This is a genomic window from Ensifer sp. 1H6, assembly GCF_001976035.1.
Classification (GTDB): domain Bacteria; phylum Pseudomonadota; class Alphaproteobacteria; order Rhizobiales; family Rhizobiaceae; genus Ensifer; species Ensifer canadensis.
In genome coordinates, this window is the sequence record NZ_MOAI01000004.1 from 1 (window position 1) to 113469 (window position 113469).

A 113469-nucleotide genomic window follows, 5' to 3' on the forward strand; every position below is an offset into this window, starting at 1 on the left:
ATCTGGCCGAACCCTTGGCGGCGCTGATCGTTTCGCTGTCGGGCAATTACGACACCATCCTTGCTGCTGCCACTTCGGTCGGCAAGAACGTCCTGCCGCGGGTTGCAGCGCTTCTCGATGTTGCCCAGGTTTCCGAAATCACCGAGGTGGTCTCGTCCGATACCTTCAAGCGTCCGATCTATGCCGGCAACGCCATCCAGACGGTGCAGACGACGGAAGCGAAAAAGGTCATCACCGTGCGCACCGCCTCGTTCGCCTCCGCTGCCGAAGGTGGCTCGGCTTCGCTCGAGACGATCGCGGCTGCGGCCAATCCGGGTCTGTCGACCTTCGTTGCCGACGCGCTGTCGTCGTCGGATCGTCCGGAGCTGACCTCGGCCAAGATCATCATCTCGGGTGGCCGTGCACTCGGCTCGTCGGAAAAATTCAAGGAAGTGATCCTGCCGGTTGCCGACAAGCTCGGTGCAGCCGTCGGTGCATCGCGCGCGGCGGTCGACGCCGGATATGCCCCAAACGACTGGCAGGTCGGCCAGACCGGCAAGGTGGTCGCCCCCGATCTCTACATTGCCTGCGGCATCTCCGGTGCGATCCAGCATCTGGCCGGCATGAAGGACTCGAAGGTCATCGTCGCCATCAACAAGGACGAGGAGGCGCCGATCTTCCAGGTTGCCGACTACGGCCTCGTCGCCGACCTGTTCGAAGCCCTGCCGGAGCTCGAAAAGGCGCTGTAACCATTCGCCAACCGCACTTCCCGAGCCTCAAGGAAAAGGGCTGGCAAAAGCGCGGACTTGGCATTAACAATCTACCGGGCCGGCCAGACCGGCCCGGTATTTTCGTATGTGACGGCGGCACGGCCGCCAAAATTCTTGAAGATGGATGTTCGCCGCGATGATCAAGACGGTCGGAGTTATTGGTGCCGGGCAAATGGGCTGCGGCATTGCGCATGTTTCGGCGATGGCCGGATACAAGGTGCAGATCTACGATCTTGCCGCTGATCGCATCGAGGCGGGCCTCGCCACCGTCAACGGCAACCTTGCCCGCCAGGTGTCATCAGGCAAGATGACCGACGAGGCTCGCAAGAGCGCGCTGGCGCTGATCAAGGGCTCGTCCGACATCAACGACCTGTCACAGGTGGACCTCGTCATCGAGGCCGTCACCGAGGACGAAACCATCAAGCGCAAGATCTACGGCCAGGTATGCCCGATCATGAAGCCGGAAGCGCTGCTTGCGACCAACACCTCTTCGCTGTCGATCACCCGCCTTGCATCTGCGACCGACCGTCCGGAAAAGTTCATGGGCATCCACTTCATGAACCCGGTTCCGGTGATGAAGCTGGTCGAGCTCGTGCGCGGCATCGCCACGGACGAAGGCACGTTCAAGGCCGCCAAGGAATTTGTCGGCACGCTCGACAAGACCGTCACGGTCGCCGAAGACTTCCCGGCCTTCATCGTCAACCGCATCCTGCTGCCGATGATCAACGAGGCGATCTACACCCTCTATGAGGGCGTCGGCACGGTCGAGGCGATCGACACCGCCATGAAGCTCGGCGCCAACCACCCGATGGGTCCGCTGCAGCTCGCCGACTTCATCGGTCTCGACACCTGCCTGTCGATCATGCAGGTCCTGCACGACGGCTTGGCGGACTCGAAATACCGCCCCTGCCCGCTCCTGGTAAAATACGTCGAAGCTGGTTGGCTCGGCCGCAAGTCCGGCCGCGGCTTCTACGACTACCGCGGCGACGTGCCGGTGCCGACCCGCTAGGTCTCGAACATAGGATTCTGTTCAAGTAAGAACGTCCAATCTCCGCGGGATCCACAACCCTACATCTTGCGCGACAAGGAATTTGCTCGCCATACTGGTAACTTAGCTTAAAGACAGTTCTGTTACGCCCTCTCCTAGTCACGTGGGAGAGAATATGATTTCGCAAGCGATATCCTCAATGGCGGCACGGTCATTCCCCTCACTTTGGAGTGCGAGGGCGTGGCGCTTGGCGCTCATCCTCGGCCTAGCGCCTAATCTGATGATGCTGCTGGTCTTGCCGTTCTATGTGGCCGCACGACCGCTTTCGCCATTCCTTTACTTGATTGGAGGCCTATTCGCGCTGCGCGCCAAACCTACGTTGGCCTACCTGCTATTCCCGCTCATTGCCCTCATCGATTTCGGCCTCGTGGTTATGGTAGCGTTCCACCTGCCGCTCGGCGCTGCAATCCAGTCGGTGCGCTACATGGCATCGCTGGATCTCACCTCTTCCGTATTTTACGTCGTCGTGATCAGCCTCTTTATCGCGAATGGCGTTGCAATCGCCTGCCTCGTGAATCACAATCGACAGGTATTGCGAGGCGCATCGCTACTGCCAGGGGCTCTCGTCGCTTTCAGCGTGGTGATGTTGGAGCGCCATATCAATCGCCCTTTCCTGAAGCAACCTGCTGACTCATTTGAAAGCGCACTCTCGATCAATGGTATCGACGCCGCCGCTGTAGCGAATGGTGGTCGCAACTTGTTGTTCGTAATGGTGGAAGGGCTTGGCGCATTCTCCAGCCCTGAGCACACTGCAATTCTTTCACGGCGTCTGCAGCCAGCACTGGATACCGGGCGCTATGAACTTTCAAGTGGCCTCAGCAACTTCGAGGGTTCGACTACGGGCGCTGAATCCCGCGAACTCTGCGGACAATGGGGCGATCACACCGATTATCTTCGCCGGACCAGCTACGACTGCTTTCCGGCCGCCATGGCTGATCGGGGCTATCGAACAATCTCCTATCACGGCTTTTCGCAGAGGATGTTCGAACGGGACAAGTGGTATCCAAGAATCGGTTTTCTCGAATCGCACTTCCTTGAAGGCCTTGCGACCGACAGCAATAGGTTTCACCAGCGCTGCGGCAGCGTTTTCACGGGTCTGTGCGACAACGACATTGCAAGTGCCGTCCGCGACCGGCTGACGACAAACCCGGCTGAGCGGAAACTCCTATACTGGCTGACACTAAATTCCCATATACCTTACGTGCCTAAGCAGGGAGGCAATTTCAAATGCGGCAGTGACGCAGCTGAAATTGCCAATACGAAAGTCTGCGAGCTGACCGAGCTGTGGGCTGACGTTTTTGACGGCGTCGCGTCTATTGCCACAGACCCGAACCTGCCGCCGACCGACATCTTCATCGTTGGTGACCATCCCACGCCGTTGTGGGAACGTGCAGCGGCAGAGCATTTCACCCCCCACAAGGTGCAGTGGCACCTGTTGCGCGACAACCGCACCACAACCCACGGAGAGTGACGCCTACCCGCCCGTGGCCGCTTTGATCAGCGCTTTGGCATCGTCGCTGTCCCAGGCCGCCGGGCCATTCATCGAGCCGATCAGGCATCCCTTGTCGTCGAGCAGCAAGGTTGCCGGCAGGCCGAAGGCAAGGCCTTCCTTCTTCAGATTGTTGAAGACGCCCATTGACGCATCGCGATAGTAGCGCAGGTCGTGCACGGCGGTCTCGTCGAGGAAGGCCTTCGGCTTCTCGTCGTCGCCGACGTCGATGTTGATCGCGACCACCTCGAACTTGTCGCTGCCGAGGGACTTCTGCAGCGCGTTGAGGGCAGGCATTTCCTCGCGGCAGGGGCCACACCAGGTGGCCCAGAGATTGACAAGCATCGTCTTGCCGGCAAAGGCGGCAACCGTCGTCGGCTTGCCGTCCGGGTCGTTGAAATCGAGTGCGATCGGGCGTGGCGAGGCGGCCGGCGACATCGCCGCCACCTGGCCCTTCATGAACGGCGTCAGCGAGGCGACCTTTTCGCCCGTCAACGGGCAGACGGCAGCTGCCGTTTCGGTCGGCTCGGCATTGCCAGACCCCGTCTCCTTCACGTATACCGCAGCCGCACCGATGATCACGCCGAACAAGGCGGCGAGCGCGAACAATTTCACGGCCGGGGGGGATTTCTTCTGGTCGGGCATTTCATTCTCCAAGGCGGGCATTCTTCATGGCTGACGGCAATTCCGAGACAAAAACCTCCAACCAGATGTGGGGCGGTCGCTTCGCCTCGGGTCCGGACGCGATCATGGAGGAGATAAATGCCTCGATCGGCTTCGACAAGAAGCTCTATGCTCAGGACATCCGCGGCTCAATAGCGCATGCGACCATGCTGGCGCATCAAGGCATCATTTCGGCCGAGGACAAAGACAAGATCGTTCACGGTCTCAACACGATCCTGTCAGAGATCGAAAGCGGCCAGTTCGAATTCTCTCGCCGCCTCGAAGACATCCACATGAACATCGAGGCCCGGCTTGCGACCCTGATCGGCCCGGCCGCCGGCCGGCTGCACACGGCCCGCTCGCGTAACGACCAGGTGGCGCTCGATTTCCGTCTGTGGGTCAAGGAAGAGCTGCAGAGGACCGAAAAGGCGCTGACCGGCCTGATCGCCGCCTTCCTCGACCGCGCCGAGGAACATGCCGAGACCGTCATGCCGGGCTTCACCCATCTGCAGACGGCCCAGCCCGTCACCTTCGGCCATCACTGCATGGCCTATGTCGAGATGTTCGGCCGCGACCGCTCGCGCGTGCGCCACGCCATCGAGCACATGGATGAAAGCCCGATCGGCGCGGCCGCCCTTGCCGGCACCGGCTTCCCGATCGATCGGCACATGACCGCGAGCGCACTCGGCTTTGCCGGCCCCACCCGCAATTCGATCGACACAGTTTCGGACCGCGACTTCGCGCTCGAATTCCTGTCGATTGCCGCAATCGCCGCCACGCACATGTCGCGCCTTGCCGAAGAGATCGTCATCTGGTCGACGCCGCAGTTCGGCTTCATTCGTCTGTCCGACGCGTTTTCGACCGGCTCCTCGATCATGCCGCAGAAGAAGAACCCCGATGCCGCCGAGCTGGTGCGCGCCAAGACCGGCCGCATCAACGGCTCGCTGATCGCGCTTCTGACCGTCATGAAGGGCCTGCCGCTCGCCTATTCCAAGGACATGCAGGAAGACAAGGAACAGGTCTTCGACGCGGCCGAGAGCCTCGAACTCGCCGTTGCCGCGATGACCGGCATGGTGCGCGACATGACCATTCGGGCCGACCGGATGAAGGCGGCTGCCGGTTCCGGCTATTCGACAGCGACCGACCTTGCTGACTGGCTGGTACGCGAGGCCGGCCTGCCCTTCCGCGACGCCCACCATGTCACCGGCCGCGCCGTCGCCCTTGCGGAACAGAAGGCCTGCGACCTCGCCGACCTCTCGCTTGAAGACCTGCAGTCGATCCATCCTTCGATCACCGCCAAGGTGTTCGACGTGCTGACCGTCGAGGCCTCGGTCGCCAGTCGCACGTCCTTCGGCGGCACCGCACCGAACGAGGTTCGCAAGCAGATCGCCTGGTGGCGCGCGCGCAACTGATGCTTGTCCCCCGAGACCGCGTTGCGGTTTCGGGGCAACGACGTGCCTGAGCGCAAGGGGCTGAATCCCGTCGCAGAATCAGGGTGCACAAGCGCCGGAAAAATCGATAAGACATCGCACCAGCATCAGTCCCCGCGAAGGAAAATCACGATGACATTCACGAAGGCGGCCCGGTTTGCGCTTCTTCTGGCGATCCCCGGGCTGGTTCTTGTCGGTTGTGGACGCAAGGGCGACCTCGACCGACCCGGCTCGACGGCGCCGATCAACACCCTGGCCCCTGCCGGAACTGTCGAAAAGAAAGAACAGGCTGACGACCGCCCTTTCCTGCTCGATCCCCTCCTCTAAGCCGAGCCACGCCCCGTGAACCATTTCGAATACCGCGACGGAATTCTCTACGCCGAAGACGTGCCGGTGACCGACATCGCCCGCGCCGTCGGAACGCCCTTCTACTGTTACTCGACGGCGACGCTCGAGCGGCACTACAAGGTCTTCTCCAAGGCCTTTGCCGACGTCGATGCGATGGTCTGCTACGCCATGAAGGCCAATTCGAACCAGGCCGTGCTGAAGACGCTTGCGCGCCTTGGCGCCGGCGTCGATGTGGTGTCGGGCGGTGAGTTGCGCCGCGCGCTGGCCGCCGGCATTCCGGCAAGCCGCATCATGTTCTCCGGCGTCGGCAAGACCCCGCAGGAAATGGACCTGGCGCTCGAGGCCGGCATCTACTGCTTCAACGTCGAGTCCGAACCGGAACTCGAGGTCCTGAACCAGCGCGCCGTTCGCGCCGGCAAGCGTGCTCACGTCTCCTTCCGCATCAACCCGGATGTCGACGCGCGCACCCACTCGAAGATCTCGACCGGCAAGAAGGAAAACAAGTTCGGCATTTCGTGGGAGCGTGCCCGCGCCGTCTACGCCCATGCCGCGACACTGCCCGGCATCCAGGTCACCGGCATCGATATGCATATCGGCAGCCAGATCACCGAGCTGCAGCCCTTCGACGACGCTTTCAAGCTGCTGCGCGAACTGGTCGACACGCTACGCAGCGACGGCCACGCGATCGATCACGTCGATATCGGCGGCGGTCTCGGCATTCCCTACAAGGAAGACAACAATCCGCCGCCGCTGCCCGATGCCTATGCCGAAATCGTCAAGAGCCAGCTGCAGTCGCTCGGCTGCAAGATCGTCACCGAGCCGGGCCGGCTGATCGTCGGCAACGCCGGCATCCTCGTGACCGAGGTCATCTACGTCAAGGATGGCGGCGACAAGACCTTCGTCATTGTCGACGGCGCCATGAACGACCTGATCCGCCCGACGCTCTACGAGGCCTATCACGAGATCAGGCCGGTTCGCATTTCAGCCGCCAATGCGCCCCGCATCAAGGCCGACGTCGTCGGCCCGGTGTGCGAGACCGGCGACTATCTGGCGCTTGACCGCGAAATGGCCATGCCGAAGCCGGGCGATCTCTTCGCCATCAGTTCTGCCGGCGCCTATGGCGCTGTCCAGGCGAGCACCTACAACAGCCGGCTGCTGATCCCGGAAGTGCTGGTCAAGGGCGATCGCTTCCACGTGATCCGGCCGCGCCAAAGCTACGATGACCTGATCGGGCTTGATTCGGTTCCGGACTGGCTCGACTGAGCAGTCTTTCGGATCGGACGATGATCTGTGGATCGCCGCGCGGGCGATCACGATTTTGTTGTCGCCCTCGTCTTCGCCACAAACGATGTTATCCTGATCATTCAATAGGTCGGTCACGAGCGGTCATGAGCGACCGAAAGGGAACTTGGGCGGATGACGCAATTCCGGCAGGATGAAACGCCACAACCGAAGTCGTTTGCCAGAACGCTGGCGCTGAAAAGGTTTGTCGCGCGGGGGGTGTTGATCGCCGAGCAGGTTTTGCCGCGCGCCCTCGTTCCCGCTTCGATCGTGCTCCTGTTTCTGTCGGCCGCCTGGCTCGGCCTCTTCCGCATTGCTCCGCTTTGGCTGCATGCCGCCCTGCTTCTGGGCTTTCTCGTCGCCTTCATCGCCTCCCTCGTTCCGCTGACCCGGTTGAGATTACCTGGGAACGTCGATGCCGATCGGATGCTGGAAGAGCGCAACGCCCTTCCCCACCAGGCGATCCGTGTTCAGGACGACATTCCGGCAACCGGCGGCGCCTTCGGCGAGGCGCTGTGGCGCGAACATCAGACGCGCATGGCGGGGATGATCCGTGCCCTCGACACGGGCCTGCCGCGTCCCGACATTGCCCGCCACGACCCTTTCGCGCTGCGGGCGCTGCCGGTTCTGATCGCCTGCGTCGCTTTCGCCTATTCCTATTCCAACCGGGCGGGGCTTCTCTCGGACGCCTTCCACCTGCCGCAGCCAGCAAGCGAAGTCGCCGACATCCGGGTCGATGCCTGGGTTACACCGCCCGCCTATACCGGGCGTGCGCCCGTCTTCCTCACGGGCCGCCAGGGCGTCGCGTCCCCATCTGACGAAACGGCGGCGATTACCATTCCGCAGTTCAGCGATCTGACCGTGCGCGTCACTGGCGCCGCCACGGAAGAAGCCGTCCGCTATTCGGAACACGGATCGGCCGACGCGATCGTCATCCCGACCGCCGGGGAAAAGCCGGACGAAAAGACTGCGTCAGCGGAACCGGCCGCCCAGAAGGCGCCCGACAATGCCGTGCGCAATCACCTCTACAAGATCGTAAAGGACGGCGAACTCTCCGTCGGTGGCCAGAAGTGGACGTTCAAGATCACCCCCGACAGCGTGCCTCAGATCGCCTTTGACGGCCTGCCAAAGCCCACCCCAAATGCCTCGCTCGACATCGCCTTCCTGGCGAGCGACGACTACGGCATCGCTCAGGCCTGGGCTGAGATCAAGCCTTTGGACGAACAGGCGAAGGACGCACGGCCGCTCTATCCGCTTCCCGAGTATCGTCTCGACCTGCCGCGCCGCAACGCCCGCGAGGCCAAGGGCACGACCAGCCGCAACCTCAGCGAACATCCGCTGGCCGGCAAGCGCGTTCGCGTCACCCTCGTTGCCCGCGATGCCGCCGGTCAGGAGGGGAGAAGCGTGCCGCAGGACATGATCCTTCCGGCGCGGCAATTCTTCAATCCGCTGGCGGGCGCCGTTGCCGAACAGCGACAGGTCTTTGCACTCAACGCCAACGACCTGCCGCGGGCGATCGACCTCAATGACGCGATCGCCAGCTTCGCCGAGGAAACGATCCCCAACCTCACCCATTTCCTGCTCCTGAAATCGGCACGTTCGCGCATGGCGCTGGCGCGCAACGACGACATGCTGCGCGACGCCGCCAAGCATCTCTGGGAAATCGCGCTAGGCATCGAGGATGGCGATCTGTCGCTCGCCGACCGACGTCTGCGCGATGCGCAACAGGCGTTGTCGGATGCGCTTGATCGCAATGCGCCCGACGAGGAAATCGCCAAGCTGATGAAGGAACTGCGCGAGGCCATGCAGGAATATATGCAGGCGCTGGCCAAGGAGGCCGCGAAAAACCCGCGCATGGCCGCCAATCCGGATCAGAACAATGTTCTGCGCCAACAGGATCTGGACAGGATGATGAACCAGATCGAGAACCTGGCGCGATCGGGTGCGCGCGACCAGGCCCGTCAGATGCTGTCGGAGCTTCAGCGTCTGATGAACAACCTGCAGGCCAACCGCGGCCAGCAACAGATGGGCGAACAGAACAACGCCATGCGCGAGCAGATGGACAAGCTCGGCCAGCTGATGCAGGAGCAGCAAAAGCTGATGGACGAGACGTTCAAGCTCGACCAGGCGCAGCGAGACCGCATGCAGCGCGGCGACCCGCTGCAGGGCGAGGACAACGAGCTTTATGGTCAGGACATGCCGCAGGATCCGGGCCAGCGTGGTGACGAGAACGGCCAGCCCAGCCCGCTCGACGACATGACCGCCGAGCAACTGAAGGAAGCGCTGAAGCAGCTGAAGCAGCAGCAGGATGCGTTGGGCAAGCAACTCGGCGAACTGCAGAAGGGTCTGGAGAGCCTTGGCATCAAGCCCGGCAAGGGGTTCGGCGACGCCAAGCGCGAAATGGAAGGCGCCTCCGGCTCCCTTGGCAAGGGCCAGGGCGAACCGGCCGTCGGCAGCCAGGGCCGCGCACTGCAGGCGCTGCGTGACGGCGCCCAGGACATGATGAACCAGATGCAGGCCCAGGGACAAGGACCCGGTCAGGGCGTCCCGCAATACGGCCAGAATGGTCGCGACCCGCTCGGTCGACGCCAGCAGAATGCCGGTCCGGACTTCGGCGACCAGGTGAAAGTTCCCGATGAAATCGACACCCAGCGGGCGCGTGAGATTCTCGACGAAATCCGCCGCCGCCTTGGCAACACGCTGTCGCCCGAGGCCGAGCGCCAGTATCTCGAACGCCTGCTCGACATGCGCTGACCCTCGGCCAAAAGAGCCGGAAACGACGACGGCCCTGGAGCGGAAACGCGCCAGGGCCGTATTCAATTTGTCAGATCGCCAAACAATCAATGCCTCGCCCACGATCGGGCGATGGAGGGGGACCCGTCAGGCAGCGAGCGCCAGGGCCACCGCCTTGCGGATGTCAGGCAGGGAAAAGGGCTTGGAGATGACGTCGACGATCTTGTCGGCGAGATCGTCGGCCCGCTCGCGCTGTTCGGCGTAACCGGTCATCAGCAGGATCTTCATCGCCGGAAAGGCTGCGGACGCCTGATGCGTCAATTCGATGCCGTCCATGACGGGCATGCGGATATCTGACAGCAGCAGATCGAAATTCTCGGTCTGCAGGCAGGCAAGCCCATCTGCGCCGTCTCCAGCCTCCACGGTCTCATGTCCATCGAGCCTCAAGGCCCGGGCGACGAAGGAGCGCAATGCATCCTCGTCCTCGGTAATCAGGATCTTCGCCATCATGGCCTCCCGCGTTCGCTGCAACGGCACGGCTCTCTCGCGAAGAGGCCGGCCCATTCCAATGGATACGGCAACACTCACAAGAATCGTGAGGCAGTCCGCAGCGGCACGTGGCATCCCAGGGGGCGAAACGCGACACGACCCCAAACAACCAGCTTTTTCTTTGTGTTCGGTAAACGCCGGGCGGCTGGATTTCGGAATGCGCGTTTTACAGCGGCCCTGCTTCGAGCGCTGAACGCGGCCTGGAGGTCATTACAGCGCCGCGATCTCAAACGCCGCAGCGCTGCACATTCTCGTCTCTACTCGGCGTCGCCGGTGACGACGCCAACGAAGGGCAGTTCTCGGAACGCGTAAGCCACGTCCATGCCGTAGCCGACGACGAAATGATCAGGGCATTCGAAGCCAACATAGTCGGCCTCGAGCTCGACCTTGCGCTTGACGCGCTTGTCGAGCAGCACCGCAATGGTGACGTTGCGCGCGCCGCGCTCGTACATCAGTTCCTTCGCAAAACGCAGGGTGCGCCCGGATTCCAGGATATCGTCGATCAGGAGCACGTCGCGGCCATGCACGTCGCTATCGATGTCCTTGATGATCTTTACGCCCTGGGAGACCGTGCCGAGCCCGTAGCTCGACAGCGTGATGAACTCGACTTCCGGTGCCAGGCCGGTGTTGTGCATGGCGCGGATCAGGTCCGCGGCAAAGATGAACGAGCCCTTGAGCACCGCGATCACCAGAAGGTCCTTGTGCGGACCCTCGACGATCATGTCGGCAAGCTCGGTGTTGCGTGCGGCGATCGTCTCTGCCGTATAAAGGGGCTCGATATTCTTTCCGCGAACGACGGGCATGCGGTTTCTCCAGCGTTTCATCCGGAAGACAAACGCCTTCCCTTTTGCGCCCGCTTAGCACAATCAGCGCACGGAGACACCGTTTTCGGCGAAGGAAACCTTCACCTCGGGCATTTTTCCACCTGCATATGGGAGCCTGGTCACGAAGCGGCGGCTCTCGCCGGGTGCGATGGCGGCACCCTCCGGCATCAATCGCGTCGCCGTAACCTTGCGGCCATTGCTGACCACATCCACCACGACCAACGGCAGTCGCTGCAGGGCGGAAGAGGAATTGTCGATGGAGCCGTAGACCGAAAGTACCCGCATGCCGCCGGAATAATCGAGCGACGCAGTGACGTCGGTGATCGCCAATGGCTCGCTTTCGACCCCGTCACCGGTCGAAAGGACGATGATAGCCGCAAACGCCGCAAGGGCGAAAGCTGCGACAAGCGCGGCGAACCGGCGTGCCGGCATGGCGCGCAACCAAGTCTCGGCGAGAGACAACAGGCGCCTGAGGGCGGCCTTCTCGTCGCGAACGACCGTCAATGTCGGGCCGTGGCGTCGAGTGTGCCGCCGATTGTCATTGAAAACGGGATAGGGATTGCGGCGGGCCGTCGCCGAAACGGTCTCGAATTCGGCGTCGACATAGTCGACGCGGCGCGGCGCGGGTGCAGCTTCGCGTGGACCGCGGTCCGGTGGCAGCAGATCGGCATAGGCCGCGGCTCCAGCCGATTTCGTGCGGAATGCCTGCATCGCCTTTTCCTCCTGGATCGCGGACGGACCTGCCATCCATGCGAAACCATCGGGCAATGCGCCGATCCCTGGCGGTGCAAGAATCAGGGCATTGCATCAAATCTTTCCGACACGTAAACCGAAATGGTTAATGCTTCGGAAAGAGGCCGTGAAAGCGGCGTCTTTTCATGAAAAATTAACCGCTGCTTAACCATGATTCCGCTGGCGGTTTTGCCTTTCGGCGCTTGGCGTCCTATGCGCAGATAGCCGTCCCCAAGCAGAACCGCACGGGTCGTGAGAGAGATGGGTACCCATTGATTCATTTTGAGAACGTCGGATTGCGTTATGGCATGGGGCCGGAAATTCTCCGGGACCTGACCTTCGACATTCCGCGCCGGTCGTTCCAATTCCTCACCGGCCCCTCCGGCGCCGGCAAGACGACGCTGTTGCGCCTGCTCTTCCTCTCGCTGCAGCCGACGCGCGGTCTGATCCGCATGTTCGACCGCAACATTTCGTCGATCCCGCGCGAAGAGTTCCCCATGCTGCGCCGGCGCGTCGGCATCGTTTTCCAGGACTTCCGCCTGCTCGATCATCTGACCACCTATGAGAACGTTGCGCTTCCGCTGCGCGTGCGCGGCAAGGACGAATCGAGCTACCGCGCCGACGTGCTCGAACTGTTGAAATGGGTTGGGCTTGGCGAGCGCATCAATGTGCTGCCGCCCGTACTTTCCGGCGGCGAGAAGCAACGCGCGGCAATCGCCCGCGCGCTGATTGACCGCCCCGAAATCCTGCTTGCGGACGAGCCGACCGGCAACGTCGACCCGCCGATGGCCCGCCGCTTGCTGAACCTCTTCCTCGAACTCAACCGGCTCGGCACCGCCGTCGTCATTGCCACCCACGATCTGTCGCTGATGGATCAGGTCGAGGCGCGGCGCATGATCCTTTCGCAAGGGCGGCTCGATATCTATGAGTGAGGGCCGCACCAAACGCACCCATGAGGTGCCGGAGCAGCAACCGGAACCGCAGCAGCAGCCGCGCCGCACGGAGATGCGCGTGCGCCCGATGGGGCCGATCGTGCCGTCGACGAACGTGTCCGGTCACGCGCTGATGTGCGTGATCGCGATCATGTCGTTCCTCGCCTGCCTCACGCTCGGCGGTGTCAGCATGGTGCGCGCCACGGCCCAAAGCTGGCAGAGCCAGATTTCCCGCGAGATCACCATCCAGATCAAACCGGACGACGGTCTCGATATGGAAAAGGCGCTTGCCGATGCGCGAGATCTGGCCCTGACCTTCAGCGGAGCGACAGGTGGCAACATCGTCGACCGCGCAGCAACGGCCCGCCTGCTTGAGCCCTGGCTCGGCGAAGGCCTCGATCTCGACGAATTGCCCGTTCCCCGCCTCGTCATCATCACCATCGATGAAAACAATCCGCCCGATTTCGCAGCCATGCGCAAGGCGCTGACCGAGATCATCCCGCAGGCCTTCCTCGACGATCACCGTACCTGGGTCGACCGCCTGGTGGCGATGGCAAACACCACGGCAATGATCGGGACCGGCGTGCTGATCCTCGTTTTCTCGACCATGGTGCTGACCGTCATCTTCGCCACGCGCGGCGCACTGTCCGGAAACCGCCATATCGTCGAAGTGCTGCATTTCGTCGGCGCCGAGGCAGGATTCGTGGCATCGGAGTTCCAGAAGCATTTCCTCAGAATAAGCCTCAAGGGGGCCGGCGCCGGCGGGCTGCTGGCGGCGCTGTTCTTCGCGCTTGCTGGCTACTGGCAATCGCGCACATTGGCGACGCCGGAAACGGACCAGGCCACCGCCCTCTTCGGCACGTTCACCATCGGTTACAGTGGCTATCTCGGTATTCTTGCCATCATGATCGTCATTGCGGTGTTGACGACGCTGACGGCTCGGCTCACGGTAACGCGCACGATCTACGAGATCGACCTGATCCGCTCTGATCCCGGACGTACGGATACCTACCAAAGCTGACGCCCAGATGTTTCACCTTTATTCGATCCATTCCTTGCCGCAATCTGGCGCTATCTGAAGAGAATCATGATGGCGCAAGGACTTCGCGGGAGCGGGATGGCCGGAGGAGGCAAATGGCAAGGCGGGGCCGAGCAGGAACGCCGACCCCGTAGTCCCTTGCGCAAAATTCTCCGCCGGACCTTTTTCATTCTGCTTGTGCCGTTCGCGATCGTGGTCGCGGCCTTCCTCAATTTCGCCGATACCGTCGCGTCCATGCAACCGCCGGAAGACCCGAAGGCGGAAGCGATCGTCGTCTTGACCGGCGGCTTCCAGCGCATCGATCAGGCGGTCGACCTCTTGAAATCCGGGGCCGGCAAAAGGCTGCTGATTTCGGGCGTCCACCCGGCGACCACCGGCAGCCAGATCCGGCGCAACACCCAAAGCTCGGCCGATCTCTTCAAATGCTGCGTCGACATCGGCCACGAGGCGATCGACACGATCGGCAATGCGACCGAGGCGAGCCAATGGATCAGCGATCACGGCTACAAGCGCGTACTTGTTGTGACCAACAACTACCATATGCCGCGAAGCCTGCTCGAGTTGCGTCGCGCCCGCCCGGAGACCGAATTCATCGCCTATCCTGTCGTCAACTCCGACCTCAAGACGACGAACTGGCTGCGCAATCCGATGGTGCTGAAATCGATCCTGCTGGAGTTCGGCAAGTATTCCGTCGCCTCCGTGCGCGATATGGCCGGTGCCCGCCCGGCGAGCGGATTGCGCACCGTTCCCTCGCGTGCGACACCGGCCGAAGAATAATCGCTGCCACCCCTTAATCAGCAAAGTGACGACGGGCGGTTTTCCTTCGGCGTTTATTCGTGTACGCAGCGATCCATCGGCCCACGGGCTGGATATCCCTGAACTCGCCTCGAGAGCCTGCTGATGATCGTCCTGCGTTCGGTCCTTTTCAATCTGGTCTTCTACGTCAATCTGATCCTGCAGATGATTGTCTTCACGCCGGCCTATTTTCTGGTGTCGCGGAAGAAGGCCTGGTTCGTTCCGAAGAACTGGGCGCGCAGCAATCATTGGCTGTTCAAAAAGATTGTCGGCACGACCTTCGAGATCGAGGGCTTGGAGAACATCCCCAAGAGCGGCTACATCTTCGCGCCCAAGCACCAGTCGTTCTGGGATGTCTATGCGCTCCTGCCCTGGCTCAACGATCCCTTCTTCATTCTCAAGCGCGAACTGACCTGGATCCCGCTCTTCGGCTGGTACGTCCGCAAGCAGCGCATGGTGCCGGTGAACCGTGCCGCGCGTGGCCGGGCCATGACCGAAGTCATGGATCGGACCAAGCAGGAAATGGCGTCCGGCCGAGAACTGATCATCTATCCCGAAGGCACCCGCAGGCCGCCCGGCGCACCGCCGCACTATAAATATGGCATCGCCCGACTTTACCGTGACCTCAACGTGCCTGTTGTGCCCGTCGCCATGCATCCAGGCCTGTTCTGGCCGCGCCGCAAGTTTCTGCGTTTCCCCGGCCATTTCAAGGTTCGCGTGCTGCCGCCGATCGAGGCGGGCCTCGATCCGGACGAGTTCCTCGCCAGGCTGATCGAGGTGACCGAGACGGCAAGCGACGAGCTTCTGATCGAGACGGTCAGAAACAACCCGCATCTGCCGCTGCCGCCGACGGCAAAGCAGCGCCTTGCCGAACTGAAGGCGATGGGCCGCGGCTAAACCGAGCCTGATCCCGGACATTATGCGTTAAGGGTCGCCACGACCTCTTCCAGCCAATGGTCGCGAATGCCCATCTCCTTGAGGTGGGCAAGCGTGTTGAACACGTATTCGCTGTTCGGACCCGACTTTCCCGACGAGACGGCGACGATCGCCGCAGCCTCCGGAGCGCTCAGCGCTCCGGCATACTGCACATGGGCGCGGTCGATCACATAGGTCAGCGCCGGAACCCGCCGCCCGTCGGCAAGCTGCACCGGCATCGTCTTTTCCTTGTAGACATGCGTGACAAGCTCGCGTTCCCGCAAATAGTCGATCACCGCCGCCCTCTCGCCGTTGTCGATGCGAAAAGCCGCGCCGATGCACGAGCCGCCATAGTCGAGCCCGAGCACCAGGCCCGGCCGCTGCTGAGTACCGCGATGCACCCAAGAGCGCACGCAAAGCGACCGACGATAGCCAAATGCCCGCGCCGTCGATCTTTCCTCGAACCGGAAGCCCGGGTTCCACATCAGCGACCCGTAGCCAAAGACCCAAAATTCGTCCATATCCACTGTCATTCAATCCGCGCTGTCTGCTCATCGCCGAATCGTCGGCTCATCGGTGGCCAGCCATGTCGGTTTTTCTACGGCACAGCATCTCGGCACGGAAGAGACAAGTCGTTCCCGTGCATAGAATGAAAGATAATAAGCAGGATCGGCGGCGCCACCCGAAAGGCGGCCGCGATCTGAGTTTGGTGGAGTACGCGTTACCATGACCGCAACCGCAGTCGCCAATCCCTCGCCGGTCAGCCGGAAGTTTCGCTGGCTTATCGCCGGCATAGTGATCGTCTGTGCCGCCTATTCGGCCGGCTGGTATGCCGTCGCCGACCAGGTCGAGAAGCGCCTGACGACCCAGCTCGCGGACGGCCGGGCAAACGGGCTCGGCGGCGAGTGCACGAACATGGACGTGCGCGGCTTCCCGTTCCGCATCGGCCTGTTCTGCGACAAGGTCAATCTCGACGACACCCGCCGCGGTGCCTCCGCCTCCTTCGGCGCGCTTCGGACCGCGGCACAAGTCTACCAGCCCAGCCATGCGATCATCGAGCTCGATGGTCCGGCCGAACTGCGCGTTTCGCCCGACCTCAATGTCTCGGCCGACTGGACGCTGCTGCATGCAAGCGTCAGGGCGACCCTTTCCGGGCTCGACCGCAGTTCGCTGACCTATGACAACCTGACCGGCACCGTGCGCCTGCCGCTGACCGGCGACAGCTTCGGCTTCGGCGCCAGCCACGGCGAAATGCACCTGCGTCAGAACGGCAACGATCTCGATGCGGCCTTGAGCGTCGACAAGCTCGATCTTCGTCCTGAGAACGGCGCAAGCTTCGCGCCACCCGCCAATCTTGCCGCCGACCTCACCTTTGTCGACAAGGCGAGCTGGATGGGCTCCGGCATCCCGACGCCGGCGATGCTGCGCGGGAGCAAGGGCGAACTGCGCCAGATGACAGTCGACCTTGGCTCGGGCATGAACGCCAAGCTGTCGGGCCCCTTCTCGGTCAACGACCAGGGGCTGATCTCCGGCGAGTTTTCGCTGACGATGACCAATATCGACGCCTGGCGCACAAACCTGGTCACGCTGATCCCCGACGATGCGAACCTGGTCAACAACACGGCCAACATGCTGAAGGCGCTGGCCAACGGCAAGAACGAGGCGACAGTCAAGCTCAACGTGCGCGACGGCACCGCCTTCCTCGCCTTCATCCCGATCGGCGTGCTGCCGACGCTCTGATCCCGGTGCAGCGAAAAGCCGCTCGCTCTGGCGGCCTTCGCGAGAATACAAAGAGCCCGGGGCGTGGATGATCCACGCCCCGGGCTCTTTCGTTTATCGGCTACTTCTGATCCATCGCGTGACGGCCGAAGTCCGGCATGGCCGTGTCCTGACCTGCCTGGATGATCGACCGCCGGATCGCGCGGGTGCGGGTGAAGAGATCGAACAGCTTGTCGCCGTCGCCCCAGCGGATTGCCCGCTGCAGATAGGCGAGGTCCTCGGAAAACCGCGACAGCATTTCGAGGATCGCGTCCTTGTTGTGCAGGCAGACGTCGCGCCACATGGTTGGGTCGGACGCGGCCAGGCGGGTGAAGTCGCGGAAACCGGACGCGGAATATTTGATGACTTCGGATTCGGTCACCGCTTCCAGATCGTCCGCCGTGCCGACGATGTTGTAGGCGATGATGTGCGGTAGGTGCGAGACGATCGCCAGCACCTTGTCGTGATGCTCGGCATCCATTTGCTCGACCATAGAACCAAGCGTTTCCCAGAACAGCCGCAGCCGCGCGATCGCTTCCTCGTCCTGGCCGTCCGGCGGCGTCAGGATGCACCAGCGACCGCGGAAGAGGCCGACGAAGCCGGCGTCCGGACCGGAATGCTCGGTACCGGCGATCGGATGCCCTGGCACGAAATGAACCGTGGCGGGCAGATGCGGCGCCATCTGGGCGATGACCGAGCCCTTGGTCGAGCCGACATCGGTGACGATCGCGCCAGGCTTCAGGTGGGCGGCGATTTCCGCGGCCACCGCACCGGACGCACCGACAGGCACCGACACGATGACGAGATCGGCACCGCGCACCGCATCGGCAGCCGACAGCGTATAGCGATCGCCAAGGCCAAGCTCCTCGGCGCGCGAAAGCGTCGCTTCGCTGCGGGTCGAGATCACCAGGGTTTGGGCGAGCTGCTTGTCTCGGATTTCCCGGGCGATCGATGAGCCGATGAGGCCGATGCCGATAAGTGCGATCGTTTCAAACTGCTGTGTCATCATTTCCGTCCCATGAATTCTGTCAGTGCCGCGATCACGCCCTCATTGGCTTCCTGCGAGCCGATGGTCATGCGCAGGGCATTGGGAAAGCCGTAGGCCGCAATCGCACGCAGGATGTAGCCGCGATGAGTGAGGAACGTATCCGCGTCGTTCGCACGCATGCCGTCCTCGTCCGGGAAATGGATGAGCACGAAGTTGGTAACCGATGGCGTGATCGTGAGACCGATCGATTCCACCGCGCGGCTGACACGCTCCAGCCAGACGAGGTTATGGTCGACCGCCTCAGCGACGAAGGCCTGATCGCGCACGGCCGCGGCACCGGCTGCAATCGCCGCCGCACTGAGGTTGAACGGCCCGCGCACGCGATCGACCGCGTCGATCACTTGCGGCGGAGCGTACATCCAGCCGATACGCAGACCGGCAAGACCGTAGATCTTGGAGAACGTCCGGGTCATGACGACGTTGCGGTTGGCCGACACCAGTTCGAGCCCGGCCGCATAATCGTTGCGCCGAACATATTCGGCATAGGCGGCATCGAGCACCAGAAGCACGCCCTCGGGCAGGCCCGCATGCAGACGGCGAACTTCGTCGACGGGAATATAGGTTCCAGTCGGGTTCGCCGGATTGGCGATGAAGACGATCTTCGTGCGCTCGGTGACCGCCGCGAGAATGGCATCGACGTCGACGGTCGCGTTGCGCTCCTTGACCATGACCGGCGTACCGCCGGCGGCCATGATCTGGATCTTGTAGACCACGAACCCGTGCTCCGTGATGATGCCTTCGTCGCCGGGCGCCAGATAGGTGTGGCACAGGAGACCGAGCAGTTCGTCCGAGCCGTTGCCGCACAGGATGTTTGCCGGGTTGAGCCCGTGCACAGCACCGATCGCCGCGCGCAGCGCCTGGGCCTGGCCGTCGGGGTAGCGCTCCAGGTTGAAGGCCGCGGCCTGGAAGGCCTCGATCGCCCTGGGGCTGGCGCCGAGTGGCGTCTCGTTGGACGAGAGCTTGTGGACCTTGGCGACACCGGGGGCATGCTCCTTGCCGGGCACATAGGCGGCAATGTCCAGAATGCCGGGACGCGGCTGCGGGCTCTTCGAGGCAAGGCTCATCGGATCAGCTTTCAAGGCAGGAAATGAGGCCAAGCCAATACCGGCGCAATCGGCATTTGTCGAGGGTCGGCAAGCCCGGCAGAGTGGCGATCAAGGCTGGGCGCGCGGGCGCTCCCGGGTGCTCGGGATACCCTGTGGCGCCAGCACCGGCACGAACACGCGCCGCGACGCACGCGCGGCAACCGGCAGGCCCTGATAAAGCCGCTTCTGCGCCTCCACCACGATCACGCCCGAGAAGACCGGCCAGAGCGAGCGGCCAAGCCGCTCGAAGCCCCGGCGCAGGCGCAGGATCATCTTCAGCTTCGACGGCGGGAAGAACAGTGCCTCCGACGAGGCGCCGGGTGTGAAGTTCGTCTCGCGCAGAAGCGCCGTCAGCTGACCGCGCGAATAGGGCCGCCCCGAGCCGAACGGCGTATGCTCCATGCGCGCCCAGACACCACGACGATTGGGCACGACGATCACCAGCCGGCCGCCCGGCGCCAGCACCCGCCAGATCTCCTTCATCGTCTCGCGCGGGCTTTCGGCAAATTCCAGCGAATGCACCATCAGAACCCGGTCGATGGAAGAATCGGGCAGCGGCAATTCCTCGTCGAACACCAGCGCGGTCGACGACAACTCGGCAACCGGCCAGTTCACCGCCCCCTGCCCCGCCGGCATGAAAGCAAAGGTCCGCTCCGTGTCCTTCCGGAAACGCTCGAGATAGGGCACGGCATAGCCGAGCCCGACAAGCCGCTCCTCGGGCAGGCGCGCCCAGACCGAAGACAGCGCAATGGTGACGGACTGTTCGGCCATGCGGCCCAGTTCGGAGTGATAGAATTCTCGGAGGTCGACGATATCGGTGTGCATGCGCAACATGTTAGCCTTGAAGCGGTAGACTTCAAGGCAAGCCTCGCTACATTCGGCGGCAGTCACCACAGCACCGCATGCTCATAGAGCGTGCAAAGGGGCGCTGTAGCGTTAAACTCGCCGCATGATTTGTCCTTTGATCGACCGCGATCGAAGGCGCCTGCAGCAGAAGCCCGATCGGAAGACACGCCATGGCCGCGCTCGAACTTGACCTCTTTCTTTGCCGCACCGACAATTTCGGCGTGCTGCTGCACGATCCGGTAAGCGGCGCCACCGCCTCGATCGACGCGCCCGAGGAGCAGCCGATCCTGGAGGCCCTGGAGCGGCGTGGCTGGACGCTCACCCATATCCTCACCACCCATCACCACGGAGACCATGTCGCGGCCAACGTCGCGCTCAAGGATCGTTTCGGCGCCACCATCATCGGGCCGGCGGCAGAGGCGGCCAATATCCCCGGCATCGACAGGAGCGTGCGTCACGCTGAACGCTTCGATTTTGCCGGCCACCCGGTCGACGTCATCGAGACGCCCGGCCACACCGCCGGCCATATCTGTTTCCACCTTCCTGAGGATAAGCTGCTCTTTGCCGCCGACACCCTGTTTGCGCTCGGCTGCGGCCGCCTGTTCGAGGGAACGCCGGAAACGATGTGGCAGTCGCTCAGCCGACTTCTCGCCCTGCCCGACGACACTACTGTTTATTTCGGCCACGAATACACGCTGTCGAACGCCCATTTCGCCGTGACGATCGACCCGGACAATGATGCATTGAGGGAGCGTGCGGCCGAGATCGAAGAAACCCGCTGCGATGGCGGCTTTACGGCGCCGACGACCATCGGCCTCGAAAGGCGCACCAACCCGTTCCTGCGCGCCGCCGACCCGAAGATCCGCGCGCATCTCGGCATGAAAGGGGCGACCGATGCGGCTGTCTTTGCCGAAATCCGCAAGCGCAAGGATAATTTCTGATGACGGCCGATCAGGAACTGACGCCGGCCGCCATCATCGAGATCCTTGGGCTGACGCGCCACCCCGAAGGGGGCTGGTATGTGCAGACCTTCCGCGACGCCAACGGCGGGCCGCGCGGCCACTCGACGGCGATCTACTATCTGCTGGAGCGCGGCGAGCGCTCGCACTGGCATCGGGTACGTGACGCCGCCGAGGTCTGGCATCACTATGCTGGCGCGCCGCTGGAGCTCAGCATTGCCGCCGACAGCGAGCCTGCAACGGTTCTGCGCCTCGGCCCCGGCATTCTCGGCGGCGAGCGCCCACAGGGGCTCGTGCCGCCCAACTGGTGGCAATCCGCCGTCTCGCTCGGCGACTGGACGCTTGTCGGCTGCACGGTGGCGCCGGGCTTCGATTTCTCAGTCTTCGAGATGGCGGCCCCCGACTGGGCGCCGCCTGAGAAATAGAGCATTTTCAGGAAAAGTGTGAAGCGGTTTTCCGCCCGGAAGGTTACTCTGCCGGCTGCACCGCCGTGCGCGCCTTACGAAAGATCATGTCCTTGGCCGCCAGCACCGCGCCGCCCGTCACGAAAAGGCATGCGGCGGCGATACGCCATGACGGCTCGGCAAAACCGAACAGGATGAGGATCAGCGTCGACAGAACCGGTGCGGCGTAGCTGGCAACGCCGAGCAGCTGGATATTGCCGTTCTTGACGCCGAAGTCCCAGGCATAGAAGGCGGCACCGACCGGCAGCAGGCCGAGGCCCGCAACCGCCAGCCACTCGAACGTCGTTTCCGGCCAGACGGTCGTCTCGAGACCAAGATGGCAGACGAACGAGAGAAGCGATGTCGCCAGGCAGAAGCCGGTGACGACGTCGGTCGAGACCGCCTCGAAGCGGCGCGTCAGCAGCGAATAACCGGACCAGGTGAAGGCGCACAGCAGGGCTGCGCCGTACCCCATCAGATAGGCGTCGTCAAAGGCGATACCGTTGCGGGCGATGATCATGATCGTTCCCATCAGGCCGGCAAAAGCGCCGGCAACGTGGTACCAGCGCAGCCGCTCGCCCGGCAATAGGGCAGAGCCGACGACGATCAGCAGCGGCCAGAGATAGGCGATCAGACCGGCTTCGACAGCCGGCGCGTTGCGAAGTGCGGTAAAGTAGAGAAAGTGATAACCGAAAAGACCGGCGATGCCGGTGATCCAGACCTTCGCCGGCTGCTTCAACAGCGCCAGCCGCTCCGGCTTCAGCGCGAGAACGACGACCCCCGGAATGCTGCCGATGAGGAAACAGATGGCTGACAACTGGAACGGCGGCATCTTGCCGGATGCAGCGGTAAACAGCGCCAGGAGCGACCACATCAAAATGGCGGTTGCACCGATCAACGTTGCCTTGAATTTCATGTCTTATCCCCTCGTGCAGCCTCCAACTGCATAATTCCTTAGATCGGAATCGATTTAAGGAGAAAATTATGCAGCAAGCTTCAAGCGCTACAGCGCAGCACGTCACGTTTGACGCGCTGCGCTGTAGCGGAAACCGGCGCGGATAAAATCACGACTCGGCGCGAAATGTTAGTACTCGGCGTGAAATGTTAGTGATAATCTCCACCATTCGGTGGATCAACCGCCGAATCGCGTCGCGGAAACCGTCACGGGGCCAAGCTTGGTCGGGATGCGCACATAGACGGGCGCATAGACATCGACGACATCAGATTTGGCAAACCAGATTTCCATGGTCTGCAGCTGCCTGAGATATTCGACGTCTTCGCGCCCCTTCTTGTAGCCCGCCTTCGGAACAAAGCGGATGCCGCAGACGATCACCTCGCCTTCGAATCCCTTGGTCTTGAACGGCCTGGTCCCCCTCGCCGACAGCTTGATGTCGAGACGCGATTCGCCGTCGAAGATCGGAAGGGTATTGGGGCAGACGCGGGCATTACCGGGAATGATAAGGCCGGACAAGGGATCGAGCACGTTGCGCATGTCGCGCGAGGTCACCGGCACCCAGTTCTTCGGCAGCGGCGTGCGCTTCGGATTCATGCTGGCATGCACGACGTTGCCGTTGCTGTAGGTGACGCTGATCGCCCGGCCCTTCTTGCCGCTGCGATAGGACATCGAATATTCGTTTGCGCGCAGATAGTCGCGGCCGATGACGCCGGAAACACGGGTCTGCCCCGAAGTCCGGCTGAAAATGTCGACGAGGCCGGCCGAATGCAGCGTTCCTGATATCGTGTAGCGATTCTTTACAAGCGCCGTATGGAACGACGCTCTCGCAAGCGGCAAACCGGCAAGCGAGATGCTGTAATCCGTCTGATGTTCGATATCTGCAGCAAGCGATGCTGTGGAAAACATTGCCGCTGACAACAGCGCTACCGCGCGAGAACCGATGCGCAACTTCATGCCCTGAGAGATCCATTACTCGAATGCCGTCGCCATGCCTTGGAATGCAGGTCGTTTACGGCTTTTCTACGCCTTTTCCGACAGATCCGGCGGCCGGAACGCTACCGCATCATGGACCTCTGCTGCATCCGCAGGACAACAGATAGCGCATCGTAAATCAGCTTGGAATGACTCGCGTGAAGCATTATTGTGGCCGCGATCGAGCTTGCCTGATGCAGAAACAGCCGGGAGAAACGGCGGTTTTCCGAGAATGCAAGAGGTTTGGCTTGACGGGCGGGCTGTCTCTGACTATAGAACCGCAACTTTCCAATAATGGCCAACAGGAACGCGGCCTGGGCTCTGGGCCCGCTACCGCATCGTCCGGCGGCGATAAAGAGAATAGGTGTACCATGTCCCGTAGTTGCGAATTGACCGGCAAGGGCGTCCAGTCGGGCAACAATGTCAGCCACGCCAACAACAAGACCAAGCGCAAGTTCCTTCCGAACCTGTGCAACGTCACGCTGATTTCCGATGCTCTCGGCCAGCGCTTCCGCCTGCGCGTTTCCGCAGCGGCTCTCCGCTCGGTTGAACACCGCGGTGGTCTTGACGCTTTCCTCGTGAAGGCCGACGAGAACGAGCTGAGCATGCGCGCTCGCCTGCTGCGCCGTCAGATCGTCAAGAAGAACGCTGAAGCCGCTGCCGCTTAATCAGCGCCAGCGTCTGTCTTCGACACGACTTTAAAAAGGCTTGCGGGTTTATCCGGCAAGCCTTTTTCTCGTGTTTAATTTGCAGATTTTCATCGGCCCGGCGTTCAAGCCTGGCTTCCGCTCAACTGGTGGCATCTCCCAGGATAAAAAAATGCTGATCAACCGCACGTTCTTCATCTATGTCGCGTTCATGACCTTGGTGGTCGTGGCCTCAAACTTCCTCGTTCAGTATCCGCTGCCGGGCTCGATCGCCGGCATGCAGCTCGGCGACCTCCTGACCTGGGGTGCCTTCAGCTATCCCTTCGCGTTCCTCGTCACCGACCTGACCAACCGCCATTTCGGCCCGCGCATTGCGCGTCGTGTCGTCGTTGTCGGCTTCCTCGTGGCGATCGTTCTGTCCTTCTTCGCAGCGACGCCGCGCATCGCCATCGCTTCCGGCTCCGCCTTCCTGTTCGGCCAGCTGCTTGATATCTCCGTGTTCAACAAGCTCCGCCGCCAGAGCTGGTGGCATGCGCCGCTGGCAGGCTCGCTGATCGGCTCGGCGCTCGACACGGCCATGTTCTTCTCCTTCGCCTTTGCGCCGTTCTTCGTGTTCTTTGGGCCGAATGACAGCTTTGCGCTGGAGACAGCACCGCTGCTCGGCATCCTTGCGACCGAGGCTCCGCGCTGGATCTCCTGGGCGCTCGGCGACCTGACGGTGAAGATCCTCTGCGGCATCATCATGCTTTTGCCCTACGGCGCGCTGATGAGCGTGATCAAGCCGATGCCATCAGGCAAGGCGACAGCCTGATACTACAGCGCAGCGCGTCTTATAGACGCGCAAAGGTCGCTGTAGCACTTTGAATTGCTGCATGTTTTGATCCTTAAATCGAATACGATTTCAGGAAACATGCAGCAGCAGAACAAGTGATTGATGACGGGGCCGAATGGCCCCGTTTTCATTTGATCAGGCGGAATTCCAGCATCAGATTGCGCTCGAGGATCGAGTGGTTGTCATCGGAGATGACGATGACGCGGACATCGCCACTGGCGCCAGCGACCACGTCGAGGCCCTCCATGTTGTCGATCTGATAGCCCATGTCGGCTTCGAGAATGACGTCGCCGTCGACCACGGCGCCAGGCCGAATGCTGGCTCCCGGAATGCGGCGGATGCGCATGCCGAGACCGGAGGCGAAGTTGAACCGACGTTCCAGCAGCAGAAGGTCGCCATCGGGCAGGAAAGCGCCGTCGGTAACGGCGTAGGGATCGGTACGGGTAACGGCAAAGGCGCCCTTCATCGGGCCATCGAGAATGCCTGCCAGAAGATTGTCCGCCTTGTCGACGCTGCGCTCGGACACGGTGACGGCAGCGCCGCCGAGCGGGCCATCCTTCGGCGAAATCGCCACGGTCTCAAGCCCGCCATTGTTGCGCAGCTCGGTTGTTGGAAATGGCAGCGGCATGCTGCCGACCGGCCCCGAAGTCGAGAAACCCGGATCCAGGTAGATATCGATGCGGTGGGCCTGCTCGTAGCTGACGATCACCTCGCCCTCGCGCAGTGCCAGACCTTCGGAATCCACCTTCCATTTCTCCAGCCCGACCGCGCCGCTCCTGTCCGCCATCGGTGTTGCCGTCAGGTCCGTGAGACCGGAAAGCCTGCCGTTCGCATCACGGATCACCGCCCCTTCGAGCCAATGCCCCGTATCCATGACGGCGACGAAGGAGGTGCCATCCGGCCGGAATCGGATCGCGGATACGGCGCCGAACAGCGCATTGGAAGACGTCATCTCCAGGCCGCCGATGAATTCCAGCTGACCGAACCGCGTCTGGTTGGAGCCGACCTTGAATGGGTCTATCTGCCGGCTGCGAATGGGCAGCGTCTCGCTGCCGCCGGCGGCCAAAGCCACGCCGGTCGAGGCCAACAGGGAAAGAACGAGGAGACCGCGGCCAAGCATCTGGGGGAGTTCCTTCGGGCGGGCAGAATAGGCGGGGAGGAGATGGCAACCGCGGCAGCGGCCTAGGGGATGAACGGGGCGACAGACGGTCGCCCCGGTTTCGCGAAAGATTAGCTAGCGCGGCGCATGCGCCCCGGACGGCGGCGCATGCTTTCGTCTTCGAACAGATCGGCGAGCTGCTCGGTCATCGCGCCGGCCAGTTCATCCGCATCGACGATGGTCACGGCGCGGCGATAATAGCGCGTTACGTCGTGACCGATGCCGATTGCCAAAAGCTCGACCGGCGAGCGCGTCTCGATCTGCTCAATCACGGCACGCAGGTGCCGTTCGAGATAGTTGCCCGGATTGACCGACAGCGTCGAGTCGTCGACCGGCGCGCCATCGGAAATCATCATCAGGATGCGGCGCTGCTCGCGCCGCGCCATCAGGCGCTCATGCGCCCAGATCAGCGCCTCGCCGTCGATGTTTTCCTTGAGCAAGCCCTCGCGCATCATCAGGCCGAGATTGCGGCGTGCACGCCGCCACGGCGCATCGGCCGACTTGTAGATGATATGGCGCAGATCGTTGAGGCGGCCCGGCGATTGTGGCTTGCCACCGGCCAGCCACTTCTCACGCGATTGCCCGCCCTTCCACGCCTTGGTGGTAAAGCCAAGGATCTCGACCTTGACGCCGCAGCGCTCCAGCGTGCGCGCAAGGATGTCGGCGCAGGTCGCGGCAACCGTGATCGGCCGGCCGCGCATGGAGCCGGAATTGTCGATCAGGAGGGTCACGACCGTATCGCGGAAATTGGTATCCTTCTCGCGCTTGAACGACAGCGGCTGCATCGGATCGATGACGATGCGCTGCAGGCGCGCAGTGTCGAGATAGCCCTCTTCCAGGTCGAACTCCCAAGAGCGGTTCTGCTGCGCCATCAGGCGGCGCTGTAGCCGGTTTGCAAGCCGCCCGACGGCACCTTGAAGGTGCGAGAGCTGCTTGTCGAGGAACGCGCGCAGCCGGTCGAGTTCCGCCTCGTCGCAGAGCTCTTCCGAGGCGATGGTCTCGTCGAACTCGCGGGTGAAGACGGTGTAGTCGACTTTCTCGTTGAAGTCGGCAAACGGCTGGTTCGGGCGCTTGACCTCGCCGGGCGTCTCGCTGTCCTCGTCACCCTCGTCCTGCAGGTCGTCGTCGGAGATCTCCGCGCCGTCCATCTCGCCTTCTTCCATCTGCTCTTCAGCAGCCTGGTTTTCGTCGGCAGGGGCCGCATCGTCGCCGGCTTCCTCGTCGCTGGCGTTTTCGTCCTGCTCCTGGCTGCGCGGCTGATCCTCGTCGGTCTCGCTTTCCTGCTCGTCCGGCTCGATGTCGTCGTCGCCGTATTTCTCGGCAACATCCATCGATGTCAGCATATCGCGCACGACGCGGGCGAAAGCCTGCTGGTCGTTGAGCGTCGACGACAGATTCTTGATGTCGCCGGCAGCCTTCTCCTCGATGAAGTCGCGCCAGAGATCGAGCACCTTACCGGCGGATGCCGGCGGCTTCTCGCCGGTCAGCTTCTCGCGCACCAGCAAAGCAACAGCCTCGCCGAGCGGTGCATCGGCCTGCTTGCTGATCGCGCCGAAATTGGCCTTGGAATATTTCTCTTCGAGCATCGAGCTCAGGTTCTTGGCAACGCCTTCCATGCGCAGCGAGCCGATCGCCTCGACACGCGCTTGCTCGACGGCATCGAAGATCACCCGCGCGTCGGCGCCCTGCGGCGACATCGTCGCGTGGACGCGTGCGTCATGACAGGCCTTGCGCAGCGCCATGCTGTCGCCGAGACCGCGCGTCACGGCAAGTTCCTGCCGCGTCGGCCGCTTGGAGATTTCGGGCAGACGGATGCGTTCGCCTGTTATGCCCGGTCGCTCGTTGGCAAAAGCCACCTCGACCTCGGCATCGCCCGCGATCGATCGGATGCAGCCGGAAAGCGCCCGCTTGAACGGTTCGGCTGCATTTTCGCGCGTGGTCGGCTTTGCCTTGGAGTTCGAGCTCACGACAGTTCCTTCTTCAGCCAGATGCGATGATGCCTGGTGGGGCATCATCGAGTTTGCCACAGGGTCACAAGTCCGCCTTTCCCGGGGAAAGACGGACGATGGATCAGGCGGTGGCTTCAAGCACGATGTTGGCAGCGCTTTCCTTCAGCTCGATGCCGAAAGCGCGCTGATAATGCTCGGCGACAAGCGCCCGCTCCAGCTCGTCGCACTTGTTGAGGAAGGTCACGCGGAAGGCAAAGGCGATATCGCCGAAGATATAGGCGTTCTCGGCCCAGGTGATGACCGTACGCGGGCTCATGACCGTCGACAGGTCGCCATTGATGAAGGCGGCGCGGGTAAGATCGGCAACGCGCACCATCTTCGATACCGTCTCGCGGCCCTTGTCGGCGGTAAAGCCCTTGACCTTGGCGGCGACGATATCGACTTCCTTGTCATGCGGCAGGTAGTTGAGCGTCGTCACGATCGACCAACGGTCCATCTGCGCCTGGTTGATCTGCTGCGTGCCATGGTAGAGGCCGGTGGTATCGCCGAGACCGACCGTGTTGGCGGTTGCAAACAGGCGGAATGCCGGGTGCGGACGAATGACGCGGCTCTGGTCGAGCAGCGTCAGGCGGCCGGAGGATTCCAGCACGCGCTGAATGACGAACATCACGTCCGGGCGGCCGGCATCGTATTCGTCGAAGACGAGCGCGACGTTGTGCTGGTAGGCCCAGGGAAGGATGCCGTCCTTGAACTCGGTGACCTGCAGGCCGTCCTTGACGACGATCGCGTCCTTGCCGACGAGGTCGATACGGCTGACATGGCTGTCGAGGTTGACGCGCACGCACGGCCAGTTGAGGCGCGCTGCGACCTGCTCGATGTGGGTGGACTTACCGGTTCCGTGATAACCCGAGACCATCACGCGTCGGTTATGGGCAAAGCCTGCGAGAATGGCGAGCGTGGTTTCGCGGTCGAAGAGGTAGTCCGGATCGAGATCCGGCACGTAGGCGTCGGCCTTCGAGTAGGCGGGAACGCGCAAATCCGTGTCAATGCCGAAAACGTCCCGAACCGAGACGGTTGTGTCGGGGAGGTTGGAAATGTCGAGGTCAATCTTGCTCATCATGTCTCCAGAGCGGCCACCGGACGGCACCCGCGCATTCGCCTGCAAAAGTGCTTCTGTAATAATCCGCGTTGTTAGCAGAAACCAGCCTGTTTTAACAATTGGTAGGCTTGAATTACTGCGCGAAAACGCTCCTCCGATCCCCTGTCCCCGCCATTGGCATCAGGGTGGTGTTTCTTGACCAGATCCTTGTAGGCCGCCTTGATATCGCTGGCTGTCGCCGAAGCGCTAAGGCCGAGCGTTTCATAGGCCTTGGCTTCGAGCGTCTTCAGCTTGCGCTGGCGCGGCTCAGGACGGCCGGCGCGCGCTTTTGCCTCACTGACGAACCCGAAGGGATCGCGCATGCGCGCCTGCGCCCCGGCAGAGCCCGAACGGGTCTGCGATTGGGTCGGACTATTCTTGGCATTCTTGTTGACGCCGACCGTCCAAGTCGGACGATGCCCGGTCACCGCTTCCTTCTGATAGCGCGCGACTTCGCTGTCGGACAGACCGGAGAAGTAGTTGTAGCCCTTGTTGTATTCCTTCACATGCTCGAAGCAGAACATGAAATACTGCCCCTCGGCGTTGCGGCCGACGGGTGCGCGATGAACGCCCTTCTTGTCGCAGCCGTCCCACTGACAGGTGGGGGCGGCCGGCTCTGCGCGCGGCTCGACCTTGCGCCGTGTCCGAATGCGATCGAAGTATTTTGAATCGAGTCTCATGGCGCTCATTATGGGGGTTGGCCGGGGCCACAACAAGAATTGACAAAGCGGAATGTTGCTGGCTTTGTGCGGGCATTTTGCGCCGCCTAGGCCGCGCTGCCGGACCCGACCAACATAAGGGCATCCAGCAACCAAGGAAATGGGACGGAAGAATGTCGCTGCGGGACACGATCGAACAGAAATTGACCGAAGCCTTCCACCCCGAACGGCTGGCCGTGATCAACGAGAGCCACCTGCATGCGGGTCATCAACCTGATTTCGACGGCGGCGGCGAAACCCACATGCGGGTCCGCATCGTTGCCGACGCCTTTGCCGGCATGAGCCGAGTGGCGCGCCATCGCGCCATCAACGACCTGTTGAAGCCCGAACTCGACGCCGGCCTGCACGCGCTGGCCGTCGAGCCTGCAGCCCCCGGTGAGCCGACGCGCTGGTAGGCATCAGCCGATCGGCGTCTGGTCCTCGGCCGGGCGGATCCTGAGTTTCGTGATCCGGTTCTTCACCCGCTTCATCACGATGAAGCGCTTGCCATGGAAGGTGAAGGCCTGGCGCTCCTCCGGGATGCTTTTCGACTCGTGGATCACCAAACCGGCGACCGTCGTCGCTTCCTCATCCGGCAGTGACCAGTCGAGCGCACGGTTGAGGTCACGGATCGGCACCGAGCCGTCGACCACGATGGACCCGTCTGCCTCCTGGCGAACACCCTGGATATCGAGATCGTGCTCGTCGGCGATATCACCGACGATCTCCTCCAGAATATCCTCCAGCGTCACCAGTCCCTGAACCTGACCGTATTCGTCGACGACGATAGCAAGATGCAGCTTGCGGCGCAGGAAGGCGTTGAGCTGGTCCTTGAGGTTGGTCGTGTCGGGGACGAACCAGGGTTTCTGCGCGATCTTGACGATGTCGAGGTTTTCCGGCTCGACATCCGGCTCGGCAAGCGCGCGCAGCAGATCTTTCGAATGCACCACCCCGATGATGTTGTCGGTGGAGCTCCGCCACAGCGGCAGGCGCGTGAACGGGCTCTGCAGGATATCGCGCACGCAGATTTCAGGCGGATCGTCGGCGTTGATCGCCCGCATATTGGTGCGGTGGATCATGATGTCGGAAATCTCGAGTTCCCCGAGATCGAGCACGCCGCCGAGCCGATCCCGGTCGGCCTTGATGACCGAGCCTTCGCGGTGCAGCAGGTCGACTGCGCCGCGCAGCTCGTCATGCGCCGAAAGCATCGACATGTCGGACGAAAGGTTGACGCCGAAGAGAAACAGGATGCGCCGCACGATGCCGTTGACAAGGCTCGACAGCGGCCCGGCCACGGCGACGAAGGGGCGAACCAGCGGCGCGACGGCAAGTGCAAAGCGATCCGGCGACGCAATCGCCCAACTCTTCGGCAGCACTTCGGAAAAAATTACCAACAGCACGGTCATGACGACCGTGGCGATCGCCACGCCCGAATTGCCGAGCAGGCCGATCAACAGGCTCGTCGTCAAGGACGAGGCGAGAATGTTGACGAGGTTGTTGCCGATCAAAAGCGCGCCGATCAGCCGATCGCGGCGCTCGATCAGGCGATTGACGATACCCGCCCGCTCGTCGCCATTGTTCTCAAGCGAATGCATGCGCGAGCGCGAAGCCGCAGTCAGAGCCGTTTCGGAGCCCGAAAAGAAAGCGGAAAACAATAGCAGGCAGAAGACCGCGGCAATCGACAGCCAGTATTCGCCGAGAAATGCCAGGAATGCTTCGCCGGTCATTGCGGGTGCTTTTCCCTCAGGAAGCTCAGGACCTCGGAGGCCGGCACATCGTCGGCGACGAAGGACTGGCCGATGCCCCGGGTCAGGATGAAGGTGAGCTTGCCGCCCTTGACCTTCTTGTCCTGGGCAATCGCGTCCATCAGCTTTTCAGCCGGCGGCAGGCTACCGGGGATTTCGGTCATGCGCGTCGGCAGGCCGACGGCTCTCAAGTGCGTTTCGACCCGGCTCGCATCATCGGCGCTCGCAAGGTTCATGCGCGTCGAGAATTGATGCGCCAGCACCATGCCGATCGCCACGCCCTCGCCATGCACCAGGCGGGCGCTGTCGTATTCGGTGGCGGCTTCCAGCGCGTGGCCGAAGGTGTGGCCGAGGTTGAGCAGTGCACGCAAACCGTTCTCGCGCTCGTCCGCCGCCACGACATCGGCCTTGGCCTGGCAGCTCACTGCGATTGCCTCGATGCGCGCAGCCCCGCCGGAAAACACCGCCTGCCAGTTTTTCTCCAGCCAGGCGAAGAAGTCCGGCTTGTCGATCAGCCCGTATTTCGCAACCTCGGCATAGCCGGCGCGGAATTCGCGCGGGCTCAGCGTGTCGAGCACATCCGTGTCGGCAAGCACCAGATCCGGCTGGTGGAAAACGCCGATCAGGTTCTTGCCGTGCGGCGAATTGATACCGGTCTTGCCGCCGACCGAGGAATCGACCTGCGCCAGCAGCGATGTCGGGATCTGGATGAAGCGCGAGCCGCGACGCACGATACCGGCCGCAAAGCCGGTCAGGTCGCCGATGACACCGCCGCCAAGCGCGATCACCGCGTCGTTGCGCTCGATCCGTGCACCGAGTATGGCTTCGCAGGCGGGAATGAGATGCTCGAAACTCTTGGTCTTTTCGCCCGCCGGCAACACCAGCGACACGGCTTCGATGTCTCTCTGCTTCAGGCTCGCCATCAGCGGTTCGAGATAGCGCGGACCGACGTTTTCGTCGGTGATGACGGCCACCTTGCGCCCCTTGAGGCGCGAGGCGATCTCGTTGCCGGCAGCAGCGATCAGCCCCGGACCGATCAGAATGTCATAGGAACGATCACCGAGATCGACGCGAACCTTGCGCTCGGCAGCAGGCATCACATGGCTATTCATCATTTGGCACTTTCCGGAAATCTATGACGGCGGTGAGAACGTCCTCCACCATCGTCTCCTTGCTCACATCGCGCGACATCACCGTCAGATCGGCTTCGGCGTAGATCGGGTAGCGGGCGCGCATCAGGTTTTCGAGCGTCTGCTTGGGGTTCTCGGTCTTCAACAGAGGACGTGTGTCGCGCTTGTTGACCCGCTCCCAGAGCACGTCCAATTCGGCATTGAGCCAGATCGTCAAGCCGCCGCGCTTGATCTGGCGGCGCGATCGCTCGTTGATATAGGCGCCGCCGCCGGTGGAAACGACACGGGGGCCGGTGCGCAGCAGGCGTTTCAACACACGTGCTTCCAGCGCCCGAAATTCGTCCTCGCCGTAGCGGGCAAAGAGATCGCTGATCGTCATGCGCGAGACGCGCTCGATCTCGTGGTCGGAATCGACGAAGGGAATGCCGAGCGCCTGCGCCGCCAACCGGCCGATCGCGGATTTTCCGGCGCCCATCAGGCCGATGAAAACGAGATTGCGTTTACCGAGCGCAAGCTTCGCCCGTTCGGCAAGCGTCGCGGAAACCGGTTCGATCACGTCGTTCATTGGACTTCTTATTCCCCATTCCCTTCCGGTATCGACAAATCGGGGTGGAGCGTCAAGCCGTCGCGCGCGTCCGTGCATGCTTCTTGAACTTGGCGAAAGGGGCGTTCATATAGATCGGGCATCTACCAAAGTGCGGCGCGTCCGGTCCAGCGCGCACACGGTTGCCCCAGCACATTCAACGGCTGCATGATTTTATCCTTAAATTCGTTCCGGTTTAAGGGATCCTGCGGAGGAAACTGAAATGCCCACCCTCTTCCGGTTCCTGTTCTTCTGCGGCGTCATCGCCGGGCTGATCTACGGCACGATGATCGCGCTCGTCACCTTCGTCGAGCCGGTCGAGCGCAACGTGACCGTGAAGATCCCATCCGAACGGGTCAACAAGACACAATGAGCGATCTTTCCGCGGCACACGTCGAGGCCTTCCTCGAAATGATGAGCGCCGAACGCGGCGCCGCCGTCAATACGCTGCAATCCTACGAGCGCGATCTGGAAGACGCCTTGTCCCACATGCGCGGCCGCGGAACGGGGCTGACGAGTGCGGCGACCGACGATCTCCGGCATTATCTCGCCCATCTGGCGGGCCAAGGCTTCAAGCCGTCCTCGCAGGCGCGCAGGCTGTCGGCGCTCAGGCAGTTCTACAAATTCCTCTATGCAGAAGGCCTGCGCACCGACGACCCGACAGGCATACTCGATGCGCCCAAAAAGGGTAGAAGCCTGCCGAAGACGCTGAGCATCGACGACGTGTCACGACTGATCGGCCGGGCCGAGACCGAAGCCGAGGCGACGGCAGGCGGACCGGAGCGGCTTTCCAAGCTGCGCATGCACGCTTTGATGGAGCTTCTTTATGCCACCGGCATGCGTGTCAGCGAACTGGTGTCGCTGCCCGCAAGCGTGCTCGCCCAGAACGGGCGCTTTCTCGTCGTCCGTGGCAAGGGCAACAAGGAGCGGCTGGTGCCGCTCTCCCAGGCCGCGATCCGCGCGATGCGTCTTTATGGGGCAGCCCTCGAAGAAGAAACGGCAAAAGCCGACAGGGGCGAGCGCGAAAGCCCGTGGCTGTTTCCGTCAACGGCAAAGGCAGGTTTTCTCCCCCGCCAGGTCTTTGCCCGCGACCTGAAATCACTGGCGGCGCGTGCCGGCATCCGCGTGGCGACGATCTCGCCGCATGTGCTGCGTCATGCCTTCGCCAGCCACCTGCTTGCCAACGGCGCCGACCTTCGTGCCGTCCAGGAACTGTTGGGTCACTCGGACATTTCGACGACACAAATCTATACACATGTTCTGGAAGAACGGCTGCACGACCTCGTGCAAAACCATCACCCTCTTGCCAAACAGGCGAAAAAACAGGAATAGGACCGCCGGGCAGGCTGGTTTCGGCCGGCAGATCCTTGTGGCAAAACGATCGGAAACGCATCTCATGCACAACTATCTCGATTTCGAAAAACCTATCTCCGACCTCGAAGGCAAGATTCTCGAACTGAAGAAGCTCGCTGGCGAAGACGAGAGTGTGAACACTTCGGATGAGGTCGAACGGCTCGAGACACGGGTCCGCGATGCGATGGCCGAGATCTATTCGAAGCTGACGCCGTGGCAGAAGACCCAGGTCGCCCGCCACCCCTCGCGTCCGCATTTCCTCGATTACGCCTCGGAACTGTTCACCGAGTTCACGTCGCTTGCCGGCGACCGCAACTATGGCAATGACGAGGCCATCCAGGCCGGGCTTGCGCGTTTTCGCGGCATGCCTGTCGCCGTCCTCGGTCAGGAAAAAGGCAGCGATACCAAGTCGCGCATCAAGCACAACTTCGGCAGCCCGCGCCCTGAAGGCTACCGCAAGGCGATCCGGGTCATGGAAATGGCCGACCGCTTCGGCCTGCCGCTGATCACGCTGATCGACACCGCCGGTGCCTATCCCGGCGTCGGCGCGGAAGAACGCGGCCAGGCGGAAGCCATCGCCCGCTCGACGGAAATGTGCCTGAACGTGCGCGTGCCGATCGTCACCGTCGTCATCGGCGAAGGCGGCTCCGGCGGCGCAATCGCGATCGCCACCGGCAACCGCGTCTATATGCTCGAGCATGCGATCTACAGCGTCATCTCGCCGGAAGGCGCAGCCTCGATCCTCTGGCGCGATTCGACCCGCGCCAAGGAAGCCGCCAGCAACATGAAGATCACCTCAGAGGACCTGAAGGCGCTCGGCGTGATCGACGGCATCATTCCCGAGCCTGTCGGTGGCGCGCACCGCGATCCGCAATCGGTGATCGCCCGCACCGGAACGGTGATTGCCGACGCTCTGAAGGAATTGTCCGGACGCAACGGCGACGAATTGCGCACCGATCGCCGACAGAAGTACCTGAATATCGGCCGGAACCTCTGATCCGACGCGATTGTTCGCCGAAAATTCGCAACCACAAATCGGACTGTGGCCAAATCTTGGCCATATTCGTACGGTCATGAACAACGGCGTGCGCAGCGTGCCCTGCAGGGTTAAGAATTCGTGAAGTATAATGGCTTACTGATTCCCTAAGGGCCCTTCTGCGAACGCGGCTCTCACTGACGAATTTTGGTTTGAACGGGCTTTCGCCGATGCGCTTGAGAAACCTTGTAGCCACCGCCGCTGTCGCCGCGCTGCTTGCCGGCTGCACCAACGATGCCCTGGATACGGCGACGGTCGATCTTTCGACTGTCAAGAACAAGACCGAATATCAGCTCTCGAGCAAGATGAGCGCCAAGATGAGCGAGCTCGGGATGCAGAAGACATCCCCGATCGCGCTGCGCATCTTCAAGGAAGAAGGCACGCTCGAAGTCTGGAAGGCCAACACGTCCAACCGCTTCCAGCTCTTGAAGAGCTACAAGATTTGCGCCTGGTCGGGCAAACTTGGTCCGAAGGTGAAAGAAGGCGACCGTCAGGCGCCGGAGGGCTTCTATCCGCTGTTCCCGCAGCAGCTGAATCCCAACTCGAAATACTATCTGGCGATCAACACCGGCTACCCCAACACCTATGACCGCGCCAACGGCCGTCAGGGTACGCATCTGATGATCCACGGCGCCTGTTCGTCGTCCGGCTGCTACTCGATGACCGACGAGCAGATGATCGAGATTTTCGCCATGGCGCGCGACGCCTTCAAGGGCGGACAGCAGAGCGTCCAGCTGCAGGCATTTCCTTTCCGCATGACCGCCGAGAACATGGCGCGTCATCGCAACAATCCCAACATCGATTTCTGGAACATGTTGAAGGTCGGCTACGATCAGTTCGAAGTCACCAAGCGTCCTCCGGAAATCAATGTCTGCGAGAAGAAATACGTCTTCAACCAGCAGGGCAGCGCCGCCTTCAACCCGGGCGGCACGTGCCCGGCGATGTCGACCCCACCTGCCTTGCAGATGGCCATGTCGACTTTCGAAAAGGGCTATAAGCTCGACTACGACAAGGCCATGAAGAAGTATGACGGCATGGTCTGGTATGAGCCGAGCGAGGCCGAGCGCAAGGCGATCGTCGCCAAGCAGCGCACCGGCCGCGAGCTTGCCTACGCGCCGACCGGCAATTCGATCGATGCCGGCAAGCTGATGAAGGCAAGCGACCTCGAAAAGAAGCTAGCCGCGCAGAAGGAAGCCGAAGAAACCAAGCTGGCTGTCGAGATCCAGAAGAAGGAACTGGAAAAGGCGACACAGGGTGGCACCCATGTGCCGGTTCCGGCCGCCAACCCGATCCCCCAGCCCGTGCTGCAGGCAGCCGTCGAGCAGCCGGCCAAGAAATCCTTCTGGAGCCTGTTCTCCAGGAGCGAACCCGCAGAACAGGCACCGGCACCCGTCGCCGAAGCTCCGGAGCAACAGGCTGCCGTTCAGCCGCAGACACAACCGGCAGGCACAGCGGCAAAGCAGACACGGTCGGCTGGAGCCCAGCAAAAGGTTCAGCCCGAGACGACCGCCGTGGCATCGGCAAATGCCGAAGGCGCCGTCGAGCCTGCAGCCGAAGCGCCTGTTGCCGTGGAGCAGCCACCGAAGAAGCGGCCGTTCTGGAAGATCTGGGGCAATTGATGCCTGGCGAAGAGAAGACGATTTACGACCTCAGGGGGCTTAAGTGCCCCCTTCCCGTTTTGAAGGCGCGCAAACGCATCGCCTCCATGGCTGCAGGCGCGCTGCTCGAGATCGAGACGACCGATCCGATGGCGGTGATCGATATCCCGCATTTCTGCCGGGAAGACGGCCACAGCCTCGAAGCGGCCTCGCCGGCCGACGGCGGTTATCGCTTTCTGATCCGCAAGGGCGCTTGAAGCCAAACAGCAGCGTCCTTGGTCTTGAACCGTCCGCACCGCGTCCCTTGTGTAATGCGTTCGCGCTGGCAGACCTGATGCGACGCATGCGCCCGTGGGTCGAGTTTCCTTGACGAAAGGCGTGGCCGTGTTGATAGGGCAATCGTCGTCGCGGTCCTCAGTGGAGCGGATGAGGGCGATGAAGCGCAAAATGGATCGGAATATCGTCCGCGGTTGCGAACTGGCCAGCCACCCCTATGAGCAACGGATCGTCATTCTCGAGCGGAACGGTGCTATCGCCACCCCCGGTGATCAGGTGAGACCATGGTGGAAGAATTGGACGCGCAGCGAAGCCGTCGTCAGCGCGACGAATAACGTCGTGTGATTTTCGCGACCAAAGGCCCGTTCGACCACCGACTAAGGTCCCCTAGAGTCGGACCTTAGTCGCCGCTAGATTTTGCAGGATCGTACAGAGTGAATGTCTGCCAAACTGACAACCAGCGTGCGAAATCCGATTTATCGCGTTTTTTGCCTGTGATGCCGGAATTGGCGGTCGCATTTTTAAAGAACAGGGAACATAAAAACACTAGCAGGTGATCGGGCAAATTTCATGGACTCCGTTGGGAACGACACAGAAACCGCCAAGCAAACCTTCCTGCTGAACCTGCGCCAGGCAGCAACCTTGAGAAACCTGCTGTCGACATTCCAGCGACTGCGGCTTGAGGTGCAGTTCATCATCATTGCCTCCTTCGTCGTTGTGGCGTTGATGATCGCACTCGCGGTCTGGACGACGAACCGTCTGGAAAAGACCGTCTTCAATAGCGTCGGCTCGCTCGGCGCTGCCTATCTCCAGACATTTGTTGCGCCGCTGATCTCCGAGGAGGACATCAAACGCGGCGTGCTGCCGCCATTCGTCGAAGACAAACTCAAGCAGCTGCTGGGCACCAGCGCGCTCGGCCAGCATGTCCACGAGCTGAAGATCTGGGGGCCAGACGGAAGCCTGATGTATTCGACTTCGGGCAAGGAGATCGACGAGGAGGTTGTCTTCGAAGAGCTACAGCGCGCCTTGGCGGGCGAGATCGTCGTTTCGCGTACGATGATCGAGAAACACGAATACACCGGTGACGAGCAGCGCGGCATGTACATCGAGGTCTACGCCCCGCTCGTGCGAAACGAAGCCGGCAAGGTGCTGTTGGTCGGTGAATTCTACGAGCGCCCCGATTTCCTGGTGGGCGAACTGTCGACGGCCTGGCGGGAGACGATCAGCATCGTGCTTCTCGTCTCGGTCCCGATGCTGGCGCTCCTCTTCCTGATCGTTCGTAGCGGCAGCCTGCTCATCGATCGCCAACACGCCGCCATCCGCCACAGCCTGCGACGCGCGCTGGAACTCTCCAACCAGAACCGACGGCTGCGTGGGGCTGCGGAAACGGCGCGGCTCGAGGCCGGCAAGCTCAATGAGATGATCCTCGACCAGATCGGTACGGATCTGCACGATGGTCCGGTCCAGCTGTTGACCTTGCTGAAGCTGAGGCTGAGCGATATGGCCACGCAACCGATCGGCGGCCAGTCAGCGGATCCGGTAAGGCGGCAGGATATCGACAAGCTGGTCAGTACGGTTACGACGGCACTTGAGGAGCTGAGGAACATTTCGACCGATCTCGTGCTGCCGGAGCTCGACGACATGTCGCTCAGCGACACGATCCAGCTTGCGGTAAGGCGGCACGTGGATGTCATCGGCCGCGAGATCGATGTTGTCGGACTGATCGCCTCGCAGACGGTCGATCCACACCTCAACATCTGCGTCTATCGTTTCATCCAGGAAGCCCTGATGAACAGCGAGCGACATGCGCCGGGCAACCGCCAGCACCTGCGCTACGGCACGCGCCATAACCGCCTCTTCATCACCGTGGCCGATGTGGGCACCGCACCATCGACGACTGTGTCCGTGCGCAGCACCGGCCGCACAGGGCTCGGCACCATCACGCAGAAGCGCCGCATTCGCGCATTTGGCGGTCGCATGCGTACCATCCGCCGGGCGAGCGGAACGGTGGTAACAGCGGTTCTGCCACTCGATCACAGCGGCGGCTCGTTCGATCGTCACTAGAGCATGTCGTCACCGCAAAACCGCTTTGCGCGACATGCGCTAGTTGATGCGCCGTGATGCGCTGCGTTCGGCAGAGCCGTCCGGCAACACATCCAGGCGCTGCGCCGCCAGCACCACTTCCACACGGTTCCTGACGTCGAGTTTCTGCATCAACACCGTCATGTAATGCTTGACGGTCTTTTCGCTGATATCGAGGCAGGCCGCTATTTCGCGGTTGGTGCTGCCACGCATGAGATGGCGAACGATCTGCTCTTCGCGCAGGCTCAGGCGTCGTTGTGCCTGGGATCGCCGACGGATTTCCGCTGTCTTCATGGCCATGATGACCTTGGTCGCGAACCCCGCCGTGATGAACGTTTCACCGTCATAGACCGTGCGTATGGCCTCGTGCAGGTCGCTGGCGCTGCTGCCCTTCAGCACATAGCCAGAGACCCCGTAGTTCAGGACTTGTATCGCGGTTTCAATGCTTGAATTTGCGGTGAAGACGATGATCCGCGTGTCTTTGTATTTTTGCGTAACCAGCTCGATAGCCGCAATGGCATCGCCGGGCATGCTCAAATCGAGCACGAGAACTTCAGGTGAAAATTCTTCAACTATTTTCAAAGCATCGACCGCGTTTTCGCCCTTCGCGACGATCTCGAGGTCACTTTTTCCAGAATATAAGCTGACCAGTCCTTCCAGGAGGATCGGATGGTCGTCAACAAATGCAACTGATATCGACATGGTCGTTGCTCTCCCTCCGCAACAAACATGCTAGTTCATCAGATCAGTGTTTTAAAGAAGACACTAACTTCTAGTTAATTTGGCAAGCACAGAAATATCGGTCCGACGTGGCGAAAGCCGCGGACTAAACATCGACAATACCGCGCAAATACTCGCCCTTTTTGATTTAAGAGGCCGACAAGCACCGTATGGGAAAAACCGGACAAAGGTTCGTTGACTTCAATCTTTACAGGCAGTTATAGATCTGACACCGCGTGTTGATTGGTGAATCCACGCGTCCATGGCACAAACATCGCCATTCTCAGAGCGGTTTCGGCAAGTTAGAAGTAAAGCCAAAATATTAGCCCAAAAATGTTTATGCGCCTGCTGAAACATCACCCGAAAGTACTACAGATTTTAACCGTTTCCCGCGCCATTTGCAGCAAAAGACGGCCGGCGTCACGCAAACAATTCTAGAATTTCATTCCAGGCACCACGAGAGGATTATCGGAAAGCGCCTGCGCGTCGGGACGATCAATGCGTGGCTTGCCCGTAAAGGCATCGAAAAGGTCGCGCACGAATGCTTCGCTCAACCCCTTGGTGATCAGCACCATACGCGTGCGCCGATCAGCCGGATCCGGCCAGACGGACAGCCGCTCCGGCGTGTGAAAGACATTCTGCACGCCATGCAGGACCAACGGCCGCTCCGGATTGTCGGAGACTGCGACAATCGCCTTCATCCGCAACAGCTTCTCGCCATGGGCCGAGCGCAATAGATCGATGAACATGTCGAGCGCCATCGGCTCGATCGGCCTGTCATGCACGATGCTGAACGAACGGATGTCCGCCCCGTGGCGCGTCGCATCGTGATGATGGTGGTGGTGGTGGTGGTGGTGGTGGTGGTGGTGATCATGATCGCGATGGTGGCCGTGGTCGCCGTCATGATGATGCTGATCGTGGAGATGATGCCCATGATCGGCTTCGTCCTGCAGCCAGCGGCCGACATCGGCGATCTTCGACGCCGGGTCGTAAAGGCCGCAGGCAAAGAGCGCGCCCCGCCCTGCTTCGGGACTGTCGCCATCAATGAACGGCGCGCGCGGATTGAGCGCCCGCAGTCGCAACCGTAACTCGTCCAATTGTGCCTGGTCGGCAAGGTCCGCCTTGCTGATGACGATGCGATCGGCGACCGCGACCTGCTTCAGAGCTTCCTCGTGGTTGGCAAGCGTCTGCAGCCCGTTGACCGCATCCACCACAGTCACCACGCCATCGAGACGAAAACTCTGGGCAATCACCGGGTTGCCGATCACCGATTGCAGCACCGGCGCCGGGTCGGCAAGTCCGGTCGTCTCGATGACGACGCGCTTCAGCGGCTTGATCCGGCCGGTCTGCATCCGGTCCATGAGGTCGGCAAGCGTATCCACCAGCTCGCCGCGCACCGTGCAGCACAGGCAGCCGTCGGAAAGCTCGATGACGCCGTCGCTTGAGGCTTCCACCAACAGGTGGTCGATGGAGACATCGCCGAATTCGTTGATGATGACGGCCGTATCCGAGAGATCCGGGTCCTTCAGAAGCCGGTTCAGCAGCGTCGTTTTGCCCGCACCGAGAAAACCGGTCAGGATCGAAACCGGCACGGCCGGCAGTGGGCTAACCATTGGAAACTCCGATCAGAGGCTCGGCCGCGGCACCGGGATCGGCACATTGGCGACATCGCCCTGGCCAGCCGGATCGGCGCCCACCTTGGCCAGCTTGTCGCCGCTGCCGGGGATGAGGCCGGCAAAGGCCAGCTTCAGCGGACGGCCGATCTCGTGGATGAACGGCGAGAGCAGCTTCTGCCGCCCGGCTTCGTCACGCCCTTCGCTGCGCACCTTGGCTGCCGCTTTCGAGCAGATCTGCTTGCTGACATCGGCAACCAGGTCGCGCGTTTCACCATAAGGCGCGATCTGTACCAGCGACGGCTTGGCTGTTCCCGATGTCGTCAGCGCCGTCTGCAGCAGGCGCGCGGATTCGTCGGCACGGGCGCCGAGGCTGTCTTCGCCAAGCACGACGGAAACGACGCTGCGGCCATCACGCGTCGCCGAGGAGACCTGGTTGAAACCGGACGCGCAGATGAAACCGGTCTTCATGCCGTCAGCGCCTTCGAACCGGCCGATCAGCATGTTGTAGTTCGCATAGTCCTTCTTGCCGGTGGTGAACCCTTCCAGCGAGAAATAGGACGCGTATTCGGGAAACTCGCGCTTCAGCGTGATCGCCAGCACGGCAAGGTCGCGCGCGGTGGTGTACTGGCCGGGCCCCGGCAGGCCGTTGGCATTGATGAAATGCGACGACGTCATGCCGATGCGGCGCGCTTCGGAATTCATCCTGTCGATGAAGGCGGGCTCGGAACCGCCAACGGTTTCGGCGATCGCCACGGCCACGTCGTTCGCCGACTTCACCAGCATCATCTTCAGCGCGCTGTCGAGCGTCATCGCCTGGCCGGGCTTGTAGAACATCTTGCTCGGCGGCTCCGAAGCGGCGTTCTTGGTCATCACCACAGGGCTTGTCAGCGCCAACTGTCCCGACTTGATCGCCCGGAAGGTGGTATAGGCCGTCATCAGCTTGGTCAGCGACGCCGGATACCATTTCTGGAAGATGTCCTGATGCTCGTAAACCTTCAACGTATTGACGTCGACGACGAGCCGCGGATTGGCAACCGCCGGCATAGCCATGAGAAGGCTCGCGCAGGCACCGGCCACGATACCCACTGCTCTTGCCTTGCCTCGCATGAAAAATCCTGCTGTCACCACCATAGTCCTCGAAATTCCGCTGTTGCCTCGTCTCGTCCGGCTATTTAGCCTATATGGCGAGGAGATGGCAAAGCCCATTCGTTGGCTGCTGCGCCAATCCACCGCAGATAGATGTGATCGAACAGACCGACAGGACTCAACTCATGCCGATTCTCAACCGCGCCGCCGAACTGCAAAACGAAGTCACCGAATGGCGGCGTCATCTGCACAAGAACCCCGAGCTCCTGTTCGCGGTGGAAAATACGGCAGCCTTCGTCGAAATGAAACTGAAGGAGTTCGGCGTTGACGAAATCGTGACCGGCCTTGGTCGGACCGGCGTCGTCGGCCTGATCAAGGGCAATCTCGGTGCTGGCCGCACCATCGGCCTGCGCGCCGACATGGATGCGCTGCCGATCACCGAGACATCAGGCAAGTCCTGGGCGTCGGAAACTTCCGGCAAGATGCACGCCTGCGGCCATGACGGCCACACCGCCATGCTGCTCGGCGCGGCCAAATATCTGGCCGAGACCCGCAACTTCGCTGGCAGCGTCGCGGTCATCTTCCAGCCGGCAGAAGAAGGCGGCGGCGGCGGCAACGAGATGGTCAAGGACGGCATGATGGAGCGCTTCGACATCGCCGAAGTCTACGGCATGCACAATATGCCTGGCATGCCCGTCGGGCATTTCGGCAGCCGCGTCGGCGCGATCATGGCCTCGACCGACGAGTTCACCATCACCATCAAGGGCCGTGGCGGCCATGCGGCCCAGCCGCACAAGACGATCGACCCGATCGTCATCGGCACGCAGATCGTCACTGCATTGCAGACAATCGCGTCGAGAACGGTCGATCCGCTCGCTTCCGTCGTGGTCTCGGTCACCAAATTCAACGCCGGCTTTGCCCACAACGTCATCCCGGAGGAGGCGGTGCTCGGCGGCACCGTGCGCACCCTGAAGCCCGAAGTGCGCGATATCGGCGAGACCCGCATCCGGCTGATCGCCGAAGGCATCGCCGACGTCTATGGCGCAACCGTCGATGTCTGGTACAGCCGCAACTATCCGGTGACCGTCAACCATGAGGACGAGACGGGCTACGCGCTGAAGGCAGCGGCGGAAATTGCCGGCGAAGGCAATATCAGGCCGTCGCTCGATCCGATGATGGGCGGCGAGGATTTCTCCTACATGCTGCTCGCCCGCCCGGGGGCCTTCATTTTCATGGGCAACGGCGACACCGCCGGGCTGCACCACCCGGGCTATGACTTCAACGACGAAGCGATCCCGCACGGGATTTCCTATTGGGTGAAACTCGCGGAAACGCGACTTGCCGCCTGAGGCGCGAGCGGGAGGCGGCACGATGCATCAGATCGACAAGATAGACCGTAGAATTCTCAACATCCTGCAGGCGGATGGCCGGATCACCAATCTGGAGCTTGCCGATCGCATCGGCCTGTCACCGACGGCAACAAGCGAAAGACTGCGCCGGCTGTTGAAGGAAGGGTATGTTTCGGGCTTCGGCGCCCGTCTCGATCCGCAGAAGCTCGGCTTCGGCCTGCTCGTCTTCATCGAGGTCATGCTCGACAAGACGACGCCCGACGTGTTCGATCAGTTCGCGATCGCGATCAAGCAGGCGCCGGCGGTTCTCGAATGTCACATGGTCGCCGGCGGCTTCGACTATCTCGTCAAGACCCGCTTCGAGGACATGGCGGCCTACCGCAATTTCCTTGGCCAGGTGCTGTGGACGCTGCCGGGCGTCAAGGAAACCCGCACCTATGCTGTCATGGAAGAGATCAAGAACGACGGGCCACTGCCGCTCGTCTGAGACCAAATAAGAATGACCCCGGGAGCCGATGGGATCCCGGGGCAAGCACTTTAGTACGGCACCCCTGAACCCGCGCTTACGCCGCGTCGAGCGACGCCATGTCGATGACGAAGCGGTAGCGGACGTCGCTCTTGACGACACGCTCGTAGGCTTCGTTGATCTCCTGGATCTTGATCGTTTCGATCTCCGAGACGATGTTGTGGGCGCCGCAGAAGTCGAGCATTTCCTGGGTTTCCTTGATCGAACCGATCATCGAGCCGGAAATGCTGCGGCGGGCCGGAACCAGCGCGAAGGCATGGACCGGCACGGCATTTTCCGGAATACCGACCAGCACGAAATCGCCGTCGACCTTCAACAGGTTGAGATAGGCGTTCCAGTCGATCTCGGCTGCGACCGTGCAGATGATCAGGTCGAACTGGCCCTGAAGCGTCTTGAAGGTTTCCGGATCGTTGGTGGCGAAGTAGTGGTCGGCACCGAGCTTCAGCCCGTCTTCCTTCTTCGACAGGCTTTGGCTGAGCACCGTCACCTCCGCGCCCATGGCGTGGGCGATCTTGACGCCCATATGGCCGAGACCGCCCATGCCGACGATCGCGACCTTCTTGCCGGGACCGGCCTTCCAGTGACGAAGCGGCGAATAGAGCGTGATGCCGGCACACAAAAGCGGTGCCGCCGCGTCGAGCGGCAGGTTTTCCGGGATCGACAGGACATAGCCTTCCTTGACGACGATGCTGTCGGAGTAGCCACCCTGCGTCGCTGTCTTGCCGTCGGCCTCGACGCCGTTATAGGTCACCACCAGACCTGGCATGTAATGCTCCAGATCGACGTCGCGTGTCGCGCAGGTGGTGCACGAATCGACGAAGCAGCCGACGCCGGCGCGGTCACCCACCTTGAATTTGGTGACCTTGGAGCCGACGGCGGTGACGATGCCGACGATCTCGTGGCCGGGGACCATCGGGAAGGCCGAGTTGCCCCATTCGTTGCGTGCCTGGTGAATGTCGGAGTGGCAGACGCCGCAATATTTGATGTCGATCACCACGTCGTTGTCGCGCGGCTCGCGACGTTCGAAGGTGAAGGGCGTCAGCGGTTTCGACGCGTCGGTCGCCGCATATCCTCTTGCAATGGCCATCAGTCTGTCCTTCAATTTTGGGAGATGCGAAATGACCGGAGCGTTACCGGCAGATCGCAGGCAGGGACTATGCGTTCGCGATCGGCAAAAGCGTTATCGCGATCCTGCAAAGTTTTTGCCCGATCCTGCAAGAATGAAAAATATATGATGGCAATAGCGCTTCGAAGCCTTATCTGAGCATTGCCGCACACAATGCTAAGCCGCTGGAAAGACCACAGAATATGACAGCCACGCGACAGACTGCCAGACAGGACATGATCGACGTCATTGCCCGGATCACCGGGAAGGACGGCGACCACCAGACCGCAATCCCAGGTTTGAGCATTCATCGCCATTCCGGCGACGCACCCGTCAATTGCGCGGCCTACAAGCCGAGCCTTGCGATCATCGTCCAGGGCGCCAAGCGCGTGGTACTCGGCGACGAGACGCTGATCTATGGCGCTTCCGATTATCTGCTGACGTCGATCGACCTGCCGGTGTTGTCGCAGGTCTGCAAGGCTTCGGCCGACGAGCCTTATCTCAGCTTCGCCTTCCAGATCGATACGGCCAAGATTCCGGCATTGCTCGACTTTCTGGCGCAGGGGCATATGCCGGCCTCCGCCTCGCCGCGCGGCATGACGGTCAGCAAGATCACACCTGACCTCGAAGATGCAGCACTCAGGCTCTTGCGGCTACTCGACCGGCCCGACGATATTCCCGCACTGCTGCCGCTGGTCGAGCAGGAAATTCTGTATCGCCTGGTGACCGGCCCGCACGGCCACCGGCTTCGCCAGATGGCAACAGTCGAAAGCCAGCCGCATCAGGTCGGCCGCGCCGTCGCCTGGCTGAAGGAGCACTATTCCCGGCCGCTGCGCATCGACGACCTAGCGAGCCGGGTCTCGATGAGCGTTTCGTCGCTGCACCACCATTTCAAGGCGATCACCGCAATGAGCCCGCTGCAGTACCAGAAGCAGTTGCGGCTGCAGGAGGCGCGGCGGCTGATGCTGGAAGAAAGTCTCGATGCCGGAGATGCCGGCCATCAGGTCGGCTACGAGAGCCAGTCGCAATTCAGTCGCGAATATGCCCGCCACTTCGGCGAGCCGCCGTTGCGCGACATCGGCCGCGTGCGCCGTACGTTGGTCGAGCGCTTCTCCGGCGAGGCGGAGATGCTGAGCGAGGGGTGATACGCCTCAGGTTCTTTCGATATCCCCGGGAATATCAGCTACGCTCGATATCCCGCCTGAGCACGATCGACGTCGTCAGATCCTCGACGTTGTCCATGGTCGCCACTTCGTTGCGCAGTTCATTCAGCGCGTTGATGGAGCCGACCTCGACCTCGACGACCAGATCGAGCTGGCCGCTGACGGAGGAAACCTTGCGCACGGAAGAAAAGCCGGCGAGCCGGTCAAGCACGCCGATCGACGGCGTACGCTGCAGCGTGACGAGCAGGAAGGCCTGGATCTGCCCCTCCTCCAGCTGGCCGATATCGGCGCGGTAGCCGCGAATGATGCCCGCCTTTTCCAGGCGGGTGACGCGCTCCGTCGTCGCACTTCGGGAAAGCCCGATCCTGCCCGCCAGCGACTTCATCGGGATGCGCGCCTCCCGCGACAGGATGCTGAGGATCGTCCGGTCGATCGCGTCGATGTCCTGCATGATTTCCGCCTCCGAGCGCGCCGACAAGATGACGGTTATTATAAACATAATGTCGGTGCAACCGGCATAATGCCGGATGCATGCGTCGGCCGCTCGTGCAACTCTGCCTCTCAAGACGAGGGTTCCCATGAACGACATGCTGAAGACGACACCAGACTTTTCTATCGACGCTGCGTCAGCACTGCTGAAGCAGCATTACGGCCTTTCCGGCACGCTGTCGCTGCTGGCCAGCGAACGCGACCAGAACTTCAAGGTCGAGGCCGCCGACGGCGCCACCTATATCCTGAAGGTCGTCAATGCCGCCGAGCCCGAGGTCGAGAGCGACTTCCAGACGGCGCTGCTCAGCCATGTCGGAACCTTTGCCGCCGAATTGCCGGTGCCGCACATCAAGCCGACATTGGCCGGCACCAGCCTTGCCGGAACCACCAGCCAGCACGGCGTCAGCCACAGGCTGCGCCTCGTCAGCTGGGTCTCGGGCAACCCGCTCGCCGAAACCGGCCGCAGCACCAGTGCGCTCCAGTCGCTCGGCCAGATGCTCGGCCGCTTCGACGCCTCGCTGAAAGGCTTCATGCATCCGGGTGCGTTGCGCGACCTCGACTGGGACATTCGCAAGGCCGGCCGTTCCAGGGACAGGCTGAACCATGTAACCGAGCCGGATGACCGCGCATTGCTGGAGCGTTTCCTTGTCCGCTTTGCAAAGTCGGTGGAGCCGAGGCTGGCGACACTGCGGTCGGCTGTCATCCACAACGACGCCAACGACTGGAACGTACTGGTCGACAAATCAGATCATGACCGCATCTCCGGGCTGATCGATTTCGGCGACGCACTCTATGCGCCCGTCATTGCCGAAGTCGCCATTGCCGCCGCCTATGCCGGTCTCGACCATCCCGACCCGATCGGCGCCACCGCCGCCATCGCCCGCGGCTTCCACGCGGAATATCCGCTGCTCGAAGAGGAAGTCGATCTTCTCTTCGACCTCATCGCCATGCGGCTCGTCACCTCGGTGACGATCTCGGCCTCGCGCCGCGCCCACACGACCGACAATCCTTACCTTGCCATCAGCGAAAGGCCAGCCTGGACGCTCTTGCGCAAACTCGACCGGATGAACCCGCGCTTTGCCACCGCGATCCTGCGCAAGGCCTGCGGCTTCGAGGCAGCTCCGGGAACGCGCGGCGTTACCGCCTGGATTAGCGAAAACCGCAAGGCGCTCGCGCCGCTGCTCGAACGCCCGGCCGCGACCTACCCAGCAGCGCTCGTGCCCTACGGCGACCCTGATCATCCGATGACGGTGAAATCCGCCGGTGAACAGCCGGATGAGGCCCAGGCGATCTGGGAAGACTATTGCCGCGAAAACGGCGTCGATCTCGGCATCGGCCCCTGGGGTGAGGCGCGCACCGTCTATGCCGGCGAAATGTTCGTCTCACGGCTGGTCGAGAACACCCGCCGCACCTGCCATCTCGGGCTCGACCTGTTCATGGCAGCCGGCACCAAGGTGTTCACACCGATCGCCGCCACCGTCGTCAGCGTCGAGATCGAGGCGGACCCGCTTGGTTACGGCTGCCTGATTGCGCTTCGCCACGAACCCGAGGGCTGCCCGCCCTTCGTGTCGCTCTGGGGTCATCTGGCGCACGAGACAATGGGCCGGATCAAGGCTGGCGACCGGCTCGAAGCCGGTGCGCTCGTCGGCGAAATGGGTGCTCCGATGGAAAACGGCGGCTGGGCGCCGCACCTGCATTTGCAGCTTTCCATCGACGCAAACCTTTCGGCGACCGAAATCCTCGGCGTCGGCGAACCGCAATATCTCGACGTCTGGGCCGAGCTCTTCCCCGATGCGCGCACCTTCGCCGGCATTGCCGAGGAGTTTTACGCAAAGAGCGGTCGTGCGCATGACGAGATCGTCAAGCTGCGCAAGGAACTGCTGCTGCCGAACCTGTCGATCTCCTACGAAAAGCCGATCAAGTTCGTGCGCGGCGAAGGCGTCTGGCTGATCGACGACAGTGGCCGCGCCTATCTCGACTGCTTCAACAATGTCTGCCACATCGGCCACGCCCATCCCGCGGTCGTCGAGGCGATGACGAAGCAGGCGGCGATCCTCAACACCAACACGCGCTATCTGCACGACAATATTGTCGCCTATGCGGAACGGCTGACCGCGACGCTGCCGAAAGAACTGACAGTCGCCGGTTTCGTCAACAGCGGCTCGGAGGCAAACAGCCTGGCGCTGCGCATGATGCGCGCGCATACGGGCCGTGAAAACGCCATCACGCTCGACTGGTCCTATCACGGCACCACGCAGGAGCTGATCGACATCAGCCCCTACAAATTCCGTCGCAAAGGCGGCAAGGGCCCGAAACCGCATGTCCATGTCGCTGCCGTTCCCGACAGCTATCGCGCGCCCGCCGATTGGCCGGCAGAAGAACACGGCAAGCGCTTTGCCGAAAGCGTCGCAGAGCAGATCGCGGCCATGCAGGCAAAGGGCGAAGGCCTCGGCTTCTTCATCGCGGAATCGATCCCGAGCGTTGCCGGCCAGGTGTTCCTGCCCGAAGGCTACTTGAAGGAAGTCTATCGCCTGGTGCGCGAAGCCGGCGGCGTCTGCGTCGCCGATGAGGTTCAGGTCGGCTTCGGCCGTGTCGGCAGCCACTGGTGGGCGTTCGAGACTCAAGGGATCGTTCCCGACATCGTCACCATGGGCAAGCCGATCGGCGACGGCCATCCGCTGGCCGCCGTCGTCACCACCCGCGAGGTCACCGACAGCTTCAACAACGGCATGGAGTACTTCAACACCTTCGGCGGAAACCCGGTTTCCTGCGCCGTCGGCCTTGCCGTGCTCGACGTCATCGAGGGGCAGGACCTGCGCGGCAACGCACTTGCTATCGGCAACTACCTCATCGGCTCCTTCCGGGCGATGCAGGCGCGTTACGAGGTGATCGGCGACGTCCGCGGCATGGGGCTGTTCCTTGGCATCGAACTGGTCAGCGACCGCAATACCAAGGCACCCGCCACCGAATTTGCCCGGGCCGTTTCCAACGGCGCCCGCCAGCGCGGCGTGTTGATGGGCACCGAAGGGCCACATGACAACGTCTTGAAGATGCGTCCGCCGATGATCTTCTCGAAACGCGACGCCGATCATCTGCTCGCCGTCCTCGAAGAGACCTTTGCGGATGTGAGCAGGAAGCTCGGTTAAGACCGGGCTCGATACCGCCGAAACGATAGCCAGTTGGCCGGGACGCGCACGTGCCCCGGCAGCGAAGACGCGTGCCTTTAAAACTGCATAACAAGAGGAGAACAGGACAATGAAACTTGGAATTCTAGCACTTGCGAGTGCGGCGTTTCTCGCCGGAACGGCAGCCAGCGCCGCCACGCTTGATGTCGTCAAGGAACGCGGCGAACTTCGCTGCGGCGTCAGCCAGGGCGTGCTCGGCTTTTCCGCGCCGAACGACAAGGGCGAGTGGAGCGGCTTCGACATCGACTTCTGCCGCGCGGTCGCTGCGGCCACGCTCGGCAACCCGGACAAGGTGAAATACGTGCCGCTCTCGACCAAGGAGCGCTTCACCGCGCTGCAGTCGGGCGAAGTCGATCTGCTTTCGCGCCAGACCACCTGGACGCTGTCGCGCGACAGCGATCTCGGCATGAGCTTCGTCGGCGTCAACTACTATGACGGCCAGGCCTTCATGGTGCGCAACGACCTCGGCGTGAAGAGCGTCAAGGAACTCTCGGGCGCCTCCATCTGCACGGAAACCGGCACGACCACCGAGCAGAACATGGCCGACTACTTCAGCTCCAACAACATCCAGTACCAGGTCATCGCTTTCGAAAAGCCCGACCAGACGATCCAGGCCTTCAACACGGCGCGCTGCGACGTCTATTCGACCGACGCCTCGGCGCTCTACGCCCAGCGCCTGACGCTGAACGACCCGGACCGCTTCGTCGTGTTGCCGGAAGTCATCTCCAAGGAACCGCTCGGACCGGCCGTGCGCCAGGGCGACGAGCAGTGGTTCAAGGTCGTTCGCTGGACATTGTTCGCGATGATCGAGGCCGAAGAACTTGGTATCACCAAGGAGAACGCGGCCAAGATGCAGGAAAGCGGCACGGTCGGCCAGAAGCGGTTCCTGGGCATCGACAACGAAGCCGGCAAGGCGCTGGGCCTCGGCCCGACATGGGCCTTCCAGGCGATCTCCGCCGTCGGCAACTATGGCGAGGTCTTCGAAAAGCACCTGGGCAAGGACAGTGCGCTCAAGATCGACCGCGGCCTCAACAAGCTGTGGAGCCAGGGCGGCCTGATGTACGCGCCGCCGGCGCGCTGATCGCAGGCAAATCCGGAGAAGGTCTTCCCTCCGGAATTGCGCCAATAAATAGACCAACCAACCATGCGCCGCGGCCCTCACCGCGGCGTTTTTCGCTTCTGGCGTTTGACAAGGAGCGGTTGCATTCTGTCTGTCTGCTCGGAGCGAGGCGTTGCGCAACGCCGCTTGTGGCAGCTTTCCCAAGGGGGATCTGGAGGTTCCGACAAAACGTACGGCGATGATGGACAGCGGACAGTCGACAAGTCAGGCCTCGTCATAGCAGATCGGGAAATCCCGACACCAGCGAAGACTTCCCTCATCCCTGTGCCTGTCACAGGGATCCAGCCAGCCCAAGTCCTTGGGCTGAAAAGTCCTCTGACCCGACCGACGTCGGATCGCTGGATTCCGGCACAAGGCCGGAATGAGGGCGTGGGGATGCCCCTTTCGTCAAACAGCAGGATCTGTCACCGTCTGACATTTCCGACGCCGGAGCGTTTTTTCTGGTCAACCGACAGGTGGGGCGCAACCCTTCAGAGTTTGACGATCGTCTTGCGCGCAAGCAGCCCCTGCGGCGCGAAGAGAAGCACGCCGATGACGAGCAGGATGGTGAAGGCATCGCGGTAGCTGAGCAGGCTTTCCGGCAGATAGGCCTGCAGGAACACCTCGATGAAGCCGAGCAGGAAGCCGCCGGCAACGGCGCCGGAGAGACTGCCGAGCCCGCCAATGATCGCGGCGATGAAGGCCTTCAAGACCGGCAGGAAGCCCATCAGCGGATCGACGCTGCCGCGCTGCGCCACCCAGAGAATGCCCGCGACGCCCGCGAGCAGTCCCGAAATGGCAAAGGCGGTCGCAACCACGGCATTGGCGCGAATACCCATCAGCCGGACGATGGCGAAATCCTCCGAAGCCGCACGCATCGCCCGGCCGAGAACGGTGGTGCGCAGGAAGAGGTTGAGCCCGACGAGCATGATGACCGTGACCAGGATCGATGTGCCTTGGATCAGGCCGAGGTGAAGGCCACCGATCTCGATCGTCCCGGAAAAGCTCTCCGGCATCGGCACCGGCTTCGGCCGCGCCGAAATGAAGTTCTGGAAGATGACGCGCAGGATGGCGCTGACGGCAAAGCTGGTGAGAAGCAGCGTCGTGCCGCTCGCGCCCCGCACCGGCCGAAAGGCGATGCGCTCCATCAACATGGCAAGCGCCACCGCGATCATCAGCGCGCCGAAGATGGCGAGCGGAAAGGGCACGCCCAGCAGAAGGGCGAAGCACAGCCCGTAGCCCGCCGCCGTCATCAGTTCGCCATGGGCGAAATTGATCAGCCCCATGATCGAGAAGACGACCGCGAGCCCAAGCGCGAGAAGCGCATAGGTGCCGCCGAGGCTCAGCGCGTTGACCAGCTGCTGCAGGAACATGTCCATCGTTGTGACCTCTTTGCCCCCGGCCTCAAGCGCCGAGATAGGCACCCTGGATTTCAGTTGAATTGCGAAGTTCGGCGGCAGTGCCGGAGAGCACGATGCGCCCGTTCGCCATGACATAGCCCGCGTCGGCGATTTCGAGCGAAAGTGCTACGTTCTGCTCGACGAGCAGGATCGTCAGGCCCTTCTGGCGCAGACCGGCGATCAGGTCGAAGATCAGGTCGACCACCTGCGGCGCCAGCCCGAGCGAAGGCTCGTCGAGCAGCAAAAGGTCGGGCGACGACATCATCGAACGGGCGATCGCCAGCATCTGCTGCTCGCCACCGGACAGCGAACCGGCTTTCTGGCTAAGACGTTCTTTCAGGATCGGGAAACGCGACAGCATGTCCTCGCGCACGTCGGATATCACCCCGCGCGCCTTGTGCATGGCGCCGCCAAGCAGCAGGTGTTCGTCCACCGTCAGGCTTGGAAAGATGCGCCGGCCTTCCGGCGTCAGCGTCATGCCGAGCCTGACGATCTGTTCCGGCGGCAGGCCGGAAATGTCCTGGCCATTGAACGACACCCGCCCCGCCTTCTTTGCCGCCAGGCCCATCAGCGCATTCAGCGTCGAGCTCTTGCCGGCGCCGTTGGCGCCGAGCAGCGTGACGATCTGCCCTTTGTTGACGGTGAGATCGACCCCCTTCAGCGCCTCGACGGCACCATAGGCAACCTTGAGGCCGCTCACTTCGAGCAGGGGCTTCTGAGCGGGAATTTCACTGTGCATCATCGGGGCAAAGTCCTTGCCATGGATTGCGAGACGGCCCTGCAGGCGGCCGAACGATCTCCGGCGCGGCGCCGAAGATCGCAAGTGGTGGCGGCTCAGGGGGCCGGAATGTCGGCCGCGGCGGGAACGCCCTGGCTGATCAGCTCGCGGTTGCCACCTCCGATGCGAACCAGCGAGACCGAACGCAATGGCATGCCTTGCGTGCCGGCGTAGCTGATCGGGCCGGTGACACCCTGGACGTTTTCGAGCGAGGCGATGGCGTTGCGGATGGCGACCGGGTCGATGCTGTTGGCTTCGGTCACGGCAGCGTCGATGACCTTTCCGAGGTCGTAGCCGTTGGCAATGTAGACCGTATCCGGCACCTGACCGAACTTCTCCTTGTACTTCACGTTGAAGTCGGCGAGCGGGCTGCCCTCACTGGCAAACCCGGCCGTGGTGAAGACCACGCCGTCGACGGTGGCGCCAAGTCCGAATGTCGTCGGCGAATCGATGCCGTCGCTGCCGAGGATCGGAATGGTGACGCCGGCGCCGCGCAGCTGGCGGATGAAGGCCGGAAAATCGGGCTCGTAGGCAGCCGTCATGATGACGTCGGGTGCCGGATTCATCGCCTTGATCTTGGTGACTTCGGCGCCGAAATCCTGCTGGCCCATGCTGAAGGTGCCTTCGCCCAGAAGCTCGCCGCCCTTGGCCTTGAAGGCTTCGCCGAAATATTCCGGAAGCTTCAGCGTATAGGCGCTATCGGGAGACTTGAGGATGTAAGCCTTCTTGTAGCCCTTCTCGACGGCGTAGGCTGCGAGCACTGCGGCCTGGACGTTGTCGGCGGGATAGTTGCCGAACATGTAGTCGCCGACAGCAAGCGGCATGGTCGGGGTGGTCGCACAGAACGAGAAGGCAGGGATTTGCGCCGCCTGCGTCACCTGGCCGGCGGCGATCGACGGATCGGCATCGCAAGGCGTGATCATGATCTTGACGCCCTGATCAACCAGTTCCTGCGCCACCAGTGCCGTCTGGGCAGCGTCCGAGCGCGTGTCCTTGGCCACCAGCTTGATCGGGAACTTGCCGGCAGCGCCGCCAGCCGCGTTGATTTCCTCGACGGCCATTTCCAGGCCCTTCAGCGACGGCTGGTCATAGGGAGCAAGGCCGCCGGTCTGGGCGGTGGCAAGACCGATGACCAAATCTTCGGCAAATGCCGGCAGCGGCGACAGCGCGAAGCCGCTAAGGATGGTGGTGAGGCACAGTGCCCTGAGATTCGATTTCATCGGTAAGCTCCCTCTTTCTGATTTCGTTTGCTGATCAAGCTGGATTGTGAAGGCTGCCTGTGCCCGGCCGGACACCGGTGGCCTCGACAACCTCATGCTGCGCCTGCGCTGACGAACGGCGACGGCCGATATAGGCTTCGATCACAGCCGGGTTGACCTGGATCTCCGCCGGTGTGCCGATGGCGATCTGCTGGCCCTTGTTGAGGACGACGACGATATCGCAGAGCCGCATGATCAGCTTCAGGTCATGCTCGACGACGAGCAGGCCGAGGCGGTACTTCGTGCGGATGCGGTCGAGCACGTGCATCAGTTCCTGCGTTTCGGCAGGGTTCATGCCGGCCGCCGGCTCGTCGAGCAGCAGGTAGCGCGGCCTCAAGGCCAGTGCGCGGGCGATCTCGAGACGGCGTTGCGCGCCATAGGAAAGTGTTCCGGCAAGCTGGTCGGAAAAGCCGTCGAGCCCAACCTCTGAAAGCACCAGCCGGGCGCTTTCCATCGGGTCCTCGCCATTGCCCTTCAAAGCACTCGCCGCCACCGTGACGTTTTCGAGCACGGTCAGGTTCTTGAACAGGCGGATGTTCTGGAAGGTGCGCGCGAGGCCGGCGACCGGAACCGCGTGAACCGACAGCGATGCGATATCTTTGCCGTCGATCAGCACGCGGCCACTCGACGGCGGAACGACGCCGGAGACGCTGTTGATCAGCGTCGACTTGCCGGCCCCGTTCGGGCCGATGAGACCGGTCACGAGACCCGGCTTGATCTCGAAATTGGCGTTTTCCAGCGCCACAAGTCCGGCGAATTTCTTGCCGAGATTTTCGACCTTGAGTGTTCCGCCCGGTGGGACCGGAGCAATTTTTTGCGCGCTGTCGGAGGCTGTCGCAGGCTTTGCGGCAAAGCGCTTCAACCAGGCAAGACGCTCATCCAGCTCGCGGACCCCGAAGATCCCGTCCTGGAGCCGATACATCACCACCAGGATCGCAACGCCGATGCCGATATCCGTGAGACCGAAGACGGTCGGAAGCGTGACGAAGCCGAGGTCGACACCGCCTTCGAGTTTGCGCAGAAGCTCGACGATCAGCATGATCACGGCCGTTCCGCCGACCGCACCCGAAACGGTGGTGACGCCACCGAGGATCAGCATGGCGAGCAGCACGAAGGTCAGGTTGAAATAGAAGTCCTTGGGCGAGAAGGCGCCGAGGAAATGCGCCAGCAACGCGCCCGCCGCCCCTGCCAGAATGGCGCCGAGGACCCAGCCGACAAACCGATGAAGCCTGACATTGACGCCGACGGCGGTCGAGGCGATCTCGTCCTCACGTGAGGCCCTCAACTTCAGCCCCGCGCCCGAATCCCGGTAGAGACGGGCGATGGCGATGGCGGCCACCGCAAAAGGCAACGCCACCCACAGATTGACCGCGCGCGGGATGCCGAAGAAGGTCTGGCTGCCGCGGGTGATATCGGTCGAGGCGACCAACACGACATGGACGATCACGAGAAAGCCGAGCGTCGCGATCGAAGCCGATGAACCGGCAAGGCGCGCGACGGGTATTCCGATCAGCACCGCGACTAGCGCCACGACCACCAGCGCCACGGCAAGCGCCGGCAGGAACGACATGCCGATGCCGGCGAGCCATTCCGGCAGGTGCGGCAGCGCCGTCTTCTGGACGATCGGGTTGATGGTGAGAAGGCCGGACGCATAGGCGCCGATCGCCATGAAGCCGACATGGCCGAAGGAAACGATGCCCGAATTGCCAGCATACATGCCGATGCCGAGCACTGCGATCACGTTGATCATGAACAGCGTCACGAGGCGCTCACCGCTCCCCGGAAAAACCAGCGAAGCGACGGCAGCGGCCACCAGCAGCGGCAACGACGTTAAAAGGATACCGACGACGGTTTCTCGCCTGACGCGGACCATCTGCATTCCCCCGAATTGTCGGCCCGCCTTTGTTTTTGGCTCGGGCCAGTTCCCGTAATGAAAGTTATCCCATCGCGATCAAATGTCAATCTTGTTTCAAAAAACATTCTCTGCTAGCAATTATGTAACAAAAATTAGAAATCGGGGTTCAAGCCATCATTTTTGGGAGGCGGAAATCGTGGCAATCCGGGATCGACTGACAGACGGGGCTATTACTTTCACACGATCGGAACTGAAGATCGTGCGGCAGCTCCTGTCGAACTATCCGGCAGCGGGATTGAATACCGTTGCCTATCTGGCTTCGTCGGCGGGGGTCAGCAATCCGACCGTGGTGCGCTTCGCCAACAAGCTTGGCTTCGAGGGCTATCCGGAGTTTCAGAAGGCGCTGCTCGGCGAAGTGCAGGAACGCATGAGTTCGCCGCTGTCGATGCTCGACGAGCGGCGGCCGTCGCTGGAACAGGAGAACTTCTACCAGTACTTCCTGCGCGCCAGCATCCATGCGCTCGAAGCTTCGATGCAGATGCTGCCGTCGGAGGATTTCGAGGCGGCGGTCGATGCGGCGGCAGACACGAGCGCACGAGCGCATTGCCTCGGCGGTCGGTTCAGCGGTTTTCTCGCCGGCCTGCTCTGGTCGCATATGAAGCAGCTGCGCGGCGACACCCGCTGGATCAACGGCAGCCAGGCCGACCAGGTCGACCAGCTCGTCGATCTCGGCAAACGCGACGTGCTGTTCGTCTACGATTACCGCCGCTACCAGAACGACACCATTCGCTTCGCCAAGCAGGCGGCCGCACAAGGCGCACGGATCGTGCTGTTCACCGACCGGTGGCTTTCGCCGATCGCCGAATTCGCCACCGTCACGCTGACGGCGCCGGTCGATACGGTCTCGCCCTACGACACGATGGTGCCGGCGATCGCCCAGACGGAAGCGCTGATCGCCGCGCTGACGGCCCGTCTCGCCACCCAATCGCGCGCCCGCATCGAGAAGATGGAGGAGCTGCGCCGCGGCTACGCCATCACCGAAGACGCTCTCAACCCGAACGTCGACGACGGCCGCTGACTATCTGCCGAAAGGCCAGGACCACAACCGAGGAGAATCCGAATGAGTGCCGTTACAGTGAAGGTCGGTGACGACATGCTGAGGCGCGACAGCGACTACGAGCGCGGCCGCACGTCCGTGCTGTTCGTCGACATGCAGCGCATCTGGTGCGAACCCAATCTCGATCCGACCCACCCGCAGGACGCCGACAGCTACTATCACAAGCGGCTGCGCCAGACGGTGATCCCCAACCAGGTCCGCATCCTCGAGGCGGCCCGCAGTTCCGGCTGCGAAGTGCTGCACACCATCATCGAGAGCCTGACGCTTGACGGCCGCGACCGCTCGCTCGACCACAAGCTTTCCGACATGCATGTGCCGAAGGGCTCGCCCGAGGGCCAGGTCATTCCCGAACTGGCGCCTGTCGACAACGAGATCGTGCTGCCGAAAACCTCTTCCGGCGTCTTCAACTCGACCAACATCGACTACATCCTGCGCAACCTCAACACCCGCTATCTGATCATCGCCGGCGTCATCACCGACCAGTGCGTCGACATGGCGGTGCGCGACGCCGCCGACCGCGGCTATCTCGTCACCGTCGTCAGCGACGCCTGTGCGACCTACAGCCCCGAGCGCCACGAAGGCGCCCTTCGCGCCTATTCCGGCTACTGCTGGACCACCGATACCGACACCGTCGTCAACCGCCTTCAGGGCCTGCGCCAAGCCTGAGCCGCTGCCGAAGATCTTGAGACAAGAGGGGAATTCATGACCGAGACCAACAACGGCAAGGCTCATTCCGCACTGACGGAACTCGCGACCTTCGTCACCACCGACATCGCCGGCATCACCCGCGGCCGCAGCTTTGCCGCTGCACAGATCGACGACTATCTGCGCAAGGGCGTCGGCTGGGTGCCTGCCAATCTGGCGCTGACACCCTTCGACCAGATCGCCGAAAACAATCCCTGGGGCTCGGCCGGCGACCTCAGGCTGATGGCCGACCCCGCCAGCAAGGCGCGCGTCACCTGCCTGCCCGACGTCACCCCGCTGCATTTCTATCACTCCGATATCACCGACCTCAAAGGCGACCCGTGGGAGTGCTGCGTTCGCAGCTTGCTCAAGCGCACGCTTGAGGAATTCGAGCGCGAGGCCGGGCTGAAAGTCATCTCCGCCGTCGAGCAGGAGTTCCAGCTTCTCGGCGTCGACTGGCCCGACGCGCCGTCCTTCGGCCTGCGCGCGCAACGCCGTGCCGAACCCTTCGGCCCGCTGTTGATGACGGCACTGCAGGAGGCGGGCGCCGAGCCGGAAATGTTCCTGCCCGAATATGGCAAGGACCAGTTCGAGATCACCTGCCGCCCGGCGGATGCGCTGACCGCTGCCGACCGTGGCGCCACGATCCGCGCCATCACCAAGGAAGTGGCCGCCCTCTTCGGCTGGAACGCAAGCTTCGCACCGAAGACGAGCGCCAACGGCGTGGGCAACGGCGTGCACCTACATGTCAGCTTCACCGATCTTGACGGCAATCCTGTCACCTTCGACGCGTCGCGCCCGGGTCGCCTGTCGAAGGTCGCCGGGTCTTTCGCCGCCGGCGTTATCCGCCACCTCCCGGCGCTGACCGCCTTCACCGCCCCGTCGGTGCTCTCCTACATGCGGCTCGTTCCGCACCATTGGAGCGCTGCCTATACCTGCCTTGGCGAAAAGAACCGCGAGGCGACGCTCCGCATCTGCCCGACGCTGGATCTGCCCGGCAGCAATCCGGCCAAGCAGTTCAACATGGAGTACCGCGCCGCCGACGCCTGCGCGAGCCCGCATCTGTCGCTGGCCGTCCTGCTCAAGGCCGGCCTCGAAGGTATCCGGGCTGGCCTCGAACAGCCGCCGCTGATCAACTCGGACCCGTCCGATTTTTCCGACGCGGACCAGAAGAAGCTCGGCATCCGCCGCCTGCCTGCAAGCCTGCCGGAAGCGCTCGAAACGCTTGCCGAAGACAAGGTGGTGACCGGCTGGTTCGCCAAGGACTTCCTCGATTGCTACGTCGCGATGAAGCGCAAGGAAATCGAGATCGTCGACGGCCTCTCCCCCGACGAACTCTGCGCCCGCTACGCGGCCGTCTACTGATACGGATAGGCTCCCATGACTTCGACAACGGCCATCAAGAGCCCCGACGACCGACGCGGCAGGCACGACGCCCGCCAGCCGCTTCTGGCGATCGACGAGCCGCCGCCCTATGCGGTGTTTAACCCGGACGGCAAATCGCCGTTCCTGCTTTTGTGCGAGCATGCGTCCAACCGCATGCCGCGTGCACTCGGTGACATGGGATTGCCCGAACACGAGCGCCAGCGCCATATCGCCTGGGACATCGGGGCCTTGGCACTCGCCCAGCATCTAAGCCTCAGCCTCGACGCGCCGTTGTTCTTCACCAACTATTCAAGGTTGGTGATCGACTGCAACCGTCCGCTTTCGGCGCCGTCCTTCATTCCGGAAGTGAGCGAAACGACGGAGATCCCGGCCAACCGGGATCTGAGCGAGATGGAGCGACAGCAGCGGATCGATACGCTGTTCAGGCCCTTCGCCGATGCCGTTTCCCGGCGCCTTGATCTACTGCAGGCAAGGGGTGAACGGCCGTTTGTCGTTGGCGTGCACAGTTTCACCCCCGTCTATTTCGGCAATCAGCGCCCGTGGCAGGCGGGCATTCTCTATCGCGATGCCGAGGCTTTCGCGCAGTCGCTGATCCGGGACCTGAGTTCGGAAGAGCAACTGACGATCGGCGACAACGAGCCCTACAACATCCACCCGGACGAGGATTATACGGTGCCGGTGCATGCCGACGCGCGCCAGCTGCCGGGCGTGCTGATCGAAGTCAGGCATGACCTGATCGATACCGACGCGGGCGTAAAGGCGTGGGGTGAGCGGCTGACCCGTTGTCTCCAGACGAGCCTCAGGGAGTGCCGCCCGTGACCGAAGGCCTTTACGCCAGGGACGGACACGCGATTGCCAACCTGCAGAAGCTGCGCTTCTTTCCGCTCGCCATCGCCGGCGGCAAGGGTGTACGTCTCGTCGAGGAGAACGGCCGCGAGCTGATCGACCTTTCCGGCGCCTGGGGAGCTGCAAGCCTTGGTTATGGCCATCCCGCCCTGGTCGAGGCCGTGTCGCGGGCTGTTGCCAACCCGGCGGGCGCAAGCGTTCTCTCCGCCGCCAACGCACCGGCGACCGCCCTTGCGGAAAAACTGCTCGGCCTTTTCCCCGGCAAGGGACGCAACAAGGTGTGGTTCGGCCATTCCGGCTCCGACGCCAACGAAGCAGTCTTCCGGGCGATCGCCAAAACCACCGGCCGCACCGGCGTCATCTCTTTCATTGGCGCCTATCACGGCTGCACCACCGGCTCGATGGCCTTTTCCGGCCACAGCGTCCAGGCGGGTGCGACCAAGGCGGAGGGGCTGATCCTGCTGCCCTACCCCGATCCCTACCGGCCTTATCAAGGCGACGTTACAGGCGAGGCAATCCTCGACCTCCTGAAACAGCAGTTTGCGACCTCGGCACCGCCGGAGCGGATCGGCTGCGCCTTCATCGAGCCGATCCAGTCCGACGGCGGGCTGATCGTGCCGCCGATGGGGTTCTTCGAAAAATTTGCCGATCTCTGCCAACGGCACGGCATCCTCGTCGTCTGCGACGAAGTCAAGGTCGGGCTCGGCCGCAGCGGCAGGATGCACTGCTTCGAGCATGAGGATTTTGTGCCCGATATCCTGACGGTCGGCAAAGGGCTCGGCGGCGGCCTGCCGCTTTCGGCAGCGATCGGCCCGGCCGAGATCATGGATTGCGCCACGGCCTTTGCGATGCAGACGCTACATGGCAACCCGGTGTCGACAGCTGCCGGCCTTGCCGTGCTCGAAACCATCGAGCGCGAGGGACTGGCCGAAGCTGCCCACCGAAAGGGCGAACGTTTGCGCCAGGGCCTGCGGCAGCTTTCCGGGCGTCACACGCTGATCGGCGATGTGCGCGGACGCGGCCTTGCCTGCGGCGTGGAGCTGATTGCCGACCGCGACAGCCGTTCACCGGCAGCAAGAGAAACGGCCAAGCTGATCTACCGCGCCTATGAGCTCGGCCTCGTCGTCTATTATGTCGGCATGAATTCGAACGTTTTGGAGATGACCCCGCCGCTGACGATCTCGGACGCGGACATCGACCAGGCGCTCGACATTCTCGACCGCGCCTTTGGCGATGTCGTAGCCGGCCGGGTTTCAGACGCGGTGCTTTCAGAATTCGCCGGCTGGTGAGGCAGTCCTACCGGCGTCTGCCGTCGGTGGGACCCGCGTCTACCAACCCTCGTCAAGAACACGCGTGAGCATGTCGGCAAAAAAGTCGGCGCTTTCCCGGCTGAGGCAGAGCGGCGGCTTGATCTTCAAGACGTTCAGGTGGTCGCCGGTCGGCTGCATGATGACGCCAAACTCAAGAAGGCGATCGCAGATGGCCGCGGTCTCTTCTGTCGCGGGCTCCAGCGTTTCGCGATCGCGGACGAACTCGACACCGAGATAAAGCCCCATGCCGTGCACGGCGCCGACCAGCGGAAACCGCTGCTCCAGCGCTTCGAGCCTCGTCTTGAGGTAGCCGCCGACGACGCGCGCGTTGTCCTGCAATTTCTCCTCTTCGAGAAGATCGAGCACCGTCTGACCGACGATGGAACTCACCGGACTGCCGCCTGATGACGAGAAGAAATAACCTTCCTTCTCCAGGGCGTCGGCAATCTCACGCCGCGTGATGACGGCGCCGAGCGGATGGCCGTTGCCCATGCCCTTGGCGATGGTGATGATATCGGGCACGACGCCCTGTTCCTCGAAACCCCAGAAATAGTCCCCGAGCCTGCCGTAACCGACCTGCACCTCGTCTGCGATGCAGACACCACCGCGCTGGCGAACCATGGCATAGACGGCGTCGAGATAGCCTTTCGGCAAGGGAATGCCGCCGGCGTTGCCATAGACCGGCTCACAGATGAAGCCGGCAAGGCCTTGCCCCCCGTCCTCCAGTTCGCGCAATTTGGTCGCAACCGACCGGACGTAATTGTCGGTCGTGCCGGCGCCGCGGAACGGGCCTCGATAGGTGTTTGGCGCCACCACGGCATGCACCCAGTCAGGGCGGGTCTCAAGCGCCTGCGGGTTGTCAGCGATCGAGGTCGAGACCGCGTCGCTCGCCACCGTCCAGCCGTGATAGGCCTCGAGCAGACTGACGATGTTGCGCTGGCCGGAAAAGGCCCAGGCGAGCCGCAAGGCGAGATCGTTCGCTTCCGAGCCGCTGTTGACCAGGAACACCGTGTCGAGGCCATCGGGCGCGAGTGCTGCAAGCCGCGCGGAAAACTCGGCGACCGAAGCATAATGGAAACGCGAATTCGTATTGAGCAGCGACCATTGCCGGCCGACCGCTGCCGCCAGCCGCGGATGTCCGTGGCCGAGGATGGTGACGTTGTTGACCATGTCGAGATAGGCCCTGCCCTCGACGTCGAACAGATGTTCCTTCCAGCCGCGTTCGATCTGCGGTGGATTGCGATAGTAGTTTTTCTGCTGCCTGGCGAAGTGCCGCTTGCGGCGGTCAAGCAGGTCGGTCGAATGCGGTCTCGGCGCATCGCAGTCGAAACCGAGGATGCCTGATGGTGACGGGCAGAGCATGCGCCACGCATCCGCCTGATGGGCCGGGACAAACAGCGGCGGGTTCAGTCCCGGTTCGCGGCAGAGCTGCACCCGGATCAGGCCAAGCCCATGGCCGGCCTCGACCACCGTGCCGATCGGCGTGCCGGCAGCAACCGTCTCTTCCGTATCCTCGGACGGTTCGAGACCGGAGAGATGGAGAACGACCGCCCCACCGTTCAGGACCATCCGCCCGTCATGCCATTCGGGTCGGCCGGCAAAGGGTGCCCTGACGACAGTCCCGGTCGGCAGGCAGAGATCGACATGCAGGGCGAAGGTCGGCATCGGCGCGGACGCCCGAAGCGCGCTCTCGGTCATCCGGTACTCGCCATACCGGGTCGACGCCATCCCGATCGCGTGCGCCGCCGTCTGCAGCAACGAGGCCGGCAGCGCCTCGTGCTGCCAGCGCTCCTCGGGAAGCAGCGGGCTCAAGATGGAAAGATCGATCTGGCGCACGCCGGCAGGCTCGATGTCGACGAGCAATCCCTCACCCACCACCGGCATCGTCGCCTCCGGTACCGCATCGACGGCACGCAGGATCGCGTATTGCATCATGGCCGGCGGTACGGAGACGGCAACGTCGAAGATCTCGCGCTCATGGGCCGCGTTGCCCTGCACATAGGCGTTCTCAGGATCGATGGTGAGCTGCTGCTCGGAACTGGCGATCAGAACCGCGGCACGCGCAACGATCAGCGGCCACAATGCCTTCAGCTCGTTTTCCTCAAGCGGGCAAACCGCGTGAAAGGCCCTGATGGCCGGCAGAACGAAGAGAGGATCGCCATCGGCATGATGCAGCAGCGAAGCGCATGTGACGGCGAGCTCTGCGACGAGCCAGCCCTTCAGAATATCGCCGAAATCGATGACGCCATCCGGGATCGGCCGGCGGCCGCATCCGGTTGGCCGACGACATTGTCGTCAGTCACATCATGGTGGATCGCCTGGAGGCGCAGATCGGCCGTCAGCGGCTGCAGCCGGCGCATGGCCCCGACCATCGCCTCGGCGATGCGCTTCTTCAGGCCCTCGTCGGTCATGGCGGAAAGCAGGTGCAAGGCGACCGGTGCGGCGTGGCGTAGATCCCATTGCAGCTCGCGGTCGAGGCCCGGATGATCGAAATCGCTGAGTGCCACCGCCAGCCGCCCGGCAATGTCGCCGAGCGCGGCCACGGTTTCCGCTGTCAGATGTTTGCGCCGCGTCAACGGCACGCCATCGAGATAGGTCAACAGGCGAACGCGATAGTCCTCGCCGCGCACCGTCACATCGACGATGTCGTTGCCATCGAGCGCGCGCATGACCTGCGGCACCCGCACCGAGCCGGTCTGACGGGCGAGATGCAACAAGGCGGCGTTCTGGGCTTGCAGTTCCAGCGGATCGTAGGCCGCTCGGCAGATCTTCAGGACGAAAAGTGCCTCGCCGGTGTCGATCCGGTAGTTGCGATCCTGCTGGCTGCCCAGTTCGGTCAGGGTGCCGGAAAGGCCGAAATGCTCCGAAAGAATGCGCGCAGCGTCCTCGGGCGTCACATCGGGCCTTGGCAATTGCGTGCGAAGCTTCAGCGCGTCTTCAACCATAATGTCGCCTCCATCACATCCGGCATCATGCCGACTTCCGAATCGACCGAACGGGTCTCCTGACTATTGCGACACACCTTCAAGGCGATAGCGCGTCCCGGGATAGAGCAGGCGCGCCGTCGTCACATTGGCGGTGTCGGACCAGGTGCGACGCCGGATCATAAGACAAGGCTCGTTGCGGTCGATGCCGAGCAGCTTGCATTCCCATGGCTGCGGCGACACCGCCTCGACGATCTGTTCGGTGCGGGTGATCGGTGCGACCGCCGTCAGATAGGCGTTCGGCGTCATGTCGCGGAAATCCTGCTTCATGTATTTCGGGCAGATGGCCGGGTTGACGAACCGGTCCTCGATCTGAATCGGCAGGCCGTTTTCCGAATGCACCATGATCGAATGGAAAACTCGTGCGCCGGTAACAAGCCCGAGCGCATAGCCGATTTCCGAAGGTGCTACCTCCTCCTGCATCAGCGTCATGCGCGAAGTATGGGCGTGGCCGCGCTCGCGGATCTCGTCGGCGATGTTGCGCACTTCCAAGAGCGCCGTGCTGCCCTTGTGTGCCGCGACGAACGACCCTACCCCCTGAACGCGGGTGATCGCCCCCTCGGTCGCCAGCTCCCGCAGCGCCCGGTTCGCGGTCATGCGGCTGACGCCGAGATCGGCGACGATCTCGTTTTCGGAAGGAATACGATGATGTGCCGGCCATTCCCCGCTGTCGATGCGGGTGCGGATGAACTGCTTCACCGCCTCGTAGCGTGGCACCGGTCCGTCCTCGAATGCGGCCATTTCGATCCTTCGCCTGAGTGCCGTTATTGGCATTTTTCCCGCCCTTTCCGGAAAGCAAACAAATCATGCGTATCCGGCAATGATTCTTTTCGTTCATTTCGCGCTTGCGCGCCACAGCAAAATATCTATAGTTCCATATACAACTACGTACAGGAAAATCGCAACATGGCAACTTTTCCCGTCAACCGGCTCTTCGCCGACCATGTGCTTCTGCCGACAGGCTGGGCGCAGAATGTCGCCATTGCGCTCGATGCGTCAGGCGGCATCGCCTCCATTGAGACCGATCAGACGATCGCCGACGGCGACGAACGCGTTGCCGGACCGCTCATTCCAGCCGTCGCCAATCTGCATTCCCACGCCTTCCAGCGCGCCATGGCGGGCCTCGCCGAGGTCGCCGGCAGCGGCAACGACAGTTTCTGGACCTGGCGGGAAGAAATGTACCGCACCGTCGGACTGGTGAACCCCGACGACGTCGAGGCGATCGCCGCCAAGCTCTACATGGAGATGCTGAAGGGCGGCTTCGGCCATGTTGCCGAATTCCATTACCTGCACCACACCGCCGACGGCACGCCCTATTCCGACCCGGCCGAGATGTCGCTGCGCATTCTCGCTGCCGCGCAATCGACCGGCATCGGCCTCACCCATCTGCCGGTCTTCTACGCTCATGCCAATTTCGGCGGCGTCGCCCCGAACGTCGGCCAGCGCCCCTTCCTGCATGACCCCGATCGTTTCCTCGCACTCCTGGAACGCCTGGCGCCGATCTGCCGCGACAATGGCCAGACGCTCGGCTACGCCATCCATTCACTGCGCGCCGCGACCCCGGAAGAGATGCGCACGATCCTCGAACGTGCACCCGTCAACGGACCGATCCATATTCACGTCGCCGAACAGACCAAGGAAGTCGAAGACAGCCTTGCCTGGAGCGGTCGCCGCCCTGTTCAGTGGTTGCTCGACGAAATGCCCGTCGACGAGCGCTGGTGCTTGATCCACGCGACCCATCTGACCGACGAGGAAAGACAGCGGCTGGCACGGTCGGGCGCGGTCGCCGGCCTTTGCCCGGCAACGGAAGCCAATCTTGGCGACGGCATCTTTCCAGCCGTCGACTACATCGCCGAAGGCGGACGCCTCGGCATCGGCACCGACAGCCATGTGGCAACCAGCGTCGCCGAAGAACTGCGGTTGCTGGAATACGGCCAGCGCCTGCGCGACCGGCGTCGCAACCGGCTCGCCGCCGCCCCGGGCGCATCGGTCGGCCACACCATTTTCGATGCGGCCCTCAAGGGTGGCGCCCAGGCTGTCGGCCATAAGGCTGCCGGCATTGCAGTCGGTGCCCGCGCCGATTTCGTCGTGCTCGACGGCTCCAATCCGTACATCGCCGCCGCAAGCGGCAATCAGATCCTCGACCGCTGGCTGTTTGCGCTCGGCGGCGAGACCGTCCGCGACGTCATGGTCGCGGGACAGTGGAAGATCCGCAACGGACGCCATGATCGGGAGGAAGACATCGACCGTGCTTTCGCGCGGGTGCTTATGAAACTGAAGTAGCAATCGAAGCGACTATCAAAAAAAGGGGAATGCGCATGTCGATCAGCAAACTGAAACTCACCCTCGCCGCCACCGGCCTCGTGCTTGCCGCTTCTGCCGGCAACGCCAGCGCCTCCTATTGCGGCGACGGCAAGACCGTTACCTTCGCCGGCATCGACTGGGAAAGCGGCGCGTTCATCACCGAGGTGATGAAAACCATCCTGTCGAAGGGCTACGACTGCCAGGTGGATTCGATCCCCGGCAATTCGGTGACGCTCGAACAGGCGACCGCCAACAACGACGTCCAGATCTTCGCCGAGGAATGGCTCGGCCGCTCCGACATCTGGAACAAGGCTGTCGAGGAAAAGAAGGTCGTGGCCATCGGCAAGACCTTCGTCGGCGCCAGCGAAGGCTGGTTCGTGCCGGAATACGTCATCAAGGGCGATGCCAGCCGCAACATCGAGGCCAAGGCGCCGGACCTGAAGAGCGTCTCGCAGCTTTCCGATGCCAAGATCGTCGAACTCTTCGCCGATCCGGAGGAGCCGTCCAAGGGCCGCTTCCTCAATTGCCCGTCCGGCTGGACCTGCGAGGGCGTCAGCACCGCCAAGCTTGATGCCTACAAGCTCGGCGAAACCTATGTGAACTTCCGTCCCGGCACCGGCACGGCGCTCGATTCCGCAATCACTTCGGCCTATCTGCAGGGCGAGCCGATCCTGTTCTACTACTGGTCTCCGACCGCGATCATGGGCAAGTTCAAGCTCGTCCAGCTTGAAGAGCCGGCCTACAACGAAGCCTGCTGGAAGGAGCTTTCGAGCGCCACCGGCAAGCGCGACCAGGGCTGCGCCTTCCCGTCCGTCGATGTTTCCTACGGCGTCAACAGCACCTTCGCCCAGGAAGCCCCCGAGATCATCGCCATCCTCGAAAAGGCGACCTTCCCTCTGGAAGACGTCAACGGCAGCCTTGCCTACATGACCGACCAGAAGGTCGATGCAGTGGCGGCAGCGGCCGAGTTCCTGAAGACCAAGGGCGACATCTGGGGCAAGTGGGTCTCCGACGAGGCCCGCGGCAAGATCGAAGCCAGCCTGAAGTAAAGTCCGTTCGGTCGGCCGACGCGGGTCTGATGCGCCTCGCCTCTGTCTGAGACAGGGCGGTCCCATCGGACCCGCGCCGGCCCCACCCTTCGACACCCCGAGGCAAGCGCCATCGGCGGCGGCATTGCGTCCGTCATGGCCCGAGCAAGGAACGACATCCGATGTTTCCGGATTCCCTCAATCTCTCCATCCGCGCGCCGGTGAACGAGTTCATCCAGACGCTGGTCAGCAGCTATGGCTGGGTCTTCAAGGCGATCAGCGCGGTGATCCTGAAAGCCGTGCTGTTCATCGAATGGATCCTGCGCGGCCTGCCCTGGTGGGTCGTCATCCTCGCCTTCATGGCGCTTGCCTGGCAAAGCTCCAAGCGCTGGACGCTGACGGTCGCCGTCGGCGCGCTCCTGTTCTTCGTCGGCGTGCTCGGCCTCTGGGATCTTACCATGCAGACGCTGGCGCTGATGCTGATGGCGACGCTGGTGTCTGTGGCCATCGGAGTTCCCATGGGCATTCTCGTCGCCAAGAGCCGGCTGGTGCGCAACATCACGCTGCCGGTGCTCGACGTGATGCAGACCATGCCGAGCTTCGTCTATCTGATCCCGGCGCTGATGCTCTTCGGCCTCGGCAAGGTGCCGGCGATCCTCGCCACCATCATCTATGCCGTGCCGCCACTGATCCGCCTCACCGACCTCGGCATTCGCCAGGTCGACCACGAGGTGGTCGAAGCGGCAACGGCCTTCGGCGGCAGCCCCAACCAGATCCTCTTCGGCGTCGAACTGCCGCTGGCAACCCCGACGATCATGGCCGGCCTCAACCAGACAATCATGATGGCGCTGTCGATGGTGGTCGTCGCTTCGATGATCGGCGCGCGCGGCCTCGGCGAGCAGGTGCTGAACGGCATCCAGACGCTTGACGTCGGCAAGGGCCTGGAAGCCGGCATCGGCATCGTCATTCTGGCAATCGTACTCGACCGCATCACGCAAGGTTTCGGCAAGAACCGGACGGAGGATCCCCGCAATGGCTGATATCGAGATCCGCAACGTCTACAAGATCTTCGGCCAGGACGCCAAGGCGGCACTCGCCATGGCCAAGGACGGCCTCGACAAATCTGAGATTCTCGCCCGCTCCGGCTGCAGCGTCGGCCTCAACGACGTCAGCCTGACGATCGGTGCCGGCAAGATCTTCGTCATCATGGGCCTGTCCGGATCGGGCAAGTCGACGCTTGTGCGCCACATCAACCGGCTGATCGAACCGACCAGCGGCCAGGTGGTCTTCGACGGCAGCAACATCCTCGAGCTCGACGCCAAGGCGCTTCGCACCTTCCGCATGCACCGCGTCAGCATGGTGTTCCAGAGCTTTGCCCTGATGCCGCACCGCACCGTGCTGCAGAACGTCGTCTACGGCCAGCGGGTGCGCGGCCTTTCCAAGGCCGACAGCCGCGACATCGGCATGAAATGGATCGAGACCGTCGGGCTTTCCGGCTACGACGCCAAGTTCCCGCATCAGCTTTCGGGCGGCATGAAACAGCGCGTCGGCCTTGCCCGGGCGCTTGCCGCCGATACCGATGTCATCCTGATGGACGAAGCCTTCTCGGCGCTCGATCCGCTGATCCGCGCCGACATGCAGGACCAGTTGCTGCAGCTGCAGCAGAACCTGTCGAAGACCATCGTCTTCATCACTCACGATCTCGACGAGGCTTTGCGCATCGGCTCGGAAATCGCCATCCTGAAGGACGGCCAGGTGGTGCAGGTGGGAACGCCTGACGATATTCTCGACAAGCCCGCCAACGACTATGTCGCCCGGTTCGTCCAGCGCCGCCAGGGAAGGCCAGAAACTCATGACTGAAACCGTCACGCTTGATGGACCTGCAACCTGGGTCGAGATCGCCGCGGTCGCAGATGGCGCTCGGCTGACGCTTTCCGCGGCTGCTCGCCAGCGCATCGTCAAGGCCCGCGCCGTGGTCGAGGCGCTGGTCGATCGCGGCATCCGCGGCTACGGCATCAACACAGGTGTCGGTGCGCTTTGCGATGTCATCATCGACCGGGAAAACCAGCAGGCTCTGTCGCGCAACATCATCCTCAGCCATGCCTGCGGCGTCGGTGAGCCGCTCGGGCGAACCGAGGCACGGGCGGTGATGGCTGCCCAGATCGCCAATTTCGCCCATGGCTATTCCGGCGTCCGCATCGAGACGGTCGAGGCACTTCTGGCGCTGCTCAATGCGGGCCTCATCCCCAATATTCCGTCGCGTGGCTCTGTCGGCTACCTCTCCCATGCCGCGTCGATCGGCCTCGTGCTGATCGGCCATGGCTCGGCAAACGACGGCAAGGCAACAGTCAGCGGTGCCGAAGCCTTGCGTCGGCTCGAGCTCCAGCCCCGGCAGTTGCAGGCCAAGGAGGGCTTGAGCCTCGTCAACGGCACGCCCTGCGCCACCGGCCTTGCCGCGCTGGCGCTGTCGCGCGCACAAAAACTCTTCGCCTGGGCGGATGCCGCATCGGCGCTGACCTATGAAAACCTCGGCAGCCAGGCCAATGCCTTTGCCGCCGGCCCGCTGGCGCTGCGGCACTCGTCCGGACTGCAGGCGGTCGGCAAGACGCTGCGCGACCTTCTGGAGGATAGCCCAATGCTGGCGGCAAGCGCCGGCACGCGCACACAGGATCCCTTGAGCCTGCGCGCCGTGCCGCATGTGCATGGCGCGCCCGCGACGCCTTCGACCATGTGGCCGAGGTGGTGAACCGGGAGCTGGCAAGCCTCACCGACAACCCGGCCGTTTCAGGCACGCCGGAGGCGCCGGAGGTGCATTCGCAGGCTCATGCGGTTGGAGCAGCACTCGGTCTCGCCATGGACAGTCTCGCGGTCGCCGTTGCCGAAGTTGCGGCTATATCTGAGCGTCGTATCGACCGGCTGGTCAACCCGCTCGTCAGTGGCCTGCCCGCCTTTCTCGCCGGCGACAGCGGTGTTTCCTCCGGCTACATGATCGCCCAGTATACGGCGGCTGCCCTTGCCGCGGAGAACCGTCGCCTAGCAGCCCCCGCCAGCCTTGATGGTGGCATCACCTCGGCGCTGCAGGAGGATATCCTGACGCACGCCACGCCCGCCGCCTGGAAGGCGCTTGAAATCGTCGACAACCTCGAGCGCATTCTTGCAATCGAGCTGCTCGCGGCCGCACAGGCCTATGACCTGCAGCCCCGCGCAACGGCCAAGGCGAAACGCACCGAGGCGCTCTACCAGCGCATCCGCGCCGTCGTTCCCGTCTATGCAGACGACCGGCCGATGAACGAGGATTTCGACCGCATGCGGCTCGTCATTCAGGAAGAGACGCCATGAAGCTCCTGCCCGCCTCCGGCCACAAGCGCATGCCCTGGAAAAACGGTGGCGGCGAAACCATCGAGATATCAGTCTTTCCGGAAGGCGCATCGCTTTCGGAGTTTGACTGGCGGGTGAGCATGGCGACCGTCGCAAGCGATGGCCCCTTCTCTGCTTTTCCCGGCATCGACCGCACGCTGTCGATCCTTAAAGGCAACGGCATGACGCTCTTGATCGAAGGCCGCGACCCGGCCCGATTGACGGAGGCGGATGCGCCCCTTGCCTTCCCCGCCGACGTCGCCACATCGGCCAGCCTGATTAACGGCACGATCGTCGACCTCAATGTCATGACCCGCCGGGGCAAGCTCATCCATCGGGTGCGCCGGCTGGCGATCGACGGCGAGCATTCGCTGGCGAGCGAGGCTACCACCACCATGGTCTTTTGCCATCGCGGCGCGGTGGAGCTGGATGGTAACGGCCAGACGCTTGCGCTTTCCGTCGGCGATGCGGTGATCCTCGAGGGGCCGGTTGCGGCCACGGTGAAGGCGCCGGCACCGTGCGAGGTGTTTCTCATCGAGATCGACCCGGCGCCGAGCGTCTGACTGCGCCTGGTGCCGGCGGCCAGCTCCGCGCCGCTCTCCGATCGCGCAACCTCAGCTTACAACCGAACGGACGGCGCCAACACCAACGGCTACTTTGCGTCGCTGGCGCTGATCTCCTTCTGCTGCGTCATGATCGCCTCCGTCTGGATCTTGGTGTTCTGGCCGATGGCGATCATCCAGCGCTCCCCCTCCTTCACCAGGATGTAGAGCGGGCTGCCTTCCGCTTCTCCGAGGATCGGCGAGCCATCGTCCAGCACCGGGCGCTGGCGCCGGGAGAAAGCGTCGAAATCCGGCAAGCCTGAGCATTCTCGACGCTCCTCGCCAGGATTGGCACCGATTTTTCCGTTCATAATTCGGTAACCATACGGCGTGTTACCCGGGGAACAGCGCATTCGACGCCACAGGATAGTCTCCATGCCACGGTTTGACAGTCTCTCAACAGCAAACACAAGGCTTGGAGGATACGGACATGATCAAGACCGGTTTCGGCGTTTCCATCACCGTTCTGGCCTTCTCTCTGGCAGTGATCGCCTTCATGAATGTGGCCCTGTCCCAATATCGGGCGGCAGAAATTGCCGACATCACCCTGCCCGACTACAGCACGATCACCTCGTCCATCCATCGCTAAAGCGCGCCGTCTCGATTTCCACCGGGCAGGAAACCGGGTGGCTTGCCCGACGCTGAGGGGCAAGAATGCTCGATCAAACGATGGAGCCAGCCATGATGTCCCTGCTCACCCTCCACGCGTTGGCAGCCACACGAGGCGACGGTCTTCGCCTCGAACTCCTCACCGCGAAAACCTGATGTCCGTGGCCGGCAAACACGGCGTTTCACTTCACGCAGGCATTGAGCGCCTTGATGGCCTCATCGGCTCCCGCGAGATCGACCCTGGTTTGCGCAGCGCCGGCCGATTGAAACGTCAGTTCAGCGCTTTGCGCTAACGCCGATTGCAACGCGTCCCTGTCAGCGCCGACGTGAACAGTCAGGAGATGAGGCGTGCGGATATCGACTTCGCGTAGTGCAAACGCCTTGCCGCCGATCCTCAAGTCACCCGCGGATGCGCTCTTCTCGGTGAGATTCCAGCTGTTGTTGAAGAGGCTGAGGTGAAACGCCTGATTACGGTCGGCATACAGGATGAGCGCGATCTTTCGGTCGACGTTTTTCGACATCAGACAGCCTTTTCGTCCCCCATCCAATGGGTCTCCAGTCCAACTGCCCACCTGAAATTTTTGCTCAGAGCTTTCGCGCTTCGCCTCGTCCTGGTCACTTCCATCGCGCTCCATCTGCGGCGGCTTTCCGTCGGACCTGAACTGCAGAGCGTACTGGCTTTTGCCGATATCGGTGGCCTCGCAAACCGTCATGGCCTCGCCCTTGAAGGGGTTGGTGTAACCGCATCCGCCAGCCACTTCCTTCATCTCGAATTCAGCCGCTTCCTTACCGGGGTCCACAACGATCCTGTTGACGCTCTGCAACTGACTGTCCGGGTCGGGCTTCTCGGCCTCGCGTCCTCGGAAAGTCACTGCAACGCCGGACTTGAGGAAAACCGTGAAACCGGATCGGCCGTCTGGATAAACCGATTGTACCAGCATGCCGTCACATTGGCTCGTCCAGTCTTCACCTGCAACGATGAGGCTCTCACAGGTGCCGGTCAGCGTTCCCGTGGTCAGATCATCCGTGAGGGCCTGAGACTGGGCCGGCAGACTGATCAGCATACACGCGGCCAAGATAGCGGAAAACGGGCCAGCACGGAGTTTCGAAACTGCAATCGTCATAGTATTCGCCGAATCGCTCATATATTCAAAGTTGCGTTTAGCCTACAACGGCAATGGTCGGCCCGCCAGCGTTCCGCGCTGACAGCAGGAGGCTGAATTGGCAGCAGCAACCTGGGCGGGCAGCCATTGGCTACGACCGGTTCAGGCACCCCCAGAGCTTCGAGACCCGCTTTTCTCCAGATCTCCCTGATAGCCGCACTCTTGGCGGCAAGGCGACGGGCGAACCTAAGTACGGCGATCGCCATGATCGCGGCCTGACCGTTGCGCAGTCGGCCGGCGCTATTCTCCGCGTCAGGCAGAGCCGGCCGGTCTCCTTGAAACGTGAACGGCCGATGTCCTGGTGGAGAAACCTCCCTTCCCATTGTCGGCACGAACAAAGACTTCCCCTGGCATGACTTTGCTGCTTGGATGGACCGCACCAGCCGCCTCATGGCCGATGCCCATCCGTTGCCAGGAAGTTTCCGATGTCGAGCGATCATTCCCACCTCTGGCCCGGCGTTCCCCTCGCCCTGGGGTCCGCCGTTCTCTTCGGCGCCTCGACGCCGCTTTCAAAACTTCTGCTCGGCACCATTGACCCCTGGCTGCTCGCCGGCATGCTTTATCTCGGCGCCGGGATTGGCTTGGCGATCGTTCACCGCGCCCGCGCCCTGGTCGGACTCGATGGCGTCGAAGCGCCGCTGGCGCGCGCCGATATTCCCTGGCTGATTACCGTGATCCTGTTCGGCGGCGTGCTCGGCCCGCTGTTGCTGATGTTCGGCCTATCCCAGACCACGGCCGCCTCCGGATCGCTGCTCCTCAACCTCGAGGGACTGGCGACAATGGCGATTGCCTGGCTGGTGTTTCGCGAGAATGTCGATCGCCGCCTGCTCCTGGGCGCAGCCGCAATTTTATGCGGCGCGGTTCTCCTGTCGTGGAACGGTGCAGGCCTGAGCCTCGATCGCGGCAGCCTGCTGATATCAGGCGCCTGCCTTGCCTGGGGCATCGACAACAATCTGACGCGAAAACTCTCCTCCGCCGATCCCGTCCAGATCGCCATGATCAAGGGTTTGGCTGCCGGCGCCACCAACCTCGCCCTTGCCCTGTCGCTCGGCGCCTCGCTGCCGTCTGTCGGCCTCACGGCAGCAGCCGCCCTCGTCGGCTTCCTCGGTGTCGGCATCAGCCTCGTCTTCTTCATGCTCGGCCTGCGCCATCTCGGCACGGCGCGCACTGGCGCTTACTTCTCGCTCGCCCCCTTCATCGGCGCCCTTCTCTCGATCGCCCTCTTCCGCGACACGATCACCCTGCAATTCCTCTCAGCCGGCCTGCTGATGGCCTTTGGCCTCTGGATGCACCTGGCCGAGCGCCACGACCACGAACACACCCACGAGGCGCTCGAGCACGAACACGCCCATATTCACGACGAACATCACAACCACAGCCACGACGGCCCGGTCACCGAGCCGCACTCCCACTGGCACCGGCACGAACCGATGCGGCATAAGCATCCGCATTACCCGGACCTGCATCACCGGCATAGTCATGGGTGAGGGCGTTTAGGTGCCCTGAAATTACCTCTGAGACGGCTTGAAAGTGCGTCGAAGTTGCGGATTTTGGAGCATATCGGAAATGCAAATTTTCCGGACTTGCGTGGCAAAATTCCGGAAAAGCGCGAGCTATAGCGGCGATGGTTCGCGCTGGTGCGGGACGGACCGGGCATTCTGTGCCTGATCCGCCTGGGGATTGATCCCCGTTATGCCTGGACCAGCATCTTGACAACCTCATCGGTCGTCCAAAGGCCGTTGGCCTTGTAGCGGAAATTGATCAGCGCAGAGAGATAGCCGTCACCCTCCGGCAACTTCGGCGCAGCGACCGCATCGCGAACGATGCCGACTTCGAAGCCAAGTTCGAGGAATTCGCAGCAATGCGACTCCACGCACATATTGGCGAGCATTCCTGCCAGGATGATCTGGTCAACGCGCTGCTTTCGCAACTGCAATGGCAGGTCGTTGGCTGCGGGCCGTATAGCTTGTGCGGCGAGCAAATGATCGTCTTCCCGTCCTCGATGTACGCTTTAAATTCCGGAAGGAAATCTGCGCCGGAGCCACGAAATCCGTCCTGGGTGTATGGGCCTTTTCGATCGAAGATGCCGACCTTATGCTGGAAGACTTCGAGTGGGCCTTGGATTTTCCACGAATGGTCCCAGTGGTAATAGTAGTGCGGCGAAATTGCCACGACGATGTCGGCTGCTTTGGCGGCCTCGAAAAGGCGGCCAAGGTTTGCGACTACGTTGTGCTCGGTCACACTCTCTCCCACGACCGGCCAGGCAAGGCCCTTCGGGCTCATGAAATCGATTTGCGGGTCGATCACGACCAGGGCCGCACGCGATCGGTCCAACTTCATGTTGCCCTTTTCAAGGGCCGGATTTGGTGGATCGGCATAGGGATCATTGGTGGCCGCTTGCGCTCCTCCGCCGCCGACAGCAGTGAGCGCGGTCGCCGCCGTGATCCCGGCGACGGCACTTAAGAAGGATCTGCGGGGTGGGTTGCAACAATTATCATCATGCATATCGAAAGCCCTTTTGTGTTGGATGGGTTGACTGAATCACCGTCTGGGTCTCAAACGTCCGAAAGGACACAGTTCAGGTGATTTCGGACATGCCTCTGATGTCGCCTTTATCCGCCGACCGCGGTGACAACGGCAGGGGAAACACACCGAAGTCGATAGATCGCCGCACCGGGAGGACAAAAGTGTTGAGGCGATGAAAGGAACCTATCAGCCGACCGCAGCTTGCGAAATTATACCGAGGTTTAAAGAAGCTAGGCGTATGTGTTGGGGACGCCGTCCCGCGTGTCGTTTCCATGTCGCGTGCAGTAGCCGCGCCCTGCAGCGGAGGTCCGATTTGGTCGCCCCCCCCCCCACTCGACAGCAGAACCCAGGCTCGCATGCGCCTCGCTGCGGACATGTCGCGCCGACGCAATGATCTGGAGAGCCGCATCAAGGACGCCACCATTGCTCAACGGCGTCATCAACGTTGCCAGCATAGGCACCGAACACCGCGACCTGGGGGATAACATTCGTTCGTGGCAGGCAGAGTTGGCCCAAGAGCCGGAGCCCGTCAGCCCAGTCACTCTGCACCCGGCAGCGATCGAGTCGTACCGCCGCTCGCTGAAAGACCTGCGGAAGGTGATCGAGCGGAACCCGAAGAGCGCAGACGCCTATTCGAGGCTGATGCGCCAGTTGATCAAGGAAGTACGGGTCAGAACTTGGAGAAGCGCAAGCCCGATATCCAACTCATTGGAAAGCTAAGGAGTTCCTTTGCAGAGACCCAACCTAAGGTACGAGCGGGGTGTCTAATGGTAGCGGAGGAGGGATTCGAACCCCCGACACAAGGATTATGATTCCTCTGCTCTAACCTACTGAGCTACTCCGCCGGGTACCGCGTCAGGGCTTCGAAGGTGAAGCCGTCTTGACTGGACGGGCGGCTTATAAGGCCCGGTTCTGCCTAGTGTCAAGCCAAGTCGCGGGGAAAATGTGAAGTTTTCCCGCGCGATCGGAAATGACTGCCTCAGGCAGCCGCAGGCGCTGCCAGAAGCACCTTCAATGCGGCTTCCGCACCGGCCTCACGCTCGGATTTGCGGATGAAGCCGCCGCCATAGACGCGGGCGTCTTCGCCGACGCCGGAATAGAGCGCGCAGGCCTGGCCGGGCGCGATGCCGGCTTCGCCTTCGGCAAGCTCGACATAAAGACCCTCGGCGTCACGCTTCAGGATAGCGGGCGCCGGCTGGCGGGTGGAGCGGACCTTGGCGAAACAGTCGAAGCCATCGGCTGCCACGTCTTCAAGATCTTCATCGCCCAGCCAGTTGACGTCGCGCAGGTAGACGCGGCGCGTTTCCAGCGCTTCCTTGGGGCCGACGATGACGCGGCGCGAGCGGGCGTCGAGATAGACGACATAGAGCGGCTCGCCGGTGGCGATGCCGATGCCGCGGCGCTGGCCGATGGTGTAGTGCAAAATGCCGTCATGGGTGCCGAGTATGCGGCCATCGAGATGCACGATCTCGCCGGCAAGCGCTGCATTCGGCTTCAGCTTGGAAACGATATCGCTGTACTTGCCCTGCGGCACGAAACAGATGTCCTGGCTGTCGGCCTTCTGGGCAACGACAAGGCCCATCTCTTCGGCCAGCACCCGCGTTTCGGCCTTGGAGAGGTGACCGAGCGGGAAGCGCAGATAGTCGATCTGCTCCTGCGTGGTGGCAAAGAGGAAGTAGCTCTGGTCGCGATCGGCGTCAGTCGGGCGATAGAGCGCCCGCTGGCCGGCATAGCGCGGGTTCGGGCTCGGCCGCGAGCGGATGTAGTGGCCGGTCGCCAGCGCATCGGCACCGAGCTCCTTGGCCGTCGCCAGGAGATCGGCAAACTTGACCGTCTGGTTACAGGCAACGCAGGGGATCGGCGTTTCGCCGGCGACATAGCTTTCGGCAAACGGGTTGATCACCGTTTCGCGGAAGCGCGCTTCGTAATCGAGCACGTAATGCGGGATGCCGAGCGTTTCGCAGACGCGTCGCGCGTCGTCGATGTCCTGGCCGGCACAGCAGGAGCCGGCACGGTGGACGGCGGTACCGTGGTCGTAGAGCTGCAGCGTGATGCCGAGAACGTCGTAACCCTCGCGTTTGAGCAGGCCCGCGACGACGGAACTATCGACGCCGCCGGACATGGCGACAACGACACGCGTATCTTCGGGCTTGCGGTCAAAATTGAGAGTATTCACGGGATCCAATCCGGCCTTCGGGTGGCAGCGACAACGCTCGCCCCTGTTTCACGCTTCATGCGATGCAATGCCTGCGCGATAGCACGCGGCACGCGTTCGGCTTCTACAGCGCCGCGCGTCTTATTCAGACGCGCCAAGGTCGCTGTAGCACGACAATGTCCAGAGTATCTTCTCCGCTTTCTTGAAAGCGGGAGGCTCCAGTCGCCGACATATAGAAACTTGTCCGCCCGGCGGCAAGGGCGGTGCTATGGCGCAAGGCCGGTCAGGGCGGTCCGTCTCAGATCAGTTTCAGCCGCATGGCGCGGGCGATCGCCTGCATGCGGTTGACGGCGTCGAGCTTGCGGGTCGCGCTCTTGAAGTAGCTGCTGACCGTATAGGTGGAGATGCCAAGGATGATGGCGATCTCGTCGCTGCTCTTGCCGGCTGCGGCCCAGCGCAGACACTCGATCTCGCGGCTCGACAGCTTTTCGCGCGCCGAGCTGCCGGTGTCGAAGGTGCGTTCGAGGCATTCGAACAGCTGCACGAGGGAAAGATAGAGCGTCGCCTGCTCGACGCCGACAGGCGGGTCGCGTCGTCCGGACAGCATGGCGACGAAGGGATCGCCGCTGCTGGTATGCAACTGGACGGCGAAATGGCGCCCCATCTCCGGATGCGCCAGCAGCCGGTGCACCATCGCCTCGTCGGTCGGTTTGCCGGCCGCATCGAGCAGCTCGGCGCCGCCGGTTACCGGCAGCTTGGTACCGCGCAGGCGCTCGACGAGCACGCTCGACTGAAAGGTCTCGCAGGCGTCGTACTGGCGCACCAGCTCCGACGGCCAGTTACTCAGCACCAGGCGCTCGGAAAAGCGCTGCTGCTCGGCCAGCGGCAGGCGCGCGATCATGAAATGGCCGAAGCCATAGCGCGCGATCAACCGCCGCATCAGGTGCAGAAGTTCGTATTCCGTGCGGACGGCAGCCGTATCGATTTCGGAAATCATGTCCGCCGTCTCAGCCTCGCGCAGCAAGGCTGGTTCATTCGATTCCTTCATCTCTGATCACCACATCACCGGTGCCAACGCACCTGGTCGAGAGAATACAAACAGCCCCGAAAATCATCCGGTGCATGAACTTCACCCGGCAGCCAGAATACAGCCACCCTCTCCGGCATGCCCGCGAAAGCAACGCGACCGGTTGTGAAAATATGACGATGCACCAAGAATGATTCGGGAGCGCACAAACGTCGCTCATCCTTTATTTCGGCGCCTCGTTACCAAGAATTTTAGTTAAAGTGAAATGTGGTAATTGCATGGCTCCCATGTAAAATCCGCGATAATCCAAAGCTTTCCGGGCATTAAGGCGGCTCTTGTCGAGCGCGACAGGCGTCGCGATCGCCGGCGGGACGTTGCGGAAGTGATCGAGGGAGTGTGCGGAAGTATTTAAAATTATGAGCAAATTGTTACCGACCGCTTAGGCAAATGTTAAATGTGGCGGGCTAAGGTCAGCAACATATGGTCTTGAGTTTGTGTAGAGAGTCCCATGACCGAAATGATGCGACCACGTGTAAAATATGTCATCGGCCCCGATGGCAGTCCTCTGACGATTGCGGATCTGCCGCCGGCGAATACCCGGCGCTGGGTTATTCGCAGGAAGGCTGAGGTGGTTGCCGCTGTCCGCGGTGGCCTTTTGAGCCTTGAGGAAGCGTGCGAACGCTATACCCTCACTGTCGAGGAATTCCTTTCCTGGCAGTCCTCCATCAACGATCACGGTCTGGCCGGCCTGCGCACCACACGCATCCAGCAATATCGCCACTAAAAGCCCCCAACAGGGCCATAGGTCGAACGGCGGCTCCGGAATTTCCGGTGGCCGCCGTCTTCGTTTTCCGTCGCCCGCTCCGCCCCGTCTTTCAATAGGCAACATTTCGGCGACAGTGCGTTTCCCCTTCGCGTTCGCCAAACCGGTTTCGAATGCTGCAGTCATGCGATAGCATCTTCAGCAACACGCAAACGTTGAATGTGAAGGGATGCTGAGATGGATATCGCCCACGAAGAAATCGGTTCGCACGGCCGCTACTCGACAACCGTCGAAGGCTATACCGGCGAGATGACCTATTCCCGCTCATCGCCGAAACTGATCATCGTCGATCACACGCTCGTTCCCGACGAGTTGCGCGGCAAGGGCGTCGGCCAGGCGCTGGCAAAACATGCAATCGACGAAGCGCGCAAGGGCGGCTGGAAGATCATTCCGCTCTGCCCGTTCATGCGCGCGCAGGCGCTGCGCCATCCCGATTGGCAGGACGTGATCCAGGCCTGAGGCGGCAAACCACCAAAGTTCCGAAATGGGAAAACCCGCCCGACAGATGCCTGTCGCGCGGGTTTTTCGTTCTTGTGACAATCGTGCCGGATCGGGCCATGCCATCGGCATCGCCCGACAAAGAATGAAAATCATCTGCCTCGAAACGGCTAAGGAGCTTACGCCCTGAGACGCGTCGTCGTATCCCGTTCCTCGAGCGCCGCCGCCTTCGCAAATTCGGCCTGCACTTCTTCAAGTGCAAGTTCGGCCGCATCCTGCTGCGCCTTCAGTTCACGAATGGAGACCTGAAGATTGTCGGCTCTTTGACGAGCAGCCTTGGCGAAAGTGGGATAGGCAAAATGCGAGGGATCGGAAATGCCCGACTTCTTTTCCTCGAAAACAATCTGATTTTCCAGATCCTTGGTCATCCGTTCGAACTCAGCCATCATCATCTGAAGCTGGCTCAGCTGACGCTGCTTCTCCCTGACCTGAAATTCCTTCAGGCGGACAAGGCTCTCACGTGCTTTCATACGCAATACTCCCGTGGATAACGAGACCCCGGTTACTGATTTGGCCCGTCGAGCCTGCCCCAACAGACAGAAAACGAAAATCGACAGCGATATTAACAAAAGCCTACCGCTGGTAACCTTTCGTTTACGGGCATCGTTAATCATAGGGGTGATGATTTAAGGCTCCGTAAATACTGAGGCACGAAATATGACGGCCCCGGCATTAACGAGTCAGAAGAGTCAGATAGCGGCATTTCCTCATGTTTCGCATGAAAAGTGCCATTTTGGATTCACGTTTGAAATCAGGGAACTGCTAAAAATATTTAACAATCTCGATACAGCTTGCCAGAGTGAATCAGAATTTGTTAACCATTTGATGGCAGCCTCCAAATCAGGCAACGACTGGATCCGTATCGCGTAAGGGGGCCACGATGACCTTGGGCGGCGGAAAAGGGGAAGAATATGCGGGTTCTACTAATTGAAGACGACAGCGCAACGGCTCAGAGCATTGAGCTGATGCTCAAGTCCGAGAGTTTCAACGTTTACACCACCGATCTCGGTGAGGAAGGCGTCGATCTCGGCAAACTCTATGACTACGACATCATCCTTCTCGACCTCAACCTTCCGGACATGTCCGGTTACGAGGTCTTGAGAACACTGCGTCTTTCCAAGGTGAAGACGCCGATCCTCATTCTCTCCGGCATGGCCGGAATTGAAGACAAGGTTCGCGGTCTCGGCTTCGGCGCCGACGACTACATGACCAAGCCGTTCCACAAGGACGAGCTGGTGGCGCGCATCCATGCGATCGTCCGCCGTTCCAAGGGTCATGCCCAGTCGGTCATCTCGACCGGCGAACTGATCGTCAATCTCGATGCCAAGACGGTGGAAGTCGGCGGACAGCGCGTCCACCTCACCGGCAAGGAATACCAGATGCTCGAGCTGCTCTCGCTGCGCAAGGGCACGACGCTCACCAAGGAAATGTTCCTCAACCACCTCTACGGCGGTATGGACGAGCCGGAACTGAAGATCATCGACGTCTTCATCTGCAAGCTGCGCAAGAAGCTTGCCAATGCTGCCGGCGGCGCCAACTACATCGAAACCGTCTGGGGCCGTGGCTACGTTCTGCGCGAGCCGGATGGTGCCGAATACGCCGAAACCGCCTGATTTCGAGCTTTCTTCCGGGCGCGGCATGGACCCGCATATCCAGGCATGACGCCAACGGACGCCTTTTGAACAAACCCGCCCTTCGAGGCGGGTTTTTTCGTTATGGTCGCCCCTTCCCTCGGTGATCAGGTGCTTCCTGGTGTCAAAGGTCCGAAGGTGGTGACATGCGCCTGCCTCGGCCTTGATCTCGGGTGTCATGCAAAAAGTGCCAAGACGAGACAGCAAAAAGACGCAGCAACTGCCGCGGCTTGTTCAGTCCGGAAACACGTTTATTGCGGTTCAGGCCGCCATCGACTGGCTGGCAAAGACGCTCGTCAGGATCTTGCGATCGAACGGCTTCAGCAGGAAATCATCGGCACCGGCGCGCTTGCCGGCCATCATCTTCTTCAGATCCGCCTCGACGACGCAGTAATAGATGCGCACAGACGCACCATTCGGCAGTCGCCTGATATTGGCGATGAGATCCAGAGCGCCCTCCAGGCCGGCGTCGACCACGAGAATATTCGGCAGCTCGGCTTCGCAGCGCACCAGCGCCTCAAGGCCGCTCGGCGCTTCGTAGACAAGGAAGCCCATGCCGGACAGGATACGTTTCCCAACTTTCCTGACGACATCCGAGCCGTCGGCAATCATCAAGCGCCGCATGTCCAACTCCTTCATGACTTACCTATACGCGTGCTCGCACGCCTGAAACAACCCTATACAAATTTGGCAAAGATTTCGTTACGGAGCTTGCTTAACGCAGGCTCTCCGGCTGTTTTTAACACGCTGAAAATATTAATTTTTCGGTGAACCGGCCAAAAGCCAGGAAAGGCGGGCGCTCAAACTGTGGCCACGCAAATGTCCGGCGCGGGGGCCATCGCCACACCGCGCCGGACATGTATCAAAACAGCAAAGGCAGCGCCGGACTTAGGCGTCGACCGGCTTCATACGCGCCGTGAAGATGATCTCTTCGCCGGTCGAAACCACATCGATCGTCATGCCCGCTTCCTCGCCGAGCAGCACCGTGTAGTAGGGCTGGATCGAATGCGCATCGACCGCCTCTTCCGGCGTGCCGGACAGAAGTTCGACCAGACGCGGCGGCACGCGCATCATCCGGCCCTTGCAGGCCAGCGTGAACACTGCGTCGAGCTCGGGATTTTCGAGCGTGATGTCGATGACGCCACCGCGCGGGATCGCCCCATAGGCGATGAGGAAAAGATTCAGGAGGAGCTTGACCCGGTTCTTGGCGATGATGGCGCGCGGCCCGTGCCAGTTGACCTCGGTCTTCTTCTCGGCGGCGGCAAAGTCCTTGGCCGCCTTTTCCGCTTCGCCGGTATCGATCGACGCGCCGACCGAGCCGGAGGCGCCGAAGGCGAGACGAGCGAACTTCAGGCGGACCGACGCGTTGAGTGCGCTGGTGCGGATGAGGTCCATGGCGTCGGCATCGGCGCCGCCCTCGTCCAGAAGTTCCAGGCCATTGTTGATGGCGCCGACCGGCGAGATGATGTCGTGGCAAACCCGGCTGCACAGAAGCGCGGCCAGATCGGGTCCCGTCAATGTCAGGTTCGGATTCGTTGCCATCGTCTTTCCTTGTTCGGTTCCATCGGCATGCGGACATGAGGCACGCGCTCGGGCAGAGCCGGTAAAGCCTCAGGCGCTAAGACGCAAGCCATGGGCTGCCCGGCGCAGCCGTTCATCAGTGGATCATAATGACACCACATTTGGTAAACCGATTGTTAAGACCATCGGTTCAAATTGCAGGGAAATGGTCCAGACCCCCGCTGGCCGCGCCGTCACAGGCGATGCCGGCCATAGCAAACCCGCAAGCGAGTGATTTTCGCGCCTGACGGAGGAAACGATGCAGCAGATCATGAAGGCAGCCACGATGGCCAGCCGCGCTATCCTGGCGACGATGTTCCTGATGGCCGGCGCCATATCCGCCGCCCATGCCCAGCAGGCGAATAGTCAATATTCGATGCAGGAGATCGTCGATGCCGGTCACGGCTTCTTCGGCGAAACCTCGGGCGGCCTCGCCAAGGTGGTGGAGCGCGCCTTCGAACGTTACGGCCTGCCGAACGGCTATATCCTCGGACAGGAAGGTTCTGGCGCCTTCATCGCTGGCCTGACCTACGGGGAAGGCGAACTCAACACCAAGAATGCCGGCCAGCACAACGTCTTCTGGCAGGGGCCATCACTCGGCATCGACTGGGGCGGACAGGGCAGCCGAACGATGATGCTGGTCTACAACCTTCCGAGCGTGCCATCCCTCTACAAGCGGTTTGGCGGCGTCTCCGGTTCGGCCTATGTCGTGGCCGGCGTCGGCATGACGGTGCTCACCGACGAACACATCGTCGTCGTCCCGATCCGCACCGGCATCGGCGCCCGGCTCGGGGTCAATGTCGGCTATCTCAAGATGACACAGAACCCGACCTGGAACCCCTTCTGACCTAATGCATGTTTCCTTAAATCCTATTCGATTTAAGGATAAAACATGCAGCAATTCAAATGCTACAGCGACCTTTGCGCGTCTAATATGACGCGCGGCGCTGTAGATGGCGGGTGCGCTTTGGCGAAATCCCACCTCAAATACTTGCAGCGCACGAGACGTCATGTTTAGTGCAGGGAAGTAACATCAAGCGCCTTGCTCTGGCTGTAATGGTCGGGCGGGGCGTTTGCTTCCGGTCCAGCTTTGAAACGGCCAGCTCGTGATTGAATTCTCGCTCCTCTTTGCCCTGGGCTTCCTGACGGCGATCATCATCGGCCTTCTCGTCGCGCCGGCCATTCACCGCCGCATCGTGCGCTTTGCCGAGGATCGTCTGAAGGCGACCATGCCGCTCAGCCCCCAGGAAGTGCGCGCCCAGAAAGATGCCGCCCGCGCCACCTTTGCCGCCGAGAACGCACGCACGCAGCAAGCCCTGAAGCGCGAGCGCGACAAGGGCGTATCGCTGATGCTCAACAACGAAAAGACACTGCAGGAGGCACGCCGCCTGAACGGCGAGAATGCCGATCTGCATTCCCAGCTTGCCGACATGAACGTCGAAGCCGCCGACATGCGCTCGGCGATCCGACAGTTCGAGCAGCGACTGGAGCGCATGAAGGTTTCGCTCGAAACCGTCGAGCGCGACAACGCCGGCAAGGCGGAAACGATCAAGACTCTGACCAATCAGTTGGCGCAACAGGCCGCCGCCATCGACAATCTACGCCTCGACCTTGCCGCCGGCGAGACAGAGGCCGAAAACCTCAAGAGCCGCGTCGCGACGCTCCGCGACGAGCGCGATGCGCTGCGTGCAGATCTGAAGACGGAAAGCGCGCATGCCAAGGAAATGGAGCTGCGTCTTGCCCGTGACGAGAGCCGCCTGCAGCGACTGGAAGACAAGCTTTCGCGGGAACTGGCTGCAGGCGCCGATCGCGAAAGCGCGCTCGAGCGACGCGCCGATGAAATCGAACGACTGAAGACCAAGGTGAAAGACGTGAACCAGGACATGCGGGATGCCGCCAAGGTGTTGCGCGCGGCAGGTATCGCCTTCCCAGCGCGCAAGGACCGTCGCGCAAGCGGCAGCGAGCCGTCGGAGGGCGTTGCCGCGCACCCTGCGCAGCTCATCGAGCAACCGGGCGTGCCGCCGCTGGAAACTGCGGCGCTTTCGCATGAACTCAAGAACCGTGCGGCCGCCCTGTCGGAACGGTTGACCAATTCCAAGACGACCGCCCATGACGATGCCTTGCGCGAGGAAGTGGCGGAAATTGCCGCCAGCATGGTGGCTCTGACGGCAACGCGCGAGGGCGCCGCCTCGCCGATCCTCAGCCTGCTCGCGGGTGACGAAAACAACGATGCGGCCGGCCGCAAGAGCCTGGCAACGCGGGCAAAAGAAATCCTGCCGAAGGAATAGGCACTTTCTGTGCGCGTCAGATCCGGTCGTTGATCAAGGCGACCTGATGCAGCGCGATGCCGGCTGCCATCGAGACATTGAGGCTGTCGAGCCCGGGCCGCTGGCGAATGCGGGCGGTGCGTACGGATTTCAGGATGGCCGGCGGCAGCCCCTCACCTTCCGTTCCGACGAGCAAGGCAGTGCGCCTGGCCGGCGGTATTCCGCCGATGTCGGTTTCGCCGGCCGGCGACAGCCCCCAGATCGCAAAGCCCTCGGCCTGCAGCCGTTCGATCAGCGACGCCGCCGACCCTTCGCGCGCAAACGGCACCGTCAGCACCGAACCGACGGAAACACGGATCGCCTTCCGGTACATCGGATCGCAGCTCGTCTCATCCATCAGCACCGCATCGACGCCGAAGGCCGCGGCATTGCGAAACAGCGAACCCATATTGTCATGGTTGGAGATGCCACAGGCTGCGAGGACCAGGCTTGAAGCGGGAAGCGAGGCAAGCAGCGTGTCCCGGCCGACAATGCCGTCACGGCGCCCAAGTGCCAGCACACCACGGTGCATGTTGAAACCGGCGATCGCGTCGAACACCGGTGCCGCCGCCACATAGACGGGCACGTCAGCGGGAAATTCCGCCAGAATGGCCTCCACGCCGGCCACACGGCTTTCGAGAAGCAGGATGGCCTCGGCGCCAAGCCCGCTGTTGGAGCGATGCGCCGCCGCCAGCATGCGCAGCACCACCGTGCCTTCAGCGATGAAACGCCCCTGTCGGCCCGTCAGGTCGCGCTCCTTGATCGACACGAAGCCGGCGATGCGCGGATCTGCCGGATCATCGATGCGGATCGGAGGCGAGGCGCTTGAGCTCATACCGTCAGTTGGTCCTGACGGTGATGTCGGCCACGATGCGGCCGGCGGCGATATCGAAAACGATGGCGCGCGGCTCGGCGCCGGGCAGATTGCCGTAGAAAAGCACCTGCGAGCCCGACAGCGCGACGTTGGTCACCGTGAAGCCGGCCGGGAGGGCGGCAACCGCATTGACCGGCGCCTCGCTCGGAACGGCGATGGCTGCGGATTGCGCCTGCGCCTTTTCGTCCGTGCGGGTCAGCTTGTAGACAATCGTTCCGAGGACAGCCATAAGCATGACCAACATCACGCCTGCCGAGACGAGTTGCAGCCGCACCATCTTGCGGCGAACATTCTCCATCGCCGGGTCTAGCGGCTTGTCTTCCTGGTCATCGGGCGCGGTCGCGGTCATGATTGGCCTTTTATCGGAATTAAAACGGAATGAACGACCCCTTTAAACAAGCAGCAGCCAATAGGAAAGTCCTGACGGCGGGCGAGGACGCCGCAGGGCGGCTCGATTCCTTCCTGACCGAGGCACTTTCGGGCGAGTTTTCCCGCAACCGGATCAAGAGCCTGATCGAGCAGGGTGCTGTTTCGATCAACGGCAAGCTGGTGACCGAACCGAAGAAGAAGGTCCAGCCGGGCGACCATTTCGAGATCGACCTGCCCGAGCCGGAAGATCCGGAGCCGAAGGGCGAGGATATCCCGCTCGACGTGCTCTATGAGGACGACCACCTTATCGTCCTGTGCAAGCCGGCAGGGCTTGTCGTTCATCCCGGCGCCGGCAATTGGACGGGCACGCTGGTCAATGCTCTCATCCACCATTGCGGCAACAGCCTCTCGGGCATCGGCGGCGTCAAGCGGCCCGGTATCGTCCACCGCCTCGACAAGGAAACGAGCGGGGTCATGGTCGTCGCCAAGAACGACGCCGCCCATCGCCATCTGTCAGACCAGTTTGCCGATCACGGCCGCACCGGCCCGCTCGAGCGTGCCTACCGGGCCGTCGTCTGGGGCCGTCCGCGCCAGTTGAAGGGCACCATCGACGCCCCTCTTGGCCGTGCGGGAGACCGCACCAAGCGCGCCGTAAAACGCGAGGACAGCGACGACGCCCGCGAAGCGATTACCCATTACGAGGTCGTCGAGCGTTATCTGGAAAAGCCCGACGGCACCAGCCTGGCATCGACGGTGGAATGCCACCTCGAAACCGGTCGCACCCACCAGATCCGCGTGCACATGGCTCATATCGGCCATCCGCTGATCGGCGACCCGGAATATGGCGCGGCCTTCCGCACCAAGGCCAACCTCCTGCCGGAGGCGGCAAAGTCCGTGGTCAGCCAATTCCACCGCCAGGCCCTGCATGCCTTCATGCTGCAGTTCGAACATCCGTCGACCGGCGAGACCATGCACTTCGAGGCCCCGGTGCCTGACGACATGGCGGCCCTGGTCGAGGCCCTGCGTGGCGGAACGTAACGCCACCTCTTGAATTTCGGCCGCAGGATTCCAATTTTAACTGCGCCTCTATTCGTGATCTGTCTTGCCTCCGGCGTCACATGTTAGTGAAACCGGACTCCTTGAATCATGCTTTCGCCGTACTTATTTTGTAGCCTCGTGGGGTCTTGACGAAGACCCACATGCCCGGCCTGCCGCCCGGAGGCCGGAGACTATAAAGGGGGGTGCTTCATGGCCCGAAACAATTTGCCGTCCATTGCCGCTGGTGAAGGCGGCCTCAATCGTTATCTCGACGAAATCCGCAAATTTCCCATGCTCGAGCCGCAGGAAGAGTACATGCTCGCCAAGCGGTATCAGGAGCATGACGACCGCAACGCCGCTCACAAGCTCGTCACCAGCCACCTGCGCCTCGTCGCCAAGATCGCGATGGGTTATCGCGGCTACGGCCTGCCGATCGGCGAAGTCGTGTCTGAAGGCAACGTCGGCCTGATGCAGGCCGTCAAGAAGTTCGAGCCCGATCGCGGCTTCCGCCTGGCGACCTATGCCATGTGGTGGATCAAGGCCGCCATCCAGGAATACATTCTGCGCTCCTGGTCGCTGGTCAAGATGGGTACGACCGCCAACCAGAAGCGGCTGTTCTTCAACCTGCGTCGACTCAAGGGCAAGATCCAGGCGCTCGACGAAGGCGACCTGAAGCCCGAGCACGTCAAGGAAATCGCCACGACCCTGAAGGTCAGCGAGGACGAGGTCATCTCGATGAACCGTCGCCTGTCCGGCGATGCTTCGCTGAACGCGCCGATCAAGGCGAGCGAAGGCGAATCCGGACAATGGCAGGATTGGCTCGTCGACGACCACGACAATCAGGAACAGATCCTGATCGAGCAGGACGAGTTGGACAGCCGCAAGGCCTTGCTCGCAAACGCGATGAAGGTGCTCAACGATCGTGAACGCCGCATCTTCGAGGCGCGCCGCCTTACCGAAGATCCGTTGACGCTCGAAGACCTGTCGACCGAGTTCGATATCAGCCGCGAGCGCGTGCGCCAGATCGAAGTCAGGGCCTTTGAAAAGGTCCAGGACGCCGTCCGCAAGGCGGCGTTGGAGAATGCCCAAGCCTTGCGCGTCGTCGAAGGCGCATAGGTCCGAGGCTTGGCATAACAGGAAACGAAAAAACCCGGCGAAGTTCTCGCCGGGTTTTTTTGTTGTTTCTGCTTCAGCGTGTCCGGCCCTATTGGCCTGTCGCTGCCGTATTGCCTGACGATCCCCAAGCGCGCATCGCCTGGCTGAAGGCTTCGTTGCCACTCTGGCCCTTTTCAAGCGTCAGCAAGGCGCGGCGACCGTTGCGGTATGTCAGCGGGATATCGATCCATCCACGGCTGCGCAGCAGTTCGGTATTGCTGCCAACCGCTTCGGCGAAGTCATTGAGCGCGATCATGTGGAAGTCGTCGGTGATCTTGGCGGGTACCGCGATCAGCGCATCGCCACGATCCTGCTCCGTCCGCTTCATCGAAACGCGCTGCACGCCGTCGATGGCGCCGCCTTCGAAGTTCTGCGGCAGCGAGAAGACGAACTCGATCACGTGGCTCGCCGGCAGGGACGGATCCGCATTGCGCTTGATCGTCATCAGCGCGGTCAACCCGCGGTCCGGCACGGTGATCTGAGCCTGGATTGCCGGTTCCGGCTTGGCGTCGCCACCCGGAGACTCCTCCTTGACCGACCAGGCGACAGTTCCCGGAATGGCGGTCGGAGAGGATTGGCCGAGCCGCTCTTCGTAGAGGAACATCTTTTCGCCGTTGGCAACCGCAACATCCGGCTGTGCCGGCTGAGCGCCGGGTTGCAGACCTGTACCAGGCGTTCCGGCGTCGGTACCAGGCGTACCGGCCGCTTCTTCCTGCGGTTTTCCGGCTTCGGTCTGCGGTGCGACCGACTTGCCTTCCTGCGCGGCACTTTCACCGTTCAAGACAGCCGGGCCGGCATCGGTTTCCGAGCCATCGGCAAGCAGGCGCTGGGTAAATTTCGTCGACGTGTTGTCCGGAACAGCCGTGTCGTCATGCGCGCCGGGCTGTTGCGTCACGGTCTCGCCGGTCGGCGCCGGGGGCGTGCTCTGCTGTTCCGCCGGCGTCTCACCCTTGCCGGAAACGGCCGACGTTATCGAAGCGACCATGCCGGAAATCCAGGCATTGCCCGCCTCCCGGTTCTGCCAATAGGCAAATCCGCCGCCACCGAGCACGAGCAAAAAGCCGGCGGCGATCACCAGGCGCTTGACGCTGAAGCGCGAAGGCTTTGGCGTCGTGCTATACGAAGTCGGCCGCGCCGGCATCTCGATGCCGCGATCGGTATCCTTGGCCGTTGCCGCTCCCGCACCTGCCGCCGTCGCACCGCCTTCAAGACCCAGAAGATCGTCAATGTGATCCCAGGCCGTACCCGCGCGCTCCTGCTGGCTTGCGGATTCCGCCGAGTTTGCGGCCGGCGTTAGCGATGTCTTTTCGACCGGCCACGACCAATCGGAAATTTCGGCGTCGCTGGCCTTTTGAGCGGGGCGCTCGGTGATCGAGGCAAACGGATCGTCGTCGTCGAACGACCAGGAACGGCTGGCATCCGCTTTCGGCGCCGCCGGCTCTATTTCGGCAGGCTTTTCCTCGACGGGATGCATGCCGAGCAACTCAGGTGCACCGGCATCGTCGACCACGTCGTCCGGCTTCGCGTCCAGCGAGGCAGGTGCAGGAGCGGGCTTCGTGTCTTCCCAGTCCGGCAGTTCCCATTCCGAATGCGCTGACGTTTCCGCAGCAGGCGCGACAGCGGGCGCATCCCAGGTCGCATCCTGCACCGATTCGGGTTCAGGCTCGATGGCCGGGGCAACCGGCGCATGGTCAAGGACCTCTTCAGCGGCAGGCTGGGCGGGTGCGACGATTTCCTCATCATGCGCCTGTGCCTCGACCGGCGGCTGCCAAGCCGGCTCGGCCTGCTCTTCGACGGCTTCGGCGTATTCGGCTGCTACCTCGACATATTCGGCCGGTGCTTCCGCGGGCACGGTCTCGGCATAGCTTTCCGTCTGCTCATCATGCTCGGCAACTGCGTCGGCGTAAGCAGGCTCGGCATCGCCGACAACGTCGTCTTGTGCCGGTTCTTCGGCTGCCGCCGTCACCGGCTCGCTTTCGGCCTGTTCGACCGGCGTCTCGACGACATCGCCCGGTTCCGGTTCCGCCTCAGCGGGCACGACCGCTTCCGCGACTTCAGCCTCGGGCTCGAACGCGTCGACCGCCGGCAGGGCCTCAGCATACTCGCTGTCGACCTCGCCGATCGCGTTTTCGAGTTTTGCCAACTGACGATTGATCATATCGTCCGACGGACGCGGATTCATATTTTCGAGTTGGCGACGCACGGCGGCGCGCGCCTTCTCGTAGACCTTATCCCGCATTTCCGGTGTGTTTTCCGACAGGCCGTCAACGGTCCTGCGAATAACTGCAACAAAATCCGCCATCAGAACTTTCTCATACGCTCAGGCATGTGTTTGCGATCACGACGCAATGTCAGTCCGCCGACACTAGTCCTCAAAGGGGTCCGTCACAAGTATTGTGTCGTCCCGCTCCGGGCTGGTCGAAAGAAGAGCCACCGGTGCACCGATGAGTTCCTCGACCTGGCGAACATACTTGATCGCCTGTGCCGGAAGATCTGCCCAGCTGCGTGCGCCGACAGTCGATTCCTTCCAGCCTTCAAGTGTAATATAGACTGGCTTTGCCGAAGCTTGCTGCGCCTGGCTTGCCGGAAGATGATCGATCTGCTGTCCGTCGAGAGTATATCCGACGCAAATCTTCAGTTCATCAAGGCCATCGAGCACGTCGAGCTTGGTCAGCGCGATGCCGGTGATGCCGTTGGCAGCGACCGACTGGCGCACGAGCGCAGCATCGAACCAGCCGCAGCGGCGCTTGCGTCCGGTAACGGTGCCGAATTCGTGGCCGCGCTCGCCGAGGAACTGGCCGATCTCGTCGTGCAGTTCGGTCGGGAACGGGCCCTCGCCGACGCGGGTCGTATAGGCCTTGGTGATACCGAGAATGTAGCCGAGCGAGCCCGGGCCCATGCCCGAACCGGCGGCGGCCTGACCTGCAACGGTGTTGGACGAGGTTACGAACGGATAGGTGCCATGATCGATGTCGAGAAGCGTGCCCTGCGCGCCTTCGAACAGGATGCGGGCGCCCTTGCGCCGCGCCTTGTCGAGCAGCACCCAGACGGTTTCCATGAACGGCAGTACCTTGTCGGCAACCGAAGACAGCTCGAGCATGATCGCGTCATGGCTGATTTCCGGTTCGCCGAGGCCACGCCGCAGCGCGTTGTGGTGCGTCAGCAGGCGATCGACCTTGGCCGGCAGGGTTTCGAGGTCGGCAAGGTCCATCACGCGGATCGCACGACGGCCGACCTTGTCTTCATAGGCCGGGCCGATGCCGCGGCGGGTGGTGCCGATCTTGGTGCCGCTGTTGGAGGCAGCGTCTTCGCGGAAGCCGTCGAGTTCGCGGTGCAGCGAAAGAATGAGCGTGGCGTTGTCGGCAACACGCAGGTTCTCCGGGGTGATCGTCACGCCCTGCTTGCCGAGCTTGTCGATTTCAGCGATCAGCGCATGCGGGTCGATGACCACGCCGTTGCCGATGACGGCGAGCTTGCCGGGACGCACGACGCCGGACGGAAGCAGCGACAGCTTGTAGCTGACGCCGTCGATCACCAGGGTATGGCCGGCGTTGTGACCGCCCTGAAAGCGCACGACGATATCCGCGCGTTCCGAGAGCCAATCTACAATCTTGCCTTTGCCTTCATCACCCCACTGGGATCCGACCACCACGACATTCGTCATAATTCTCTTCCTGTTGACGCGCGCAAGTAGGGTTGCGCTGTTCTCAAAACCCGCGCATCTATACTGTGTTGTCACCGGGAAAGCGACCCCGTTATGACGGGCGTTCCGCCCTTTTTGCATGACAAGCGCTGGATTTAGCGCCTATATCTTGCGTCTCTCCCGCCCTTGCGGCAATCAATCCCCGTCATCCCAGCAGGTTGCAGCATCGTGAATTCCAGGGCTTATTTCTATCTCTGCGTCACCGCACTCTTCTGGGGCGGCAATTCGGTCGCCGGAAAAATGGCCGTCGGACATGTCAGTCCGATGATGCTCACCACCCTTCGCTGGGTGTTTGCGCTTCTCATCATCCTGGTGCTAATGACGCCGCAGATCCGCCGCGATTGGCAGAAGATCAAGCAGCATTGGCTGCAGCTGCTGGCCTATGGCGTCATCGGTTTCACCACCTTCAACGCCCTGCTCTATTCTGCGCTGAAATATACCAGCGCGATCAACGCGGTCATCCTGCAGGCCGGCATCCCCATGCTGATCTTCCTGTTCAATTTCATGCTGTTTCGAACCCGCGCCTCGATCGCACAGGTGATCGGCTTCACCGTGACGCTGATCGGCGTGCTGATCACCGCCGCGCACGGCGACATCGCCAGCCTGCTGCAACTGGAGTTCAACTTCGGCGACGCCCTGATGATCGCCGCCTGCATCGTTTACGCCGCCTATACCGTGGCACTGCGCTGGAAGCCCACGATGCATTGGCAGAGTTTCATCGCCGCACCCGCCTTCGGCGCCCTGCTCAGCGCCATTCCACTGCTCTTCTGGGAGATCGGCAACGGCACGGCGATCTTTCCTGACACGACCGGCTGGATCATCGTGCTCTACGCCGCCATCTTCCCGTCATTGATGTCGCAGGTGCTCTATGTCCGCGGCGTCGAGATGATCGGCGCCAACCGTGCCGGGCTCTTCATCAATGCCATCCCGGTCTTCGGCACGCTGCTGTCGGTCATGCTGGTCGGCGAGACCTTCCACACCTTCCATTTCATCGCCCTGCTGCTTGTTCTCGGCGGCATCGCCATTGCCGAGAAGGGCCGCCCGAAACACTAATACCAACCCGCACGGATATTGACCTCTTCCGGCCGAGCCGGCGCCCCTCTTTCAGGCGAGCAACCGCTCCATGTAGAGCGCATCCTCGCCGTAGCTTGCAAGCTTGCTTGCCAGCCGCTCGTCCATGCGGACGGAAAACCCCTGCCGCTCCCAGAAGCCGCGCGAACCGTTGACCGACACCAGCGACATCGAGTGGTAGCCGTCCGACCGGGCGATATCGGCGAGCAGCGGCACGACGTTGCCCCCTGCCCCGGATCCACGGGTCTCAGGCAAAAGCGCCAGGTCGTGAATGTACCAGGTGTCGGCGGTTTCAGGGATCTCGCCGAGCACCGCGTTCAGCGCGGGCGGCGCACGGCGGATCCAGGGGTGGCTCAAGACATAGCCTTGAGTGACGCCGCCGACCTCCAGCATGAAGCAGCCCTCCGGGCTCAGTTCCAACCGATCGGCAAGCACGTGATCGTCCTCGGGGAATGCCTCGTGAACCACCAGCTGGATTTCGGAGACCGAAACGAGATCGGGAAGGCTGGCCTCGCGCCAGCGGAATGCCTGTCGTGTCATTGCCGTCATCAATGTTTCAAACCGAAAGAACGCACCGGTTTGCTCCGATGCGTTCCTGGTCATTCTCGAAATTCAATCATCTGCCCGCCTTGGCGAGCGGGCCATTCGCCGGCGCATAGGTCACAAAATCATGGCCGATTTGCGCCCTTCAGCCTTGCGCACCAGGCGGTGCGCAAGGCTGCTGCATCGATGATCAATCGATGTTGAACACCAGCGGCTTTGCCTGGCGGATCGCGCCGTTGGCGCGCAGCTTGTCGAGCACGTCATCGGAAACCGGGCCGTCGACATAGAGCAACGCGATGGCGTCGCCGGCTTCCTTCTCGCGACCGAGCTGGAAGTTGGCGATGTTGACGCCGGCATCGCCGAGGGTCATGCCGATGAAGCCGATCATGCCGGGTACGTCGGTGTTGGTGATGTAGACCATGTGGCTGCCGACATCCGCATCAAGGTTGATGCCCTTGATCTGGATAAAGCGCGGCTTGCCGTCGGAGAACACCGTACCGGCGACCGAGCGGGTCTGGTTGGCGGTCTTGACCGTCAGCTTGATGTAGCCGTCGAAGACGCCGGTCTTGTCACGCTTGACCTCGGAAAGAATGACGCCCTTTTCCTTGATCATGATCGGAGCCGAAACCATGTTGACGTCGGCCACCTGCGGCCGGATGAGACCGGCGAGCACGGCACTGGTCAACGCCTTGGTGTTCATCGCTGCGGTCGCGCCATCGTAGAGGATCTCGATTTCCTTGATCGCGCTTTCCGTCACCTGCCCGACGAAGGCGCCAAGCACGTCGGCAAGCCGGATGAAGGGCTTGAGGATCGGGGCTTCTTCGGCGGTGATCGAGGGCATGTTGATGGCGTTGGAAACGGCACCCTTGACGAGATAGTCCGACATCTGTTCGGCGACCTGCAGGGCGACGTTTTCCTGTGCTTCCGTGGTCGACGCACCGAGATGCGGCGTGCAGACGACGTTCGCCAGGCCGAAGAGCGGGCTTTCCGTCGCAGGCTCGACCTCGAACACGTCAAAGCCGGCGCCGGCAACGTGGCCGGACTTGATCGCGTCGGCCAGCGCCTTCTCGTCGACGAGGCCGCCGCGGGCGCAGTTGATGATGCGCACGCCCGGCTTGGTCTTGGCCAGAGCTTCGGCATTGAGGATGCTGCGGGTCTTGTCCGTCAGCGGCACGTGCAGGGTGATGAAGTCGGCCTGGGCCAGCAGCTCGTCGAGCTCGACCTTGGTGACGCCCATTTCCTCGGCGCGCTCCTTCGACAGGAACGGGTCATAGGCAAGCACATGCATCTTGAGGCCGATGGCGCGCGAGCAGACGATCGAGCCGATGTTGCCGGCGCCGATGACGCCGAGCGTCTTGCCGGTGATTTCGACACCCATGAAGCGGGACTTCTCCCACTTGCCGGCCTGCGTCGAGGTGTCGGCGGCCGGAAGCTGGCGGGCAACGGCAAAAAGCAGCGCGATGGCGTGTTCGGCCGTGGTGATCGAATTGCCGAAGGGCGTGTTCATGACAATGATACCGCGGCGCGAAGCGGCCGGAATATCGACATTGTCGACGCCGATGCCGGCACGGCCAATGACCTTGAGATTGGTCGCAGCGGCGATCAGCTTCTCGGTCGCCTTGGTGGCCGAGCGAATGGCAAGACCGTCATAGTTGCCGATGATTTCGGCGAGCTTGTCCTTGTCCTTGCCGAGCTTCGGCTGGAAATCGACTTCAACGCCGCGGTCGCGGAAGATCTGGACGGCGGTTTCCGACAGTTCGTCGGATACGAGAACGCGAGGTGCCATGATGGCCTCCTTGAGAAGATCAGGTCTGAACGGGAATGCGGTACAAGGGCTTCGCTCCCCATCGAGAGCGAAGCAAACGCTTGGGTTAGGCCGCTGCCAGCGACAGCGTCGCCTTCTGGGTCTCAAAAGCCCAGGTCAGCCACGGCATCAGAGCTGCCATGTCGGATGCCTCAATCGTGGCACCGGCCCAAATTCTGAGACCGGACGGTGCATCGCGATAATGGCCGATGTCGAACGCGACACCTTCTTTTTCGAGCAGGGCGACAACGCCCTTGGCAAAGGCTGCCTGTCCATCCGCATCCAGTGCGGCGACGTCCGTGTCGACGATCTTCAGGCAGACCGACGTATTGGAGCGGGTTTCGTCCTTGACCGCCAGATTGGCGATCCAGCCGTTGGCTGCAACGAAGTCGAAGATCACCTTGGCATTGGCGTCGGCACGCGCCATCAGGCCCTTGAGCCCACCGACCTTCTCAGCCCAGACGAGCGCATCGATGTAGTCTTCGACGCAGAGCATCGACGGCGTGTTGATGGTCTCGCCGGTGAAGATGCCTTCGATCAGCTTGCCGCCCGAGGTCATGCGGAAGATCTTCGGCAGCGGCCAGGCCGGCACGTAGGTCAAGAGGCGTTCGACGGCACGCGGCGAAAGAATGATGACGCCGTGCGCGCCCTCACCGCCCAGTACCTTCTGCCAGGAGAAGGTGACGACATCGAGCTTGGCGAAATCGAGGTTCTGCGCAAAGGCGGCCGACGTCGCGTCGCAGATGGTCAGACCCTTGCGGTCGGCGGGAATGAAGTCGGCGTTCGGAACGCGCACACCGGAGGTCGTGCCGTTCCAGGTGAAGACGACGTCACGGTCGAAATCGACCTTGGAGAGATCGGGAAGTTCGCCATAACCGGCTTCGAACTTGCGCACATCGGCGAGCTTCAGCTGCTTGACCACATCGGTCACCCAGCCGGCGCCGAAGCTTTCCCAGGCGACCATGTCGACGCCACGCTGGCCGAGCATCGACCAGAGTGCCATTTCGACGGCGCCGGTATCGGAAGCGGGCACGATGCCGATGCGGTAATCGGCCGGCACTTCAAGAATGTCACGGGTAAGATCGATGGCCTGCTTGAGCTTCGTCTTGCCGACCTTGGCGCGGTGCGAACGACCGAGCGGAGCGCCGGAGAGAGCATCGAGCGACCAACCGGGGCGCTTCGAGCATGGGCCAGAAGAAAAATGGGTGTTGTTCGGACGGATGTCCGGCTTGGCAGGCTTCGTCATGTGCTATCCTTCCAGATAGATAGCCCTTCGTTGGGGAAGGGTGTCCCGCCGTCGGAAATATTGCGGGTCCGGAAGGAAGTCAAGCGACTTGTGTCGCAATCGAGAATATTTATGGCGTCGCAGGCAATATCAGCAAAGATGGGGCTGCGCCTGCCGACCGATTGTTACCAGAACGAGAAACGCAGGCCCGCTCTGATCTCGTGACGGGAAAGTCCATCGTCGAAACCCTTTGCCCCGCTCGCACCCGCTAGCGCCTCGGCGCCGAAGCCGAACATCTCGCCGTCGCCGATATGCGAATAGCGGTAGCCGACATCGAGCTTCAGGCGATCGCTGAGGTCGTAGGAGACGCCGGCCATCAGCGCATAGGTGAAGCGCCAGCTGTCGCGACCATCAAATGAGGTTGTGGCCGGAGCGCCGGCACAGGCGCCGCCGCCGGCAACGCAGCTCTCGCTGGCAAAGGCGGTATTCCAACGCAGATTGGTCGCCCCGATACCGGCGCCGAGATAGGGCGTGAAGCCGGCGAGCGTTCCGAAGTCGACATAGGCGTTCGCCATCAGGCCCAGCGCGGAAAAATCCGCCGTCGCGGCAAAGGCGCAGGACGTGCCGGCACCCTGCCCCGCGCAGGGGCTTGCAGTAAGCGACGAGCCGTCGAAACGACCCTCGAAATAATCGGCCGTGAGGTCAGCGCGGAAAGTGTCGGTGATCTGGTAGCCGAGGCCGATGGTGCCCGAAAGCGGTTTATCGAAGCGTGCACCGTCGAACGGAATATTGCTGTAACCGGTCCCCAGATCGAAGGTGCGGTAGCTAGGATCGCCTTCGTCGCGCCAGCCGGCGTACCCGATGTCGCCGCGCAGGTAGAGGCCGCTGCTGCCGGTTGCTTCCTGGGCAATCGTGATTTCGGGGGCGTCGATCAGGGTCTCGTCTGCGGCAACTGCCGGACCGGAAAGCAACAGGCCGACACCGAACGCGGCTCCGCAGATCCCGTTTCGCCATTTCATGCCCATGCCCTTTCGCTGCCATTGCCATCGCCGAATAGGATCCACCCACCAGCTGCTTCGTTCAGCGTTAACTATTGCAGACAGAGGTTAACTCGCGGTTAACCATGCCCGTTAGGATTTGCGCAAAGCTTTGGGCGAAACGACAAAGGCCGCCCCGGGGGCGGCCTTCATGATTTCAGCGTCATATGTCTTACTTGTAGACGATCGGCTCCGGCTCGTAGGGAACCTCGCAGACATTGCCGAAGGAGTAGCGCAGACCAGCGCGTGCCTCGTGGATGTAGAAACCCTCGTCGAAGCCCGGGCCGCCGCCGTTGTTGTAGCCGAACATGTCGCCATCATCGACCTGGCGGAAGCGGTAGCCAACGTCTGCCTTGAGATTGCAGGTCAGGTCGATCGCAGTACCGGCCATGAGCGCGTAGGTGAAGCGCCAATCGCTCTCGCCACCGTGATCCGTCGTCGGGTCGCAATCTGCCGGATTGCTGACACTGCAGCTGGTGTTGCGCAGTCCGTCCCATTTCACGTGCGTGGCACCGATACCGGCACCGACATAGGGGGTGAAGGCGCCGTAGGTGCCGATGTCGACATAGGCGTTGGCCATCAAGCTCCAGGCGGAAACCGAGCTTGTGTCACTTGACACGCAGGGACCCGCGACGATCCCGCAGCCGCCTAAGGTCGAGCCGTTGAAGTCGCCACCGCCCCAGTAGTCGAGCGTGACGTCGGTGCGCAGATAGTTGTTGAACTGGTAACCGACACCGCCGCCAATGACCCAGGAGTCATCGATATCGGCCGAGGCGAACTCAGCGATAGAGCCGCCCGGGCCTCCCTGGTAGTAATTCGCGCCGCGCAGGTCGTTCCAGGCGTAGCCGACGTCGCCGCGCAGATACCAGCCGCTGGTCTGGATCACTGGCTCGACGATAGGCGCTTCGACAGGCGGTTGGTAAATGTCGGCAGCAAAAGCTGCGGTGCCGCTGAGCAAGACTGCAACAACGCCACTCAAAATTCTCTTCATGGCCCACTCCAATACATTCGGTTGCTTGGTGCACCATGAAAGTGGTGTCCAAATCCTGACGTTGGTTATGGATAATGAGGGGGAAAGGTTAAACTCCGATTAACTACAAACGTTTACCGTGTGCATTAAGGAACGTTAATACTCCGGGCTGCGGCAACTTGTTCTTTGGCGAGCAAAGAAAAGGCCGGTGATTGTCACCGGCCCTGGAGGAAACTTCTGAAGGTACGCTTTTAAGCAGCGTTACGCGCGCTGCCGATGACATTGATCAGCCCGTCGACGATCCGCTCGACCTGGCCGCGGTCATCGCCCTCGGCCATGACCCGGATCAAAGGCTCTGTACCCGACGGACGGATCAGCAGGCGGCCGGACTTGGCAAGCTCGGCTTCCGCATCGGCAATCGCCTGGCGCACGGCTGCATCCTCGAGCGGCTTGCCGGCGGACACGCGCACATTCTTCAAGACCTGTGGCACCGGCTCGAAACGGTGGCAGACCTCGCTCACCGGCTTGCCCAGGCGCTTGACGACCGCAAGGATCTGCAGGGCGGCCACGAGACCGTCACCGGTCGTGCCGAAGTCCGACAGCACGATGTGGCCGGACTGCTCGCCACCGACATTCAGGCCGTCCTGGCGCATCTGCTCGACAACGTAGCGGTCGCCGACCTTGGTGCGGCGCAGCTCGATACCACGGCCCTTGAGGTAACGCTCCAGCCCCAAGTTGGACATGACGGTTGCGGCGATCGCGCCGCCACGCAGCGTGCCATCCTCGGCCCAGCTGTCGGCGATAACAGCCATCAGTTGGTCGCCATCGATCACGGTGCCGTTCTCATCGACGATCAGAACCCGGTCGGCGTCGCCATCAAGCGCGATACCGATATCGGCGCGCACCTCATGCACCTTCCTGGAAAGGGCCGCCGGATGGGTCGAGCCGCAATCGAGGTTGATATTGACACCATTCGGCTCGGTCCCGATCGACACCACCTCGGCGCCGAGTTCCCAAAGCGCCTGGGGTGCAACCTTGTAGGCGGCGCCGTTGGCGCAATCGATGGCGATCCGCAGGCCCTGAAGGGTGACGTCGCGCGGCAAGGTGCGCTTGGCATGTTCGAGATAACGATAGATGTCGCCGTCGACGCGCTTGGCGCGGCCGATGTCTTCCGCCTTGGCGAGCTGGCCGGACAGATCCTGATCGAGCAGGGCTTCGATCTTGGCTTCGATATCGTCGGAGAGCTTGTAGCCATCAGGGCCGAACAGCTTGATGCCGTTGTCCTGGAACGGATTGTGCGACGCGGAAATCATCACGCCGATATCAGCGCGCAGCGAGCGCGTCAGCATGGCAACGCCGGGGGTCGGGATCGGTCCGAGCAGGAACACATCGAGACCCGCAGCCGTAAAGCCGGCGACCATGGCGTTTTCAAGCATGTAGCCGGAGAGGCGCGTGTCCTTGCCGATCACCACCCGGTGGCGATGGGCGCCATTGCGGAAGATCGTACCGACTGCAATGCCGACCCGCATGGCGAGGTCCGGCGTCATCGGAAAGATGTTGGACTGACCGCGGATACCGTCCGTGCCGAAATACTTGCGCTTCATAAGAACTCCATCGTTCTGCTGGGTCAATGCAGGCTTTGCCTGCTTCACCTGTCTGCGTGCTCCGCGACTGGGTTTCATTGACCAGACCTCATATCATTCCGGCTGTTACCGTGGCCCCCGCGACCTTGATGCCGAAGCAAAGGCCGAGAGTATTTCGTTTCTTCTTTGACACAAAACCAATGCAAACGGCAGCGACGATAGCATCAGAAATCATTACATCGCGTTACCAAGTGCAATCCTGCACATACAGCGCCGCGCGTCTTATTAGACGCGCAAAGGTCGCGGTAGCACTTCGAATTGCTGCATGTTTTTATCCTTAAATCGAATGCGATTTAAGGAAAACGTTGCAGTAGCAACAAAAAGCCGCCGCACCCTCCGGCGCGGCGGCTTCTGAGATAAGCGTCTGAAACCAAAACCGCTATTGCGGCTGCGGCTCGAACCCACCTTCGGATTCTTCGCCCTTGTTACCCGACGAACCCTCTTTCTTCACGCCAGCGGAAGGCACGGCGGAGCCGCGATGCGGCGGGGTGTCGTCGCCGAGGTCGCGCGCCGGCTTTTCGCCGCGGATCAGCGCTTTGATCTCTTCGCCAGTCAGGGTTTCGTATTCGAGCAGCCCTTCCGCCAAAGCCACGAACTCGTGGTTCTTGTCGGTGAGGATCTTGCGGGCGGTCTCGTAGGCCTCATCGATCAGACGACGGATTTCGTTGTCGATCTTCTGAGCGGTCGCTTCCGAAACGTTCTTCTGCTGCGCAACGGAGTGACCAAGGAAGACTTCCTGCTGGTTCTCGCCGTAGGAAACCTGGCCAAGCTGGTCGGAGAAGCCCCATTGCGTCACCATCGCACGAGCAAGCTTGGTCGCCTGCTCGATGTCGGACGAAGCGCCGGAGGTGATGTTCTCCTTGCCAAAAGTCAGTTCTTCGGCAACACGTCCGCCCATCATGATGGCGAGCCGCGAGACCATCCACTTGTAGCTCATGGAATAACGGTCGCCTTCCGGCAGCTGCATCACCATGCCAAGCGCCCGTCCACGCGGAATGATCGTCGCCTTGTGCAGCGGATCGGCCGAGGGAACGTTGAGCGCCAGGATTGCGTGTCCGGCTTCGTGGTAGGCGGTCAGCTTCTTTTCGGCTTCGGTCATGGCAGAGGAGCGGCGCTCCGCACCCATCATGATCTTGTCCTTGGCGTCTTCGAACTCGAGCATGGTGACGACGCGCTTGTTGCGGCGCGCAGCCATCAGGGCCGCTTCGTTGACGAGGTTCATCAGGTCGGCACCGGAAAAGCCGGGCGTGCCGCGGGCCAGAACCTTGAGGTCGACATTCGGCGCCAGCGGCACGTTGCGAACGTGCACCTTGAGGATGCGCTCGCGGCCGTTGATATCGGGGTTCGGCACCACGACCTGGCGGTCGAAACGGCCCGGACGCAGAAGGGCCGGATCGAGAACGTCGGGACGGTTGGTCGCCGCGATCAGGATGATGCCTTCATTGGCCTCAAAGCCGTCCATTTCGACCAGCAACTGGTTCAGCGTCTGCTCGCGTTCGTCGTTGCCGCCGCCGAGACCGGCGCCGCGATGGCGACCGACGGCGTCGATTTCGTCGATGAAGATGATGCAGGGCGCATTCTTCTTGGCCTGTTCGAACATGTCGCGCACACGGCTTGCGCCGACGCCGACGAACATTTCGACGAAGTCCGAACCGGAGATGGTGAAGAAGGGAACGTTGGCTTCGCCTGCGACCGAGCGGGCAAGCAGCGTCTTACCGGTACCGGGAGGGCCGACGAGCAGCACGCCGCGCGGAATACGTCCGCCGAGCCGCTGGAACTTCTGCGGGTCGCGCAGGAATTCGACGATTTCTTCCAGATCCTGCTTGGCTTCATCGACACCGGCAACGTCGTCAAAGGTGACGCGGCCATGCGCTTCCGTCAGAAGCTTGGCCTTGGATTTGCCAAAGCCCATGGCGCCTCGCGAACCGCCCTGCATCTGACGCATGAAGAACAGCCAGACGCCGAGGATCAAAAGCATTGGCAGCAGCGTGCCGATATAGCTCAGGAACCCGGAGGAGCCGTCGGTTTCCGGACGAACGGTCACCGTCACGTCCTTGGCTTCCAGACGCTCGGTGAGCGCGGTGTCAACCGAAGGTGCATAGGTCTGGAACGTCGCGCCGCTTTCAGAATAGCTGCCGATGACCTTGGAGCCAGTGATCACGACTTCCTTGACGCGGCTCGCATCGACGTCCTTGAGGAACTGCGAGAACGGAATCTCGCGCGAGCCGGTGCGCTCGGTCGGTTGCTGAAACATGCTAAACAGCGCGATCAGCAAAAGCGCTATGATTGCCCATAGGGCAAAATTACGAAAATTAGGGTTCATCGAACTCCCCGGAACCTGTCACGACCCGCACATTTCGCCGGGCCGCTTTCTTGCCCCTAACATAGGGTTCTGGCGACGCCTTGCCAAGGCAAACCGCCAACTACCGTTCCATTTCTGTCAACAGATCGTGAACCGGCGACCGAACATAGGGCTGACGCCCGAACAATCCGGCAATCATCTCCGCCATGATCAGGTCGAAACCCGGCAAAAAGGTGTCGTAGGGGCCTATGCGCGGCTCAACGTCGGTCTTCGCGACGCAATTGTCGTCTGTGGATACAACACAAGGCGCGGAAACCGACGCCCGCTTGGCAACGCCCGGTGGCAGTCCTGCGGCAATAAGTCTCTCCTGTTGCAGGCCGCCATCGTTGGTGGCGCCGATCTGCACCATGCCATTTCCGACATTTCGAACCGTAAAGCGGCCGTCCCAGATGCCGGCTTCGCCGGGCCTCAGCGCCAGAAGCCGCAGATCACGCGCCTCGCGATAGAGGTAAAGGCCGGTCGCACGCCTGTCGAACACGACGCGTCCCGCCGTCAGCCGTCCGGGTTCGTCCCGCTCGAGAAACGCCATCAGTCGCGTGACCGTTTCCGCGGCCAGTGGATGCGTCCTGCCACCGACGACGGCAGCCATCGCCAGAAGCGCGCGGCGGCAGTCGGCGTCGACGCATCCGGCGACAGCAGCGCCCGCAAAGCTCACCACGAGGTTTTCGTGAACGCGCGCATGAAGCTTCAGCCAGGCGGCGGCCCTTGCCGAGGAGCGCGCCCGCGACGCAGCATCCCATGCGGCAGCCACTTCGCCACCCGTTTCGGCGAGGCGCTCGCGGGTGCGCACACGCTCAAAGCGCATATTCATGTTGCTCGGATCGTCGAACCAGCCAACGCCCTCCGCGCTCAGAAAAGCGCGTATGTCGGCGCGGCGAAGGCCGAGAAACGGGCGCAACACCCAGAAGCGCCTGTCGTAGAGCGTTGCGCGGGCCATTCCGGCGCCACCGGGCCCCTGCCCACGCTCGGACCGCATCAGGATCGTCTCGCGCTGGTCATCGAGGGTGTGCCCGGTGACGATGCAGGTGGCCCCGAATTCATCGGCAGCGCTCGCCAGCAGTTGATAGCGCTCGTTGCGTGCCGCGGCCTGAATTCCCGCCGTCGGCTTGTGGCCGTCCCAGCGTTTGACCATATGTGCAATGCCGAGGCTGGCGCAGAAGGCGGCGATCGCCTCCGCTTCATCGGCGGAGCCGGGCCTCAGGGCATGGTCGACCGTGCAGGCGGCAAGGGAAAGGTCGGCTTTGCCGGTTGCCTCGATCGCCCGGTGCAGGGCAAGAAGCAGTCCCTTGGAATCGCTACCGCCTGAGACAGCTACGAGCAGTCGGGCGGGCCGATGGAAGAATGAAAGAAATCGTTTCGCCGTTTCGAGAACGGCCAGGTGCGCCGGCGTCTCAGCAGCCAAAGCGGCTTTGCTCGCTCGTCACCTTTGCGCGCACGGCCGGCGAGGCCTTCGGGTAGCGCTTGTTCACCTCGCGCAACGTGGCGCAGGCGGTTTCCTTGTTGTCGAGCGCGCCAAGCGACATGCCGAGTTTCAGCAGCATTTCCGGAGCCTTCGGCGATTTGGCGTGCGCCTGATGCGCATTCAGGAACGTCTTGGCGGCTTCGCTGTACTTGCCCTGCGAATACTGCGCTTCGCCCATCCAGAAGCTGGCATCGGCTGCCTTTTCGCCCTGCGGGAACACATCGAGATAGTCGCGGAACTCCTGTTCGGCGGTGCTGTAGTCGCCGGAAAGCACGTGCCCATAGGCCGACTGGTAGAGGTCGCCGGGGTTGTCCAGCGCTGCCGTCTGCCGCTGGCTATCCGGATTGGCGTTGAGCCCGCCATCGGTGCCCGGAAGTGCTACGCCGGGATCGACACCGGGAGGCGTGGCGTTGGCGCCAGGCTGTGCGTCTGTCGTCGTCGAAATCGGATTGCCGCTCTCGTCGAAGACGATCTGGCCGAGCGTCGTCGGCGGTGCCGCACCGGTCGTGCCCTGATTGGCACCCGATGCGGCCATGCCGGTGCCAGGATCGACAGGCGCCATCGTCTGGCTATCCGTCACCTGAGGGGTGACGGACGCCTGATCGCTGGACTTCGGCGTCTGCAATGCGCCGCTCTTCTTCGGGGAGGCCTTGCCGCTTTCCAGATCCTGGAAGCGGAACTCGTTGTCCTCCTGGAACTTCCGGATCTGCTCCTGCATCTGCAGGAGTTGGAAGCTCATTTCCTCGATACGCCCGTTGAGCGAGCGGATCTGTTCTTCAAGTTGGCCGACCCGTGTGGTTTCGGACGCCTGTACCTTCACGACGGGAAGACTGTGCGCCCCTGCCGTGTCGGCGTGTGTCGTTCGGGCCATGAGCCCGGAAAGCGGCATGGCGTTTACTGTCTGGCCCAGGCCCGAAAGGGCCGCGAGACCAAGCAGTCCAGCCACGACAAATTTCTTCATTTCATTTGTCCTGTTCGAATACCGGTTTTCCCACCCTGGAATCGGGGCCCGCAATACATCTCGCCGATTCATCTGGATGATTGCCGCACAGTTTTCCAATTACCCTGAAAAAGCAACGGAGTTCGGCCAAAGTGTGGTAAAAAAGCAAAGGGCGGCACAAGGCCGCCCTTATAATTTAGCGATGCGTGATCGGAAGATCACATGCCGGCGCCACCGAGAACGGTCACGGCGCGGCGGTTCTGCGACCAGCACGAGATGTCGTCGCAAACGGCAACCGGCTTTTCCTTGCCGTAGGAGATCGTCTTCAGGCGGTTGGCCGGAACGCCGCGCGAAATCAGATAGTCCTTGGTGGAAGCAGCGCGGCGAGCGCCGAGTGCCAGGTTGTATTCGCGGGTGCCGCGTTCGTCGGCATGGCCTTCGACGGTGACGGCGTAGTTCGGGTACTTGGCCAGCCACTGAGCCTGACGGTCGAGCGTCTGCTGGGCGTCGGCGCGGATCGAGGTCGAGTCCGTGTCGAAGAAGATACGGTCGCCGACATTGACGGTGAAGTCCTGCTGCGAACCCGGCGTTGCAGCGCCGGCGCCGAGACCAAGCTCGTTGGCATTGTTCGGCATGTTCTTCTTCGAGGCGCAGCCAGCGATGGCAAGGGTCATGACAAGTGCGATCATGACCGGGTTGCGAGCGATGGTCTGCATGCGGCCTGCGGCCGGGGTGTCAATTCGGCTCATGCGCCGGTCTCCTTGAGAAGTGTCTGAATTCACGGTTGCCAGACTGTAACCGGAAGCGGTTAATCGCTATTCAACAGTTATGGTTAACAAATCGATAATTTAAGCTCGGCGCCTGCTAGACCAGCACTTTGCGGCGAGAAAGCGGCATCGTCGCCACAATCCCCGCCGCAAAGGCGAGCCTGCTATTCAAGCCGCGGCGACCAGGCCGGGTCCGAGGCAAAGCCCTGTGTCGGGACGGCCTGCTCGTTGTAACCGGTCAGATCGATCGAGTAGAGCTGCGGTCCGCCGGCACCGGCGTTCTGGCGGAAGAACATCAAAACGCGGCCGTTCGGCGCCCAGGTCGGGCCTTCATTGTGGAAGCCTGTGGTCAGGATGCGCTCACCCGAACCGTCCGGCTTCATCACGCCGATCGAGAACTTGCCGCCCGACTGCTTGGTGAAGGCGATGAGGTCGCCACGCGGAGACCAGACCGGCGTCGAATAGGAACCGTCGCCGAAGGAGATACGACGCTGACCGGAGCCATCGGCACCCATGACGTAGATCTGCTGACGTCCGCCGCGGTCGCTTTCAAAGGCGATCTGGCCACCATCCGGCGAATAGGACGGTGCCGTATCGATCGCCGGCGTGCTGGTGAGCCGTGTCGTCGTGCGCGAGCGCAGGTCCATCGTGTAGATGTTGGCGTTGCCGTCCTGCTGCAGGCTCATGATGACGCGCTGGCCATCGGGCGAGAAGCGCGGCGAGAAGGTCATGCCCGGAAAGTTGCCGACAACCTCCCGCTGTCCGGTCTCCAGCTGCAGCAGGTAGACCCGCGGCTGCTGGTTTTCGAACGACATGTAGGTGACTTCCTGACGGTTCGGCGAGAAGCGCGGCGTCAGAACGATGTCGTTGGAGTTGGTGAGCGGTCGTGGATTTGCGCCATCCTGGTCCATGATCGCAAGCTGGCGCTTGCGGGCGGTCTTCGGGCCGCTTTCGGCAACGTAGACGACACGCGTATCGAAGTAGCCCTTTTCGCCGGTGATGCGCTCATAGATCGCATCGGCGATGATATGGGCAACACGACGCCAGTTTTCAGGCTGGGTGAAGAACTGCTGCCCGGTCATCTGCGTGCCGGCAAACGTGTCCCAAAGCCGGAACTCGGCCTTCAGGCGACCGTCGGCCTCCTGCGTCACGCGACCGGTGACGAGCGCCTGGGCGTTGATGACCTTCCAGTCCTCGAACCGCGGCGCGGCGTCGGGGTTGCTGATCTTTTCGATGAAGGCACCGCGGTCGATCGGCTTAAACAGGCCCGACCGCTTGAGGTCGGCTGCGACCACGTCCGAAATCTTCTTGCCGAGTTCACCCTGCAGGAAGTCGGTGATCGCGATCGGCAACGGTTCGACATTGCCCTTGTTGATGTTGATTTCAACGACCGCATTCGCCGGCGTCGCCGCCACGAAGGCGGCCAGCAGACCCGCTGCCACCATCAGGGCGCGGAAAAAAGAGCTCTTGATCATAGAGACAAGCCTTTCAGCTTAGTACGAAGGGTTTGCAGGGTTGGTTTGCTATCCGGCATGATTCCAATCCCGGCAGCTCTAGAGTGCGAAATCCGAGGGGTCGAAGTTCAGCACGAGGGTATTCCATCCTTTTTCGCCGTCATATTTTTCAGGCGGCAGGTTCTGTAGCGGTGCCGAGCGGCGGAGCGCGCGCAGCGTGCTGCTCTCGACGGCGCGGCGCGTTCCTTCCGGCCCCCCCGTGGCGGTCACCTCCGGCTCACCGACGATGTTGCCCGAGGGATCCAGTTGCACCCGGATCGAGACGCGCACTTCCTCGACGCCTGTGAGACCGGCCATCAGCGACCATTTGTCCTGGATCTGACCCTTCACACCGTCGATCTCGTTGGCGCTCAAGCCCACGCCGATGGTCTTCTTGCCACCGAGAGCCGCCTCCTGCGTCGAGCGCTTGGCGCCACCGGCAGAGGGATCTTGCCGGTTGAGAAGGGCGGCAATTTCGTCAGCGTTGAACTTGCTTTCCTCAGTGGAGGCCGCCTTCTTCTGTTCCTTCGGCGTCTGCTCGTTCTTGCGGTCAGGTGTCTTTGCCGACTGTGCCGGTTTTTCGACCTTGGGCTTGGCAGCCGGCGTCGGCACCTTTTCGGGCAACGCTTCGGCTTCCGGATTTTCGGCCGGCTTTTCTTCGGCCGGCGCCGGTTCCGGCTTGGTTTCGGGCTTTACTTCCTGCTTGGCTTCCGGCAGTGCCGCGACTTCGGTCGCCGGTTCGGAAGCAGGCTTCGTCTCCTCGACCTTCTTGATTTCCTGCTCGACCGGATCGGGCGTCGGTTCGGGCTTCTCGTTCTTTTCCGGCGAGGCCGTGGCCTCGCTCTTCGACGGCTTGGCGTTCGGCGTCGGCGGCGTTTTCAGGTCCGTGTCGTTGTCGCCGATGTTCTCGGCCGGCTGGCTCGTTTCCGGACGTTTGGTCGGAACCGGCGACGATGTTTCCTTCTTCGGTGCCTTCTTGTCGCCCTGCTGGACCTGGGTCATTTCCGAATAGGGTACGATATCGACAGGCAAGGCTTCGACGTCGGCGACCTGGAAGTCAGCCGGGCTGCCGAGCGAAACCAGCGCCCAGGTCAGAACCAGAGCGTGAAGCAGACCAGATGTGGCGAGACTGCCCTTCATGGCCAAGGATCACTTTTCCTGTTCTTGCAGCGTCACGAGGCCGAGGTTCTTGAACCCGGCAGCCGAGATGCGCGCCATGACCTTCATCACCGTGCCATAGTCGGCGTTGGTGTCGCCGCGGACATAGATGCGTTCGTTGTAGCCGGTGGTGGCAATCGCCTCGAGCTTGGGCACAACCTCTTCGATTGCGATCGGCGTTTCCTGCAGGAAAATCTCGCCGGCCGGGTTGACCGAAACGGTGATCGGCTGCGTATCGGAGTTGAGCGCCTTGGCCTGCGTTTCCGGCAGGTCGATCGGCACGCCGACCGTCATCATCGGTGCGGCGACCATGAAGATGATCAGCAGCACCAGCATCACGTCCACAAAGGGCGTGACGTTGATTTCGCTCATGATCGCTTTCTTGCCGCCGCGGCGGCGGCGACCGCCGCCCGACCCCTTGGCTCCGCCAACCGACATACCCATCAGCGTGGTCTCCGTGCTCTCTGGCGATTACTGCGCGGCCTGGCGCGGGTTCTGCAGTTTCTCGTCGATCTGCCGCGACAGGATCGCGGAAAACTCGTCGGCGAAGGCTTCCATACGCGCCGACAGTTTGCCGGCGTCGGCAGAAAACTTGTTGTAGGCGATAACGGCGGGAATAGCCGCAAGCAGGCCGATGGCAGTTGCCAGCAGCGCTTCGGCGATACCGGGGGCCACAACTGCAAGGTTGGTCGACTTCGAACCGGCGATCGCCTGGAACGAGGTCATGATACCGACGACGGTACCGAAGAGGCCTATGAAGGGTGCCGCCGAACCGATGGTCGCGAGCGAACCGAGGCGCGCTTCCAGCGATTCCGATTCACGCGCAAGCGTCACGTCCATGGCACGGTCGATACGCATCTGCAGGCCGATCGGCGAGCGAGCGCCGCGCTCGAAGCTCTTCTTCCATTCGCGCATCGCCGAGACGAAGATCGCCCCCATGCCCGCCGTCTGGCGGTCGGAGAGCGTGCGGTACAGCTCTTCGAGCGATTGGCCCGACCAGAACACCTGCTCGAAGCCGTCGAGCTGGCGACGGACACGGCCGTAGTTCAGCGTCTTGTCGACGACGATCGCCCATGTCCACACCGAAGCTGCAATCAGCCCCAGCATGACCAACTTCACGACAAAGCCCGCTTGCATGAACAGCGACCAGAGGGTCACATCGTGCGTCGCAGCGGCCAATCCAACCTGTTCCATCGTTTTCAGTCCCCGAATCCAAACACCCGGCAAGAGCGGCTCATGCTCGTGACCGGGTAGCCCAAACGTCCTGTTGCAAGAATGCCCCGGCGCCGCCGCTGGTCGCACCATCGCGACCTTTATTAGCTTATGGTTGCCTTCTTGCCGTCAATTTTGGTCAAAGGATGACGTGCACTGCACAAATCCTGATGGGCTGATTAAGACACCATTATGGTTAAGGGAGTGTTACCGTGCTGTGTCTTTCCGGCCGCACCTTGAGGCCAAGCGCCCATCACGGAACTTCCCTCGTCGGCGGGCGTTTTCTCGCCATGACCACGCAAACGACACGACATCGCGACCGGCGGTCCACCCCGCAGCACTTCGATCAGCGCGATCGCTTGATCCTGGCACTCTACGCGCAGTTGAAGGCCGAGCGGGAAACCCGCGCCGCGCTGGAAGAGGCACTCGCCAACGGCGTCCTATCCAGCGAGGTGCTTCAGGCAATCATCTCCGATCCGATCCCTGCCATCACCAGCGAAGATATCGCGGGCATCGAGCAGGCCCTCGCCCAAGACGCAGTCCGCGCGTCAGGCACCAAACCGCTGAACGGAGAACGCTGACCTGCGCAAGAACCCGCTCATCAAGCGACGGCACGAGCTGCAAGCATTGCTCGACGGCATGGGGCCCGCCGGCACACGCCGGATCTGGTGGCCTAGTTCGACTTAGCCGAGTTCTCTGACGATGGACACATTCGCCACGGCGCTTCGAAGGGCTGCGCCGCGACAAGGAGGCCAAGGCCGTGACACAGGAAAGACCGAAGATGACGAAGGAGCCCGAACCCGATGCGAAACGTGCGCCGAACCAAGCAGTGCGTGCGCAGGGCAACGCGAAGCGTGCCTCGCGCGAAACGCCGAGCGCGGCGAATTCGGTTACGGACGACACCGTTCTCGGCGTTCGCATCACCCATCCGGAGCGCGAGCTGTTCGAGGGAGGGCGCATCACCAAGCTCGATCTCGCCCGCCACTACGCCGTCGTGGCGGACAAGATGCTGCCCTTTGCCAGCGGTCACCTGCTGTCGCTGATGCGGTGCCCGCAGGGCGGACGCGGCCAATGCTTTTACCAGAAGCATGCCAGCGAGGGTTTTCCGGCCGAGATCCGCGAGACACCGGTGAAGGAATCCTCCGGCGACACCGAGAACTACATGTATGTGCGTGATGCCAAGGGTCTTGTTGCGGCGGTCCAGATGGGAACGCTGGAATTTCACATCTGGGGATCGCCGGTCGACAAGATCGAGACGCCGGACCGATTGGTGTTCGA

At 62.2% G+C, this 113469-nt stretch carries 104 protein-coding genes, 1 tRNA gene and 4 pseudogenes (1 of these 109 only partly in view); 53 read left to right on the top strand and 56 right to left on the bottom strand.

The features are described 5' to 3' along the window. The 3 genes from BKP54_RS05970 to BKP54_RS05980 all read left to right on the top strand — a co-directional run. On the top strand, positions 1-728 hold a 728-nt coding region (locus BKP54_RS05970; RefSeq protein WP_143347935.1), incomplete at its 5' end, for an electron transfer flavoprotein subunit alpha/FixB family protein. A 157-nt stretch (positions 729-885) separates the two neighbouring features. Beyond that, on the top strand, positions 886-1758 hold the full coding sequence (locus BKP54_RS05975) for a 3-hydroxybutyryl-CoA dehydrogenase (RefSeq protein WP_038576434.1): 873 nt from the start codon (positions 886-888) through the stop codon (positions 1756-1758). Between the two features lie 226 nt (positions 1759-1984). After that, a complete protein-coding gene (locus BKP54_RS05980; protein WP_158071676.1) occupies positions 1985-3268 on the top strand; it encodes a sulfatase-like hydrolase/transferase in 1284 nt (427 codons plus the stop codon). Positions 3269-3271: 3 nt separating this feature from the next. On the opposite strand, the gene BKP54_RS05985 is transcribed toward BKP54_RS05980, so the two are convergent. After that, complete coding sequence (locus BKP54_RS05985) at positions 3272-3931, bottom strand: TlpA disulfide reductase family protein (RefSeq protein ID WP_025424633.1); 660 nt, start codon at positions 3929-3931, stop codon at positions 3272-3274. 26 nt (positions 3932-3957) lie between these two features. Between BKP54_RS05985 and argH the strand changes: the two genes are divergently transcribed. The 4 genes from argH to BKP54_RS06005 all read left to right on the top strand — a co-directional run bounded on the left by argH (position 3958) and on the right by BKP54_RS06005 (position 9762). Beyond that, positions 3958-5361, top strand: coding sequence for an argininosuccinate lyase (gene argH, locus BKP54_RS05990; protein ID WP_025424634.1), 1404 nt, complete (start codon positions 3958-3960; stop codon positions 5359-5361). Positions 5362-5511: 150 nt separating this feature from the next. Next, positions 5512-5706 carry a lipoprotein gene (locus BKP54_RS05995; protein WP_038575652.1) on the top strand — a complete coding sequence of 65 codons (195 nt, stop codon included), beginning with the start codon at positions 5512-5514 and terminating at the stop codon, positions 5704-5706. A gap of 15 nt (positions 5707-5721) precedes the next feature. Then, on the top strand, positions 5722-6990 hold the full coding sequence (lysA, locus tag BKP54_RS06000) for a diaminopimelate decarboxylase (RefSeq protein ID WP_025424636.1): 1269 nt from the start codon (positions 5722-5724) through the stop codon (positions 6988-6990). Positions 6991-7143: 153 nt separating this feature from the next. Further along, the gene (locus tag BKP54_RS06005; RefSeq protein WP_084814312.1) at positions 7144-9762 is read left to right on the top strand and encodes a TIGR02302 family protein; all 2619 of its coding nucleotides are present in this window, start codon (positions 7144-7146) and stop codon (positions 9760-9762) included. A gap of 126 nt (positions 9763-9888) precedes the next feature. On the opposite strand, the gene BKP54_RS06010 is transcribed toward BKP54_RS06005, so the two are convergent. The 3 genes from BKP54_RS06010 to BKP54_RS06020 all read right to left on the bottom strand — a co-directional run bounded on the left by BKP54_RS06010 (position 9889) and on the right by BKP54_RS06020 (position 11861). Beyond that, complete coding sequence (locus BKP54_RS06010) at positions 9889-10248, bottom strand: response regulator (RefSeq protein ID WP_025424638.1); 360 nt, start codon at positions 10246-10248, stop codon at positions 9889-9891. Between the two features lie 299 nt (positions 10249-10547). Next, on the bottom strand, positions 10548-11093 hold the full coding sequence (gene hpt, locus BKP54_RS06015; RefSeq protein ID WP_025424639.1) for a hypoxanthine phosphoribosyltransferase: 546 nt from the start codon (positions 11091-11093) through the stop codon (positions 10548-10550). Between the two features lie 63 nt (positions 11094-11156). Beyond that, on the bottom strand, positions 11157-11861 hold the full coding sequence (locus BKP54_RS06020) for a hypothetical protein (protein WP_225906529.1): 705 nt from the start codon (positions 11859-11861) through the stop codon (positions 11157-11159). 257 nt (positions 11862-12118) lie between these two features. On the opposite strand from BKP54_RS06020, the gene ftsE reads away from it, so the two are divergent. The 4 genes from ftsE (at position 12119) to BKP54_RS06040 (ending at position 15509) form a co-directional block, all read left to right on the top strand. Beyond that, positions 12119-12778 (top strand): cell division ATP-binding protein FtsE, encoded by a 660-nt coding sequence (gene ftsE, locus BKP54_RS06025; protein ID WP_063934108.1) that lies wholly within the window; start codon positions 12119-12121, stop codon positions 12776-12778. After that, positions 12771-13799 (top strand): ABC transporter permease, encoded by a 1029-nt coding sequence (locus tag BKP54_RS06030; protein WP_025424642.1) that lies wholly within the window; start codon positions 12771-12773, stop codon positions 13797-13799. The genes ftsE and BKP54_RS06030 overlap by 8 nt, the downstream gene beginning before the upstream one ends. Before the next feature lie 96 nt (positions 13800-13895). Continuing rightward, positions 13896-14594, top strand: coding sequence for a YdcF family protein (locus BKP54_RS06035; protein WP_025424643.1), 699 nt, complete (start codon positions 13896-13898; stop codon positions 14592-14594). Between the two features lie 123 nt (positions 14595-14717). Beyond that, positions 14718-15509, top strand: coding sequence for a 1-acyl-sn-glycerol-3-phosphate acyltransferase (locus BKP54_RS06040; protein ID WP_057206564.1), 792 nt, complete (start codon positions 14718-14720; stop codon positions 15507-15509). 20 nt (positions 15510-15529) lie between these two features. Here BKP54_RS06040 and BKP54_RS06045 read toward each other — a convergent pair whose 3' ends face one another. Beyond that, entirely contained in the window at positions 15530-16060 is a 531-nt protein-coding gene (locus tag BKP54_RS06045) for a gamma-glutamylcyclotransferase (RefSeq protein WP_038575656.1), read from the bottom strand. A 193-nt stretch (positions 16061-16253) separates the two neighbouring features. On the opposite strand from BKP54_RS06045, the gene BKP54_RS06050 reads away from it, so the two are divergent. Further along, entirely contained in the window at positions 16254-17267 is a 1014-nt protein-coding gene (locus BKP54_RS06050; protein WP_025424645.1) for a DUF2125 domain-containing protein, read from the top strand. A gap of 100 nt (positions 17268-17367) precedes the next feature. Here the strand turns inward: BKP54_RS06050 and BKP54_RS06055 are convergent, their stop codons facing one another. From BKP54_RS06055 to BKP54_RS06065, 3 genes are all read right to left on the bottom strand, one after another. Next, positions 17368-18294, bottom strand: a complete 927-nt coding sequence (locus BKP54_RS06055; protein ID WP_025424646.1) for a prephenate/arogenate dehydrogenase family protein — start codon at positions 18292-18294, stop codon at positions 17368-17370. Then, a complete protein-coding gene (hisC, locus tag BKP54_RS06060) occupies positions 18291-19397 on the bottom strand; it encodes a histidinol-phosphate transaminase (protein ID WP_057206566.1) in 1107 nt (368 codons plus the stop codon). Before hisC ends, BKP54_RS06055 begins: the two co-directional genes overlap by 4 nt. Positions 19398-19487: 90 nt before the next feature. Continuing rightward, complete coding sequence (locus tag BKP54_RS06065) at positions 19488-20252, bottom strand: class I SAM-dependent methyltransferase (RefSeq protein WP_025424648.1); 765 nt, start codon at positions 20250-20252, stop codon at positions 19488-19490. Between the two features lie 182 nt (positions 20253-20434). Between BKP54_RS06065 and gloB the strand changes: the two genes are divergently transcribed. After that, complete coding sequence (gene gloB, locus BKP54_RS06070) at positions 20435-21205, top strand: hydroxyacylglutathione hydrolase (RefSeq protein WP_084814313.1); 771 nt, start codon at positions 20435-20437, stop codon at positions 21203-21205. Then, positions 21205-21648 carry a cupin domain-containing protein gene (locus BKP54_RS06075; protein WP_025424650.1) on the top strand — a complete coding sequence of 148 codons (444 nt, stop codon included), beginning with the start codon at positions 21205-21207 and terminating at the stop codon, positions 21646-21648. The genes gloB and BKP54_RS06075 overlap by 1 nt, the downstream gene beginning before the upstream one ends. Positions 21649-21691: 43 nt before the next feature. Here BKP54_RS06075 and BKP54_RS06080 read toward each other — a convergent pair whose 3' ends face one another. Both BKP54_RS06080 and BKP54_RS06085 read right to left on the bottom strand, forming a co-directional pair. After that, a complete protein-coding gene (locus tag BKP54_RS06080) occupies positions 21692-22582 on the bottom strand; it encodes an EamA family transporter (RefSeq protein WP_025424651.1) in 891 nt (296 codons plus the stop codon). 216 nt (positions 22583-22798) lie between these two features. Continuing rightward, positions 22799-23575 (bottom strand): DUF3108 domain-containing protein, encoded by a 777-nt coding sequence (locus tag BKP54_RS06085; protein WP_084814314.1) that lies wholly within the window; start codon positions 23573-23575, stop codon positions 22799-22801. Positions 23576-23964: 389 nt separating this feature from the next. On the opposite strand from BKP54_RS06085, the gene rpmB reads away from it, so the two are divergent. Next, on the top strand, positions 23965-24261 hold the full coding sequence (gene rpmB, locus BKP54_RS06090; protein ID WP_025424653.1) for a 50S ribosomal protein L28: 297 nt from the start codon (positions 23965-23967) through the stop codon (positions 24259-24261). A gap of 151 nt (positions 24262-24412) precedes the next feature. Then, entirely contained in the window at positions 24413-25051 is a 639-nt protein-coding gene (locus tag BKP54_RS06095; protein ID WP_025424654.1) for a queuosine precursor transporter, read from the top strand. Positions 25052-25199: 148 nt separating this feature from the next. On the opposite strand, the gene BKP54_RS06100 is transcribed toward BKP54_RS06095, so the two are convergent. The 4 genes from BKP54_RS06100 to BKP54_RS06115 form a co-directional block, all read right to left on the bottom strand. Continuing rightward, a complete protein-coding gene (locus BKP54_RS06100) occupies positions 25200-26192 on the bottom strand; it encodes an esterase-like activity of phytase family protein (protein WP_057221558.1) in 993 nt (330 codons plus the stop codon). 110 nt (positions 26193-26302) lie between these two features. Continuing rightward, positions 26303-28198 (bottom strand): cobaltochelatase subunit CobT, encoded by a 1896-nt coding sequence (gene cobT, locus BKP54_RS06105; RefSeq protein ID WP_025424656.1) that lies wholly within the window; start codon positions 28196-28198, stop codon positions 26303-26305. Between the two features lie 103 nt (positions 28199-28301). Next, complete coding sequence (gene cobS / locus BKP54_RS06110; RefSeq protein ID WP_025424657.1) at positions 28302-29297, bottom strand: cobaltochelatase subunit CobS; 996 nt, start codon at positions 29295-29297, stop codon at positions 28302-28304. Between the two features lie 74 nt (positions 29298-29371). Next, a complete protein-coding gene (locus BKP54_RS06115; protein WP_025424658.1) occupies positions 29372-30007 on the bottom strand; it encodes a J domain-containing protein in 636 nt (211 codons plus the stop codon). Positions 30008-30150: 143 nt separating this feature from the next. On the opposite strand from BKP54_RS06115, the gene BKP54_RS06120 reads away from it, so the two are divergent. Further along, a complete protein-coding gene (locus BKP54_RS06120; RefSeq protein ID WP_025424659.1) occupies positions 30151-30432 on the top strand; it encodes a BolA family transcriptional regulator in 282 nt (93 codons plus the stop codon). 3 nt (positions 30433-30435) lie between these two features. On the opposite strand, the gene BKP54_RS06125 is transcribed toward BKP54_RS06120, so the two are convergent. The 3 genes from BKP54_RS06125 to BKP54_RS06135 are packed head-to-tail and all read right to left on the bottom strand — an operon-like array spanning position 30436 to position 33456. Continuing rightward, positions 30436-31743, bottom strand: a complete 1308-nt coding sequence (locus BKP54_RS06125; RefSeq protein ID WP_025424660.1) for an HlyC/CorC family transporter — start codon at positions 31741-31743, stop codon at positions 30436-30438. Then, positions 31740-32873, bottom strand: a complete 1134-nt coding sequence (gene aroB / locus BKP54_RS06130; protein WP_025424661.1) for a 3-dehydroquinate synthase — start codon at positions 32871-32873, stop codon at positions 31740-31742. Before aroB ends, BKP54_RS06125 begins: the two co-directional genes overlap by 4 nt. Beyond that, on the bottom strand, positions 32866-33456 hold the full coding sequence (locus BKP54_RS06135; protein WP_025424662.1) for a shikimate kinase: 591 nt from the start codon (positions 33454-33456) through the stop codon (positions 32866-32868). Before BKP54_RS06135 ends, aroB begins: the two co-directional genes overlap by 8 nt. Before the next feature lie 241 nt (positions 33457-33697). On the opposite strand from BKP54_RS06135, the gene BKP54_RS34915 reads away from it, so the two are divergent. The 7 genes from BKP54_RS34915 to BKP54_RS06165 all read left to right on the top strand — a co-directional run bounded on the left by BKP54_RS34915 (position 33698) and on the right by BKP54_RS06165 (position 39801). Then, positions 33698-33847, top strand: coding sequence for a hypothetical protein (locus BKP54_RS34915; protein WP_025424663.1), 150 nt, complete (start codon positions 33698-33700; stop codon positions 33845-33847). Further along, complete coding sequence (gene xerD, locus BKP54_RS06140; RefSeq protein ID WP_084814315.1) at positions 33844-34806, top strand: site-specific tyrosine recombinase XerD; 963 nt, start codon at positions 33844-33846, stop codon at positions 34804-34806. The genes BKP54_RS34915 and xerD overlap by 4 nt, the downstream gene beginning before the upstream one ends. A gap of 64 nt (positions 34807-34870) precedes the next feature. Next, complete coding sequence (locus BKP54_RS06145) at positions 34871-35824, top strand: acetyl-CoA carboxylase carboxyltransferase subunit alpha (protein ID WP_025424665.1); 954 nt, start codon at positions 34871-34873, stop codon at positions 35822-35824. 209 nt (positions 35825-36033) lie between these two features. Continuing rightward, on the top strand, positions 36034-37482 hold the full coding sequence (locus BKP54_RS06150) for a murein L,D-transpeptidase family protein (protein ID WP_025424666.1): 1449 nt from the start codon (positions 36034-36036) through the stop codon (positions 37480-37482). Then, positions 37482-37718 (top strand): sulfurtransferase TusA family protein, encoded by a 237-nt coding sequence (locus BKP54_RS06155; protein WP_025424667.1) that lies wholly within the window; start codon positions 37482-37484, stop codon positions 37716-37718. Before BKP54_RS06150 ends, BKP54_RS06155 begins: the two co-directional genes overlap by 1 nt. A gap of 178 nt (positions 37719-37896) precedes the next feature. Next, positions 37897-38082, top strand: coding sequence for a hypothetical protein (locus BKP54_RS06160; protein WP_025424668.1), 186 nt, complete (start codon positions 37897-37899; stop codon positions 38080-38082). Between the two features lie 225 nt (positions 38083-38307). Continuing rightward, positions 38308-39801, top strand: coding sequence for a histidine kinase (locus tag BKP54_RS06165; RefSeq protein ID WP_025424669.1), 1494 nt, complete (start codon positions 38308-38310; stop codon positions 39799-39801). A gap of 39 nt (positions 39802-39840) precedes the next feature. Here BKP54_RS06165 and BKP54_RS06170 read toward each other — a convergent pair whose 3' ends face one another. The 3 genes from BKP54_RS06170 to BKP54_RS06180 all read right to left on the bottom strand — a co-directional run bounded on the left by BKP54_RS06170 (position 39841) and on the right by BKP54_RS06180 (position 43235). Next, positions 39841-40521, bottom strand: coding sequence for a response regulator transcription factor (locus BKP54_RS06170; protein ID WP_025424670.1), 681 nt, complete (start codon positions 40519-40521; stop codon positions 39841-39843). A 452-nt stretch (positions 40522-40973) separates the two neighbouring features. Continuing rightward, positions 40974-42152: a GTP-binding protein gene (locus BKP54_RS06175; RefSeq protein WP_025424671.1), complete on the bottom strand. Its 1179-nt coding sequence runs from the start codon at positions 42150-42152 to the stop codon at positions 40974-40976. Positions 42153-42164: 12 nt separating this feature from the next. Beyond that, positions 42165-43235, bottom strand: a complete 1071-nt coding sequence (locus BKP54_RS06180) for a D-alanyl-D-alanine carboxypeptidase family protein (protein WP_025424672.1) — start codon at positions 43233-43235, stop codon at positions 42165-42167. 191 nt (positions 43236-43426) lie between these two features. On the opposite strand from BKP54_RS06180, the gene BKP54_RS06185 reads away from it, so the two are divergent. Continuing rightward, positions 43427-44590, top strand: coding sequence for a M20 aminoacylase family protein (locus tag BKP54_RS06185; protein WP_025424673.1), 1164 nt, complete (start codon positions 43427-43429; stop codon positions 44588-44590). Between the two features lie 22 nt (positions 44591-44612). After that, positions 44613-45077, top strand: coding sequence for an Lrp/AsnC ligand binding domain-containing protein (locus BKP54_RS06190; protein WP_025424674.1), 465 nt, complete (start codon positions 44613-44615; stop codon positions 45075-45077). 76 nt (positions 45078-45153) lie between these two features. On the opposite strand, the gene BKP54_RS06195 is transcribed toward BKP54_RS06190, so the two are convergent. Beyond that, positions 45154-46203 (bottom strand): NAD(P)-dependent alcohol dehydrogenase, encoded by a 1050-nt coding sequence (locus BKP54_RS06195; protein ID WP_025424675.1) that lies wholly within the window; start codon positions 46201-46203, stop codon positions 45154-45156. Between the two features lie 221 nt (positions 46204-46424). Between BKP54_RS06195 and BKP54_RS06200 the strand changes: the two genes are divergently transcribed. Beyond that, positions 46425-47366: an AraC family transcriptional regulator gene (locus BKP54_RS06200; protein WP_025424676.1), complete on the top strand. Its 942-nt coding sequence runs from the start codon at positions 46425-46427 to the stop codon at positions 47364-47366. A 34-nt stretch (positions 47367-47400) separates the two neighbouring features. Here the strand turns inward: BKP54_RS06200 and BKP54_RS06205 are convergent, their stop codons facing one another. Beyond that, entirely contained in the window at positions 47401-47883 is a 483-nt protein-coding gene (locus BKP54_RS06205; protein ID WP_051509126.1) for an Lrp/AsnC family transcriptional regulator, read from the bottom strand. A 79-nt stretch (positions 47884-47962) separates the two neighbouring features. Here BKP54_RS06205 and BKP54_RS06210 point away from each other — a divergent pair, with 79 nt between their 5' ends. Further along, entirely contained in the window at positions 47963-51019 is a 3057-nt protein-coding gene (locus tag BKP54_RS06210) for an aminotransferase class III-fold pyridoxal phosphate-dependent enzyme (RefSeq protein ID WP_057217892.1), read from the top strand. A 109-nt stretch (positions 51020-51128) separates the two neighbouring features. Then, the gene (locus BKP54_RS06215; protein WP_084814316.1) at positions 51129-52139 is read left to right on the top strand and encodes an amino acid ABC transporter substrate-binding protein; all 1011 of its coding nucleotides are present in this window, start codon (positions 51129-51131) and stop codon (positions 52137-52139) included. Between the two features lie 509 nt (positions 52140-52648). Here the strand turns inward: BKP54_RS06215 and BKP54_RS06220 are convergent. From BKP54_RS06220 to BKP54_RS06235, 4 genes are all read right to left on the bottom strand, one after another. Next, complete coding sequence (locus tag BKP54_RS06220) at positions 52649-53536, bottom strand: branched-chain amino acid ABC transporter permease (RefSeq protein ID WP_025424680.1); 888 nt, start codon at positions 53534-53536, stop codon at positions 52649-52651. Between the two features lie 25 nt (positions 53537-53561). Then, on the bottom strand, positions 53562-54299 hold the full coding sequence (locus BKP54_RS06225; RefSeq protein WP_107028043.1) for an ABC transporter ATP-binding protein: 738 nt from the start codon (positions 54297-54299) through the stop codon (positions 53562-53564). A 92-nt stretch (positions 54300-54391) separates the two neighbouring features. Further along, positions 54392-55555: an ABC transporter substrate-binding protein gene (locus tag BKP54_RS06230; protein ID WP_025424682.1), complete on the bottom strand. Its 1164-nt coding sequence runs from the start codon at positions 55553-55555 to the stop codon at positions 54392-54394. A 34-nt stretch (positions 55556-55589) separates the two neighbouring features. Beyond that, entirely contained in the window at positions 55590-57467 is a 1878-nt protein-coding gene (locus BKP54_RS06235) for a branched-chain amino acid ABC transporter ATP-binding protein/permease (protein WP_057226595.1), read from the bottom strand. 178 nt (positions 57468-57645) lie between these two features. Here BKP54_RS06235 and BKP54_RS06240 point away from each other — a divergent pair, with 178 nt between their 5' ends. From BKP54_RS06240 to BKP54_RS06260, 5 genes are read left to right on the top strand one after another with little or no spacing between them, the layout of a single operon-like run. Further along, positions 57646-58527: a MurR/RpiR family transcriptional regulator gene (locus tag BKP54_RS06240; RefSeq protein ID WP_025424684.1), complete on the top strand. Its 882-nt coding sequence runs from the start codon at positions 57646-57648 to the stop codon at positions 58525-58527. A 42-nt stretch (positions 58528-58569) separates the two neighbouring features. Next, a complete protein-coding gene (locus BKP54_RS06245; protein ID WP_025424685.1) occupies positions 58570-59232 on the top strand; it encodes an isochorismatase family cysteine hydrolase in 663 nt (220 codons plus the stop codon). A gap of 36 nt (positions 59233-59268) precedes the next feature. Beyond that, a complete protein-coding gene (locus BKP54_RS06250; RefSeq protein ID WP_025424686.1) occupies positions 59269-60615 on the top strand; it encodes a glutamine synthetase family protein in 1347 nt (448 codons plus the stop codon). A 15-nt stretch (positions 60616-60630) separates the two neighbouring features. After that, on the top strand, positions 60631-61455 hold the full coding sequence (locus tag BKP54_RS06255) for an N-formylglutamate amidohydrolase (protein WP_082523521.1): 825 nt from the start codon (positions 60631-60633) through the stop codon (positions 61453-61455). After that, positions 61452-62771: an aspartate aminotransferase family protein gene (locus tag BKP54_RS06260; RefSeq protein WP_025424688.1), complete on the top strand. Its 1320-nt coding sequence runs from the start codon at positions 61452-61454 to the stop codon at positions 62769-62771. The genes BKP54_RS06255 and BKP54_RS06260 overlap by 4 nt, the downstream gene beginning before the upstream one ends. 39 nt (positions 62772-62810) lie before the next feature. On the opposite strand, the pseudogene BKP54_RS06265 reads toward BKP54_RS06260, so the two are convergent. Beyond that, positions 62811-65737: pseudogene (locus tag BKP54_RS06265) on the bottom strand (aminotransferase). 63 nt (positions 65738-65800) lie between these two features. Beyond that, on the bottom strand, positions 65801-66544 hold the full coding sequence (hutC, locus tag BKP54_RS06270) for a histidine utilization repressor (RefSeq protein ID WP_128090381.1): 744 nt from the start codon (positions 66542-66544) through the stop codon (positions 65801-65803). A 138-nt stretch (positions 66545-66682) separates the two neighbouring features. Between hutC and hutF the strand changes: the two genes are divergently transcribed. The 6 genes and pseudogenes from hutF (at position 66683) to BKP54_RS06300 (ending at position 73028) form a co-directional block, all read left to right on the top strand. Beyond that, a complete protein-coding gene (hutF, locus tag BKP54_RS06275; RefSeq protein ID WP_057206574.1) occupies positions 66683-68059 on the top strand; it encodes a formimidoylglutamate deiminase in 1377 nt (458 codons plus the stop codon). A gap of 35 nt (positions 68060-68094) precedes the next feature. Further along, on the top strand, positions 68095-69129 hold the full coding sequence (locus BKP54_RS06280; protein WP_057206637.1) for an ABC transporter substrate-binding protein: 1035 nt from the start codon (positions 68095-68097) through the stop codon (positions 69127-69129). Between the two features lie 161 nt (positions 69130-69290). After that, positions 69291-70148: a proline/glycine betaine ABC transporter permease gene (locus BKP54_RS06285; RefSeq protein ID WP_025424693.1), complete on the top strand. Its 858-nt coding sequence runs from the start codon at positions 69291-69293 to the stop codon at positions 70146-70148. After that, positions 70141-70968, top strand: coding sequence for a betaine/proline/choline family ABC transporter ATP-binding protein (locus BKP54_RS06290; RefSeq protein ID WP_025424694.1), 828 nt, complete (start codon positions 70141-70143; stop codon positions 70966-70968). Before BKP54_RS06285 ends, BKP54_RS06290 begins: the two co-directional genes overlap by 8 nt. Then, a pseudogene (gene hutH, locus BKP54_RS06295) lies at positions 70961-72447 on the top strand (histidine ammonia-lyase). The gene BKP54_RS06290 and the pseudogene hutH overlap by 8 nt, the downstream one beginning before the upstream one ends. Next, positions 72444-73028 (top strand): HutD family protein, encoded by a 585-nt coding sequence (locus tag BKP54_RS06300; RefSeq protein WP_025424696.1) that lies wholly within the window; start codon positions 72444-72446, stop codon positions 73026-73028. The pseudogene hutH and the gene BKP54_RS06300 overlap by 4 nt, the downstream one beginning before the upstream one ends. A gap of 89 nt (positions 73029-73117) precedes the next feature. Here the strand turns inward: BKP54_RS06300 and BKP54_RS06305 are convergent, their stop codons facing one another. Further along, on the bottom strand, positions 73118-73378 hold the full coding sequence (locus BKP54_RS06305) for a hypothetical protein (protein WP_128090375.1): 261 nt from the start codon (positions 73376-73378) through the stop codon (positions 73118-73120). 119 nt (positions 73379-73497) lie between these two features. Here BKP54_RS06305 and BKP54_RS35770 point away from each other — a divergent pair, with 119 nt between their 5' ends. After that, on the top strand, positions 73498-73656 hold the full coding sequence (locus BKP54_RS35770; protein ID WP_156408099.1) for a hypothetical protein: 159 nt from the start codon (positions 73498-73500) through the stop codon (positions 73654-73656). A gap of 202 nt (positions 73657-73858) precedes the next feature. On the opposite strand, the gene BKP54_RS06310 is transcribed toward BKP54_RS35770, so the two are convergent. Next, on the bottom strand, positions 73859-74800 hold the full coding sequence (locus BKP54_RS06310) for a hypothetical protein (protein ID WP_057206582.1): 942 nt from the start codon (positions 74798-74800) through the stop codon (positions 73859-73861). A gap of 464 nt (positions 74801-75264) precedes the next feature. On the opposite strand from BKP54_RS06310, the gene BKP54_RS06315 reads away from it, so the two are divergent. Beyond that, positions 75265-76326 carry a DMT family transporter gene (locus BKP54_RS06315; RefSeq protein WP_025424699.1) on the top strand — a complete coding sequence of 354 codons (1062 nt, stop codon included), beginning with the start codon at positions 75265-75267 and terminating at the stop codon, positions 76324-76326. 203 nt (positions 76327-76529) lie between these two features. Here BKP54_RS06315 and BKP54_RS37075 read toward each other — a convergent pair whose 3' ends face one another. Together BKP54_RS37075 and BKP54_RS37265 are read right to left on the bottom strand one after the other, a co-directional pair. Beyond that, positions 76530-76820 carry an isochorismatase family protein gene (locus BKP54_RS37075; RefSeq protein ID WP_280951623.1) on the bottom strand — a complete coding sequence of 97 codons (291 nt, stop codon included), beginning with the start codon at positions 76818-76820 and terminating at the stop codon, positions 76530-76532. A gap of 80 nt (positions 76821-76900) precedes the next feature. Then, a pseudogene (locus tag BKP54_RS37265) lies at positions 76901-77344 on the bottom strand (cysteine hydrolase); the annotation flags it as partial. A 444-nt stretch (positions 77345-77788) separates the two neighbouring features. Between BKP54_RS37265 and BKP54_RS06325 the strand changes: the two are divergent. Further along, complete coding sequence (locus BKP54_RS06325; RefSeq protein ID WP_025424701.1) at positions 77789-78085, top strand: hypothetical protein; 297 nt, start codon at positions 77789-77791, stop codon at positions 78083-78085. A gap of 48 nt (positions 78086-78133) precedes the next feature. Here the strand turns inward: BKP54_RS06325 and BKP54_RS06330 are convergent. From BKP54_RS06330 to BKP54_RS06340, 3 genes are all read right to left on the bottom strand, one after another. Then, a tRNA-Met gene (locus tag BKP54_RS06330) sits at positions 78134-78210 on the bottom strand. A 134-nt stretch (positions 78211-78344) separates the two neighbouring features. Next, positions 78345-79541 (bottom strand): tRNA 2-thiouridine(34) synthase MnmA, encoded by a 1197-nt coding sequence (gene mnmA, locus BKP54_RS06335; RefSeq protein ID WP_025424702.1) that lies wholly within the window; start codon positions 79539-79541, stop codon positions 78345-78347. 277 nt (positions 79542-79818) lie between these two features. Further along, positions 79819-80568, bottom strand: a complete 750-nt coding sequence (locus BKP54_RS06340; RefSeq protein ID WP_025424703.1) for a LuxR family transcriptional regulator — start codon at positions 80566-80568, stop codon at positions 79819-79821. A gap of 487 nt (positions 80569-81055) precedes the next feature. Here BKP54_RS06340 and BKP54_RS06345 point away from each other — a divergent pair, with 487 nt between their 5' ends. After that, the gene (locus tag BKP54_RS06345) at positions 81056-81331 is read left to right on the top strand and encodes a DUF1153 domain-containing protein (protein ID WP_003527546.1); all 276 of its coding nucleotides are present in this window, start codon (positions 81056-81058) and stop codon (positions 81329-81331) included. Between the two features lie 216 nt (positions 81332-81547). Continuing rightward, positions 81548-81829 carry a GNAT family N-acetyltransferase gene (locus BKP54_RS06350; RefSeq protein WP_025424704.1) on the top strand — a complete coding sequence of 94 codons (282 nt, stop codon included), beginning with the start codon at positions 81548-81550 and terminating at the stop codon, positions 81827-81829. Positions 81830-81987: 158 nt separating this feature from the next. Here BKP54_RS06350 and BKP54_RS06355 read toward each other — a convergent pair whose 3' ends face one another. Further along, positions 81988-82338 carry a hypothetical protein gene (locus tag BKP54_RS06355; protein WP_025424705.1) on the bottom strand — a complete coding sequence of 117 codons (351 nt, stop codon included), beginning with the start codon at positions 82336-82338 and terminating at the stop codon, positions 81988-81990. A 441-nt stretch (positions 82339-82779) separates the two neighbouring features. Between BKP54_RS06355 and ctrA the strand changes: the two genes are divergently transcribed. Then, positions 82780-83481 (top strand): cell cycle two-component system response regulator CtrA, encoded by a 702-nt coding sequence (ctrA, locus tag BKP54_RS06360; protein ID WP_025424706.1) that lies wholly within the window; start codon positions 82780-82782, stop codon positions 83479-83481. A 279-nt stretch (positions 83482-83760) separates the two neighbouring features. Here ctrA and BKP54_RS06365 read toward each other — a convergent pair whose 3' ends face one another. Both BKP54_RS06365 and BKP54_RS06370 read right to left on the bottom strand, forming a co-directional pair. Beyond that, a complete protein-coding gene (locus tag BKP54_RS06365; RefSeq protein ID WP_025424707.1) occupies positions 83761-84123 on the bottom strand; it encodes a response regulator in 363 nt (120 codons plus the stop codon). A gap of 264 nt (positions 84124-84387) precedes the next feature. Beyond that, positions 84388-85041: a histidine phosphotransferase family protein gene (locus BKP54_RS06370; RefSeq protein WP_057206585.1), complete on the bottom strand. Its 654-nt coding sequence runs from the start codon at positions 85039-85041 to the stop codon at positions 84388-84390. Positions 85042-85318: 277 nt separating this feature from the next. On the opposite strand from BKP54_RS06370, the gene BKP54_RS06375 reads away from it, so the two are divergent. Together BKP54_RS06375 and BKP54_RS06380 are read left to right on the top strand one after the other, a co-directional pair. Next, on the top strand, positions 85319-85906 hold the full coding sequence (locus tag BKP54_RS06375; RefSeq protein ID WP_025424709.1) for an EipA family protein: 588 nt from the start codon (positions 85319-85321) through the stop codon (positions 85904-85906). Between the two features lie 259 nt (positions 85907-86165). Further along, on the top strand, positions 86166-87347 hold the full coding sequence (locus BKP54_RS06380; RefSeq protein ID WP_057206587.1) for a hypothetical protein: 1182 nt from the start codon (positions 86166-86168) through the stop codon (positions 87345-87347). Between the two features lie 16 nt (positions 87348-87363). On the opposite strand, the gene BKP54_RS06385 is transcribed toward BKP54_RS06380, so the two are convergent. Together BKP54_RS06385 and BKP54_RS06390 are read right to left on the bottom strand one after the other, a co-directional pair. Continuing rightward, a complete protein-coding gene (locus tag BKP54_RS06385) occupies positions 87364-88200 on the bottom strand; it encodes an RNA methyltransferase (protein ID WP_057206589.1) in 837 nt (278 codons plus the stop codon). Positions 88201-88204: 4 nt separating this feature from the next. Then, on the bottom strand, positions 88205-88588 hold the full coding sequence (locus tag BKP54_RS06390; RefSeq protein WP_025424712.1) for a hypothetical protein: 384 nt from the start codon (positions 88586-88588) through the stop codon (positions 88205-88207). A gap of 29 nt (positions 88589-88617) precedes the next feature. Here BKP54_RS06390 and BKP54_RS06395 point away from each other — a divergent pair, with 29 nt between their 5' ends. Both BKP54_RS06395 and rpoH read left to right on the top strand, forming a co-directional pair. Further along, positions 88618-89646: an RluA family pseudouridine synthase gene (locus tag BKP54_RS06395; RefSeq protein WP_057221564.1), complete on the top strand. Its 1029-nt coding sequence runs from the start codon at positions 88618-88620 to the stop codon at positions 89644-89646. A gap of 210 nt (positions 89647-89856) precedes the next feature. Continuing rightward, entirely contained in the window at positions 89857-90762 is a 906-nt protein-coding gene (rpoH, locus tag BKP54_RS06400) for an RNA polymerase sigma factor RpoH (protein WP_025424714.1), read from the top strand. Positions 90763-90850: 88 nt separating this feature from the next. Here the strand turns inward: rpoH and BKP54_RS06405 are convergent, their stop codons facing one another. Further along, positions 90851-93103 (bottom strand): hypothetical protein, encoded by a 2253-nt coding sequence (locus tag BKP54_RS06405; RefSeq protein WP_057206592.1) that lies wholly within the window; start codon positions 93101-93103, stop codon positions 90851-90853. A gap of 63 nt (positions 93104-93166) precedes the next feature. Beyond that, complete coding sequence (locus tag BKP54_RS06410) at positions 93167-94465, bottom strand: adenylosuccinate synthase (protein ID WP_057206594.1); 1299 nt, start codon at positions 94463-94465, stop codon at positions 93167-93169. Positions 94466-94672: 207 nt separating this feature from the next. Between BKP54_RS06410 and BKP54_RS06415 the strand changes: the two genes are divergently transcribed. Then, complete coding sequence (locus BKP54_RS06415; RefSeq protein WP_057206595.1) at positions 94673-95557, top strand: DMT family transporter; 885 nt, start codon at positions 94673-94675, stop codon at positions 95555-95557. 51 nt (positions 95558-95608) lie between these two features. Here the strand turns inward: BKP54_RS06415 and BKP54_RS06420 are convergent, their stop codons facing one another. From BKP54_RS06420 to tolQ, 14 genes are all read right to left on the bottom strand, one after another. Beyond that, positions 95609-96115, bottom strand: coding sequence for a GNAT family N-acetyltransferase (locus BKP54_RS06420; RefSeq protein WP_057206642.1), 507 nt, complete (start codon positions 96113-96115; stop codon positions 95609-95611). Between the two features lie 193 nt (positions 96116-96308). Beyond that, on the bottom strand, positions 96309-97904 hold the full coding sequence (serA, locus tag BKP54_RS06425) for a phosphoglycerate dehydrogenase (protein WP_057217916.1): 1596 nt from the start codon (positions 97902-97904) through the stop codon (positions 96309-96311). Positions 97905-97989: 85 nt separating this feature from the next. After that, the gene (locus BKP54_RS06430) at positions 97990-99168 is read right to left on the bottom strand and encodes a phosphoserine transaminase (protein WP_057221565.1); all 1179 of its coding nucleotides are present in this window, start codon (positions 99166-99168) and stop codon (positions 97990-97992) included. A gap of 164 nt (positions 99169-99332) precedes the next feature. Continuing rightward, positions 99333-100166: an outer membrane protein gene (locus BKP54_RS06435; RefSeq protein WP_084814325.1), complete on the bottom strand. Its 834-nt coding sequence runs from the start codon at positions 100164-100166 to the stop codon at positions 99333-99335. A 190-nt stretch (positions 100167-100356) separates the two neighbouring features. Continuing rightward, entirely contained in the window at positions 100357-101175 is an 819-nt protein-coding gene (locus tag BKP54_RS06440; RefSeq protein ID WP_057206601.1) for an outer membrane protein, read from the bottom strand. A 230-nt stretch (positions 101176-101405) separates the two neighbouring features. Next, complete coding sequence (glmM, locus tag BKP54_RS06445; protein ID WP_025424723.1) at positions 101406-102758, bottom strand: phosphoglucosamine mutase; 1353 nt, start codon at positions 102756-102758, stop codon at positions 101406-101408. A 418-nt stretch (positions 102759-103176) separates the two neighbouring features. After that, positions 103177-105120: an ATP-dependent zinc metalloprotease FtsH gene (ftsH, locus tag BKP54_RS06450; protein WP_025424724.1), complete on the bottom strand. Its 1944-nt coding sequence runs from the start codon at positions 105118-105120 to the stop codon at positions 103177-103179. Positions 105121-105220: 100 nt separating this feature from the next. After that, a complete protein-coding gene (gene tilS, locus BKP54_RS06455) occupies positions 105221-106561 on the bottom strand; it encodes a tRNA lysidine(34) synthetase TilS (protein WP_025424725.1) in 1341 nt (446 codons plus the stop codon). Continuing rightward, a complete protein-coding gene (gene ybgF / locus BKP54_RS06460) occupies positions 106551-107582 on the bottom strand; it encodes a tol-pal system protein YbgF (protein WP_025424726.1) in 1032 nt (343 codons plus the stop codon). The genes tilS and ybgF overlap by 11 nt, the downstream gene beginning before the upstream one ends. Before the next feature lie 197 nt (positions 107583-107779). Then, positions 107780-108310 (bottom strand): peptidoglycan-associated lipoprotein Pal, encoded by a 531-nt coding sequence (gene pal / locus BKP54_RS06465; protein WP_025424727.1) that lies wholly within the window; start codon positions 108308-108310, stop codon positions 107780-107782. A gap of 182 nt (positions 108311-108492) precedes the next feature. Further along, a complete protein-coding gene (tolB, locus tag BKP54_RS06470; protein ID WP_025424728.1) occupies positions 108493-109803 on the bottom strand; it encodes a Tol-Pal system beta propeller repeat protein TolB in 1311 nt (436 codons plus the stop codon). 78 nt (positions 109804-109881) lie between these two features. After that, positions 109882-110961: a cell envelope integrity protein TolA gene (gene tolA / locus BKP54_RS06475; protein WP_025424729.1), complete on the bottom strand. Its 1080-nt coding sequence runs from the start codon at positions 110959-110961 to the stop codon at positions 109882-109884. Positions 110962-110970: 9 nt separating this feature from the next. Next, a complete protein-coding gene (gene tolR / locus BKP54_RS06480) occupies positions 110971-111423 on the bottom strand; it encodes a protein TolR (protein WP_025424730.1) in 453 nt (150 codons plus the stop codon). A gap of 27 nt (positions 111424-111450) precedes the next feature. Beyond that, positions 111451-112173, bottom strand: a complete 723-nt coding sequence (tolQ, locus tag BKP54_RS06485; RefSeq protein WP_025424731.1) for a protein TolQ — start codon at positions 112171-112173, stop codon at positions 111451-111453. Between the two features lie 308 nt (positions 112174-112481). Between tolQ and BKP54_RS06490 the strand changes: the two genes are divergently transcribed. Both BKP54_RS06490 and ligD read left to right on the top strand, forming a co-directional pair. Next, on the top strand, positions 112482-112772 hold the full coding sequence (locus BKP54_RS06490; RefSeq protein ID WP_025424732.1) for a hypothetical protein: 291 nt from the start codon (positions 112482-112484) through the stop codon (positions 112770-112772). Between the two features lie 78 nt (positions 112773-112850). Next, positions 112851-113469: pseudogene (gene ligD, locus BKP54_RS06495) on the top strand (non-homologous end-joining DNA ligase) (its annotated part continues 508 nt past the right edge of the window); the annotation flags it as partial.

What these genes read in the sequence shown, in the direction of transcription:
- BKP54_RS06030 (WP_025424642.1), top strand. Translation starts at nt 12,771, where the DNA reads ATGAGTGAGGGCCGCACCAAACGCACCCATGAGGTGCCGGAGCAGCAA.
- BKP54_RS06100 (WP_057221558.1), bottom strand. Translation starts at nt 26,192, where the DNA reads ATGCTTGGCCGCGGTCTCCTCGTTCTTTCCCTGTTGGCCTCGACCGGC.
- BKP54_RS06215 (WP_084814316.1), top strand. Translation starts at nt 51,129, where the DNA reads ATGAAACTTGGAATTCTAGCACTTGCGAGTGCGGCGTTTCTCGCCGGA.
- BKP54_RS35770 (WP_156408099.1), top strand. Translation starts at nt 73,498, where the DNA reads ATGATCAAGACCGGTTTCGGCGTTTCCATCACCGTTCTGGCCTTCTCT.
- BKP54_RS06165 (WP_025424669.1), top strand. Translation starts at nt 38,308, where the DNA reads ATGGACTCCGTTGGGAACGACACAGAAACCGCCAAGCAAACCTTCCTG.
- BKP54_RS06020 (WP_225906529.1), bottom strand. Translation starts at nt 11,861, where the DNA reads ATGGCAGGTCCGTCCGCGATCCAGGAGGAAAAGGCGATGCAGGCATTC.
- BKP54_RS06315 (WP_025424699.1), top strand. Translation starts at nt 75,265, where the DNA reads ATGTCGAGCGATCATTCCCACCTCTGGCCCGGCGTTCCCCTCGCCCTG.
- BKP54_RS05985 (WP_025424633.1), bottom strand. Translation starts at nt 3,931, where the DNA reads ATGCCCGACCAGAAGAAATCCCCCCCGGCCGTGAAATTGTTCGCGCTC.
- BKP54_RS06245 (WP_025424685.1), top strand. Translation starts at nt 58,570, where the DNA reads ATGAGTGCCGTTACAGTGAAGGTCGGTGACGACATGCTGAGGCGCGAC.
- serA (WP_057217916.1), bottom strand. Translation starts at nt 97,904, where the DNA reads ATGGCACCTCGCGTTCTCGTATCCGACGAACTGTCGGAAACCGCCGTC.
- BKP54_RS06220 (WP_025424680.1), bottom strand. Translation starts at nt 53,536, where the DNA reads ATGGACATGTTCCTGCAGCAGCTGGTCAACGCGCTGAGCCTCGGCGGC.
- BKP54_RS06200 (WP_025424676.1), top strand. Translation starts at nt 46,425, where the DNA reads ATGACAGCCACGCGACAGACTGCCAGACAGGACATGATCGACGTCATT.
- BKP54_RS06095 (WP_025424654.1), top strand. Translation starts at nt 24,413, where the DNA reads ATGCTGATCAACCGCACGTTCTTCATCTATGTCGCGTTCATGACCTTG.
- BKP54_RS06205 (WP_051509126.1), bottom strand. Translation starts at nt 47,883, where the DNA reads ATGTTTATAATAACCGTCATCTTGTCGGCGCGCTCGGAGGCGGAAATC.
- BKP54_RS06170 (WP_025424670.1), bottom strand. Translation starts at nt 40,521, where the DNA reads ATGTCGATATCAGTTGCATTTGTTGACGACCATCCGATCCTCCTGGAA.
- BKP54_RS06055 (WP_025424646.1), bottom strand. Translation starts at nt 18,294, where the DNA reads ATGATGACACAGCAGTTTGAAACGATCGCACTTATCGGCATCGGCCTC.
- ctrA (WP_025424706.1), top strand. Translation starts at nt 82,780, where the DNA reads ATGCGGGTTCTACTAATTGAAGACGACAGCGCAACGGCTCAGAGCATT.
- tolQ (WP_025424731.1), bottom strand. Translation starts at nt 112,173, where the DNA reads ATGGAACAGGTTGGATTGGCCGCTGCGACGCACGATGTGACCCTCTGG.
- BKP54_RS06040 (WP_057206564.1), top strand. Translation starts at nt 14,718, where the DNA reads ATGATCGTCCTGCGTTCGGTCCTTTTCAATCTGGTCTTCTACGTCAAT.
- BKP54_RS06350 (WP_025424704.1), top strand. Translation starts at nt 81,548, where the DNA reads ATGGATATCGCCCACGAAGAAATCGGTTCGCACGGCCGCTACTCGACA.
- BKP54_RS06490 (WP_025424732.1), top strand. Translation starts at nt 112,482, where the DNA reads ATGACCACGCAAACGACACGACATCGCGACCGGCGGTCCACCCCGCAG.
- BKP54_RS06305 (WP_128090375.1), bottom strand. Translation starts at nt 73,378, where the DNA reads ATGAACGGAAAAATCGGTGCCAATCCTGGCGAGGAGCGTCGAGAATGC.
- BKP54_RS06345 (WP_003527546.1), top strand. Translation starts at nt 81,056, where the DNA reads ATGACCGAAATGATGCGACCACGTGTAAAATATGTCATCGGCCCCGAT.
- BKP54_RS06120 (WP_025424659.1), top strand. Translation starts at nt 30,151, where the DNA reads ATGTCGCTGCGGGACACGATCGAACAGAAATTGACCGAAGCCTTCCAC.
- aroB (WP_025424661.1), bottom strand. Translation starts at nt 32,873, where the DNA reads ATGAATAGCCATGTGATGCCTGCTGCCGAGCGCAAGGTTCGCGTCGAT.
- tolA (WP_025424729.1), bottom strand. Translation starts at nt 110,961, where the DNA reads ATGAAGGGCAGTCTCGCCACATCTGGTCTGCTTCACGCTCTGGTTCTG.
- BKP54_RS06355 (WP_025424705.1), bottom strand. Translation starts at nt 82,338, where the DNA reads ATGAAAGCACGTGAGAGCCTTGTCCGCCTGAAGGAATTTCAGGTCAGG.
- tolB (WP_025424728.1), bottom strand. Translation starts at nt 109,803, where the DNA reads ATGATCAAGAGCTCTTTTTTCCGCGCCCTGATGGTGGCAGCGGGTCTG.
- BKP54_RS06005 (WP_084814312.1), top strand. Translation starts at nt 7,144, where the DNA reads ATGACGCAATTCCGGCAGGATGAAACGCCACAACCGAAGTCGTTTGCC.
- BKP54_RS06410 (WP_057206594.1), bottom strand. Translation starts at nt 94,465, where the DNA reads ATGACGAATGTCGTGGTGGTCGGATCCCAGTGGGGTGATGAAGGCAAA.
- glmM (WP_025424723.1), bottom strand. Translation starts at nt 102,758, where the DNA reads ATGAAGCGCAAGTATTTCGGCACGGACGGTATCCGCGGTCAGTCCAAC.
- hpt (WP_025424639.1), bottom strand. Translation starts at nt 11,093, where the DNA reads ATGCCCGTCGTTCGCGGAAAGAATATCGAGCCCCTTTATACGGCAGAG.
- BKP54_RS06370 (WP_057206585.1), bottom strand. Translation starts at nt 85,041, where the DNA reads ATGGCAACGAATCCGAACCTGACATTGACGGGACCCGATCTGGCCGCG.
- BKP54_RS06065 (WP_025424648.1), bottom strand. Translation starts at nt 20,252, where the DNA reads ATGTTGCGCATGCACACCGATATCGTCGACCTCCGAGAATTCTATCAC.
- BKP54_RS06085 (WP_084814314.1), bottom strand. Translation starts at nt 23,575, where the DNA reads ATGAAGTTGCGCATCGGTTCTCGCGCGGTAGCGCTGTTGTCAGCGGCA.
- hutF (WP_057206574.1), top strand. Translation starts at nt 66,683, where the DNA reads ATGGCAACTTTTCCCGTCAACCGGCTCTTCGCCGACCATGTGCTTCTG.
- BKP54_RS06435 (WP_084814325.1), bottom strand. Translation starts at nt 100,166, where the DNA reads ATGAAATGGCGAAACGGGATCTGCGGAGCCGCGTTCGGTGTCGGCCTG.
- BKP54_RS06390 (WP_025424712.1), bottom strand. Translation starts at nt 88,588, where the DNA reads ATGACCGCGACCGCGCCCGATGACCAGGAAGACAAGCCGCTAGACCCG.
- BKP54_RS06225 (WP_107028043.1), bottom strand. Translation starts at nt 54,299, where the DNA reads ATGATGCACAGTGAAATTCCCGCTCAGAAGCCCCTGCTCGAAGTGAGC.
- BKP54_RS06255 (WP_082523521.1), top strand. Translation starts at nt 60,631, where the DNA reads ATGACTTCGACAACGGCCATCAAGAGCCCCGACGACCGACGCGGCAGG.
- xerD (WP_084814315.1), top strand. Translation starts at nt 33,844, where the DNA reads ATGAGCGATCTTTCCGCGGCACACGTCGAGGCCTTCCTCGAAATGATG.
- hisC (WP_057206566.1), bottom strand. Translation starts at nt 19,397, where the DNA reads ATGAGCCTTGCCTCGAAGAGCCCGCAGCCGCGTCCCGGCATTCTGGAC.
- BKP54_RS06175 (WP_025424671.1), bottom strand. Translation starts at nt 42,152, where the DNA reads ATGGTTAGCCCACTGCCGGCCGTGCCGGTTTCGATCCTGACCGGTTTT.
- BKP54_RS06440 (WP_057206601.1), bottom strand. Translation starts at nt 101,175, where the DNA reads ATGAAGAGAATTTTGAGTGGCGTTGTTGCAGTCTTGCTCAGCGGCACC.
- BKP54_RS06160 (WP_025424668.1), top strand. Translation starts at nt 37,897, where the DNA reads ATGAAGCGCAAAATGGATCGGAATATCGTCCGCGGTTGCGAACTGGCC.
- ftsH (WP_025424724.1), bottom strand. Translation starts at nt 105,120, where the DNA reads ATGAACCCTAATTTTCGTAATTTTGCCCTATGGGCAATCATAGCGCTT.
- BKP54_RS06145 (WP_025424665.1), top strand. Translation starts at nt 34,871, where the DNA reads ATGCACAACTATCTCGATTTCGAAAAACCTATCTCCGACCTCGAAGGC.
- gloB (WP_084814313.1), top strand. Translation starts at nt 20,435, where the DNA reads ATGGCCGCGCTCGAACTTGACCTCTTTCTTTGCCGCACCGACAATTTC.
- rpoH (WP_025424714.1), top strand. Translation starts at nt 89,857, where the DNA reads ATGGCCCGAAACAATTTGCCGTCCATTGCCGCTGGTGAAGGCGGCCTC.
- BKP54_RS06285 (WP_025424693.1), top strand. Translation starts at nt 69,291, where the DNA reads ATGTTTCCGGATTCCCTCAATCTCTCCATCCGCGCGCCGGTGAACGAG.
- pal (WP_025424727.1), bottom strand. Translation starts at nt 108,310, where the DNA reads ATGAGCCGAATTGACACCCCGGCCGCAGGCCGCATGCAGACCATCGCT.
- BKP54_RS06230 (WP_025424682.1), bottom strand. Translation starts at nt 55,555, where the DNA reads ATGAAATCGAATCTCAGGGCACTGTGCCTCACCACCATCCTTAGCGGC.
- BKP54_RS06375 (WP_025424709.1), top strand. Translation starts at nt 85,319, where the DNA reads ATGCAGCAGATCATGAAGGCAGCCACGATGGCCAGCCGCGCTATCCTG.
- BKP54_RS34915 (WP_025424663.1), top strand. Translation starts at nt 33,698, where the DNA reads ATGCCCACCCTCTTCCGGTTCCTGTTCTTCTGCGGCGTCATCGCCGGG.
- BKP54_RS06050 (WP_025424645.1), top strand. Translation starts at nt 16,254, where the DNA reads ATGACCGCAACCGCAGTCGCCAATCCCTCGCCGGTCAGCCGGAAGTTT.
- BKP54_RS06195 (WP_025424675.1), bottom strand. Translation starts at nt 46,203, where the DNA reads ATGGCCATTGCAAGAGGATATGCGGCGACCGACGCGTCGAAACCGCTG.
- rpmB (WP_025424653.1), top strand. Translation starts at nt 23,965, where the DNA reads ATGTCCCGTAGTTGCGAATTGACCGGCAAGGGCGTCCAGTCGGGCAAC.
- BKP54_RS06385 (WP_057206589.1), bottom strand. Translation starts at nt 88,200, where the DNA reads ATGAGCTCAAGCGCCTCGCCTCCGATCCGCATCGATGATCCGGCAGAT.
- argH (WP_025424634.1), top strand. Translation starts at nt 3,958, where the DNA reads ATGGCTGACGGCAATTCCGAGACAAAAACCTCCAACCAGATGTGGGGC.
- BKP54_RS06290 (WP_025424694.1), top strand. Translation starts at nt 70,141, where the DNA reads ATGGCTGATATCGAGATCCGCAACGTCTACAAGATCTTCGGCCAGGAC.
- cobS (WP_025424657.1), bottom strand. Translation starts at nt 29,297, where the DNA reads ATGAGCAAGATTGACCTCGACATTTCCAACCTCCCCGACACAACCGTC.
- BKP54_RS06340 (WP_025424703.1), bottom strand. Translation starts at nt 80,568, where the DNA reads ATGAAGGAATCGAATGAACCAGCCTTGCTGCGCGAGGCTGAGACGGCG.
- BKP54_RS06185 (WP_025424673.1), top strand. Translation starts at nt 43,427, where the DNA reads ATGCCGATTCTCAACCGCGCCGCCGAACTGCAAAACGAAGTCACCGAA.
- BKP54_RS05995 (WP_038575652.1), top strand. Translation starts at nt 5,512, where the DNA reads ATGACATTCACGAAGGCGGCCCGGTTTGCGCTTCTTCTGGCGATCCCC.
- BKP54_RS06250 (WP_025424686.1), top strand. Translation starts at nt 59,269, where the DNA reads ATGACCGAGACCAACAACGGCAAGGCTCATTCCGCACTGACGGAACTC.
- BKP54_RS06075 (WP_025424650.1), top strand. Translation starts at nt 21,205, where the DNA reads ATGACGGCCGATCAGGAACTGACGCCGGCCGCCATCATCGAGATCCTT.
- BKP54_RS06045 (WP_038575656.1), bottom strand. Translation starts at nt 16,060, where the DNA reads ATGACAGTGGATATGGACGAATTTTGGGTCTTTGGCTACGGGTCGCTG.
- BKP54_RS06125 (WP_025424660.1), bottom strand. Translation starts at nt 31,743, where the DNA reads ATGACCGGCGAAGCATTCCTGGCATTTCTCGGCGAATACTGGCTGTCG.
- BKP54_RS06080 (WP_025424651.1), bottom strand. Translation starts at nt 22,582, where the DNA reads ATGAAATTCAAGGCAACGTTGATCGGTGCAACCGCCATTTTGATGTGG.
- ybgF (WP_025424726.1), bottom strand. Translation starts at nt 107,582, where the DNA reads ATGAAGAAATTTGTCGTGGCTGGACTGCTTGGTCTCGCGGCCCTTTCG.
- BKP54_RS05975 (WP_038576434.1), top strand. Translation starts at nt 886, where the DNA reads ATGATCAAGACGGTCGGAGTTATTGGTGCCGGGCAAATGGGCTGCGGC.
- BKP54_RS06430 (WP_057221565.1), bottom strand. Translation starts at nt 99,168, where the DNA reads ATGACGAAGCCTGCCAAGCCGGACATCCGTCCGAACAACACCCATTTT.
- BKP54_RS06150 (WP_025424666.1), top strand. Translation starts at nt 36,034, where the DNA reads ATGCGCTTGAGAAACCTTGTAGCCACCGCCGCTGTCGCCGCGCTGCTT.
- BKP54_RS06210 (WP_057217892.1), top strand. Translation starts at nt 47,963, where the DNA reads ATGAACGACATGCTGAAGACGACACCAGACTTTTCTATCGACGCTGCG.
- BKP54_RS06405 (WP_057206592.1), bottom strand. Translation starts at nt 93,103, where the DNA reads ATGGCGGATTTTGTTGCAGTTATTCGCAGGACCGTTGACGGCCTGTCG.
- BKP54_RS06035 (WP_025424643.1), top strand. Translation starts at nt 13,896, where the DNA reads ATGGCCGGAGGAGGCAAATGGCAAGGCGGGGCCGAGCAGGAACGCCGA.
- BKP54_RS06235 (WP_057226595.1), bottom strand. Translation starts at nt 57,467, where the DNA reads ATGGTCCGCGTCAGGCGAGAAACCGTCGTCGGTATCCTTTTAACGTCG.
- BKP54_RS06010 (WP_025424638.1), bottom strand. Translation starts at nt 10,248, where the DNA reads ATGGCGAAGATCCTGATTACCGAGGACGAGGATGCATTGCGCTCCTTC.
- BKP54_RS06310 (WP_057206582.1), bottom strand. Translation starts at nt 74,800, where the DNA reads ATGACGATTGCAGTTTCGAAACTCCGTGCTGGCCCGTTTTCCGCTATC.
- BKP54_RS06135 (WP_025424662.1), bottom strand. Translation starts at nt 33,456, where the DNA reads ATGAACGACGTGATCGAACCGGTTTCCGCGACGCTTGCCGAACGGGCG.
- BKP54_RS06155 (WP_025424667.1), top strand. Translation starts at nt 37,482, where the DNA reads ATGCCTGGCGAAGAGAAGACGATTTACGACCTCAGGGGGCTTAAGTGC.
- BKP54_RS06420 (WP_057206642.1), bottom strand. Translation starts at nt 96,115, where the DNA reads ATGACACGACAGGCATTCCGCTGGCGCGAGGCCAGCCTTCCCGATCTC.
- BKP54_RS06300 (WP_025424696.1), top strand. Translation starts at nt 72,444, where the DNA reads ATGAAGCTCCTGCCCGCCTCCGGCCACAAGCGCATGCCCTGGAAAAAC.
- BKP54_RS06395 (WP_057221564.1), top strand. Translation starts at nt 88,618, where the DNA reads ATGAACGACCCCTTTAAACAAGCAGCAGCCAATAGGAAAGTCCTGACG.
- BKP54_RS06115 (WP_025424658.1), bottom strand. Translation starts at nt 30,007, where the DNA reads ATGAGCGCCATGAGACTCGATTCAAAATACTTCGATCGCATTCGGACA.
- BKP54_RS06365 (WP_025424707.1), bottom strand. Translation starts at nt 84,123, where the DNA reads ATGCGGCGCTTGATGATTGCCGACGGCTCGGATGTCGTCAGGAAAGTT.
- tolR (WP_025424730.1), bottom strand. Translation starts at nt 111,423, where the DNA reads ATGGGTATGTCGGTTGGCGGAGCCAAGGGGTCGGGCGGCGGTCGCCGC.
- BKP54_RS06190 (WP_025424674.1), top strand. Translation starts at nt 44,613, where the DNA reads ATGCATCAGATCGACAAGATAGACCGTAGAATTCTCAACATCCTGCAG.
- BKP54_RS06280 (WP_057206637.1), top strand. Translation starts at nt 68,095, where the DNA reads ATGTCGATCAGCAAACTGAAACTCACCCTCGCCGCCACCGGCCTCGTG.